Source organism: Paenibacillus sp. FSL R7-0331, assembly GCF_000758645.1.
Taxonomy (GTDB): Bacteria; Bacillota; Bacilli; order Paenibacillales; family Paenibacillaceae; genus Paenibacillus_AQ; species Paenibacillus_AQ camerounensis.
The window spans coordinates 137,501-252,843 of sequence record NZ_CP009284.1; the positions used below are offsets into that span (position 1 = coordinate 137,501).

87 protein-coding genes, 2 tRNA genes and 1 other RNA gene (2 of these 90 running past the window's edge) are annotated in these 115,343 nt (G+C 52.3%); 76 read left to right on the forward strand and 14 right to left on the reverse strand.

Annotated features, from left to right (window positions below; genetic code table 11):
- The 8 genes from R70331_RS00700 to R70331_RS00735 all read left to right on the forward strand — a co-directional run.
- On the forward strand, positions 1 to 724 hold the 3' portion of the coding sequence (locus R70331_RS00700) for a PucR family transcriptional regulator (protein ID WP_042171980.1). It extends 371 nt beyond the left edge of the window; only the last 724 of its 1,095 coding nucleotides appear in the window; its start codon lies off the left edge, out of view; the stop codon is at positions 722 to 724.
- Positions 725 to 833: 109 nt separating this feature from the next.
- Positions 834 to 1,955, forward strand: a complete 1,122-nt coding sequence (locus tag R70331_RS00705; RefSeq protein ID WP_039869007.1) for an ABC transporter ATP-binding protein — start codon at positions 834 to 836, stop codon at positions 1,953 to 1,955.
- Between the two features lie 241 nt (positions 1,956 to 2,196).
- Complete coding sequence (gene hprK / locus R70331_RS00710; RefSeq protein WP_042171982.1) at positions 2,197 to 3,135, forward strand: HPr(Ser) kinase/phosphatase; 939 nt, start codon at positions 2,197 to 2,199, stop codon at positions 3,133 to 3,135.
- Between the two features lie 15 nt (positions 3,136 to 3,150).
- Positions 3,151 to 4,182: a prolipoprotein diacylglyceryl transferase gene (gene lgt / locus R70331_RS00715; protein WP_042171984.1), complete on the forward strand. Its 1,032-nt coding sequence runs from the start codon at positions 3,151 to 3,153 to the stop codon at positions 4,180 to 4,182.
- A gap of 9 nt (positions 4,183 to 4,191) precedes the next feature.
- Positions 4,192 to 4,833 (forward strand): pyrophosphatase PpaX, encoded by a 642-nt coding sequence (gene ppaX, locus R70331_RS00720; RefSeq protein WP_042181958.1) that lies wholly within the window; start codon positions 4,192 to 4,194, stop codon positions 4,831 to 4,833.
- A gap of 7 nt (positions 4,834 to 4,840) precedes the next feature.
- Positions 4,841 to 5,350, forward strand: a complete 510-nt coding sequence (locus R70331_RS00725; protein WP_042171986.1) for an acyltransferase — start codon at positions 4,841 to 4,843, stop codon at positions 5,348 to 5,350.
- Positions 5,351 to 5,676: 326 nt separating this feature from the next.
- Positions 5,677 to 6,894 carry an acyltransferase gene (locus R70331_RS00730; protein ID WP_042171988.1) on the forward strand — a complete coding sequence of 406 codons (1,218 nt, stop codon included), beginning with the start codon at positions 5,677 to 5,679 and terminating at the stop codon, positions 6,892 to 6,894.
- An 89-nt stretch (positions 6,895 to 6,983) separates the two neighbouring features.
- Entirely contained in the window at positions 6,984 to 8,138 is a 1,155-nt protein-coding gene (locus R70331_RS00735; RefSeq protein WP_042171990.1) for an acyltransferase, read from the forward strand.
- An 89-nt stretch (positions 8,139 to 8,227) separates the two neighbouring features.
- On the opposite strand, the gene gntK is transcribed toward R70331_RS00735, so the two are convergent.
- The gene (gntK, locus tag R70331_RS00740; RefSeq protein ID WP_197071436.1) at positions 8,228 to 9,757 is read right to left on the reverse strand and encodes a gluconokinase; all 1,530 of its coding nucleotides are present in this window, start codon (positions 9,755 to 9,757) and stop codon (positions 8,228 to 8,230) included.
- A 320-nt stretch (positions 9,758 to 10,077) separates the two neighbouring features.
- Here gntK and R70331_RS00745 point away from each other — a divergent pair, with 320 nt between their 5' ends.
- The 22 genes from R70331_RS00745 (at position 10,078) to R70331_RS00850 (ending at position 31,218) form a co-directional block, all read left to right on the forward strand.
- Positions 10,078 to 11,295, forward strand: coding sequence for an ATP phosphoribosyltransferase regulatory subunit (locus R70331_RS00745; RefSeq protein WP_042171994.1), 1,218 nt, complete (start codon positions 10,078 to 10,080; stop codon positions 11,293 to 11,295).
- Positions 11,296 to 11,468: 173 nt separating this feature from the next.
- Positions 11,469 to 12,113 (forward strand): ATP phosphoribosyltransferase, encoded by a 645-nt coding sequence (hisG, locus tag R70331_RS00750; RefSeq protein ID WP_042171995.1) that lies wholly within the window; start codon positions 11,469 to 11,471, stop codon positions 12,111 to 12,113.
- A 102-nt stretch (positions 12,114 to 12,215) separates the two neighbouring features.
- Positions 12,216 to 13,523: a histidinol dehydrogenase gene (gene hisD / locus R70331_RS00755; protein ID WP_042171997.1), complete on the forward strand. Its 1,308-nt coding sequence runs from the start codon at positions 12,216 to 12,218 to the stop codon at positions 13,521 to 13,523.
- On the forward strand, positions 13,513 to 14,124 hold the full coding sequence (gene hisB / locus R70331_RS00760; RefSeq protein WP_042171998.1) for an imidazoleglycerol-phosphate dehydratase HisB: 612 nt from the start codon (positions 13,513 to 13,515) through the stop codon (positions 14,122 to 14,124). The genes hisD and hisB overlap by 11 nt, the downstream gene beginning before the upstream one ends.
- 1 nt (position 14,125) lies before the next feature.
- Positions 14,126 to 14,755 carry an imidazole glycerol phosphate synthase subunit HisH gene (hisH, locus tag R70331_RS00765; RefSeq protein WP_042172002.1) on the forward strand — a complete coding sequence of 210 codons (630 nt, stop codon included), beginning with the start codon at positions 14,126 to 14,128 and terminating at the stop codon, positions 14,753 to 14,755.
- 41 nt (positions 14,756 to 14,796) lie between these two features.
- A complete protein-coding gene (gene hisA, locus R70331_RS00770) occupies positions 14,797 to 15,534 on the forward strand; it encodes a 1-(5-phosphoribosyl)-5-[(5-phosphoribosylamino)methylideneamino]imidazole-4-carboxamide isomerase (RefSeq protein ID WP_042172005.1) in 738 nt (245 codons plus the stop codon).
- A 258-nt stretch (positions 15,535 to 15,792) separates the two neighbouring features.
- Positions 15,793 to 16,551: an imidazole glycerol phosphate synthase subunit HisF gene (gene hisF, locus R70331_RS00775; protein ID WP_042172007.1), complete on the forward strand. Its 759-nt coding sequence runs from the start codon at positions 15,793 to 15,795 to the stop codon at positions 16,549 to 16,551.
- Positions 16,548 to 17,231 carry a bifunctional phosphoribosyl-AMP cyclohydrolase/phosphoribosyl-ATP diphosphatase HisIE gene (gene hisIE / locus R70331_RS00780; protein WP_042172010.1) on the forward strand — a complete coding sequence of 228 codons (684 nt, stop codon included), beginning with the start codon at positions 16,548 to 16,550 and terminating at the stop codon, positions 17,229 to 17,231. Before hisF ends, hisIE begins: the two co-directional genes overlap by 4 nt.
- Before the next feature lie 14 nt (positions 17,232 to 17,245).
- Positions 17,246 to 18,073: a histidinol-phosphatase HisJ gene (gene hisJ, locus R70331_RS00785; RefSeq protein ID WP_042172012.1), complete on the forward strand. Its 828-nt coding sequence runs from the start codon at positions 17,246 to 17,248 to the stop codon at positions 18,071 to 18,073.
- Between the two features lie 23 nt (positions 18,074 to 18,096).
- The gene (locus R70331_RS00790; protein WP_039869041.1) at positions 18,097 to 19,047 is read left to right on the forward strand and encodes a ribose-phosphate diphosphokinase; all 951 of its coding nucleotides are present in this window, start codon (positions 18,097 to 18,099) and stop codon (positions 19,045 to 19,047) included.
- Positions 19,048 to 19,285: 238 nt separating this feature from the next.
- A complete protein-coding gene (locus R70331_RS00795; protein WP_231576383.1) occupies positions 19,286 to 20,695 on the forward strand; it encodes a tetratricopeptide repeat protein in 1,410 nt (469 codons plus the stop codon).
- A gap of 149 nt (positions 20,696 to 20,844) precedes the next feature.
- Positions 20,845 to 21,798, forward strand: a complete 954-nt coding sequence (gene trxB / locus R70331_RS00800) for a thioredoxin-disulfide reductase (protein WP_042172013.1) — start codon at positions 20,845 to 20,847, stop codon at positions 21,796 to 21,798.
- A gap of 263 nt (positions 21,799 to 22,061) precedes the next feature.
- Positions 22,062 to 22,289, forward strand: a complete 228-nt coding sequence (locus R70331_RS00805) for a DUF1858 domain-containing protein (protein WP_042181962.1) — start codon at positions 22,062 to 22,064, stop codon at positions 22,287 to 22,289.
- Between the two features lie 30 nt (positions 22,290 to 22,319).
- Complete coding sequence (locus tag R70331_RS00810) at positions 22,320 to 23,585, forward strand: DUF438 domain-containing protein (RefSeq protein WP_042172016.1); 1,266 nt, start codon at positions 22,320 to 22,322, stop codon at positions 23,583 to 23,585.
- Positions 23,586 to 23,875: 290 nt separating this feature from the next.
- Positions 23,876 to 24,826 carry an ROK family glucokinase gene (locus tag R70331_RS00815; protein ID WP_042172018.1) on the forward strand — a complete coding sequence of 317 codons (951 nt, stop codon included), beginning with the start codon at positions 23,876 to 23,878 and terminating at the stop codon, positions 24,824 to 24,826.
- A gap of 46 nt (positions 24,827 to 24,872) precedes the next feature.
- The gene (rapZ, locus tag R70331_RS00820; protein WP_042172020.1) at positions 24,873 to 25,772 is read left to right on the forward strand and encodes an RNase adapter RapZ; all 900 of its coding nucleotides are present in this window, start codon (positions 24,873 to 24,875) and stop codon (positions 25,770 to 25,772) included.
- Between the two features lie 56 nt (positions 25,773 to 25,828).
- A complete protein-coding gene (locus R70331_RS00825) occupies positions 25,829 to 26,764 on the forward strand; it encodes a gluconeogenesis factor YvcK family protein (RefSeq protein ID WP_197071437.1) in 936 nt (311 codons plus the stop codon).
- Positions 26,765 to 26,798: 34 nt separating this feature from the next.
- On the forward strand, positions 26,799 to 27,728 hold the full coding sequence (whiA, locus tag R70331_RS00830) for a DNA-binding protein WhiA (RefSeq protein WP_042172023.1): 930 nt from the start codon (positions 26,799 to 26,801) through the stop codon (positions 27,726 to 27,728).
- 97 nt (positions 27,729 to 27,825) lie between these two features.
- Complete coding sequence (locus R70331_RS00835) at positions 27,826 to 28,095, forward strand: HPr family phosphocarrier protein (protein WP_019914358.1); 270 nt, start codon at positions 27,826 to 27,828, stop codon at positions 28,093 to 28,095.
- 164 nt (positions 28,096 to 28,259) lie between these two features.
- Complete coding sequence (locus R70331_RS00840; RefSeq protein WP_042172026.1) at positions 28,260 to 29,018, forward strand: SIMPL domain-containing protein; 759 nt, start codon at positions 28,260 to 28,262, stop codon at positions 29,016 to 29,018.
- 282 nt (positions 29,019 to 29,300) lie between these two features.
- A complete protein-coding gene (locus tag R70331_RS00845; RefSeq protein ID WP_042181964.1) occupies positions 29,301 to 30,401 on the forward strand; it encodes a PdaC/SigV domain-containing protein in 1,101 nt (366 codons plus the stop codon).
- Positions 30,402 to 30,579: 178 nt separating this feature from the next.
- Positions 30,580 to 31,218 (forward strand): GDSL-type esterase/lipase family protein, encoded by a 639-nt coding sequence (locus R70331_RS00850; RefSeq protein ID WP_042172027.1) that lies wholly within the window; start codon positions 30,580 to 30,582, stop codon positions 31,216 to 31,218.
- A gap of 92 nt (positions 31,219 to 31,310) precedes the next feature.
- Here R70331_RS00850 and clpP read toward each other — a convergent pair whose 3' ends face one another.
- Complete coding sequence (gene clpP, locus R70331_RS00855; protein WP_042172029.1) at positions 31,311 to 31,907, reverse strand: ATP-dependent Clp endopeptidase proteolytic subunit ClpP; 597 nt, start codon at positions 31,905 to 31,907, stop codon at positions 31,311 to 31,313.
- Between the two features lie 192 nt (positions 31,908 to 32,099).
- Positions 32,100 to 32,174, reverse strand: a tRNA-Arg gene (locus R70331_RS00860).
- Between the two features lie 328 nt (positions 32,175 to 32,502).
- Here R70331_RS00860 and R70331_RS00865 point away from each other — a divergent pair.
- The 20 genes from R70331_RS00865 to R70331_RS00955 all read left to right on the forward strand — a co-directional run bounded on the left by R70331_RS00865 (position 32,503) and on the right by R70331_RS00955 (position 64,414).
- Positions 32,503 to 33,555: a sugar-binding transcriptional regulator gene (locus R70331_RS00865; RefSeq protein ID WP_042172031.1), complete on the forward strand. Its 1,053-nt coding sequence runs from the start codon at positions 32,503 to 32,505 to the stop codon at positions 33,553 to 33,555.
- Positions 33,556 to 33,671: 116 nt separating this feature from the next.
- On the forward strand, positions 33,672 to 34,682 hold the full coding sequence (gap, locus tag R70331_RS00870; RefSeq protein WP_042172033.1) for a type I glyceraldehyde-3-phosphate dehydrogenase: 1,011 nt from the start codon (positions 33,672 to 33,674) through the stop codon (positions 34,680 to 34,682).
- 91 nt (positions 34,683 to 34,773) lie between these two features.
- Entirely contained in the window at positions 34,774 to 35,955 is a 1,182-nt protein-coding gene (locus tag R70331_RS00875) for a phosphoglycerate kinase (RefSeq protein WP_042172035.1), read from the forward strand.
- A 28-nt stretch (positions 35,956 to 35,983) separates the two neighbouring features.
- Positions 35,984 to 36,739 (forward strand): triose-phosphate isomerase, encoded by a 756-nt coding sequence (gene tpiA, locus R70331_RS00880; RefSeq protein ID WP_042172039.1) that lies wholly within the window; start codon positions 35,984 to 35,986, stop codon positions 36,737 to 36,739.
- A gap of 2 nt (positions 36,740 to 36,741) precedes the next feature.
- The gene (gpmI, locus tag R70331_RS00885; RefSeq protein ID WP_042172041.1) at positions 36,742 to 38,286 is read left to right on the forward strand and encodes a 2,3-bisphosphoglycerate-independent phosphoglycerate mutase; all 1,545 of its coding nucleotides are present in this window, start codon (positions 36,742 to 36,744) and stop codon (positions 38,284 to 38,286) included.
- A gap of 63 nt (positions 38,287 to 38,349) precedes the next feature.
- The gene (gene eno / locus R70331_RS00890; protein WP_039869073.1) at positions 38,350 to 39,636 is read left to right on the forward strand and encodes a phosphopyruvate hydratase; all 1,287 of its coding nucleotides are present in this window, start codon (positions 38,350 to 38,352) and stop codon (positions 39,634 to 39,636) included.
- 127 nt (positions 39,637 to 39,763) lie between these two features.
- Positions 39,764 to 40,024, forward strand: coding sequence for a YesK family protein (locus R70331_RS00895; protein WP_042172043.1), 261 nt, complete (start codon positions 39,764 to 39,766; stop codon positions 40,022 to 40,024).
- A 122-nt stretch (positions 40,025 to 40,146) separates the two neighbouring features.
- Positions 40,147 to 40,380 (forward strand): preprotein translocase subunit SecG, encoded by a 234-nt coding sequence (gene secG / locus R70331_RS00900; RefSeq protein WP_042172045.1) that lies wholly within the window; start codon positions 40,147 to 40,149, stop codon positions 40,378 to 40,380.
- Between the two features lie 247 nt (positions 40,381 to 40,627).
- The gene (gene rnr / locus R70331_RS00905; RefSeq protein WP_081947422.1) at positions 40,628 to 43,540 is read left to right on the forward strand and encodes a ribonuclease R; all 2,913 of its coding nucleotides are present in this window, start codon (positions 40,628 to 40,630) and stop codon (positions 43,538 to 43,540) included.
- 835 nt (positions 43,541 to 44,375) lie between these two features.
- The gene (gene smpB / locus R70331_RS00910; RefSeq protein WP_042172047.1) at positions 44,376 to 44,855 is read left to right on the forward strand and encodes an SsrA-binding protein SmpB; all 480 of its coding nucleotides are present in this window, start codon (positions 44,376 to 44,378) and stop codon (positions 44,853 to 44,855) included.
- A gap of 198 nt (positions 44,856 to 45,053) precedes the next feature.
- Positions 45,054 to 45,418: a transfer-messenger RNA gene (ssrA, locus tag R70331_RS30885) on the forward strand.
- A gap of 158 nt (positions 45,419 to 45,576) precedes the next feature.
- Positions 45,577 to 46,392: an Rpn family recombination-promoting nuclease/putative transposase gene (locus R70331_RS00915; RefSeq protein ID WP_231576385.1), complete on the forward strand. Its 816-nt coding sequence runs from the start codon at positions 45,577 to 45,579 to the stop codon at positions 46,390 to 46,392.
- Positions 46,393 to 46,710: 318 nt separating this feature from the next.
- Positions 46,711 to 47,610 (forward strand): class I SAM-dependent methyltransferase, encoded by a 900-nt coding sequence (locus R70331_RS00920; protein ID WP_042172050.1) that lies wholly within the window; start codon positions 46,711 to 46,713, stop codon positions 47,608 to 47,610.
- Positions 47,611 to 47,967: 357 nt separating this feature from the next.
- A complete protein-coding gene (locus R70331_RS00925; RefSeq protein WP_042172052.1) occupies positions 47,968 to 48,420 on the forward strand; it encodes a VOC family protein in 453 nt (150 codons plus the stop codon).
- Positions 48,417 to 49,334 (forward strand): VOC family protein, encoded by a 918-nt coding sequence (locus tag R70331_RS00930; RefSeq protein ID WP_042172053.1) that lies wholly within the window; start codon positions 48,417 to 48,419, stop codon positions 49,332 to 49,334. Before R70331_RS00925 ends, R70331_RS00930 begins: the two co-directional genes overlap by 4 nt.
- A gap of 531 nt (positions 49,335 to 49,865) precedes the next feature.
- Positions 49,866 to 55,112, forward strand: coding sequence for a rhamnogalacturonan lyase family protein (locus R70331_RS30200; protein ID WP_052418863.1), 5,247 nt, complete (start codon positions 49,866 to 49,868; stop codon positions 55,110 to 55,112).
- Positions 55,113 to 55,274: 162 nt separating this feature from the next.
- Positions 55,275 to 56,528 carry a mechanosensitive ion channel family protein gene (locus R70331_RS00940; protein ID WP_042172055.1) on the forward strand — a complete coding sequence of 418 codons (1,254 nt, stop codon included), beginning with the start codon at positions 55,275 to 55,277 and terminating at the stop codon, positions 56,526 to 56,528.
- Positions 56,529 to 56,821: 293 nt separating this feature from the next.
- The gene (locus tag R70331_RS00945; RefSeq protein WP_442950562.1) at positions 56,822 to 59,035 is read left to right on the forward strand and encodes a pectate lyase family protein; all 2,214 of its coding nucleotides are present in this window, start codon (positions 56,822 to 56,824) and stop codon (positions 59,033 to 59,035) included.
- A gap of 268 nt (positions 59,036 to 59,303) precedes the next feature.
- Entirely contained in the window at positions 59,304 to 63,368 is a 4,065-nt protein-coding gene (locus tag R70331_RS00950) for an S-layer homology domain-containing protein (RefSeq protein ID WP_042172059.1), read from the forward strand.
- 203 nt (positions 63,369 to 63,571) lie between these two features.
- Positions 63,572 to 64,414 carry an aldo/keto reductase gene (locus R70331_RS00955; RefSeq protein ID WP_042172060.1) on the forward strand — a complete coding sequence of 281 codons (843 nt, stop codon included), beginning with the start codon at positions 63,572 to 63,574 and terminating at the stop codon, positions 64,412 to 64,414.
- 144 nt (positions 64,415 to 64,558) lie between these two features.
- Here R70331_RS00955 and R70331_RS00960 read toward each other — a convergent pair whose 3' ends face one another.
- Positions 64,559 to 65,392, reverse strand: coding sequence for a TIGR03915 family putative DNA repair protein (locus R70331_RS00960; protein WP_042172063.1), 834 nt, complete (start codon positions 65,390 to 65,392; stop codon positions 64,559 to 64,561).
- 5 nt (positions 65,393 to 65,397) lie between these two features.
- On the reverse strand, positions 65,398 to 66,714 hold the full coding sequence (locus R70331_RS00965) for a putative DNA modification/repair radical SAM protein (protein WP_042172065.1): 1,317 nt from the start codon (positions 66,712 to 66,714) through the stop codon (positions 65,398 to 65,400).
- A 246-nt stretch (positions 66,715 to 66,960) separates the two neighbouring features.
- Between R70331_RS00965 and R70331_RS00970 the strand changes: the two genes are divergently transcribed.
- Positions 66,961 to 67,152: a hypothetical protein gene (locus R70331_RS00970; RefSeq protein ID WP_042172067.1), complete on the forward strand. Its 192-nt coding sequence runs from the start codon at positions 66,961 to 66,963 to the stop codon at positions 67,150 to 67,152.
- Positions 67,153 to 67,421: 269 nt separating this feature from the next.
- Here R70331_RS00970 and R70331_RS00975 read toward each other — a convergent pair whose 3' ends face one another.
- Positions 67,422 to 68,573: a LuxR C-terminal-related transcriptional regulator gene (locus tag R70331_RS00975; protein ID WP_042172069.1), complete on the reverse strand. Its 1,152-nt coding sequence runs from the start codon at positions 68,571 to 68,573 to the stop codon at positions 67,422 to 67,424.
- Between the two features lie 153 nt (positions 68,574 to 68,726).
- Here R70331_RS00975 and R70331_RS00980 point away from each other — a divergent pair, with 153 nt between their 5' ends.
- The 4 genes from R70331_RS00980 to R70331_RS30205 all read left to right on the forward strand — a co-directional run bounded on the left by R70331_RS00980 (position 68,727) and on the right by R70331_RS30205 (position 74,437).
- A complete protein-coding gene (locus R70331_RS00980) occupies positions 68,727 to 69,443 on the forward strand; it encodes a class I SAM-dependent methyltransferase (protein ID WP_042172071.1) in 717 nt (238 codons plus the stop codon).
- A 70-nt stretch (positions 69,444 to 69,513) separates the two neighbouring features.
- The gene (locus R70331_RS00985; RefSeq protein WP_042181970.1) at positions 69,514 to 70,632 is read left to right on the forward strand and encodes a saccharopine dehydrogenase family protein; all 1,119 of its coding nucleotides are present in this window, start codon (positions 69,514 to 69,516) and stop codon (positions 70,630 to 70,632) included.
- A gap of 248 nt (positions 70,633 to 70,880) precedes the next feature.
- Entirely contained in the window at positions 70,881 to 73,667 is a 2,787-nt protein-coding gene (locus R70331_RS00990; RefSeq protein WP_042172073.1) for a glycoside hydrolase family 3 protein, read from the forward strand.
- 182 nt (positions 73,668 to 73,849) lie between these two features.
- Positions 73,850 to 74,437: a lysozyme inhibitor LprI family protein gene (locus R70331_RS30205; RefSeq protein ID WP_052418864.1), complete on the forward strand. Its 588-nt coding sequence runs from the start codon at positions 73,850 to 73,852 to the stop codon at positions 74,435 to 74,437.
- Positions 74,438 to 74,551: 114 nt separating this feature from the next.
- Here the strand turns inward: R70331_RS30205 and R70331_RS01005 are convergent, their stop codons facing one another.
- Together R70331_RS01005 and R70331_RS01010 are read right to left on the reverse strand one after the other, a co-directional pair.
- The gene (locus R70331_RS01005) at positions 74,552 to 75,127 is read right to left on the reverse strand and encodes a DUF6609 family protein (RefSeq protein ID WP_042172075.1); all 576 of its coding nucleotides are present in this window, start codon (positions 75,125 to 75,127) and stop codon (positions 74,552 to 74,554) included.
- Positions 75,128 to 75,325: 198 nt separating this feature from the next.
- Entirely contained in the window at positions 75,326 to 75,757 is a 432-nt protein-coding gene (locus R70331_RS01010; protein WP_042172077.1) for a hypothetical protein, read from the reverse strand.
- Between the two features lie 210 nt (positions 75,758 to 75,967).
- Between R70331_RS01010 and R70331_RS01015 the strand changes: the two genes are divergently transcribed.
- From R70331_RS01015 to R70331_RS01025, 3 genes are all read left to right on the forward strand, one after another.
- On the forward strand, positions 75,968 to 76,852 hold the full coding sequence (locus R70331_RS01015; RefSeq protein WP_042172079.1) for a GNAT family N-acetyltransferase: 885 nt from the start codon (positions 75,968 to 75,970) through the stop codon (positions 76,850 to 76,852).
- 101 nt (positions 76,853 to 76,953) lie between these two features.
- Positions 76,954 to 80,694, forward strand: coding sequence for an alpha-L-arabinofuranosidase C-terminal domain-containing protein (locus R70331_RS01020; RefSeq protein ID WP_042172082.1), 3,741 nt, complete (start codon positions 76,954 to 76,956; stop codon positions 80,692 to 80,694).
- 137 nt (positions 80,695 to 80,831) lie between these two features.
- Positions 80,832 to 81,743 (forward strand): AraC family transcriptional regulator, encoded by a 912-nt coding sequence (locus R70331_RS01025; protein ID WP_042172084.1) that lies wholly within the window; start codon positions 80,832 to 80,834, stop codon positions 81,741 to 81,743.
- A gap of 78 nt (positions 81,744 to 81,821) precedes the next feature.
- Here the strand turns inward: R70331_RS01025 and R70331_RS30210 are convergent, their stop codons facing one another.
- Positions 81,822 to 83,615, reverse strand: a complete 1,794-nt coding sequence (locus R70331_RS30210) for a helix-turn-helix domain-containing protein (protein ID WP_052418865.1) — start codon at positions 83,613 to 83,615, stop codon at positions 81,822 to 81,824.
- Positions 83,616 to 83,867: 252 nt separating this feature from the next.
- Between R70331_RS30210 and R70331_RS01035 the strand changes: the two genes are divergently transcribed.
- Positions 83,868 to 83,951 (forward strand) — tRNA-Leu (locus R70331_RS01035).
- A 103-nt stretch (positions 83,952 to 84,054) separates the two neighbouring features.
- On the opposite strand, the gene R70331_RS01040 is transcribed toward R70331_RS01035, so the two are convergent.
- On the reverse strand, positions 84,055 to 84,966 hold the full coding sequence (locus R70331_RS01040; RefSeq protein WP_042172086.1) for a helix-turn-helix transcriptional regulator: 912 nt from the start codon (positions 84,964 to 84,966) through the stop codon (positions 84,055 to 84,057).
- A 167-nt stretch (positions 84,967 to 85,133) separates the two neighbouring features.
- Here R70331_RS01040 and R70331_RS01045 point away from each other — a divergent pair, with 167 nt between their 5' ends.
- From R70331_RS01045 to R70331_RS01120, 16 genes are all read left to right on the forward strand, one after another.
- A complete protein-coding gene (locus R70331_RS01045) occupies positions 85,134 to 88,307 on the forward strand; it encodes an alpha-mannosidase (protein WP_042172088.1) in 3,174 nt (1,057 codons plus the stop codon).
- Positions 88,304 to 89,431, forward strand: a complete 1,128-nt coding sequence (locus R70331_RS01050; RefSeq protein WP_042172091.1) for a glycoside hydrolase family 88/105 protein — start codon at positions 88,304 to 88,306, stop codon at positions 89,429 to 89,431. The genes R70331_RS01045 and R70331_RS01050 overlap by 4 nt, the downstream gene beginning before the upstream one ends.
- Before the next feature lie 325 nt (positions 89,432 to 89,756).
- Positions 89,757 to 90,803, forward strand: coding sequence for an inositol 2-dehydrogenase (gene iolG / locus R70331_RS01055; protein WP_042172093.1), 1,047 nt, complete (start codon positions 89,757 to 89,759; stop codon positions 90,801 to 90,803).
- Positions 90,804 to 90,842: 39 nt separating this feature from the next.
- Positions 90,843 to 91,676, forward strand: a complete 834-nt coding sequence (iolB, locus tag R70331_RS01060) for a 5-deoxy-glucuronate isomerase (RefSeq protein ID WP_042172095.1) — start codon at positions 90,843 to 90,845, stop codon at positions 91,674 to 91,676.
- Positions 91,677 to 92,135: 459 nt separating this feature from the next.
- Positions 92,136 to 93,146: a LacI family DNA-binding transcriptional regulator gene (locus tag R70331_RS01065; protein WP_042172097.1), complete on the forward strand. Its 1,011-nt coding sequence runs from the start codon at positions 92,136 to 92,138 to the stop codon at positions 93,144 to 93,146.
- A 412-nt stretch (positions 93,147 to 93,558) separates the two neighbouring features.
- Positions 93,559 to 94,569 (forward strand): 5-dehydro-2-deoxygluconokinase, encoded by a 1,011-nt coding sequence (iolC, locus tag R70331_RS01070; RefSeq protein ID WP_042172099.1) that lies wholly within the window; start codon positions 93,559 to 93,561, stop codon positions 94,567 to 94,569.
- A 46-nt stretch (positions 94,570 to 94,615) separates the two neighbouring features.
- Complete coding sequence (locus tag R70331_RS01075; RefSeq protein WP_042172101.1) at positions 94,616 to 96,076, forward strand: CoA-acylating methylmalonate-semialdehyde dehydrogenase; 1,461 nt, start codon at positions 94,616 to 94,618, stop codon at positions 96,074 to 96,076.
- 23 nt (positions 96,077 to 96,099) lie between these two features.
- Positions 96,100 to 98,124 carry a 3D-(3,5/4)-trihydroxycyclohexane-1,2-dione acylhydrolase (decyclizing) gene (gene iolD, locus R70331_RS01080; protein WP_042172103.1) on the forward strand — a complete coding sequence of 675 codons (2,025 nt, stop codon included), beginning with the start codon at positions 96,100 to 96,102 and terminating at the stop codon, positions 98,122 to 98,124.
- Between the two features lie 70 nt (positions 98,125 to 98,194).
- Positions 98,195 to 99,091, forward strand: a complete 897-nt coding sequence (gene iolE / locus R70331_RS01085) for a myo-inosose-2 dehydratase (RefSeq protein WP_042172105.1) — start codon at positions 98,195 to 98,197, stop codon at positions 99,089 to 99,091.
- A 1,422-nt stretch (positions 99,092 to 100,513) separates the two neighbouring features.
- A complete protein-coding gene (locus tag R70331_RS01090; RefSeq protein ID WP_042172107.1) occupies positions 100,514 to 102,763 on the forward strand; it encodes a helix-turn-helix domain-containing protein in 2,250 nt (749 codons plus the stop codon).
- A 358-nt stretch (positions 102,764 to 103,121) separates the two neighbouring features.
- Positions 103,122 to 104,729, forward strand: a complete 1,608-nt coding sequence (locus R70331_RS01095) for an extracellular solute-binding protein (protein ID WP_042172109.1) — start codon at positions 103,122 to 103,124, stop codon at positions 104,727 to 104,729.
- A gap of 84 nt (positions 104,730 to 104,813) precedes the next feature.
- Positions 104,814 to 105,716 (forward strand): ABC transporter permease, encoded by a 903-nt coding sequence (locus tag R70331_RS01100; RefSeq protein ID WP_042172111.1) that lies wholly within the window; start codon positions 104,814 to 104,816, stop codon positions 105,714 to 105,716.
- Positions 105,717 to 105,740: 24 nt separating this feature from the next.
- A complete protein-coding gene (locus R70331_RS01105) occupies positions 105,741 to 106,613 on the forward strand; it encodes a carbohydrate ABC transporter permease (RefSeq protein WP_042172113.1) in 873 nt (290 codons plus the stop codon).
- Between the two features lie 87 nt (positions 106,614 to 106,700).
- The gene (locus R70331_RS01110; protein ID WP_042181977.1) at positions 106,701 to 107,612 is read left to right on the forward strand and encodes a sugar phosphate isomerase/epimerase family protein; all 912 of its coding nucleotides are present in this window, start codon (positions 106,701 to 106,703) and stop codon (positions 107,610 to 107,612) included.
- On the forward strand, positions 107,612 to 108,316 hold the full coding sequence (locus R70331_RS01115) for a hypothetical protein (protein ID WP_042172115.1): 705 nt from the start codon (positions 107,612 to 107,614) through the stop codon (positions 108,314 to 108,316). The genes R70331_RS01110 and R70331_RS01115 overlap by 1 nt, the downstream gene beginning before the upstream one ends.
- A 54-nt stretch (positions 108,317 to 108,370) precedes the next feature.
- A complete protein-coding gene (locus R70331_RS01120) occupies positions 108,371 to 110,125 on the forward strand; it encodes a hypothetical protein (RefSeq protein WP_042172117.1) in 1,755 nt (584 codons plus the stop codon).
- Between the two features lie 137 nt (positions 110,126 to 110,262).
- Here R70331_RS01120 and udk read toward each other — a convergent pair whose 3' ends face one another.
- Positions 110,263 to 110,904: a uridine kinase gene (udk, locus tag R70331_RS01125; RefSeq protein ID WP_042172119.1), complete on the reverse strand. Its 642-nt coding sequence runs from the start codon at positions 110,902 to 110,904 to the stop codon at positions 110,263 to 110,265.
- 194 nt (positions 110,905 to 111,098) lie between these two features.
- Between udk and R70331_RS01130 the strand changes: the two genes are divergently transcribed.
- On the forward strand, positions 111,099 to 112,190 hold the full coding sequence (locus R70331_RS01130) for a threonine aldolase family protein (RefSeq protein WP_042172121.1): 1,092 nt from the start codon (positions 111,099 to 111,101) through the stop codon (positions 112,188 to 112,190).
- 345 nt (positions 112,191 to 112,535) lie between these two features.
- Here the strand turns inward: R70331_RS01130 and R70331_RS01135 are convergent, their stop codons facing one another.
- The 3 genes in view from R70331_RS01135 to R70331_RS01145 are tightly spaced (at most 44 nt apart) and all read right to left on the reverse strand, a layout consistent with a single transcriptional unit that may run on beyond the window.
- Entirely contained in the window at positions 112,536 to 114,050 is a 1,515-nt protein-coding gene (locus tag R70331_RS01135) for an oligosaccharide flippase family protein (protein ID WP_042172124.1), read from the reverse strand.
- 44 nt (positions 114,051 to 114,094) lie between these two features.
- Positions 114,095 to 115,201, reverse strand: coding sequence for a polysaccharide pyruvyl transferase family protein (locus R70331_RS01140; protein WP_052418866.1), 1,107 nt, complete (start codon positions 115,199 to 115,201; stop codon positions 114,095 to 114,097).
- On the reverse strand, positions 115,198 to 115,343 hold the 3' end of the coding sequence (locus R70331_RS01145; protein ID WP_042172126.1) for a glycosyltransferase family 2 protein. It continues 844 nt past the right edge of the window; only the last 146 of its 990 coding nucleotides appear in the window; the start codon falls outside the window, past its right edge; it ends in the stop codon at positions 115,198 to 115,200. The genes R70331_RS01140 and R70331_RS01145 overlap by 4 nt, the downstream gene beginning before the upstream one ends.

The window sequence follows — 115,343 nt, forward strand, 5'->3', positions numbered from 1 at the left end:
CGAGATGTCGTTAAAAAGCCGCTTGTTCGGTGATATGATTCCTTTTCTGCTGGTCAGTGAAAACGTGCATAACCCGCAGATGACCTACCGTTCTTTGATGAAGCTGCTGCGTAATTACTTCGAGAATGATATCCTGCTTATTCCGCTGCAGGAAAAGGAATGGCTGATTTTGGCCCGTAAGGAATTGCTCACTGGCGGAGATGATAAGGAAGATGAGGAAGAAAGTGAAGATGAGCTGCTTGCACAGACCGGCATGGGGCTGCATGAGCTGATTGCCAGTGAATGGGTCGGCGTATTCCATCTGGCTGTAGCACCAGCTATCATACCAGTGAAAGGCCTAACCGGCTCTTTAGCGCTTTTGCGCGAGACTATTGTCCTTGGCCGGATTTTTCAGGTCGGTGACTATATTCATCTCCCATGGGAGCTTCATATGGAGCGACTGGTCAACAGTATTCCTGACGGAAGACGCAGACAGCTGCTCGGACAAATCGGCGACTATTCCTCTGTGCTCGCAGATAAGGAAATGCTGCTGACACTGGAGACGTTCTTTGAAATGGACTGCAATGTGAGTGAGACAGCCAAGAAGCTGTACATTCACCGCAATACACTGCTGTACCGGCTGGACAAGATCAAGCAGGAGACAGGTGCTGATGTGCGAAGCTTCGGGGATGCCGCTATTGTGAAGTTAGCCATGTTATTGTATAAAGTGACGAAAAGAAAATAGGTTTTTTGTGAACGTTACAAATAGCCAGCCCGGCACGTCTGGGGTAAGATAAATGTACAAGAAAGCGATTTATTTTTATTCTAACATTTAAACTCGAGGGGGAAATACAATGGCAGGCGTACGTTTAGAGCATATTTTCAAAAAATACCCGGGTTCCGATAAAGCAACAGTAATGGATATCAATCTTGATATTAAAGATAAGGAATTTCTCGTACTGGTAGGACCTTCCGGTTGCGGTAAATCCACAACCCTGCGTATGATCGCCGGTCTGGAAGAAATCTCTGAAGGAAAAATGTACATTGGCGACCGTGTAGTTAATGACGTTGCTCCTAAAGACCGCGACATCGCGATGGTATTCCAATCCTACGCGTTGTACCCGCACATGAGCGTATATCAGAACATGGCATTTGGTCTGAAACTGCGTAAAGTGAAGAAAGAAGAAATCGATAAGAAGGTACGTGAAGCAGCAAGAATCCTCGATATCGAGCACTTGCTGGAACGTAAACCTAAGGCTCTGTCCGGTGGTCAACGTCAACGTGTCGCTCTGGGACGTGCGATTGTCCGCGATCCGCAAGTCTTCTTGATGGATGAGCCGCTTTCCAACTTGGATGCTAAACTTCGTGGTCAGATGCGCGCCGAAATCACTAAGCTGGTTAAACGCCTTGAAACCACTTGTATCTACGTAACGCATGACCAGACAGAAGCTATGACGATGGGTGACCGTATCGTAGTTATGTACGATGGTATCATCCAGCAGGCTGCTTCTCCTGAAGAGCTGTACAATGAGCCAACAAACCTGTTCGTAGCCGGATTTATCGGATCCCCTACAATGAACTTTATCAATGGTACCCTGAGCGATGTTAACGGTGCAGTTCGCTTCCGCGCTGAAAACCTGGATGTTGAAGTTCCAGGCGGCAAAGCAACCATCCTGCGCAGCAAAGGCTACATCGGTAAAGAAGTAATTCTTGGTCTTCGTCCGGAAGATATCCATGAAGAGCCAGTATTCCTGGAAGCTTCCCCGAACACAATCTTCTCTTCCCTGGTAGACGTTACAGAAAACCTTGGTCACGAAATGCTCCTCTACTTGAGCGGTGTGGGCACAGGAACTGTAATCGCCCGTGTAGACGGACGTTCTACTACCCGTGAAGGCAGCAAGCCAAAATTGGCAATCGATATGAACAAAGTTCATATCTTCGATAAAGAATCCGAACTGAACGTATTGCTGGGCTAAGATAGCAGTATCTTCCCTGCTTAAGAGGCCGCCTGAAAGGGCGGCTTTTTTTGTTGGGTTATGCTATGCCCGTTATCATTCAGCGGCATGGTTTCAGGCAGAGTGACAGGCATTAAGATTGCATTCATAGGCGTTATCCATTAAGATAGCAGGAGAATTACCTACGGATAAGCGTTACGAAAAGCTGCTATCCAGAAGCGGACAGCGGACTTAACCGCAGGCGACGAAAGGAAGAGCATACATGGCTAAGAAGGTAAAAGTATCTGAATTGGTGCAGCATTTTCAGTTAGAAGTGGTTTCCGGGCATGAAGGTCTTAAAAGACCGATAACAGTGGATGACCTGAACCGTCCCGGGCTGGAAATGGCCGGATATTTCGAATATTATCCTGAAGAGCGCGTCCAGTTGCTTGGTAAAACAGAGCTGGCGTTCTTCTCAATGCTTCCTGAGGAAGAGCGTATCAAAAGAATAAAGGGAATTTGTACTGACAATACGCCATGTATTGTTATTACAAGAGCACTTGATGTGCCGCAGGAGCTGATTGATGTCAGTAATGAAAAGGGACTTCCAGTCCTGCGCAGCTCGATGGCCACCACTATTTTTTCCAGCCGACTGACCAGCTTTTTGGAAGGCAAGCTGGCACCGACAGCAACGATTCATGGCGTTCTATGCGATGTAAACGGTGTAGGGATGCTAATTACGGGCAGCAGCGGTATCGGTAAGAGCGAAACGGCGCTTGAGCTGGTTAAACGCGGCCACCGCCTGATAGCCGATGATGCAGTGGAGATTCGCCAAACCTCGGATAATCAGCTGCATGGTACAGCGCCTGAACTGATCCGCCATCTGCTGGAAATCCGCGGGGTCGGGATTATTAATGTAATGACCTTGTTTGGTGCAGGTGCAATCCGTAATCATAAGCGGATTACGCTTGTTGTGCGTCTCGAAGCATGGCAGCAGGACAAACAATATGACCGGCTGGGTCTGGACGAGGAGACAACAAGGATTATTGATACGGATGTTACTCTTGTAACGATTCCTGTGCGTCCGGGACGAAATCTTGCTGTTATCATTGAGGTTGCGGCAATGAACTACCGTCTGAAGCAAATGGGCTTTAACGCAGCTCTTCAGTTTACGAATAAACTTACAGCCACCATCTCTGAAGACATGGATGATCTGGACTAGGAGGAGTGTGTAACGATGTTTTTTTCTTTGGCGATTAATCCCATTGTATTCTCTATCGGTTCTCTGCCTGTGCACTGGTATGGTCTGATTCTTGGAGTGGGGGCGCTTGCGGGCTTGTTCCTCGCCATCCGTGAAGGCAAACGGTTTAATATTCCGCAGGAGTTCTTTATGGATCTGCTGCTGCTGGGAGTACCATCCGCCATTATCGGTGCACGAATCTACTTCGTTGCCTTTATGTGGGATGATTATAAGGATAACCTGCTTGATGTCTTTAAAATCTGGAACGGCGGGATTGCCATATATGGTGCTTTAATCGGGGCAATTATCTGCGGAATTATCTACTTCCGCTACAAAGGCTACCCGTTCTGGCGTATTGTGGATATTTGTGCACCAGGCCTGCTTGCCGGACAAATGATCGGCCGCTGGGGTAACTTTGTTAATCAGGAGGCCTATGGCGGTCCAATAGAAGAGTCTTTTCTGCGTGACAAGCTGCATCTGCCGGACTTCATTGTCAATCAAATGTACATAGGTGATGCGTTTCACCATCCGACATTTCTGTACGAATCACTGTGGAGCCTGCTCGGAATTGCGCTGCTGATGGTACTTCGCCGCCAGAAGTTTGTTAAGGCCGGGGAAATCTTCCTGTCTTATTTCATCTGGTACTCCATTGGACGCTTCTTTATCGAGGCGTTGCGCACCGACAGCCTGGGCTTCACCGGAAGCAGCGGTGTAGCTTCTCTGATGGACGGGCTCTGGAGCCCGATGACTTGGATGGGCTTTGAGCAGGGATATTTTGATCCTGCCTACGGCAACATCCGTATCTCACAGCTGCTGGCCCTGCTGATTATTATTGCGGCAATTGTCATCATTGTTGTACGCAGAGTGACCGGTCAGGCGAATGCTTATTACTCTGACCCGATTGTCAGTACAAAGGCTGCTGCAGCTGATCCGGTTGTACCGGAGCAAGCTGCTGTAACCCCGCAAAAAGCACCGCAGGATACTCAGTCTGAAGCGGAGCAAGCGGAGAATCAGCAACGCAAGGAGTAAATGGCCGATATGATAGAATACGTATTGTTTGATCTGGATGGAACGATTGTAAATACAAACGAGCTGATTATTAACTCGTTTATGCATGCACTGAAGGAGAATAATCTGCCCCCGCTAACCCGGGAGCAGATTATTCCTCATATGGGAACAACCCTGCAGCAGCAGATCAGTACCTTTACCGGACTTGCAGATACCAGCGCACTTGAGTTATCCTATCGTGCTTATAACAATGCACATCATGATGAGCTGGTTGCAGCCTTTCCGCGTGTAAATGAAACGATGGACGAACTGCTTAAGCGCGGCATCAAGCTCGGGATTGTCACAACCAAAATCCGGCCGACTACAATTAGAGCACTTGAGATGTTTGATCTGCTCAAATATATGGATACAATCGTCACGGTGAATGATGTGGAACATGCCAAGCCCCACCCCGAGCCCGTGCTGACAGCGATCCGCAATCTGAATGCTGATCCGCAGCGGACGCTTATGGTCGGGGACAGTGCGGTTGATATTCAGTCAGCCCAAGCAGCCGGTGTACGCGTTGCGGCAGTTGCCTGGTCTCTGAAGGGCGAGGAAACCCTGAGTAAGTACAACCCGGATTATATTATTCATGATATGGCCGATTTATTGACTATTGTAAAGCAAGGGTGAATAAGCCTTGAGAAAAGTAACCCGTTATCCGGTTGAAGGGCATAATTCGCTCTGGTATATTTACCGTACGGTCAGCCCCTGGAAGGGCGTGCGCAATTTTATTTTTATCCAGATTGCCCGGTACTGCCCGATCCTGCCGGTCAAGAATTGGATATACCGCAGTATACTCGGGATGAAGGTGGGGAAGCACACGGCATTCGGCCTAATGGCGATGGTCGATGTGTTTTTTCCGGAGAAGATAACAGTCGGTGAAAATTCAATAATCGGCTACAATACGACGATTCTGGCGCATGAATATCTCATTAAAGAATACCGCCTGGGTGAGGTTGTTATCGGTGAGAATGTCCTGATCGGGGCAAACACCACTATTCTTCCCGGTGTAACCATTGGTGACGGAGCCATTGTAGCAGCCGGATCAGTTGTACATAAGGACGTTGCAGCCGGCTCCTTCGTTGGCGGTAATCCACTCCGGGAGCTGCGGCCGGCAGCGGCCGGCTCAGACCGGGAAGAAATCTAACAGACAGGATACAGAAATACCCTGCAGTTTCTAGCTTGCGTGACCTAACGCAAGGACTGCAGGGTCTTTTTATGCGCGGAATCTCAGATTGATCACGCTCTTGTAACGGTTATGAGAAAAATTAAGCAAGTTTTCAGTGCCTTGGCAGTGCAAGAAACGGTATACTTGTATATAGAATTAACATGCAGTCAGCGCAAGGACGCTGCATCAAATATCAGAAGGTAAATCAGCATAGGACAGGCTCCCTGATAAGTCAGTCATCATGTTCCGCTCGCTTGGCGTCTTAACCAACTGCCACTACAAGCAGAGAAGAGGAATATCTTATTATGGATGCTGCCAGACAGGAAAGACTGCCTCAGCTGGATATTTACCGCGCCCTGGCAATTACAGGCGTACTTCATGTGCATGCTTCATCATTTGCAGCCGGAGAGCAGGCACTGAACTCTCCCTACTATTATTGGCTTAACTGGATTAACATATTTTTCAAGTTCGGGACACCGTCATTCATTTTTCTCAGCAGCTTTGTGCTGTTCTACAATTATTACGGGCGTCCGGTTACAAAAAGCTTGATCGGAAATTTTTACCGCCGCAGGCTAAAGTATGTTCTGCTGCCCTATCTGCTGGCGTCGATTGGGTATTACGCGCTGACATTGTATGTGAACGGGGTACTCATGCAGCAGCCGGTACAGAACCTGTACAGCTTTCTTGGGGCGCTTTTTACGGGATCGGCATATGCGCACTTGTATTTTGTCTTTATCAGTATTCAGTTTTATCTGTTGTTTCCGCTCATACTGAAGCTGCTGCAGAGCTCCCGCATATGGGTGAAATGGGCTTTTCCGCTGGGGCTGGCACTGCAATGGGGATTTATTATCTGGAATAAATATCAGCTGCATATTGTAGGGAAGGGGAGTCTGTCGATTTCTTACCTCGCTTACTATATGCTGGGCGCCTATATTGCGATTAACTTTGAAGGAATAAAGGGCTGGCTTGTACTGCCCTGGAATGAGCTTAGATCCGGGCATAAGCGGCTTATTGTGCTGCTGTTGACTTCCTGGCTGTCGGCTGCCTTTATTCATGTCCAGTTGTGGTATGAAGCCCGCCATTTCGGAATCTGGACGGACTCGCTGTGGTACGAGCTGTTGTGGAATATACATACGCTGCTGTCGGCGCTGGTGCTGCTCTATGTAACTTTTTGGATCTACCGGAGGGCTCCGCGCAGGGTGGTTGCTTTTTTGACCCGGATGGGGGAGCTGTCATTTGCGGTTTATTTAATTCATCCGCTGCTGCTGGCCGTGTACCGGAGGTTCCGCTACAATATTCCTATTGATTCATTGCTCTATGTGGGATTTATTTATGGAGGGCTTCTCGTTGCTCTGGCCGGCAGCTGGATGATTGTGCAGTTCACCTTCCGCAGAGTTCCGCGGGCATGGATTGTATTTGGCAGTGTACCGCGTACGCTGGCTCCTCCGGTAAAGGGGAGGCAGGGCTATACAGCAGGGGATGATTCAGCACAGGCCGGTTTGAAGGGGAAGCATGGAGCCTGAGGTGTCAGGGTAAGTAAGATTATCAAACGGACTAATTATACGCTGGGTTATTGGCATCTTAGATGCGGAGCTCAACAGGAGGAACGTAAATGGGACATAAGGAAAGAATTCCGCAGCTGGATATCTTCCGGGCAATTGCAATTTTTGCGGTACTGGCGATTCATGCTACTTCAAGGACCTTGTCGGAGACGATGGGAACAGGCATGTTTCATCCGTTTTTGTTCATCAACAAATTCAGCCAGTTTGCGGTACCGTCATTTGTATTCTTAAGCGGATTTGTGCTGTTCTACAACTATATCGACCGTCCGCTCAGCGGAAAGACACTGGGGAAGTTTTATAGCCGGCGGCTGATTTATATTATTGTGCCTTATTTTATTTTTTCACTGCTGTATTTCTGCTTAAAAATGACGGCCGGGCATACCTGGAACATGCCGCTTGATGATATGGCAGCCAAGCTGTGGAAATACCTCTGGACGGGGACAGCCTATACGCATCTTTACTACATCATTATTATTATTCAGTTCTATGTGCTGTTTCCGCTTATGCTGTGGTGTCTGCAAAAGGTCCGTCGGCTGGCGGCGTGGGCGCCGGTCATCGGGCTTGCACTGCAGTGGGGCTTCGTGCTGCTGAACAAATATATGGTGAATAACGGATATTGGCAGCTGTCCAAGGGCAGCCTCGCAATTACTTACTTCTCTTATTTCCTGCTGGGAGCGGCGGTTGCCGTGTATTACGGCTCTCTGAAAAAGTGGCTGATTCCTTCCCGTGAGGGCTGGAAATCCGGTAAAGGCGGAGTCTGGACCGCACTGTGGCTGTTATGGGCGGCAGCAGGCGCTATCCATGTGCAGCTCTGGTTTAACAACTATACGAAGAAGACGGTAATCAACAGTCTTTGGTATGAGGGCTTCTCTAATCTTCATGCGCTGCTCTCCTGCCTGGTGCTGCTGCATCTGTCCTTCCTGCTGTTCGGGACAGGACGCAGTCTGCTGACGCGAATGCTGATCTCAGTGGGCGCATGCTCGTTCGGCATTTATCTTGTACATCCGGCGATTCTGTTCTTCTACCGGAAACTGCCGTTTCATGGCGGTTCTCTGGCCTATACGGCGGCTATCGCCGGGGGCTTCCTGGCGGCGCTCCTGCTCTCATGGCTGGTAGTGGCAGTAGCCTTCCGCTATGTGAAGCCGGCTTGGGTCCTGTTCGGCTCCGGGCCGCAAAAGCCACAATCTAAAGCTGCAGTTAAGTAAAAATAAAGCGCCGGCAGGGTCTGTATATGCAGACTATGCCGGCGCTTATTCATTATTGTCTTCCAGAAGTACTGCCGGGCCGCTGCCGTTTATTCTCCGGCCTGTTCACGCTGAAACTCGGCAATGGCTTCATATTGGCTTTCCAGAGCGCGGAAAACGGATATATAGATAGGCAAGAGCTGCTTGTAGATCTTGGCATGCGATTGTACGGGCTGATGTGAGTGGGTGGAGCCGATCATTCCGAACACAATATCCAGCGAATCAGCCCTTCCTGTAGCATATAGCCCCAGCACAACAGCACCAAGGCAGGAGCTCTCAATGCTCTCCGGAATAATAACCTCCTGATCAAAAATATCAGCCATCATCTGCCGCCATAAAGAGGAGCGGGCAAACCCTCCAGTAGCAAGAATCCGGTTCGGGCGGCCGATGCATTCCTCCATTGCCAGCAGCACGGTGTACATATTAAAAATGACGCCTTCCAGCACTGAACGGATCATATGCTCCTTGCGGTGCGTCATACTAAGCCCGAAGAAGGAGCCGCGGGCATCGGGATTCCACAGCGGGGCACGCTCGCCGGTCAGGTAGGGGTGAAACAGCAGCCCGTTACTGCCGGGAGGCACTTGCTCGGCTATCCGCGTGAGCACCTCATAAGGATCAATCCCCAGGCGCTTCGCGGTCTCCACCTCAGAAGCTGCGAATTCATCGCGCACCCAGCGGAACAGCATACCGCCGTTGTTCACCGGGCCGCCAATGACCCAGTGCTTCTCCGTCAGGGCATAGCAGAAGATCCGGCCCTTCGGATCTGTCAGCGGGCGGTCAACTACGGTGCGGATAGCACCGCTCGTACCGATGGTCGCCGCTACAACTCCGGGCTGGATAGCACCCACGCCTAGATTGGAGAGCACCCCGTCACTGGCACCCACGATGAAGGGGGTTGAATCCAGCAGTCCGAGCTCTTCCGCAAAGCCGGGCAGCAGGCCCTGAATCAGCTCTGTAGTCGGAACGGGCGCTGAGAGCCGTTCGGCCGTTATTCCGGCAATACGCAGCGCTTCTTCATCCCAGTCCAGCTTCTCCAGGTTAAACATTCCTGTACAGGAGGCAATCGAGTAGTCTATAACATATTTGCCGAACAGCTTGGCGAAGACATATTCTTTAATAGAGATGAATTTATAGGCCTGCCGGAAGAGCTCAGGCTGCTCTTCACCCAGCCACATCAGCTTCGTTATAGGCGACATGGGGTGGATTGGCGTTCCGGTGCGCAGGTACAGCTCATGCCCGTTCAGCTCGTTCTTCAGACGGGCTGCAGCGGCGCTGCTCCGGTTATCGGCCCAGGTGATGCAGGCCGTGAGCGGATTGCCGTCAGCATCGACGGCAATCACACTGTGCATGGCGGAGCTGAAGGAAAGAAACAGCAGCTCGTCCGGTTTGATTCTGCTACTCTGCATAACAGCTGCTACCGTATGAATGACGGCGCTCAGAATCTGGTCCGGGTCCTGTTCGGCAACCGACGGGGATGGCTGGTGCAGCGGATATCCTTCACTTGCCTGAGTGACGATGGTGCCGTTTTCCCTGAAAAGAACAGCCTTCGTACTTGTGGTTCCAATATCAACGCCGATCATATACGATGTATTCAAGTTCACAGTCCTTCTTTCTGCCTGAGAATAGATACTTGGAACGCTGAATGCGGATAATGCTGCGGAATTATATTAGTTCATTATAGTATCCGTAAAGCACAGTGGCAAAGACAGGAATTAATAAGTTGGGTAAGTAATGGAGGGGGACTGGAGGGACAGGTGTTATACGGAGCGAAGGTAAGGTATTATTGACGTAGGAAGAGAGTCCGTGATACGATGTTTCCACCACTTTACTTTACTACCACTTTACCATAGTGAAGTGACTTACATATATTTTATGAACGCTGACGAGGTGACTAATGAAGATGTCCAAGCCGAAGGGATTTGAGAAACCGGCGGGTGTACGTGATTATCTGCCGCGCGCAGTCAAGAAGCTGCGCAAGATTGAACATGATGTGCTGCACTGCATGAGCCGCTGGGGATATCAGCAGATGATAACCCCGACACTCGAATATTACGATACGGTTGGTGTGGCCAGCTCTACATCCGACCAGAAACTTTATAAATTGCTGAACAACCGGGGGCAGGCGCTGGTGCTGCGCTCAGAAATGACAGCCCCGGTAGCGAGGGTCGTATCCTCCCTGCTCAAGGATGAGCCGCTTCCGCTTCGTCTGTCATATCACGCCAATGTGTTCCGGGCTATTGAAGAGGAAGCAGGCCGGGAGGCTGAATTTTTCCAGACCGGCGTGGAGCTGGTCGGTGATGATTCCCCTGAGGCGGATGCAGAGGTTGTTGCGCTGGCTATTGCCTCACTGCAGGCAGCCGGTGTGAAGTCCTTCAAGATTGCCATGGGCCATGTGGGCTTCCTTAACGGGTTGTTCCAGGAAGCTGTGCCGAACCTGCCGGAGGCGCAGGAGGAGCTTAAAAGCCATCTGCTCGGCCGCGACTATGTAGCCTTCCGGGATACCCTGCGGCGGCTTGAGCTGCCGGATGCCCAGAAGAGTGAGCTCTATGGTCTGCTGCGCCTGCGCGGCAGCAAGGAAATCTGCGGGCAGGCGCTGGAGCTCACCAGCCATCCGCTGGCCCGTGCCTCGATCGAGCATCTGTGCAAGGTGTGGGAGGTGCTTGTATCCTACGGGGTATCGGAGCATGTGCTGATTGACCTGACTATGATCGGTGATTTTTCCTATTATACCGGAATGACCTTTGAGGGCTATGCGTCTGAGCTTGGCTTCCCGGTATGTGCCGGGGGCCGGTATGATAACCTGCTGCAGCAGTTCGGCCGGCCGGTTCCGTCAACAGGCTTCTCCCTGAAGACAAACCGTATTCTGGACGGGGTGACCGGTATGCCTGAGGAAGAAGAGCTGCCGGTATTAGTCCAGTATGATGCGCTTCGGCGGACGGAAGGGCTGGCGGAAGCAGCAAGACTGCGGTCCGAAGGACATATGGTTGTGACCAGACTGGCCGCAGGCCCTGCGGATCTGAAAACTGTAAAGCGGCTTGATCCGGAGCGGGTTCTGGCAGATGGCGGGCAGTACGGTGAAATATATACCTTCGTGTCTTTTGTTAGCGAGCATGGCTGAACGGAAGAGGAACGGATGAACGGATAGAGTATGGAAACAGTTAAAAGTATACTAATAAATCAAGAAATCTGCAGACAACAGCGGCCGGAAGTCCAAATATTCTCTGGAGTCACGGCCAATCCGAAATGGAAAAATCATAAGTTCAATTTATATAAGAAACGGAGGCATGTGACATGGGGCAGATATTGAAGGTAGCCATGCCGAAAGGCCGGATTTATACAAAAGCGGCTGAAATGTTCCGGCAGGCGGGCCTGCCGATTCCTCCTGACGGTGAGGAGTCGCGGAAGCTTGTCGTTTCATTGCCCGAGGCCGGGATGGAGTTCATTCTGGCGAAGCCGGTAGATGTACCTACCTATGTGGAATATGGCGTAGCGGATATCGGAATTGTCGGCAAGGATGTGCTGCTGGAAGAGGAACGGGATGTGTACGAGCTGCTTGATCTGGGGATCGCGCGCTGCCGGATGTCGATAATCGGGCTGCCCAACTGGCAGCCGGGCATTCAGCAGCGGGTAGCAACCAAATATCCGAATGTGGCTTCCCGTTATTTCCGGGAGCAGGGGCAGCAGGTTGAGGTTGTGAAGCTGAACGGCTCGATTGAGCTGGCTCCGCTGATCGGTCTGGCCGACCGGATTGTTGATATGGTGGAGACGGGCCAGACACTGAAGGATAACGGTCTGGTGGAAATGAAGAGCATCTTCGAGATTACGAGCCGGCTGGTGGCCAACCGGGTCAGCTACCGGATGAAAAATGATGAGATTCAGCAGCTGTGCGACCGCCTGCAGGCCGTTATCGGTGAGCCGGGGTTACAGCTGAAATAATAACAAAGTTAGGAAGCAGCCGGATATTCAGGAGTGGCGAATGGAGCAGAGTGAAGCTTATGCCTGTATAAGCGGCTGAAGCTGTAGAAGGGGGAAGCGGCGGTGAAGATAAAATCAAGCAAGGATTTCAAGCTGCAGCGGGAGGTGGAGTACGGAACACCGGAGCAGAACGAGGCGGTAAAGCAGATTGTGGCTGCCGTCAGAAAAGAAGGCGATACCGCGCTGCTGCGGTACACGGAGCAATTTGACCGTACGGTGCTTACAGCAGCAGAGCTGCGGGTGACTCCCGAGGAGCTGCAGGCTGCGTACAGCCGGGTCGAGGATTCTTTTGTGACCGCGATCCGCGCGGCGGCGGCCAATATCCGGGCGTTCCATGCCCGCCAGAAGCGCAGCTCCTGGATGGATCTGCAGCCCGATGGCACGATTCTGGGCCAGATTATCCGCCCGCTGAAGCGGGTGGGCGTCTATGTTCCCGGAGGCACGGCGGCCTATCCGTCGTCCGTGCTGATGAACGTCATACCGGCACAGATTGCCGGGGTGCCGGAGATCGTCATGGTCACCCCGCCGGCAACAGGCGGCAAGGCGGGGATTGACCCGTACATTCTCGTTGCCGCCGCCGAAGCGGGCGTAAACGAGATTTACCGGGTAGGCGGCGCCCAGGCGGTCGCCGCCCTGGCCTTCGGCACGGATTCCATCGTGCCGGTCGATAAGATCTGCGGGCCGGGCAACATTTACGTTGCCCTCGCCAAACGCGAGGTCTTCGGCGCTGTCGATATCGACAGCATCGCCGGACCGAGTGAAATCGTCGTGCTCGCCGACGATACCGCCGAGCCGGCCTACGTCGCGGCCGACCTGCTCTCCCAGGCCGAGCATGACTCCATGGCCTCGGCCATCCTGGTGACGCCGTCGCGCAGCCTGGCGGACAGCGTAGCTGCCGAGGTGGAGCGGCAGCTGAAGGACCTGCCGCGCGAGGCAGTGGCGCGCGCCTCGGTCGAGAACCACGGCGCGATTATCGTTGTGGACTCGCTGCAGGAAGGCATTGAGGTGGTTAACCGGCTGGCGCCGGAGCACCTGGAGGTGGTAGCGGCTGATCCGATGAGCCTGCTCGGCAGCATCGAGAATGCCGGGGCGATCTTCCTCGGGCCGTACAGCTCGGAGCCGGTAGGCGATTATTTTGCCGGACCGAATCACATTATACCGACCAACGGCACGGCGCGGTTTGCTTCGCCGGTCGATGTGGACGATTTTATAAAAAAATCAAGCCTGATCTACTATAGCAAGGAAGCGCTCCTGCGTGACGGGGAGACGATTATGGAGCTGGCCAGACGTGAAGGCCTGGAGGGCCATGCAAGGGCAATTCAAATCAGACTGGAGAACGAAGCGAAGGGTGGAGCAGAAGATGGAGAATAACAATAATGAGCTGGCAGAACGCAAGGCCGGTCTTAGCCGCACAACAAATGAAACGGATATTACCCTGTCATTTGGTGTTGATGGCAGCGGTGTTGCCGAGCTGGAGACGGATGTACCTTTTCTGAACCACATGCTGGACCTGTTCGCCAAGCACGGCCAGTTTGACCTGTCTGTGCAGGCCCGCGGGGATATTGATATTGATGACCACCATACTGTCGAGGATATCGGCATTTGTCTGGGACAGGCGCTGCGTGAAGCGCTGGGTGATAAAAAAGGGATCAAGCGTTATGCCAGCGTATTTGTTCCCATGGATGAGGCACTGGCCCAGGTTGTGATTGATATCAGTAACCGGCCGCATTTTGAGTACCGGGCAGAATATCCGTCGCAGCAGGTAGGCAGCTTCTCAACGGAGCTGGTGCACGAGTTTCTCTGGAAGTTCGCGCTGGAGGCGCGGATTACGCTGCACGTCATTGTGCACTACGGCTCTAATACCCACCACATGATTGAGGCGGTATTCAAGGCGCTGGGCCGGGCGCTGGATGAAGCGACGCTGATTGATCCGCGTGTAAAGGGTGTGCCTTCTACGAAGGGAGTGCTGTAGCATGAAAGTTGCAATTGTCGATTACGGCATGGGCAACCTGCACAGCGTCAGCAAAGCCGTGGAAAGACTCGGCTATACAAGTCTGGTGACAGGCATAGCTGAGGAGATTCTGACAGCGGACAGCGTTATTCTGCCGGGCGTCGGTGCGTTTGGCGATGCGATGGAGCAGCTGCGCGCAAGCGGTCTCGACGGGATCGTGAAGCAGGCTGCCGCCGGGGGCCAGCCGGTGCTGGGCATCTGTCTCGGCATGCAGCTGCTGTTCAGCAGCAGTGAGGAGCACGGGGAGCATACCGGACTGGATATGCTGCCGGGTGCAGTTGTGCGTTTTGCCCCTCGTGAGGGCTACAAGGTGCCGCATATGGGCTGGAATAAGCTGAGTTTCCGCCAGCCGCAGAGTCTGCTGCTGGAGGGTCTTGAAGAAGGGCATGTGTATTTCGTTCATTCCTATCATGCAGAGGTGGAGCAGGAGAATGACCTGATTGCTGTCACCGACTACGGGCATCCGGTAACGGCAGTAGTCGGCCGGGATAACGTGTACGGCATGCAGTTTCACCCGGAAAAAAGCGGAGAGCTGGGCATGAAGCTGCTGGGCAACTTTTTGCGGATAAAGAACGTGCAGGGGCGGGCGTAAGCCCGCTATCAATCTATTATAAGGAAAGCAGGGAGCGCCACATGTCTTCTTTTATCGTATATCCGGCGATTGATATCCGGGATGGAAAGTGTGTAAGACTGCAGCAGGGTGATTACGCCCAGGAGACGATTTATAACGACAGCCCGGTACAGGTGGCAAAATCATGGGAAGAACAGGGCGGCAAGTTCATCCACCTCGTCGATCTGGACGGTGCCAAGGCCGGTCATCCGGTGAATGATGTGATCATCGGCGCTATCGCCAAAAATGCGAATGTCCCTGTACAGGTAGGCGGCGGACTGCGCTCGCTGGCTGATGTGGAGAAGCTGCTTGGCCTTGGCGTCAGCCGGGTGATAATCGGGACAGCGGCGATCAATGACCATGCCTTTACAGAAGCGGTCCTGGCTAAATACGGTGACAAAGTGGCGATTGGGATTGATGCGCGCAACGGCTACGTGGCAACCCACGGGTGGCTGAACACATCTGAAGTGCGTGCAGAGGATCTGGCAAAAGAGCTCGCGGCGAAGGGAGCGGAAACGTTCATCTACACCGACATCTCGCGCGACGGCATGATGCAGGGCCCGAACATTGAGGGTATCCTCTCTATGGCCGCCGCCAGCGGACAGACAGTCATTGCCTCCGGCGGCGTTACGGTCCTGGATGACCTGCTGCGCCTTAACGTACATAGCGGAAGCGGAATCGGCGGAGCCATCGTCGGCAAGGCGCTATACACCGGCAATATCAATTTGACCGAAGCGCTGTCAGCGCTTGGGCAGAAATAGATGTTATCGGCTGGCATCGGCTAGCCAACAGGTTGAAAGTGATGTGCAGGAGCGCCCATTGTTCAAGCGGCCCCGCAGGGGTTAGCGCTGCCTGCTCCTTGTTGCCGGGTGCGCCTCGGTCTCTCCAAAGACAGCTATCCGGGTGTCCAGAGGGCCGGGGCCCTTGGGGTCCCCCTTGGCTAAGGGGGATTTAGGGGGATCGAAAAAGCTTTTGCATGAAAAGATTGTAATATTGGAAAGCAGTTGGAGGGATGCCGCATGTTAGCCAAACGTATCATTCCCTGTCTGGACGTAAAGGACGGGCGGGTAGTCAAAGGTGTGAATTTTGTTAATCTGCGCGATGCCGGCGACCCGGTGGAGCTCGCGGCGATTTATGACCGTGAAGGTGCGGATGAGCTGGTGTTCCTGGATATTTCCGCCTCGGTGGAAGGACGTGCCACGATGGTCGAGGTCGTCCGCCAGACCGCCGGGGAGATCGCAATCCCGTTCACGGTTGGCGGGGGCATCTCGACCCCGGATGATATGAAGCGGATTCTGCGTGCCGGCGCCGATAAAATCGGGATCAATACAGCCGCAGTCAACAATCCGCAGCTCATTCTGGAGGGGGCGCGCCGTTTCGGCTCACAGTGTATTGTAGTGGCAATGGATGCCAAATATAATGAGGCATGGGGCGAATGGGAAGTGTACACGCACGGAGGGCGTAAGCCGACCGGAATCCGCGCGCTGACCTGGGTCAAAGAGGCTGAACGGATGGGCGCCGGCGAAATTTTGCTCACCAGTATGGACGCTGACGGGACGAAAGACGGATTCGATCTGAAGCTGACGGCAGCTGTGAGCAGCCTGGTGGGTATCCCTGTAATCGCATCAGGCGGAGCAGGGAAGATCGGCGACTTCTACGATGTATTTACCGAAGGTAAGGCCGATGCGGGACTTGCCGCTACTATTTTTCACTATAAAGAAATTGCAATTCATGATTTGAAGGCAGATTTGAAGTCTAAAGGGGTAGAAATCCGATGAGCCAAGAACAAGAAGCAATAATCGAAGGTATCCGCTGGAACGAATCCGGCTTGCTGCCTGCCGTAGTGCAGGATGCGCGTACACTGGAGGTGCTGATGTTCGCCTACATGAATCCGGAGTCGCTGCAGCGTACGCTTACGAGCGGCCAGACCTGGTTCTGGAGCCGTTCCCGCAGCGAACTATGGCATAAAGGCGGAACCTCAGGCAACACCCAGGCGGTTACTTCCATTCATTATGACTGCGACAGTGATACGCTATTGGTCAAGGTGAATCCTGAAGGGCCTGCCTGCCATACAGGGGAGAATACCTGCTTTTACCGTGAAATCCCGCTTACCGGACAGACAGCAGCGGAGCCTCAGCGCACCGCAAGTGCAGATGAAGGGCGTTTTGCCGTACTGGGCGAGCTGGAGCGGGTGATTGCCGAGCGGGAAACCGAGCGCCCTGAGGGTGCTTATACAACCTATCTGTTCGATAAGGGTGTAGACAAGATTCTTAAGAAGGTGGGCGAGGAAGCCTCCGAGACGATTATCGCCGCCAAAAATAAAGATAATGCCGAGCTCCGCCTTGAAGTAAGCGATCTGATCTATCACCTGCTGGTGCTGCTGCAGGAGCGCAAGCTGCCGCTGGACGAGATTCTGGATGAGCTGAGCGCCCGCCACGAACGTCCGCGCCGCGACTGAGGGAGGATAGAGAGATGCATATCGACTACCATACCCATCATGAGCGCTGCGGACATGCGGTAGGGAAGCTGGAGGAGTATGTGCAGCGCGGGATAGAGCTGGGGCTGCAGCAGCTGGGCCTGTCAGATCATCTGCCGCTGATTCATGTGAATCCGGACAGCTATTACCCTGAAATGGCTATGCCTCTGGCCGAGCTCCCGCGGTACGTCGAAGAATGCCAGACGCTGAAGGAGCGGTACCGCGGAGTCATTGAGCTGAAGGTCGGGCTGGAAGCGGATTATATTGAAGGCTATGAAGAGCAGATCCGCGAGCTTTTGTCACCCTATCCGTGGGATTATCTGATCGGCTCTGTGCATTTCCTCGGGGAGTGGGATATTACCGATCACCGCCAGACGGCGGGCTGGGAAGGCAAGAATGTAATGGACGTGTACCGCCGTTATTATGATGCGGTGCAGAAGTCGGCGTTATCGGGATTATATGATATTATAGGACATATGGATGTAATTAAACGGTTCGGTTACGGCCCGCAGAGTAAGGAAGAGCAGGCGGAAGCCAGAGAACTGGAGCTCAGCACGCTGCAGGTGATAGCCTCAAGCGGTACAGCCATGGAGCTCAATGCTTCCGGCTTGACCAAGCCCTGCGCTGAAATGTTCCCGGCGGAGCATATATTGCAGCAGGCGTATAGGCTGGGCATTCCGCTTACACTCGGCTCTGACGCCCATGACCCGGCCAAGCTGGGTGACGGCCTGCAGGAAGCCCGCAGTCTGCTGTGGGATACCGGCTTCCGCGAGCTGGCGGTGTTTGAAGGCCGGCACCGTTCATCCGTTTCTTTTAAACTATAAACTTTAATCCCCAGGAGGGTACTATGCAGCATCATCAATTGCGTATTTTTTCCGGTTCGTCAAATCCGAAGCTGGCTGCGGACATTGCGGAGCGTCTTGGTGCACCCCTCAGCCCGATTAAGCTGACCCGCTTCAAGAGCGGCGAGATTTATGTGCATTATGAAGAGAGCATCCGGAACTGTGACGTATTTTTGGTGCAATCCCTCGCCCATCCTATTAACGAACTGTTCGTAGAGCTGCTTGTCATGATTGATGCCGCCAAGCGGGCCTCGGCAAGAACTGTAAATATCATCGTTCCTTACTACGGCTATGCCCGGCAGGAGCGTAAATCTGCACCGCGTGAGCCAATCTCTGCGAAAATGGTTGCCGATGTACTGACCACCGCAGGCGCAACCCGGGTCATCACCATTGACTTGCATGCTGCAGCCATTCAGGGCTTCTTCAACATTCCGGTCGATCATCTGACTGCACTGGATCTGATCAGCGGCTATCTCAAGGTTAAGAATATATCGAATCCTGTAGTGGTGTCGCCGGATGCAGGACGTGCCTCTATGGCCGAGAAGCTGGCCAGCCGGCTGGATTCGCCGTTTGCCATTATGATTAAGAAGCGCCCGGCGCATAATGAGTCGGTTATCACACATGTAATAGGAGATGTTGAGGGAAGAACACCGATCATCATCGAGGATCTGATTGATACCGGCACGACCATTGTAAATGTGGTAGAGGGGCTGAAGGAGCGGGGAGCCGGCAACAGTATTGTCTGCGCGACACACGGCTTATTCTCCGGTGATGCGCTGACACGCATGGATCATGACAATATCGATGAGATCGTTGTCACTGATTCGATTGCGCTGCCTGATGACCATTCCACACGTTACAAGGTGCTGTCTGTTGCACCGATGCTGGCTGAAGCCACACGCATCATTATTGAAGGCGGATCTATTGATAAATTGTTCAGAGACGCGGGGATCTAATCCCCGCGTTTTTTGCTGCGGCAGGGGTATACAGTCCGCTTCATCTATTTTCCTGAGGTACCACCTTCCCTTAGCTTGAGAATCCCCCGCCCACTTGTGTTATACTGTGTGAAGCAGCTACGTCCAGAAATGGAAACGATAGAATGCTTTAGATAGGAGCCCGTAGTGCCTTAGTGGTGCTGTTCTCCTATTTTTGCGTGAGGATAAGGAAGCTTACAAAGGGAGGTGCCTTGCTTCCATGATTGAGAAAACTTCAGATGAGGCGGAGTTGAGCAATGTTATTCCGGTGACTCTGGATGCCAATTTTTTCTTTGAAAGAGCCGTTCGGTCACTGGACCGCTTTCAATATGATAAGGCATTAAAGAATTTTAGCAAAGCCGTTGAATATGAGCCGGAGAATCCGGTAAACCACTGCAACATGGCGGGTATATTATCGGAGATGGGTAATTATAAAGCATCCAACGATATTCTGACCCATGTGCTGGAAAAGATCGACCCGGCGATGACAGAATGCCACTTCTATATGGCTAACAATTATGCCAATATGGAGAGCTTCGAGGAGGCCGAGCGATCGCTGATGACGTATCTGGAGCAGGATGCGGCGGGTGATTACCTGGCTGAGTCCGAGGAGCTGATGGAGCTGCTGCAGTATGAGCTGGACCGTCCGGCTCCGCTGATCCGGATCCGCAGCCGCGAAGGGGTTGTGGAGCATGACCGGGCCCGGGCGCTGCTGGAGGAAGGCAAGTTTCCGCAGGCAGTAGATCTGCTGGAGGAGATCGTCAAGATTACTCCGGATTTCCTGGCAGCTTATAATAATCTGGCGCTGGCCTATTTCTACATGGGCCGTTTTGCAAGAGCGAAGGAATGTCTGGGTGAGGTGCTGCAGCAGGACCCGGGCAATCTGCATGCCCTCTGCAACATGGCTATCTTCCTGCAGTATGCCGGTGACCGTGAACAGCTGGATACGCTGCTTGAGAGACTTACGGCAACGGTTCCCTTCCATAAGGAGCATGTGTTCAAAATGGCTACCACCATGGGCATTCTGGGACGGCACAAGACGGCTTACGGCCATTTTCGCCGCCTGCTCAAGGACGAAGAGGTTGGTGCCGACGCGAGCCTGTATCATTATTGCGCTGCCGCCGCCAGCAACAGCGGATTATACAGCGAGGCCTTGCGCTGCTGGCGGCATGCTGCCAAGCTTGATCCTGCATCGCCTGTACCGGCCTTCTTCCTGGTCCAGCTGCAGCAGGCGCTGGAAGAGGATAGGGCGATGTCGCCGGTCAGCTATAATTATCAGCTGCCATTTCAGGAACAGCTTAAGCAGTGGAAGAACAATGCCAGCAGCTTCACCGCTGAGGTTAGGAGCAATCCGCTGCTGCGGGCCTCATTCTTCTGGGCGCTGCGCTACGGCGATTCCGGGACCAGAATGCAGGTGACTGAGGCACTCCGCTGGATTGAGGACGAGGAGATGTCCGAGGTGCTGGGCGAACTGCTGAAGCAGGAGCCTCGCCAGGAGGAGAAGCTGCAGGAAGCGGCACTGATTAGCCTGCAGCGTCTGATCGGAAGCAGCCTGAAGGAACATCCTGCCCAGGCAGAGGAACAGGAAATGGCGCAGGGGGACCTGTCTTCCTCCACTGAGAAGATATAGCCCCGGCCAGGTAATATAAGCAAGCAGGTATAAATGAAGCAGGATTCTGCATCCTTATATTGTTTACCCGAAACAGCGGCAGAGCTTCTGAAGCCCCTCCGCTGTTTCTTTCTTATAAATCATTACCTACTCGTAAGGAGGCCATAGTGATGTACAAAACGATTGTAATCGGAACAGGCCCGGCAGGGCTGACTGCCGCTATTTATCTAGCCCGCGCCAATCTCAGCCCGCTCGTAATAGAAGGCTTGCAGCCGGGCGGACAACTGACAACGACGACAGAAGTGGAGAACTTTCCGGGCTTTCCTGAAGGGATACTCGGACCTGATCTGATGGAGAATATGCGCAAGCAGGCTGAACGCTTCGGTGCACAGTTCAAGAACGGCTGGGTGGAGTCGGTTGATTTCTCGCAGCGTCCGTTCAAGGTGAAGGTAGATGGACTGGGTGAGCTTGAAGCGGAATCGGTCATTATTTCAACCGGCGCTTCCGCGCGTTATCTGGGAATTCCGGGCGAGCAGGAGAATGTGGGGCGCGGGGTAAGCACATGCGCAACCTGTGACGGATTCTTTTTCCGCGGCAAAAAGATTATTGTTGTCGGCGGCGGAGACTCCGCCATGGAGGAAGCCAGCTTCTTAACACGGTTTGCTTCCAGTGTAACGCTGGTTCACCGCCGTGAAGAGCTGCGGGCCTCAAAAATTATGCAGGACCGAGCACGTGAGAACAGTAAAGTGGCTTGGGCGCTCAACCGCACACCGCTGGCTGTGACCGTCGGGGAGACAGGAGTTAAAGGCTTGACTGTGCGCAATAACGAGACTGGCCTGGAAGAGCTGGTTGAGGCAGACGGTGTCTTCGTGGCAATCGGACATACCCCTAACACAGGGTTCCTGGGCGGCCAGATTACGACTGATGCTAACGGGTACATTGTAGTGAATCCGGGTACAACGGAGACAAACATCCCGGGTGTATTCGCCTGCGGCGATGTCCAGGATACCCGTTACCGGCAGGCGATTTCCGCAGCCGGAACAGGATGTATGGCGGCTATGGATGCTGAGAAGTACCTCGAAGGCACCATGGTGCATGACTGGAGCGAAAGCCTCGATAAGTAAGGTGAAGTACCAGAATTGAAAGGTTTCTAAGGGTTAACCGGTAATTCCGCTGCTGCGGGATGCCGGTTTTTTTGTGCCTGCACCGGCTGCTTATCCCGGATTGTAACTTTAGCAGGGGCAAGGCGGGGAGACTGTTCAATTATTTAAAAAATAAAATAGATAGCAGCTGTAACTTAGTGATTGCAATCACAATATACGCTAATTTCCTATGCTAAGCTGATGTTGAGAAGAGTTCTCAATAAGTGATTAAAGGAATGGTGTTCATGAGCAAGGCGCTGAGAATGGATGAGTCCATATTCGAGCTGGTGAGCCGGCATCCCGAGGTAACCGGTATTATGGTGGAGCTGGGGTTTCAGGATATTGCAAAGCCGGGGATGCTGCAGACCGCAGGCCGGTTCATGACCCTGTCCAAAGGCATTAAATTAAAGAAAATGGATCCGGAAGCCGTGCGCCAGACCTTTATCCGCCATGGCTTCGAGATTGTTGAATAGAAGCATTATCTATATAAAGGAGAGATTACAATGAGCGAATTAATTAACAACCGTGAAGCAGACGTACCGGAACAGACCCGCCGCCAGGCCATGCTTAAAGAGATAATCAAGGAGCTGCATGCGGGTAAAAGTGTGGATGAAGTAAAAGCGAGGTTCGCAGAAGCGGTAGGCGATGTGACGGTTGCAGAGATTTCGGCGATGGAGCACTCCCTGATGACCGAGGAGGGCATTCCTGTATCAGAGGTTCAGCGCCTGTGTTCAGTGCATACAGCCATTTTCAAAGGCTCAATCGAGCAGATTCACCGTTCCTCAAAGCCGGAGGAGCAGCCGGGCCATCCTGTGCATACATTTAAGCTGGAGAACCGTGAAATTGAGAAGCTGGTTAACTTCCGCCTGGAGCTGCACGCGGGTAAATTTCAGAAAAATGACAGCGAGGAGATTATCTTCAAGCTGCTGGAGGATCTGAGCCTGCTGCTTGATCTTGACAAGCACTACAGCCGCAAAGAAAATCTGCTGTTCCCTTACCTGGAGAAATACGGAATCTACGGCCCGACCAAGGTAATGTGGGGTGTCGATGACGGCATCCGCGCAATGATTAAGGGAGCCAAGGCGGCACTGAGCTCTTACAGCGGCAACAAGGAAGAGATTGGCGAGCAGCTGGCGAACATCATCCAGGAAGTTAATGAGATGATCTTTAAGGAAGAAAATATTCTGCTGCCGATGGCGCTCGACAAGCTTACTGAGGATGAATGGGTCAAAATCGCCCGCGAAAGTGACGAGATCGGCTTCTGCCTGGCTGCTCCGGAGCAGGAGTGGATTCCTGAACGCGCAGCTGAACCGGAAGGAGCTTCAGTCTCAGCCGAGGAACAGCAGGCCGGCGAGAGCCCGCAGGGCTTTATCCGCTTTGAGACAGGTCTATTGTCGCTGCATCAGCTGGAAACTCTGATGAACCATCTGCCGGTGGATCTTACCTTCATTGACGAGAATGACGTTGTTCGTTATTTCTCCCATGGCAAGGAGCGGATCTTTGCCCGGACCAAGGCAGTCATCGGCCGTACCGTTCAGAACTGCCATCCGCCGCAAAGCGTGCATGTAGTCGAGAAGCTGCTGGAGGACTTCAAGGCAGGACGCAAGGATGCCGAGGATTTCTGGATCAATATCAAGGATAAGTTCATTTACATCCGTTACTTTGCAGTCCGTGATGAAGCAGGCCGTTACATGGGAACGCTGGAATTCACCCAGAATATTGCCCCGATCCGTGCGCTGGAAGGCCAGAAACGGATTTTGTCGGAATAGAGTTGACTTCAATAGGGTGCGGGCGCTGAGCCCGTACCTTTTTGTGTAGAACCTGATAAAAAGCAGCATTAGTGTACAAGTTATCGAATAAAATGATAACGCATACACCGTTAACGGGTGTGAAAAACGGATTCGCAAGCCCCTGAAGGAAGAGGCCGGTTTTTTCCCGGTTAATTCCGGGCTGGTACAGGAACCCGGGTGTGCCGCCTTTCCTTGACCGCAGGAGAGGCTTCTATTATAGTGGGTACGTAGGATTAACTATTTTAGCATAGAAAAAGGTGGCTTGTTACATGTCTGAACATATCTACGTTGGTGTGGATTTAGGTGGTACCACGATTAAAGTTGGAATCTGCAATGCCGAAGGGACCCTGCTTCACACATTTGAAGGGCCTACGGGGACTGCGGACGGCGTCGATACCGTCATCGACAACATCGAGAAATACGTTCGCCAGATTGTGGAGGAGTCTCCGTATTCCTGGGAACAGCTTGCCGGTGTAGGAGCAGGCCTGGCCGGATTTACAAACATTCGTGAAGGAATCATCATTCTTGCGCCTAACATAGGGTTCAGAGATGTGCCGATCCGTTCCATTCTGGAAGGACGCCTTAACAAGCCTGTCAAAATAGACAATGACGCTAATGTGGCTGCACTGGGTGAAGCCTGGAGCGGCGCAGGCCGCGGCATTGAAAACTGTGTCTGCTATACGCTGGGAACCGGCGTGGGCGGCGGCATTATCATTAACGGCAAGGTATATCAGGGCTTCGCCGGTCTGGCCGGAGAGCTAGGACATATCTCGGTTGTGCCTGATCTGGAAGCGATCCAGTGCGGCTGCGGCAATATGGGCTGCCTGGAGACTGTATCCTCCGCTACGGGCATTATCCGTATGGCTAACGACGCTGTATCACGCGGAGACCGTACTTCGCTCTCCACTGTGGAGAAGATTGCGGCGAAGGAAGTTTTTGATGCTGCAAAAGCCGGGGACGAGGTAGCACTGCGTATCGTTAACCGCGCGGCATTCTACTTAGGCAAATCGATGGCTGCAGTCGCTGCCGTCCTGAATCCGGAAGTATTCATTGTCGGCGGAGGCGTCTCCAAAGCGGGCGATATCCTCTTTGATGAAGTCCGCCGTGTATTCGCCAAGCTGGCTCCGGAGCCGCTGCAGAAAGGCGTTACGATTGTGCCTGCAGAGCTTGGCAACGATGCTGGTATTATCGGGGCAGCGGGCCTTCTGCTGCGTTCTTAAAAGACTGGAATTATTCATATACTATTCATAGGGAGGGAACGCTCTCATGACCGAATTGGAGCACTCCGAAACGGGCGGCGCCACCCTGATTATTATTACAGGCATGTCAGGCGCAGGAAAAACGATTGCTGTACAAAGCCTGGAGGACCTTGGATTCTTCTGTGTCGATAATCTGCCGCCGGTGCTGATCCCGAAGTTCGCCGAGCTGATTGAGCAGTCCAAGGGAAAGATCGCCAAAGTAGCGCTCGTAATTGACCTGCGGGGGCGGGAGTTTTTTACAGCTTTGTCTGAATCGCTGACTTATATCAAAAACGAGTCAACGATCGGCTGTGAGATTCTGTTCCTTGACGCCACAGACTCTGTGCTGGTACAGCGCTACAAGGAGAGCCGCCGCCATCATCCGCTGGCTCCCAAAGGGATGCCGCTGGACGGCATCCGGCTGGAGCGCCAGATGCTGGAGGAGCTGAAGAACTCAGCTACCCTGTGTCTGGATACGAGCAGTATGAAGCCGGTTCAGCTGAAGGAGAAGATTGTTTCAAGATTTTCACACCTTGGAAAGAGTACACTCTCCGTTAATATTACTTCGTTTGGATTCAAGTATGGTATTCCGATTGACGCAGACCTCGTGTTTGATGTCCGCTTTCTGCCTAATCCGCATTATGTGGATCAACTGCGGCCTAAGACCGGCCAAGACAGCGATGTATATGACTATGTAATGAAATGGCCCGAAACGCAGGTGTTTCTGACTAAGCTGCTGGATATGCTCCATTTCCTGATTCCCCAGTACCGCAAAGAAGGTAAATCCCAGATTATCATCGGCATCGGCTGTACCGGCGGCAAACACCGCTCCGTAGCGATATCAGAGTATCTGGGCAAAATGCTGGGAGTCAGCGAGACGGAGACGGTAGCGGTCAGCCATCGGGATTCTGAGCGTGACCGGCATTAACGAGAGAAGGGATCAAAGTGTCCGAAGAACAAGAGAAGCGTCCGCGTATCGTCGTTATGGGCGGCGGTACAGGGCTTTCTGTTATGCTTCGCGGTTTGAAGGAAAAACCGCTTGATATTACAGCAATCGTAACAGTAGCAGATGACGGGGGCAGCTCCGGCATTTTGCGCAGTGAGCTGCAGATGCCGCCTCCCGGTGATATCCGAAACGTGCTGACGTCTATGGCTGATGTTGAGCCGCTGATGGCGCAGATTATGAAATACCGCTTCAGCACGGGAGAGGGACTGGCGGGACACAGTCTCGGCAACCTGATCCTTGCGGCGCTCACCGACATCTCTGGTGACTTTGTCACTGCTGTACGCGAGCTGAGCCGGCTGTTCGCCGTCCGCGGGCGGGTATTGCCTGCTGCCGGAGAAGCGGTTGTGCTGCATGCCGAGATGGCTGACGGCACTCTTGTGACAGGCGAGTCTAAGATTCCCGAGGCCGGCGGCCGGATCAAACGGGTGTTTTTGGAGCCTTCTGATGTGGAACCGCTGCCTGAGGCACTGGATGCGATCCGCAGTGCCGATGCCATACTGTGCGGACCGGGCAGCCTGTACACCAGTATCCTGCCCAATCTGCTGGTGCCTAAGCTGGCAGAAGCTGTTGTAGAGTCGGATGCGATCAAAATTTTTGTCTGCAATGTCATGACCCAGCCGGGCGAGACGGATAACTATACCGTCAGCGATCATCTTCAAGCCGTGTACGATCATATCGGCCAGCATTTGTTCGATTATGTTATAGTCAATGACGGAGAGATTCCGGAGCAGGTTCAGGTCAAATATGCCGAGAAGGGCGCACGTCCCGTGCTGCTTGACCGGGATGTGCTTGACGGCAACGGGTATAAGGTCATTGCTGATAAGCTGGTGCTGTTCAAGACTTATCTGAGGCATGATACAGATAAGCTAAGCCATCATATTTACCAGCTGGTTAAGGATTGGATTTCCAGATAATCAAGCTTCAATGAACATGAAAGAGGTGAGCCCCTTGTCTTTTGCGGCCCTTACGAAGAAAGAGCTGACGATGGTGGAGAGCCCGCCCTGCTGTGAGAAGGCGGAGATGTCAGCGCTGATCCGGATGAACGGTTCTGTGCAGCTTTCGAGCAAAAAGGTGGTCTTAGACATCTCGACGGAGAACGCCGCGATTGCAAGGCGGGTATATTCTTTGCTTAAGAAATATTACCAGGTCCATATCGAGCTGCTCGTGCGTAAAAAAATGCGTTTGAAGAAGAATAACGTCTATATTGTCCGCATCCCCAACCGGGTGCAGGAGATCCTGAAGGATCTGCATATTGTATCCGAGGGCTTCATCTTTAATGACGGAATAGACGAGGAGATCGTCGGGAAAAATTGCTGCAAACGGGCCTATCTCCGGGGGGCTTTTATGGCCGGAGGGTCGGTAAACAATCCAGAAGGCTCGTCCTACCATTTGGAAATCGCTTCCATGTATGAGGAGCACTGCAAAGCGCTGGTGGAGCTGGCTGGTGAATTTCACCTGAACGCCCGCTGCATAGAGCGCAAAAAAGGCTTCATCCTATACATTAAGGAAGGCGAGAAAATTATCGAGTTCCTGAGTCTGATCGGGGCGCACCAGGCACTGTTCAAATTTGAGGATGTGCGGATCATGCGCGACATGCGCAACTCCGTGAACCGCATCGTCAACTGCGAAACGGCTAACCTGAACAAAACGATCGGCGCAGCGGTACGGCAGATTGAGAATATTAAGCTGCTGCAGCGCGAGGTAGGGCTGGAAAGTCTTCCGGATAAGCTGCGCGAGGTCGCAGAAATCAGACTGGCGCATCCGGATATCAACCTGAAGGAAGTCGGAGAGATGCTGAAGGGGAGCGTCAGTAAATCAGGAGTAAACCACCGTTTGCGCAAAATTGATGAGCTGGCGGAGAAGGTCCGCGGCGGCTAATTATTTTTTTTCTAGTGTGGATGCGGTTATAATGATATAATATTATAAAATTAATGTGAAATTTTTGGGCAGATCTCAAATAGGGGGTAAGCGTTTCATGACAAAGCACCCGGTAGTTGTTCGGTTGAAGACAGGGCTCCACGCTCGGCCGGCAGCATTGTTCGTGCAAGAAGCCAACAAGTTTTCGTCGGAGATTTTCGTGGAAAAAGACGATAAAAAAGTTAACGCCAAAAGCATCATGGGCATTATGAGCCTGGCGATTAGTTCCGGCACGGAGATTTATATCAGCGCGGACGGCGCGGATGCGGATCAGGCTGTAACCGCTTTGACAAGTCTTGTAAGCAAGGAAGAGCTGGAGAACCAGTAACAGTGTCCATGCCTAACCTTAATGCATGATAAAAAGCCCTTCGGGGCTTTTTTTAATTTGCTAAAAATTTTCTTTTAATTGCGGACTGTCAGATGCAACTTTTGCCAATGAGGCCCGTCTAGAGGGTACCAAACAAATAAAGGATCTGAAAGGGGAAGTTAAGCATGAAGAAATGGGGCAAATCAGTTGGGGCGGTATTGCTGGCAGGAAGTTTAATTGTTGGAGGAATGGGGCTGAGCAGTGTGTTTAAGGGTCCTGAGAAGGCTTACGCGGCTGAAGAAATCACCCGTAATATTGTCAGCGTATCAGGTAAAGGCGAGCTGTCGATCAAGCCGGACATCGTCTATCTGTCGATCGGTGCCAATTCATCCGCTGAAACAGCGCAGGATGCGCAGAAGGCCAATGCGGCTAAGATTGCTAAGGTAACCGCACAGCTCAAAACAACATGGGGAATTGCTGACAAGGACATTCAGACCACCCAGTTCAACGTTCAGCCTAACTACACGTACAGCGAGAAGGATGGACAACAGGTTAAAGGTTACATCGCACAGCACACGCTGCAGGTAGCTTACCGTGATCTGACCAAGGTCGGCGCACTGCTGGATGCGGCTTCAGCTGCTGGCGCAAATAACATCGGCAACGCACAGTTTGCGATTGAAGATCCTTCCGCTTTTGAAGCACAGGTTATCGAGAAGGCTATGGCTAATGCTGATGTAAAAGCTGCAGCTATTGCCAAAGCGGCAAAACGCAGCCTGGGACAGGTCGTTACTGTAACCCAGAATGAAGACGGCAACAACCCTGTATACTACATGGAAAATGCGGCGATGAGCAAGGCTTCTGCAGACACTGCCGGAGGCACTTCGGTTGAGCCGGGCCAGGTTAAGGTTACTACCCAGCTTAGCGTAGTGTATGAATTGAAATAGGAAACGGAATAAAGAGACCCTGCTTCTGCCTTCAACGGCGTGGCGGGGTCTTTTTATAGCTAATCAGCTGCTGAAGGATAGAAATTCTCTCATTTTGTTTAAGGAATTGTAATAAGAACCTTTAAATTTGCTGTAAAAGCTTAAAAAACTGTAAGGGAAATTGTAACAACCGCGGCGGCGGGGCTCCTTATAATAAGGAGAGTGAGCCGGGTACAGCGGGCTTTCCAGGTCTTGGATTTAAACATCAAGTCAATCATCGTACCAGCGGAAGGGGAAATGGTTATGAACATTATATTTAAGGAACAGATCCGTAAATGGGGAACAGGAATGATGGCGGCAGGCTTGCTGCTCGGAGGCGGATTGCTGCCTGCAGAAGCTGCTCATGCTGCACCGGCTGCAGCACAGGCTAAGGCTCTCCAGTCTTCAGTTGTGCTGAAATGGAACGGAGTCATTACGCCGCAGACCGGTATCTACAGCGGAGGTAAAGTATGGGTGCCTGTCAGCTTTCTGCGGGATAGCCTGAAAATGCCGGTTACCTATGATCAGACTGAAAAAACCTACTCTATCGGCAAAGGTAACACATTAACTAAGCTGATGGTTTCCGATTACAGCATCGCTATTTCCGTCAATAATTATTTTCTCGGAGATTATGAAGCGAAAAATATAAATAACCGGTTATACATCCCGTTTGATCTGATGACCGATTATCTCGGCTATCAGGGGGACTGGAGCGCGTCTGCCGGCCGCCTGAACATAATGAAGCAGAAGCAGAATGCCATTTCGATTAATACCGAGAGCTTCATCAAAGAGTCCGAGGATGCTCCGATCAGGCTGGATTACCCGCAGGTGAGCGGGCTGGCTAATGCAGATGCGCAGAAAAAGATTAACGATATGATCAAGCAGCAGGTTCTTAGCTATGCGGCGGACGCCGAAAAGCAGATTGCCAACAAATCAGAGGATGACCGGCCGTATGAATTCCAGGGCGGCTATGTTGTTACGTATAACAAGGACGGTGTGCTCAGCCTCGTTACAGAGCAGTACGGCTATACCGGCGGAGCTCATGGAATGACCTACCGCAATGCGTTTACCTTCTCGCTGAAGGATGGCAAGCGTCTGCTGATCGGTGACCTGCTGAAGGCCAACCCGAATTACAAAAAAGAGCTGAATGCCAAGCTGGCCAAACAGATCAAAGCAGAAGGCGGCTACCTCGGCGGCTTCACCGGGCTGAATACGGAGAAATACTTCTATTTGAAGGATGGCAAGCTTGTTGTGTTCTTCCAGCTGTATGAGTATACCGCATATGCTTCCGGCTTCCCGCAGTTTACCTTTACGTTCAAGGAGCTGCTGCCTGATGGAAGCAGCCCGTTCGCTACGCTGAAGTAAGGCAGAGACCGCATGTAAATGAAGCCGAAAGAGCCCTGGTGCTCCCGTAAGGGAACCGGGGCTCTTTGCCCTTATTTGACTCCTGCTGCGCATATTAGGACGTCCTGCCGTTACGGGGCGTCTCTCCTGTTCATAAGCTGTAGAAAGGTAACGCTCAGCAGGAGGGAGGAAGAACAGGATGAGCTATCAGTACACGGCAATCGGGGATTCGCTGACGACAGGCTTCGGTGCGCTGCCGGGGAACGGCTTTGTGCCGGTATACCGCAGAATGGCCGAGGCCCGGCTGCGGACTTCCGTCCGCCTGACGAATCTCGGCGTAAACGGCCTGACCACGGACGGGCTGGAGCAGCGGCTGAAGGGTGACTATACCTTTCGCCTGGCTGTACAGGAAGCAGATCTGATAACGATATCAATTGGCGGAAATGATCTGATTAAGGCAGCCAAGGCGGCCGGAACCCGCCCCGGTAATCTGTCTCCTCTGCTGCAGAAGGCGCTTCGCGGCTGCAAACGCAATATCAGCGATATTATGGGTACGCTGGGACAGCTCAAGGCAGGCATGAATAAGCCCTATATTATAAGGATTGTCGGATTGTATAATCCGTATCCGCAAATAGATGAGGCAACGGACTGGGTGCGGCAGTTTAACCGGTATACTTCCGGCTACAGCAGCCGGGTCTGCGGGTTTGCATCTATCTATAATGAATTTGCCGGCAATGAGCGCGGCTTATTATTTCTTGATCATATTCATCCTAACAGCAGAGGCTACCGGGTTATAGCCGGCAAGCTGGACGGTCTGGGGTATGGACGGCTGGGTTAAGGGCTAAACAGGTTTAGAAGTGAATATATCCGACTAAAAAAAGGCTGCCGGGACCCTCAAGGGTCCCGGCAGCCTTCTGTGCTGTTATGCAGTTACACGCCAGCTGGCAATGTCTTCTCGATAACTTTATCAACGATACCGTATTCAGCCGCATCAGCAGCACTCATGAAGTAATCGCGGTCTGTATCCTTCTCGATCTTCTCCAGCGGCTGGCCGGTACGCTCGGAAAGGATACGGTTCAGCTTGTCGCGCAGCTTCAGGATGCGGCGGGCGCGGATTTCGATGTCCGTTGCCTGCCCCTGAGCCCCGCCCAGCGGCTGGTGAATCATAATTTCGCTGTTCGGCAGCGCGAAGCGCTTGCCCTTCGCACCGGCGTTCAGCAGGAACGCTCCCATGGAAGCAGCCATACCCACACAGATCGTGGATACATCCGGTTTGATGTATTGCATTGTATCAAAGATAGCCATACCGGCTGTGATCGAACCGCCCGGGCTGTTGATGTACAGGTGAATGTCTTTGTCCGGGTCTTCGGCAGCCAGGAACAGCATTTGTGCGATGATGGAATTGGCTACCACGTCATTAACATCCGTTCCAAGGAAAATGATGCGGTCCTTCAGCAGGCGGGAATAGATGTCATAAGCGCGTTCGCCGCGGTTGCTCTGTTCTACTACCATAGGAATATAACTCACGTGTAAAACCTCCTTGAATGTGTTCTTCGAATGTGTTCATTTTTACTGTTACCGTATTAACCACATGATAAACAAAATCAAACAAAAAGTCAAAGAAAGTCAAACTTAGTTTTTAAAAAAAGAGCCGACAAGCGGCTCTTTGGTTAATTAACAGTAGGACTACTGCTAAATTATGTACAAATATGAAATTAATGGCGCGCCCGCCAAGAATCGAACTTGGATCTCAGGCTTCGGAGGCCTACGTCATATCCATTGGACCACGGGCGCAACAGAATTTATTATAATACATCAAACCAATAAATGCAATCATCTAAGAAGCTGTCCTTAAAAATAACTTTATATGCTGAAAAGGAAGACCCGGTTTGTCAAGGGAGAGGAGAAACCGGCTGTTTTGGGTGTCCCGGCTGAGTTGTCTATCTCTTCCACCCTTTGTCAGATGTATAAGATGAAAAGCGGTTGAGAATTATACTCTCGGATGACTTGCACTCCGCGTAATATTTGGTTAGAATATGAGTGGGACTTAAAAAGTTAACCCGGGACATTTTGAGACCACGAACAAGGGAATAGAGAAAGACGAAGTTGCAGGAGTGAAAGCATGCGCAATTTATTGGAAATCCAAAAGCAGCTTCTGCCTGATCTCATGGAAACCCTTAAGAGACGTTACACGATTCTACATCAGATTATGCTGTCCGATATTATCGGACGCAGAACACTGGCCGCGTCGCTGGATATGACCGAGCGGGTACTGCGCGCCGAGACGGATCTTCTGAAATCGCAAGGGCTCATTGAGATCGAGAGTGTCGGCATGCGCGTCAGCGATGCCGGTCGCAGAACGCTTGACCTGCTGGAGCCGATCGCCAAGAGCTTGTTCGGCCTGGACGATCTGGAAGAGAAGATCCGCTCAACGTATGATCTTAGTAAAGTTATTATTGTGCCAGGTGATTGCGAGTCATCGCCGTTCACAAAGCGTGAGCTCGGGCGTGCAGGAGCCAAGGCTTTTCTCGGTGTACTGCGCGGCGACGATACCATTGCCGTAACTGGCGGCTCTACCTTAGCTGAGATGGCCGATCAGCTGACTCTGGCTTTATCCGCTTCCTATAAGAATGCATGGGTTGTCCCTGCACGCGGAGGACTCGGAGAGAGTATGGAGATTCAGGCCAATACGATTGCATCCACCATGGCTAAGCGAATCGGTGCTAATTACCGTCTGCTGCATGTTCCTGATCTGCTCAGCGAGGAAGCTTACCAGTCGCTGGGGCATGACCTCAACATCGGGGAGATTGTACAAATCATCCGAAGATCGCGTATTATTGTTCATGGGATCGGTGATGCCCTTGAAATGACCCGCCGCCGCAAGTTGGATGAGGCTACGGTCTCGGAGATTCAGGCTGAAGGCGCGGTTGCCGAATCATTCGGTTACTATTTTAACGAAGCTGGCGAGGTTGTCCATACTATGCGTACGATCGGACTCCGGTTAGAGGATATTATCCGTACGGAGGTTGTTATCGGTATCGCAGGAGGCAAACGCAAAGCCAAAGCTATTCACGCAATGCTGCGCTTCGGGCAAGAGGATATTCTGGTTATTGATGAGGCGGCGGCTGTCGAAATCGGCAAAGAAATCGACATACAGTTGCAGCAAATGCTATAGATTCCAGGATATGGGGAGCGCCCGCAGTTATTTTGCATTATACTTAACATTGTTGTCTTGACGAGCTTCACGGCTTGTCTTGAATAAATAAAACGAAATCTAGGAGGAACTATTCAATGAGTGTAAAAGTTGGTATTAACGGTTTTGGACGTATTGGACGCCTTGCATTCCGCCGTATTCAAAATGTAGAAGGTATCGAAGTGGTAGCAATCAACGACTTGACTGATGCTAAGATGCTTGCTCATTTGCTTAAATATGATACAACTCAAGGTAAATTCCAGGGAGACGTTGAAGTTCATGACGGATTCTTCAAAGTAAACGGTAAAGAAGTTAAGGTTCTTGCGAACCGTAACCCAGAAGAACTGCCTTGGGGCGACCTCGGCGTAGATATCGTTCTGGAGTGCACAGGCTTCTTCACAACTAAAGAAGCTGCTGAAAAGCACCTTAAAGGCGGAGCTAAAAAAGTAGTTATCTCTGCTCCAGCTACTGGCGACATGAAAACTGTTGTTTACAACGTTAACCATGACATCCTTGATGGTTCCGAAACAGTAATCTCCGGCGCATCTTGCACAACTAACTGCCTGGCTCCAATGGCAAAAGTTCTGAACGACAAGTTCGGAATCGTTGAAGGCCTGATGACTACTATTCACGCTTACACTGGCGACCAGAACACGCTGGATGCTCCTCACTCCAAGGGTGACTTCAGACGCGCTCGTGCAGCTGCTGAGAACATCATCCCTAACACTACCGGTGCTGCAAAAGCAATCGGTCTGGTAATTCCAGAACTGAAAGGCAAACTTGACGGAGCAGCACAACGCGTGCCTGTTGCTACAGGTTCCCTGACTGAGCTGGTTACTGTTCTTGATAAATCCGTTACTGTTGAAGAAATCAACGCAGCAATGAAGGAAGCTTCCGACCCAGAAACTTACGGATACACTGAAGATGAAATCGTATCTTCCGACATCAAGGGTATGACTTTCGGTTCCCTGTACGATGCAACACAAACTAAAGTCCTGACTGTTGGCGACAAACAACTGGTTAAAACCGTTGCTTGGTATGACAACGAAATGTCCTACACTGCACAGCTGGTTCGCACTTTGGAGCACTTCGCAAAACTGGCTAAGTAAGACCGGCTTAACATAAGCAGCATCTATAGAGCGGAAACAGAGGTTCCTTGTTTCCGCTCTTTCTAAATTTGGGTGTGGAGGAAGACTAATCATGAACAAAAAAAGCGTCCGTGATGTAGAAGTAGCAGGCAAACGCGTATTCGTGCGCGTCGATTTCAACGTTCCGGTGGAAGACGGTAAAATCACTGATGATACCCGTATCCGCGAAACACTTCCAACGATTAAATACCTGATCGAAAACGGTGCAAAGGTCATTCTGGCCAGCCACATGGGCCGTCCGAAGGGTCAATTCGTTGATTCTATGCGCCTTACCGGTGCAGCTGAACGTCTGTCCGAGCTGCTCGGCAAGCCTGTAGCCAAAGCTGATGAAGCTGTCGGCGAAGCTGTTAAAGCGCAAATCGCTGAACTGAATAACGGCGACGTGCTTGTGCTTGAGAATGTCCGTTTCTATCCGGGCGAAGAAAAGAACGATCCTGAGCTGGCAAAGCAGTTCGCTGAACTGGCTGACCTGTTCGTGAATGACGCGTTCGGTGCGGCTCACCGTGCACATGCTTCTACTGAAGGTATCGCTCACTTCCTGCCGGCTGTATCCGGTCTTCTGATGGAGAAAGAATTGTCCGTACTGGGCAAAGCTCTTTCGAACCCGGAGCGTCCTTTCACTGCCATCATCGGCGGTTCCAAGGTTAAGGACAAAATCGACGTTATCGACAATCTCCTGAATCTGGCTGACAATGTTCTGATCGGCGGCGGCCTTTCCTATACATTCACCAAAGCTCAAGGCTTCGAAATCGGCAAATCGCTGGTAGATAACGATAAAATCGATGCGGCTCTCGGATTCATCGAAAAAGCCAAAGCACTGGGCAAAAACTTCGTGCTTCCGGTTGACGTTGTGGTGGCTGACAAGTTCGGCGCAGATGCCAACACCAAAATTGTAGATGTAACGGAAATTCCTGCTGACTGGGAAGGTCTGGACATCGGCCCTAAAACCCGTGAGATTTACGCCAACATTATCAAAGATTCCAAGCTGGTTGTGTGGAACGGACCTATGGGCGTATTCGAAATCGATATCTTTGCTGAAGGAACCAAGGCTGTGGCGCAGGCTTGCGCAACAACTGAAGGCTACACTGTTATCGGCGGCGGCGATTCCGCAGCTGCAGCAGAAAAATTCCACCTGGCTGACCAGATGGATCACATCTCCACTGGCGGCGGCGCATCCCTGGAGTTCATGGAAGGTAAGGCCCTTCCTGGCGTAGAAGCACTGAACGACAAGTAAGAGGCAAAGAAGGAGGCAATACAAGATTATGAGCAGAACACCTATTATCGCAGGCAACTGGAAAATGTTCAAAACTGTTCCGGAAGCTGAAGGCTTCATCGCTGAAGTTAAAGGTAAGGCGGAAGTGGAAGGCGTGGAAACTGTAATTTGCGCTCCTTTTACCAACCTGCCTGCCCTGGTAGCAGCGGTTAAAGGCACAAGCATCAAAATCGGTGCACAAAACCTGTACTTTGAAGATAACGGAGCTTACACAGGCGAAATCAGCGGCGTTATGCTGAAGGACCTTGGCGTAGACTACGTAATTATCGGCCACTCCGAGCGCCGTGCTTATTTCGGCGAAACAGATGAAATTGTAAACAAAAAAATGCATGCGGCATTCCGCCACGGCATTACTCCTATTGTATGTGTCGGCGAAAAGCTCGAAGAGCGCGAAGCTAACCAGACTAAGGATGTTTGCAAAGTGCAAACTGAAGGTGCTTTTGCCGGTCTGAGTGCTGAGCAGGCAGCTCAGGTTGTTATCGCTTATGAGCCAATCTGGGCGATCGGTACTGGCAAATCCTCTACTTCCCAAGATGCCAACGAAGTTATTGCATACATCCGTACTCTTGTAAAAGACCTGTACGATGAAGCAACAGCTGAAGTTGTACGTATCCAATACGGCGGCAGTGTGAAGCCTGAGAATGTAACGGAGTACATGAGTCAAAGCGACATCGACGGCGCTCTCGTCGGCGGTGCCAGCCTGCAGCCTGCTTCCTTCGTTTCACTCGTTGAGGGGGCATTGTAAGGATGTCATCTCCAAGACCTGTAGCTCTAATTATCATGGACGGTTTCGGTTTGCGTAATACGGATGAAGGCAACGCAGTTGCCCAAGCCAACAAGCCTAACTACGACCGTTACCTGAAGCAATACCCGAACACTACACTTACCGCCTGCGGCGAAGCTGTAGGTCTGCCTGAAGGACAAATGGGCAACTCGGAAGTGGGTCATCTTAATATCGGTGCAGGACGGATCGTATACCAGGATCTGACCCGTATCGATAAGTCGATCCGTGACGGAGAGTTCTTTGATAACGAAACACTGGTAGCTGCTGTAAGAAGCGCTAAGACCACCGGTAAAAAGCTTCACCTGTATGCACTCGTTTCCGACGGCGGCGTGCACAGCCACATTAACCACCTGTTCGCCATGCTCGATCTGGCCAAGAAAGAAGATATGCACGAAGTGTATATCCATGCATTCATGGACGGCCGCGACGTAGCGCCTGACAGCGGACAAAAGTTCGTCCAGGATCTGGTTGCGAAGATCGAAGAAGTTGGCCTAGGTACAATTGCTACGGTATCCGGGCGTTACTACGCAATGGACCGTGACAAACGCTGGGAGCGTGTAGAAAAGGCTTACCGTGCAATGGTATATGGCGAAGGCCCTAAATATTCCGATGCTCTGCAGGCAATCACTGCATCCTACCAGAACTCTGTGTATGATGAATTCGTTGAGCCAAGTGTAATCGTGGACAGCAACGATAAGCCGGTAGGGGTAGTGGAAAGCGGCGATTCCGTCGTATTCCTGAACTTCCGCCCTGACCGTGCAATTCAGCTGTCGCAGGTATTCACTAACTCCGATTTCCGCGGCTTCGACCGCGGACCGCTCTTCCCGCAGGGTCTGCACTTCGTGTGCCTGACTACGTTCAGTGAAACGGTGCAGGGCTATGTAGCCTACTCGCCGAAGAACCTGGACAACACCCTGGGTGAAGTGCTTGTACAGAACAACAAGAAGCAGCTGCGTATTGCGGAAACTGAAAAGTACCCGCACGTAACCTTCTTCTTCAGCGGCGGACGCGATGAAGAGCTTCCCGGCGAAACACGTATCCTGATTAACTCTCCAAAAGTAGCAACCTATGATCTGCAGCCTGAGATGAGCGCATACGAAGTGGCGGCGGCCTGCGTAGCGGAGATCGAAGCGGACAGACAGGATGCGATTATCCTGAACTTTGCGAACCCTGATATGGTAGGGCACTCCGGCATGCTGGAGCCTACAATCAAGGCCGTTGAAGTAACGGATGAATGTGTGGGTAAAGTTGTGGATGCTGTTGTTGCCAAGGGCGGTGTTGCAATCATCATTGCCGACCATGGTAATGCTGATATGGTATTTGACGAGAATGGCCGGCCATTCACCGCTCATACCACCAATCCGGTTCCTTTCATCGTAACCACTGAGAATGTTGTTCTGCGCGAATCCGGTATTCTTGCCGATGTTGCTCCGACAATTCTTGATCTGATGGGACTTCCGCAGCCTGCGGAAATGACCGGACAATCCATGATTGCCAGCCGCAAATAAGCAGGGGTTCTTAAAGAATGCTTTGCAATAACCAAAACCATTGTTAAAAGGAGATTAACTTACATGACTATTATTTCTGATGTATATGCACGCGAAGTCCTTGACTCCCGCGGTAACCCGACTGTAGAGGTTGACGTTTATCTGGAATCCGGCGCTAAAGGCCGCGCTATCGTTCCTTCCGGCGCTTCCACCGGCGCTCATGAAGCTGTAGAGCTTCGTGATGGCGACAAATCCCGTTACCTGGGCAAAGGCGTTCTGAAGGCTGTTGAGAACGTTAACGAAATTATCGCTCCAGAAGTAATCGGTATGGACGCTCTTGACCAAGTGGGCATCGACAAGCTGATGATCACTCTGGACGGAACTCACAACAAAGGCAAGCTGGGTGCTAACGCAATCCTGGCCGTTTCCATGGCAGTAGCCCGCGCAGCTGCAGCGGCTCTGGACATTCCTTTGTACGTATACCTGGGCGGATTCAACGCTAAAGCACTGCCAGTACCAATGATGAACATCATCAACGGTGGTGAGCACGCTGACAACAACATCGACGTTCAAGAGTTCATGGTTCTTCCTGTTGGAGCTCCTAGCTTCAAAGAAGCTCTTCGCGTAGGCGCTGAAATCTTCCACAACCTGAAATCCGTACTGAGCTCCAAAGGCCTTAACACAGCTGTAGGTGACGAAGGCGGCTTCGCACCGAACCTTGGTTCGAACGAAGAAGCAATCACTACAATCATCGAAGCTATCGAAAAAGCAGGCTACAAACCAGGCGTTGACGTATTCCTGGGTATGGACGTAGCTTCCACTGAGTTCTACAAAGATGGTAAATACACACTGGCTGGTGAAGGTAAATCCTACACTTCCGCTGAGTATGTAGACCTTCTGGCTTCTTGGGTTGAGAAATACCCAATCATCACAATCGAAGACGGTATGTCCGAAGACGACTGGGATGGCTGGAAATTGCTTACTGAAAAATTGGGCGATAAAGTTCAATTGGTTGGTGACGACCTGTTCGTTACTAACACTGAGCGTCTTGCAACTGGTATCGAAAAAGGTATCGGTAACTCCATCCTGGTTAAGGTTAACCAGATTGGTACACTGACTGAAACTTTCGATGCAATCGAAATGGCTAAACGCGCTGGTTACACTGCTGTTATCTCCCACCGTTCCGGTGAGTCCGAAGACAGCACTATCGCTGACATCGCTGTAGCTACCAACGCTGGCCAGATCAAAACAGGTGCTCCTTCCCGTACTGACCGCGTTGCTAAGTACAACCAATTGCTTCGCATCGAAGATGAACTGGGTGAACTGGCTCAATACAACGGCCTGAAATCCTTCTACAACCTCAAAAGATAATTTCTTTTGATATAAGCATTACCAAGCCTGCCGGTTTCCGGCAGGCTTTTTATATTGTACGGTTAGATTGCATCGGCCTCTCTTAGAATGTATTCTAATAATATACATTTATGGGAGGGGTAACGGAATGATGCTGTTGGCAGGTGTTTTAGCCGGCTTACTCATTGTAATCATAAGTTTGTTTTTGTCGCGGGATAATGGCTGGCGCAGAAAGCTGATCTATTATCCGGCGATTGCAGGGCTGTCGGGCGGAGTAATCCTGCTTGTGCTCAGCTTTTTAGTGATTAGGGGCTGGGAAGGGATCGCCTATGCTTTTTTCGCCGCTCCGGTTATAGTCATCTCTGCTATATTGTTGCTGACTATAGCCTTATTAAGAAGCAGGGCGTAAACCTTAGCAGATGAATGGTTGTAATACTTTTATCGCTATGATAAAATAAAAATGCTGTTTATGAATTCGTGAAATCAAAATTACCATAGATAGTGATGCTTGGACGTAGGAGGTGGAAGTGAATGGATATCTTTTTGAAAATTGTGCTCCTGGTTTTTTCCGTCGGTCTGATTGCGGTCGTTCTTCTGCAAAAAGGGAAAAGCGCAGGTCTTTCCGGTGCCATCTCCGGCGGTGCTGAGCATCTCTTCGGTAAAACCAAAGCACGCGGTATGGAGCTCGTACTACAGCGTGTAACAGTTGGACTGGCAGCCGGATTCTTCATTATGTCGATCGTTGTTGCCGTTTTTGTTGACTAAATCTGCATACACTAAGCCTTTGCCCTGTTCTGTAAGGAATGGGGCGGGGGCTTTTTATTTTGTGGTTTTGAGCCTGCGTTAACCTTGAGATCATGATAACAGGGATGACCGGGATTGATTTCGTGTATACTAGGGTATGAAGTATATAGAGGTAAAATTTGCTTGAGGATTGACAGTCAGAAAAGGACAAGACATACATATTTGCCGGCAGCATAATGAGTGCTGCGAAAGGGCCGAGGTGACTTAATTGATAACACAGGAAATCCTACTTGATTTCATGCGGGAAACCGCTTATAAACCACTGACGTACGACGAGCTGGTCAGCCATTTTGCAATAGAGGACAGCGCTGCCTTTAAGGCGTTTGAGGATTTGCTGTCTGAGCTGGAGCAGGACGGCCGGATTGTGCTGACCCGTAACAGCCGCTATGGTGTGCCGGAACGGATGGATCTATTGCGCGGACGTCTTCAGGCTCATGCCAAGGGCTTTGCTTTCCTGATTCCCGATGACCGTGATCATCCGGATGTCTATATTCATGCCAATGACCTTAAAGGTGCGATGAACGGAGATATCGTATTGATTCGCATTACCTCCAAGAGTCCGTCAGGCGGACGGATGGAAGGTGAAGTGGTACGGATCGTTAAGCGCGGTGTGCTGCAGACTGTAGGTGTCTTCCAGAGTCTTGATACCTATGGATTTGTGCTGCCGGATGATAAGCGGATTAACCGCGATATCTTTATTCCGAAGCAGTCATTTGGCGGAGCCGTTGACGGTGAAAAGGTTGTAGTGCGCATCGTGAACTACCCGGAAGGCCGGGCATCGGCTGAGGGAGAGATTATTGAGATTCTCGGGCATAAGGATGATCCGGGAGTTGATATTCTGTCTGTCATCCGCAAGCATCAGCTGCCGGAGGCCTTCCCGGCTGAGGTGATGCGGGAAGCGGAGCAGGCTCCGGATTCGATTACGGATGAGGAGATCATTCAGCAAGGGCGGCGTGATTTGCGCGGGCTGAATATTGTAACCATTGACGGCGCAGATGCCAAGGACCTTGATGATGCGGTTAATGTGCAGCGCCTGGAGAACGGTAACTACAAGCTGGGCGTTCATATTGCCGACGTTGGCTACTATGTGCGTGAAGACTCTGAGCTGGACAAGGAAGCGTATGACCGTGGATGCAGCGTCTACTTGGTAGACCGGGTTATTCCAATGCTGCCGCACCGGCTGTCGAACGGGATATGCAGTCTTAATCCTAAAGTGGACCGGCTCACCATGTCCTGTGAAATGGAGTTCAACGAGCATATGAAGGTCGTGAAGCATGATGTCTTTACGAGCGTAATCCGGACCAAAGAACGAATGACCTATTCCGATGTCCGCAAAATCGTTGAGGATGAGGACCCTGAGCTGCTGGAACGTTATAGTCCGCTGATTGAGGATTTCCGCCTGATGAAAGAGCTGGCTATGAAGTTGCGCGGGGCGCGGATGCGGCGCGGAGCGGTTGATTTTGATTTTGAAGAGAGCAAGATTATTGTGGATGAGAACGGTAAGGCGGTCGATATTGTCAAGCGCGAGCGTTCCGTGGCTGAGCAGATTATCGAGGAATTCATGCTGGCTGCCAATGAGACGGTTGCCGAGCATTTCCACTGGCTTAAGGTGCCGTTCCTGTACCGGATTCACGAGGACCCGGATCAGGAGAAGCTGCAGAACTTTATGGCGTTTGCCGCTAACTTTGGCTATCATGTCAAAGGCCGGGGCAACTCTATTCATCCGCGTGCCCTGCAGGACCTGCTGGAGCAGATCGAGGGTACAAAGGAACAGACGGTGATCAGCACGATGATGCTGCGCTCGATGAAGCAGGCGAAATACGATGCTGAAAGCACAGGCCATTTCGGCCTGGCGGCAGAATATTATTCCCACTTTACTTCACCGATCCGCCGTTATCCCGATCTTGTCATTCACCGGGTAATGCGTGAGGTGATCGAGAACGGCGGCGCGCTGACTGAGAAACGGCATGAATATCTGGCCAGCCGGATGCCGGATATCGCACAGCAGTCTTCCGAGCGTGAACGTGTGGCGGTTGAGGCAGAACGCGACACAGAGCAGCTGAAGAAGGCTGAGTATATGCTGGATAAGGTCGGTGAGGAATTCGAGGCAATGATCAGCAGTGTGACCAGCTTCGGAATGTTCATTGAGCTTGATAATACAGTCGAGGGTCTGATTCGTCTTAGTGCGCTGACGGACGATTATTACCACTTCGACGAAGGCCATATGGCGCTCATCGGCGAGCGCACCTCCAAGGTGTTCCGCATCGGCGACGAGGTGAAGATCCGTGTCGCCAAGGTGAACATGGACGATCATACTATCGACTTCGAGCTGCTCGACATGAAGCCGCGCGCGGCGGGCGAGCACCGCAGCTACGGCGGCCGTTCCGGCAAGGGCGGCGGCTCGGCCGGAGGTAAAGGCGGCCGCGGGGGCAAAGGCAAGCCCGGCGGAGCTGGCGCGGGCAGAGGTGCTGCCGGTAAAGGTAAGTTCGTAGGAGCTACAGGCAAGGCGGGTGGAGCTACGGGTAAGGCAGGAAGTACGGGCAAGGCAGAAGGGTCTACCGGCAAGGCAGGGAGTACGGGCAAGGGCAAGTTCAAGGGTGGCGCTGCGGGCACCGGCGCCTGGGAGACGACGCCGCGCAGTGATGCGGCGGGGCTTGGCGGCGCACCGAATAGTGCGCCTGCGCGCGGCAAGCGCGGGGGCGGCGGCCCGGCTGAGGCCGCGCGCCGTGCTTTTGCCGCCCTGAACGGCGAAGCGGGCGGCAGCAGTGCGCCGCGTGAGCGCAGCGGCGGCGGAAAAGGCCGCGGCGGAGCGGCCGGAGGAGATGCCGCAGGGCGCGGCATCAGCTTCGGCTTCGGCTCCGGCAAGGGCGGCTACGGCGCGCCGGCTGGAGACGGCGCGGGCAGCGGCGAGCTGCGCGGGGTTGATGCGAGCACCCGGTTCACCAGCCGGGAGGATCGCGGGTTTGAGAGCCGCGGCAACGGCAGCGGCAAGGATAAGGGCCGCCGCAAGAAAAACGGCGGCGTCTTCATCAGCCCGGAGGCAAAGCCGGGCGGCCAGGCAAGCGGCAACGCGGAGAACGCCGTGCGCCGCAAGAAAAAGAAGAAGAAGTCTCAGGAGTAGACTGAGACTGAGGGCGCCCCAAGCAGCGCATACGGCTGCTTGGGGCGCTTTTGCGCGTCCAGCGCTCTTTTAGCATAGGAGGCGAGCACGCAGATACATAACGACTGGTTTGTTTGTAAATACGCCACAGCCGGCTTACTTGGGTACTTAAGTTAGGTCATACCAGCCACACCAGTCACACCAGTCACACCAGGCACGCGAGTCACACCAGTCACACCAGGCACGCGAGTCACACTCAGCAATTTCACGCAAAGATACCGTGTAAGCCTTATGGTTTGAGAGCCTTACGGACTCAGATGACGTTATTCTCTGCGATGTATCGTTAGGCAGCACGTTGCGGACTCCAGAGCCTTTATGTGTGACTAGACGGTGAAAAATAAGGCTTATTCGACCAAATAGCGTCATCTGGGTCCGTTAGCGGATTAAATGCTGATGATGTCACTAAATAACGTCGCCTGTGTCCGTAAACGTGCTGAGTGGGCTAAGGAGCAGTACGGCGATTGATCCATTGTTGAAGACGACGTCGGAACGAATCTCTTTTAACGGATTGGGTATTAGAAACGTTCTGTATCTCTGTTACCTTTCCTTATTTATTAAACGGTCTTCATGGTGTGGATATTTATGTTGAATGATCATATTGAGTAGACAAATTAAGTGTTTTGGACGAACTTACTGACATACAGTTGTCAAAATAGAATTCAAAAGGTTGGAGTGCGAGAGTGGGGGCAATCCGAAAGCCGTCCTTCCTTGCGTTCACCGGATCCATTTTGATACAATATAGATCTGATACTAACTCCGCTTCTTGGCGGGGAAATCGATTCAAGGAGTGACTTTCATGGGTAAAAAAGCAGACGGGAAAGTGCTCGCCCAGAATAAAAAAGCTTCCCATGATTATTTTATCGAGGACACTTTTGAAGCGGGTATGGTGCTGACTGGTACGGAGATCAAGTCGCTGCGTAATGGCCGTGCGAACATTGGTGATGCGTTCGCTACCATCCGTAACGGCGAGATTCATATCCACAACATGCATATCAGCCCTTTTGAGCAGGGTAACCGTTCTAATCCTGATGATCCGACGCGTACGCGCAAGCTGCTGATGCATAAGGTGCAGATTCACAAGCTGCTCGGCTTGTCCAAGCAGGATGGCTACTCGATAGTGCCGCTGAAGGTCTATGTACGTAACGGCTATGCCAAGCTGCTGATCGGCCTCGGTAAAGGTAAGAAGCAATACGACAAACGCGACTCAGCCGCCAAAAAGGACGCTCAACGCGATATCCAGCGCGCGCTGCGTGAGAAGCAGAAGATCGCCAGATAGTCTGGTAACGTGTGTTACCGGAAGACGGAATTCCAGATTGCTCCTTCAATTCCTTTAACCCACGTGTTAAAGTGTTGATAAATGTGCTATACTGGGTAAGTAAGATTTTTGCTTCGTGGCAGTTCTCAGGTTTGAGGCTGCAGATTGGATCTCTCTTGCTAAGAAGATCCGCTTGATCCGAAGCGCCCTTTTTAATGAGGGGCCGTTCTTGGATTCGACGGGGGTAGTTCGAGCATGAGCAGCGAGTAGTGGGGACGCGTCCGCTTCATCAACGCTAAAGCCTATTAAACGGCAAACAAAACAACAACTACGCTTTCGCAGCTTAATAACCTGTGTGCGTGCTTCTACCCTGCATCGCCCATGTGACAGGGATAGGGGCTAACAAGTAGTGGGATACGCTGTCTGGTCTCCGCCTGGGGTCAGCAGAAGAAGATAATCAGGCTGACCCAACGTATAGCCGGTTACGGGGCGATACTCGGGTGACATCAAATCCGTGACTACACTCGTAGAAACTTATGTGCCGTTATCTTCGGACAGGGGTTCGACTCCCCTCGGCTCCATATGGAGTATCAGTGAAAGACACCTTTAGGGGTGTCTTTTTTCGTTGTATAGATTTTTTTAATGCTGATAATAGTTAGATTAATCTGAGGGACTTATACCTCTTTACAGGGTTCAAAACCCTTAGGAAATGCTATAATAATAAAGAATGGAGCTGATGCCGATGGAATTACTCGACCCGCGGGTAGATTTTGTATTCAAACGGATATTTGGCAGTGAGAACAATAAGGATGTGCTGCTGGCATTTCTTAGCCGTATATTTACGGAAGCTGGCGAGCCACCACTGACCGAGATCATCCTAATGAACCCTTATACGGATAAAGACGATCCACTCGACAAGCAGTCCATTTTTGATGTTTATGCTAAAACTTCTGAAGGTAAACTAATTGATATAGAGATGCAATTATTTAATAAGTACGACATAGAGAAAAGAACACTCTTTTATTGGAGCAAACGGTATGCGAGTCAACTCAGTGAGGGTGAGAAGTATCTAGAGTTGAAAAAATGTGTGACGATTAATATTTTAAACTATGCGTTCCTGAAGAATGAGCAATATCATAATGTATTCCATTTGCGTGAAGACCGGACAGGAATAAAGTTAATTGATGACATAGAGGTTCATTTTCTAGAGTTGCCGAAGCTAGATGAACGTAGTGTACCGTCTGAAGGCGGACTGATCAATTGGTTGCTTTTTCTGAAAGGTGCCGATACATCACAATGGGAGGTGTTGAAGATGAATGAGCCAGGATTGGAAAAAGCAATGGATACCCTGCAATATCTGAGTCAGGATTCGGATGCTAGACGATTGTATGAGGCCAGGCAGAAGTATCTGCATGATGAGGCTTCTATGCTGGGAAGTGCAGAAATGGCAGGTATAAAAAAAGTGGCTAAAAATATGCTTGATTTAAATCTGGACATAACGACCATAGTAAAGGCCACTGGATTAACAGAGCAGGAGATCAATGCTTTGAGGAAATAGTGAACATGGAAGTGTCGTATGAGCGGATGCTCCCGGTTACGGGGCGATACTCGGGTGACATCAAATCCGTGACTACACTCGTAGAAACTTATGTGCCGTTATCTTCGGACAGGGGTTCGACTCCCCTCGGCTCCATATGGAGTAGACTGAAAGACACCATTGATGGGTGTCTTTTTTGTTTTCAAATGAAATAAGAAAAAAATTATCTATAGGAGCATTATATTTTCTAACAGTGAAATTAAACATTTTAGTAAAAGGGTTTTAATAATATACTCTTGATTGGAACGGTATTCCATTTATTGAGATTGAGGTGAGCTTATGGATATCTATTGGTCAACCCTTATTCAAGGTCCTAAGACTTTAGATTACACAAGAGAGCTTAGATTCAGCGATGACCGAAAGGATTGTTTTATCAGAGCATTAGGATTACAGCCTGGAATGAGTATAGTCGATCTTGGATGTGGTCCTGGAACATTGACCCGAAAAATATCGAAGTGGCTGAATCATGATGTTTCTCTCATAGGTATTGACCGCGATTCTACTTTTGTTGAGTACGCCAGGAAAGAAGCTCAAGAGCAGAGGATAAATAATATTACATACATGCAAGGCGATATACTTAAAATTCCGCTTCCTTCTGATTCTGTTGATGCCTGCCTATCGCATACGGTGATCGAACATGTTCCAAATCAGGATTTTCTACTTGAACAACAGCGAATATGTAAATCAGGTGGGGTGGTCTCAGTGATGAGCGCTCGTCCTGATAAAAGCATTGTCTCTACGTCGTTATCAGCTCCACATGCTGGGATATCAGTTAGGGAACAAGAGTTATGGAAACCGATTCATGACATCTGGTCGAGGAAAGATTCTTCGAGGGGAATTGGAAAGTATGCAACAGAGCCTTCAGTATTACCATTACTATTCGAGGAACTTGGTTTCGTTCAAATAGAAGTAGACGCAATTACCTTGCCGGTAATTCTGGATAACTCAAGTAATTCCATTGAGCAAAAGCTAAGAATGGTAGAGTTGGAGCGTCAGCAGGCCATAGAAGGATTAGAAATGGGATTAAACCAATTTGACGGCAAGTATACATATGCTGAGGAACTCAGAGCATTGATCTGTCAGCGGTACGATAAGCGTAAAGAACTCATCATAAGCCAGAAAAGAGTATGGGACTTTCAAATTTATATGCTATTTGTAGTGCGTGGAATTAAACCCTGATTATCTGATGCCCTGCAATCGATATCTGTACAACCGTTTAATGAGCCTCAAATTGAATTTTAGGATTCCAGAAAGAGGAAGCTGTCTTAGTTGGATTTCTGAATATCGCAGCTTTTCAAAAGAGCTCTAAAGATCGGAGTTAGAGCGGTAATTTACAAGGTTGGAATGAAAACTAACGTTTAGACTCCAAAAACTCTCGCTACCTGCAAGGGTGTTTCCCCCACCAGCACCCCATTTCCTAAATCTACTATTACAATATAAAAAGCGTTCATATGTTCGTATAATTTCGTTTATTTCCCTAAAATTTTGTGTATAATAGAGCTGACTGACCAACTTGTTCCAAAGGGGATGAAAATGATGTCAATCGGTTTGAATCCGTATTTTGTTTTTAATGGAAACACAAGAGAAGCGCTGCATTTTTATGAAAAAGCGCTGCGCGGGAGCGTGGTCGGGATCATGACGTTTGGGGATCTGCCGGAGAATCCGGATCATCCGCTGACGGAGGAGATGAAATCCCTCATTATGCACGCACAATTGAAGGTAGGTAATGCTGATCTTATGTTTTCTGATACTTTTCCGGGCACTGAACATCAGGCGGACGGGGATACGGTTCAGATTGCGGTTCATCCTTCAGAGGAGGCAGAAGGGCAGGAGATTTTTGCTGCGCTCGCAGTCGGCGGTCAGGTGGTCATGCCTCTGCAGAAGACGGATTGGAGTCCGTTGTATGGGATTGTTAAGGACAAGTTCGGCGTTACTTTTCAGGTGGATGTTGCTCCGAATGGGCAAGCAGCCGGGGAGGAAGAACGGTGACCAATCATAATCAGTCCATTGTGCCGCATATATGGTATGACAAAGAAGCGGTAGAAGCCGCTAATTTCTATGCCGCTGTTTTCCCCGAATCCAAGGTTACGAGTGTTCATACACTGCGTGACACACCGTCAGGCGACTGTGATCAGGTTTCTTTTGAAATATGGGGACAGAAGTTTATGGCGATCAGTGCAGGGCCTTATTTTAAGTTAAATCCGTCCGTGTCCTTCTTCGTTAACTTTGATCCGTCACGCGATAAGGACGCAGCTAAGCAAATAGATGAGATCTGGAGCAAGCTATCTGAGGGCGGACAGGTACTAATGCCGCTTGATAAATATCCGTTCAGTGAGCGGTATGGCTGGATTCAGGATAAATTTGGCGTGTCCTGGCAGCTGATGCTTACGAATCCGGAGGGCGAGGAGCGGCCGGCTATTATTCCGTCCTTTTTGTTTGTAGGTGATCAATGCGGTAAGGCGGAAGAGGCGATGTCTCTCTATTTATCCGTATTTGGCAACTCACAGCAGGGAACGATTGCCCGCTATCCTAAGGGCTCGGAGCCTGACCAGGAAGGGACCCTTATGTTCGCTGACTTTAGGCTGGGTAACCAGTGGTTTACCGCAATGGACAGTGCACATGAGCATAAATTCAGCTTCAACGAGGCAATCTCCTTTATGGTGAAATGTGATTCGCAGGAGGAAATTGATCATTACTGGGAGAAGCTGTCGGCCGTTCCCGAGGCTGAGCAGTGCGGCTGGCTGAAGGATAAATTCGGTATTTCGTGGCAGATTGTACCTTCTGAAATGGACGAGCTACTGGGAAAAGGAACACCGGAGCAAATCGCGCGTGTGACGAAGGCTTTTATGCAGATGAAGAAATTCGACCTTGCAGTATTGCATAAGGCTTATAGGGGCGAGTAAGAACATCGTTCCCGGCCTTTGCCGGAAGGAATACTATAGTGTGTAAGAAAGCGGTGAGAGGCAGAACTCTTACCGCTTTTTTTGATGTGCCTGGGCTGTTTTAATAGAAAATTCAAAATAGTAGTAAACGTTCCAAAAAGTCCAACCCGAGATATTATGCACAAATGTAGATTGTTACTAATGCGTTAATCACGGGCAGCTACAGGGAGATATCTTAAAAATTCGTTAAATTTGATTAGAATATGCGCCTAACCCTCACTTTTGATAGATGATCAAAAATGATAATAGAAATCAGTAGCCATGATTTACAGCGCATTCAGCGATGGCTTACAATCTGACATATCTTTGGCAATCCATGCAAGAAGATCTGGAGCCGGTCTAATAAATTCATAGAGAATTGAGGTGAGCAGAAAATAGAAAGCGCTTTATTTTAAATCTTCATTTGAAAGCGCTTAACTCAGTAGACCTGGAGAGCGAACTTTTTCAGCAGGACCTGGCAGCTTCATGATTTTACAAAGAGGAGTGAAGGTATTGAAGAGAAGGCTTAAAAAGTACATGTCTGCAGTTCTCACAGCTTCAATGGTAATTACGCTGATGCCCTCAATGGTATTAGGTGCACCCGAAGGCGGCGGCCCCTCAACTGCAGCAGTAGCTTTGACACAAGTGGGCGGTGTTTTGGATTTTGAAGATGGCGAGCTGGCAGGGACAGTAACCGGTGCTCCGGCAGCCACTGGCTCCGGGTCTGTTACAGTAGCTGTCTATGAATCAAATAAAGCACTTCGCGTACAACCTCCATCCGATACGGATTCAAATGAGGCCAAACAAGCAAGCTACTGGTGGACGCTTCCCTTAAATAGCGGTGAATATGACCTTACCGGCAAGGATCAGGTTGAAGTATCCTTTGACTGGTGGGCTGATATTACCCGTCCCGGCGCCAACTCGCTTGATGTCCGCCTAAATAACGGGACAGATCAGGTTATAACGCTGCGGACTGCCGGCGGCGGAACGAATGCAGACTCACCGGCGGCCATATCCTATTACGCCGGTAACATGAACGCGGCCAATGCTCCGGCAACAGGCACGTCCATTGCTGCGCTAACAGGCGTGCCGCGACTGACCAAACTGTCGGCAACCCTGAGTCTTAATCTTTTGGCCCAAGTAGCGTCAGTCAGCGTTACCGACGGTGGTTCCAGAGTATACACTTCGCCGCAGCCGATCGCAATTGGTTCCGACAAGCTGACCAGTATGAGCATCGGGGCAAGCCGGGCAAGCGGACAAAACTGGGCAAGATTTAACGCAGTAACGGGCGTTGACTGGGATGAAGACACGTATGGCATGCGCGTTGATAATATTCTCTTCAAGGCGGCAGCATCCGGCGGAGTGAAACCGGTCATTAACCCGAGCGAATTAACGATATCTCCTTCTTCCGCTGCTCATCTGGAATATGGAGAGGGTTCGCTGGCAGACAAGCATTCAGCCACATACAGTGCGGTTGTAATGCCTGTTAATGCGACCGACCGGACGTTTACATGGTCTATCAGCGACGAGAAGGTTGCTGCGATAGCGGTAAATCCGGATATGAGTGTAAAGGTAACCGCAATCGGTGCAGGCGAGGCTACTCTTACAGCTGTGTCCACAATGGAGGGGTCTGTTAAGAACAGCGTGCCGGTCACAGTAAAATATGTTCCTTCCGTTACAGAACCAGCTCCGGACTTTTCTGCTCTGTTAGCAGAAGGATATACGCAGGAGTTCGGAAGCAATTTTGCTGCAGGCGGAACAGCTCCGCTGTGGATATTTGCCGGGGGCAACTATCACACGATTGCCAGAGAGGAAACGCCTCAGGTTAATAACTATTTCAGATTTGATGCATCCGGCTCAGGCAACCGCGGCGGCAAGGGAGACTTGCCCAAGGCTGTCTCCGGCAGTAAGGTCTATGTTCATTTAGACTGGAAGGTTCCAGCGGTTACTACACTGCAGAATACGTTTAACCTGAGCTTCCAGGACGGGGCCAATGTTCTGCTTAGTCTAAGAACAGGTACCTATGACGGGGCGAGAACAATAGGTGCGTTTGCAGGGACCCTGCCGGGGCCGACCGGACCTAACCCGGCTAACTTCTGGAGCAGTGACCGTTACCACGCCTTTACTTATAACGAAGTAAATGTATGGTATAAGGTAGGTGTTGAGTTTGATTTTGATACAATGCTCGCCACAGTTTCCCTTGTTCCTAGAGATGCTGCTGAGGCAGTGCCGTCTGTGCTGACGATTCCTTTTGAGGGCAGCCAGATCAGCTCATTTGTCCTTACAGGTGAGCGCGCAGGCGGAAATAACGTCGGTGTTGTTGATAATGGCATAGATAATTTGTATTTCTTTACTAAGCAGCTTTCAGCTGACACGATTGTCGAAGTGCTGCCGTACGAGTTCTTGGCGGAGCGCCCTGAAACAGCAGACAGCAATACATTGCAGAGCTGGTTCAAGACCGTGTACATCGGCGATGTTGCTGACGAGGCAGGGCTTAATCTGCCGGCAACCGTTAAGGTTAAGCTGGCGGACGATACTACTGCGGAAGTAGGCGTAACCTGGGCATTAACAGAAGCCCCGTGGTCTGCCCCGGCAGCAGAGCTAGTGTATACAGCAGATAAGCAGGGCGTATTCTCCTATGCAGGAACGCTTACGGGTGTTGCGGATGTCGCAGTTAACCGGATGGGGTTAAAGGCGAAGCTGTACATTGAGAACCGTCATAAAGAGAAGATTACCTCCAGGCCAATCTCAATGGAATGGCTGGATAGAGGGGTAGTAGCAGTTCCGGTGAACAGCGGCAACGGTGTGCTTGTAACCTGGCGTTTGCTATCCTCTGAGTATAACAAAGGCTTAACCTTCAACGTATTCAGAAACGGGGATAAAATCAATACATCACCGGTTACTGTACTGGATTATGTGGATGCAGGCGGCACAACCGGAGACGTATACGAAGTACAGACCATAAGCACTGGTGCAGTGAGCAAGCCCGCGACGGCATGGGCCAATAATTATATTGATATTCCGCTGCAGAGACCGGCAGATCGTGATAATCCGGCACTTGCCTATGGTGCAACATCGAATGCCGAGCCCATTACCTATACAGCTAACGATACCTCTGTAGCTGATATTAATGGTGATGGACAGTATGAGATTCTTGTAAAATGGTATCCGTCCCAGGCACAAGATCCGGGCCTCACCAACAGGCACACCGGCGAGACGATCTTTGATGCCTATACGCTGGAAGGGAAATTGCTGTGGAGGATTAACCTGGGTATCAATATCGTGTCCAGCGCGCATCACAGTGCCTTTAATTTCTACGATCTGGATCAGGACGGAAAAGCGGAGTTTTCCGTTAAGACAGCCGACGGAACAAGAGGATATCTTCCTAAAGCAGATGGCACTATTGATGATCTGACGGACACTCCTGCCTGGGTGTTGGGCGACCCGGAAGCGGTATGGGTAGGCGGCCTTCAGAATCCGGCAAAAGATAACCAGATCAATAACACGGCGCTGGGCAGAGTGGCGTCCGGCCCGGAAACCTTTACGGTATTTAATGGAGAAACCGGGAAGCCGGCTGATACCGTTGATTATTTTGCACCGTACAGTATTAGCGCAAACTGGGGCGATAACAATAATAACCGCAGCGACCGCTTTAATGGAGCTGTTGCCTATATGCCGAAAAATGGTGAATACGGCGCGGAGCCTTATCCTACGGTTATAGAGGTGCGTGCCCACTACGGCCCGCAGTACGTAGCTGCCTATCAGTTTATTGACGGTAAAATTGTGGAGATTTGGACGTTTACGCTGGCTGACTGGAATGCCGGCAACAATCAGGGCAATCACAATGTACAGGTTGCCGATGTGGATTATGACGGTTATAACGAGGTTGTGCTTGGCGGTATCACGATCGACCAGGACGGAACGATTGTATGGAGCACAAACGGTACTAGAGGGACAGTGGCCGGAGGACACGGGGACGCGCTGCATGTAGCCGCAATGGTGCCTGACAGCAACGAAATCTATGTTTTCCAGCCGCATGAAGCCAGTCCGCCGAACAACGTAACCCTGGTTCGCGGTTCCACAGGGGAGGCTGTGTGGACATATTCAGCTAACCTGGGCGATGTTGGGCGCGGCGTTGCAGCCAATGTAACTCCTTTACCAGGCTTTGAGGTTTGGGCTGTAGGAACGCCCATGTATAATATTGTGAGCGGAGAATTGATTACAAGTGATGTAGGCGGTATCGGTGTTTCTAACAAGGCACCTGTTAACTTCATCCTGTATTGGGACGGAGATCTGCTGAGCGAGTTCTTTGACGGTCCGGATAACTACAACTCAACAGTTGCTCCTTCGATTACGAAATTTAATTATGATGTGGCAACGGAGCAAAGTGAGCTTACAACGCTCCAGACCTTAACCGGAACGTATTCCAACAACGGAACCAAAGCAAACCCAAGCCTGATTGCTGATATTTTCGGCGACTGGCGTGATGAGGTTCTTGTCCGTACTGATGACAATAATGCGCTGAGAATCTACACGACCGATATTCCGACAGACAATGTGATTTATACGCTGATGCATGATCCGCAGTATCGTCTGGCGGCAAATTCGCAGAACGCCATGTATAACCAGCCGGCACATCTGAGCTTTTACCTGGGTGAAGACATCCGGGATGAGGTTCAGAATATGCAGCTTCCGGTGTCTAACATTTACTACACTGTAGAAGTGGACGAGACACCGGCAGAGAATTCTATGCTGTCTGTAACTGAGACCACATACTACTCGAATGCGGGAGCCGATATCACGGTAACGGTAACATTAAACGGCAATACGCTTAGCGGAATCAAAAAAGGCGAAACGGCACTTGCTGACACCGACTACAGCCTTGCTGCTGTAACCCCGGATGGCAAGCAGGAGGTTACAATTAAGAACAGCTATCTGGCGACACTGTCGAATGGCGATATTCTGACCTTCGTCTTCAGCGCAGGTGAGCCTGCTAACTTAAAGATTATGGTAACGGTGTACCAGAATAATAATCCGGCACCTAATCCGGTAGCCCCGACGCCAACTCCGGGTCCTACAGCAGGTCCTGGCTCTGGAACAGATACAGGCTCTCCTGCACAGACGCCGACACCGGACAGACCGGTATTCAAGAGTACCATCGCAAACGCAGAGCAGATAAAGGCTAAGCTGCAGCAATCCCTGCAGGCAAACCAGCCGGTCAGCTTCTCTGACGTGCCGCAGACGCATTGGGCTGCAAAAGCAATTCAGGCTGCTTCACAGCTTGGCATTGTTGAAGGCAACGCTAACGGTGCATTTAACGGTTCAAATAATGTAACCCGGGCTGAATTCGCTGCGATGATCGTCCGTACGTTAGGCATGGATACGGCAGGAGGAACAGGTTCCTTCTCCGATACCAGTGGCCACTGGGCGGATACCTATATCAGCGCATTGCATCGCGCAGGTATTGTAAACGGTGCCGGCAACGGCAGCTATAGTCCTAATCAGCAGATCACCCGTGCTGAAATGGCTGCAATCCTGGCCCGTGTGCTCGACATGAGTGCTCCTGCCAATGCAGCCGGGTTTTCCGATCTTAGCAATCATTGGGCTGCGGACAGCATTGAACAGCTTAGCAGAGCAGGTATCGTATCCGGTATGGGCAATGGTAAGTTCGCACCGAACGATACAGCTACCCGTGATCAGTCGGTAACGATTATCATGCGGATGCTGAATATCGTGCTTGATCTGGGTCTGGACCTGTAAGACTTGATATCTGTTAACAAACAGCCCCGCGGTGGATGCCGCGGGGCTGTTACTTATCGTTTTGCATTTCGCTGAATATATACATACAATGGAACCGATTTTTGCGTAACTCCGGGTACTCCTTTATAATGATAGGCCAGTGCTTGAAGACAGGAGGAAGCTATGAATTTTATTAAGAATCAGCTGTTGGAGTTTGGTGTAGGCGGGGTGATGCTGGATTATCTTTCGAGTATAATCATGGTCGTTTTTATAGCACTGCTCTGTGTACTGGCTAATTTTGTAGTCAAAAAGATTGTGCTGCGGGTCATCATTCATATCATCCATAACAACCGGTATACGTGGGATAACATTATTTTGGAGAAAAAGGTGTTCCACAAGCTGTCCCATCTGGCGCCGGCCTTCATTATCTACTACTCGGCTTCTATTTTTCCGTCATTTCAGTCCCTGATTGAAAAAGCGGCAATGACCTATATGATTATCGTAACCATCACGATACTGAATGCGCTGCTTGATGCGGTTGATGCGATTTACCGTTCCTTTGATGTCTCTAAGATTAGACCGATTAAGGGCTACATTCAGGTTGCCAAAATCATTCTGTTCATCATTGGCGCCATTGTGGTAATTTCCAACCTGATCGGGCAGAATCCGTTGATCATTCTTAGCGGGCTGGGGGCTTTATCTGCGGTGCTGATGCTGATTTTCAAGGATTCCATACTGGGCCTGGTGGCTGGTGTTCAGCTGTCCTCCAATGATATGGTGCGGGTCGGCGACTGGATTGAGATGCCCAAATATAATGCGGACGGAGAGGTCATCGACATTACCCTGAACACTGTAAAGGTGATGAACTTCGATAAAACGATCACAATGATTCCCAGCTACGCGCTTATTTCAGACTCCTTCAGAAACTGGAGGGGCATGCAGGTATCGGGCGGGAGACGGATCAAACGCAGTGTGTATATCGATACGAGCAGCGTGTGCTTTTGTACCAGGGAAATGATTGAGGAGTTTCAGAAGATCCACTATTTAAATGATTATGTAACGGCGAAAATAAGTGAGATTAATGACTATAATATCGAGCATCAGGTCAATACGGAGAGCAAGGTGAACGGACGGCAGCTTACGAATATCGGTATATTTAGAGCCTACATTCAGGAATATCTCCGGAATCATCCGAAAATTCATAAGGATATGACGCTGCTTGTCCGCCAGCTGGCACCGGGAGATAACGGGCTGCCCCTGGAGATCTACGCATTCAGCAATGACACCACCTGGGGCGTGTATGAATCGGTGCAGGCAGATATTTTTGATCATATTTTTGCGGTTATCCCAACCTTCGGGCTGCGGGTATTCCAGAATCCGACGGGCCATGATATTGTTCATTTACATGAGAAAGCGGAATACTCGCGGAGCTATTGAGAAAAGAGTTGCAGGCAGCCCTAACCGGCTGCTTTTTTTGGTAATAAAGAATGAATGCGTTCTTTGGTTCCCCGCAAAGCACACGAGTCAGCATACGGGTACAGGCTCACATTGTGGGGTTGTTTTGCTGTGGTCCCGCCCGCCTGTAGTCCGCAAGCAGGGAAGAAAACGATCATCCCTCTGTCAAATAATCATTAAGCCAGAATTCTGCAATACAGCTTGCGATATGAGTAAATGATTGTTTCGCAACCGCTTACACGGGGATATGCTGAGGGTGTTTCAGGACCTAATTTATGGGAGGGAATGAAGTGAAGAAGAGGATAGCAAGGGTAACAGGCATTTTGCTTTTATTTTCAATGGCATTATCTTTGGTGGCAGGCAACTGGGCAAGCCCTACAGTACATGCGGCAGGGTTATCGATTACCGGAAGCGGAGGCTGGAATGAAACGGCTTATGCAGAGTGGTCGCCGGTAAGCGGTGCAACAGGTTATAACGTATATGTGAAGCAGGCAGGCGCAGCGGACTCACAGTATCAGCAGCTGGACAATCAGCTAATCCGCAAATACGCCTCCTATTGGAGGGCGGATGCAGTCGGGCTGGCCGCCGGAAGCTATGTAATGAAGGTAGTGGCTGTGCTGTCAGGAGGAGGAACCGCGGACAGCGTAACAGGCACGCTGAATGTAACGGCGCATGACCGGTCGGGATTTGCCTTTTCACCAAGCTCTCCCTTCGGTACAGGCTCCGGCGCTTATAACGCCAACGGAACGCTGAGAACTGGCGCAGAGGTCCTTTATATTACCTCGCAGACCGCTCAAACAGTAACCCTGCCTGTCAAAACGAGCAGCTCCGGTACGGTGCAGACCGGTGTTGGTCTGGGTGATATTTTGAATCTGCGGCAAAAGGGTTATGATACAACTCCGCTGGCCATCCGGCTTATCGGGAAGGTAACGGCTTCGGATCTGAGCGGTCAGCTGAACAGCAGCGGTTATCTGCAGGTCAAAGGCAAAAATAATTTTTCGGAAATGAATATAACCATCGAAGGAATCGGCAAGGATGCTTATGCATACGGCTGGGGGCTGCTCCTCCGTTATGTGGGCAATGTAGAAGTAAGAAACCTGGGGCTGATGCTGTTCCCTGACGACGGCGTGTCGATGGATACCGGGAATGCAAATGTGTGGGTGCATAATAATGATATTTTCTACGGAGCGGCAGGCGGGGATGCGGATCAGGCCAAGGGTGACGGCTCGACCGACCTCAAGAACGGTTCTTCCTATATTACTATCTCCTATAACCATTACTTTGATTCGGGAAAAGCTTCACTGGTCGGCCTGACTGAGCCATCGGAATTCTATGCTACCTTCCATCATAACTGGTTCGATCACTCGGACTCCCGCCATCCGCGTATCCGGGTAGCGTCTGTCCATATTTATAATAACTATTTTGACGGAATCTCCAAATATGGCGTGGGTGTTACAAACGGAGGCTCCGCTTTTGTAGAATCCAACGTCTTCCGCAATGCTAAATATCCGATGATGATCTCCCTGCAGGGCACGGATGCACTCGGGGAAGGTACCTTCTCCGGCGAAAACGGCGGGATGATCAAGGCGTATAACAATCAGGTGACGGGTGCAGCCAGCCTGATCTATGCTAACTCCGGCACGGGGACTGCTGCGGCTAATGCGACCTCTTTTGATGCTTATCTGGCATCCTCAAGAAGTGAGAGTGTCCCGAGTTCGTTCAAAGCTTTAAAAGGCGGAACAGCCTACAACAACTTTGATACGTCCGTGAATACGGGAGTGAGTGCCTCTGCGGTTGACAGCGTAAGTGCGGTTGAGCAGAATGTAAGAGCAAAAGCCGGGCGCCTGGGCGGCGGCGACTTTAGCTGGACCTTTAACAATGCAGTGGATGATATTTCGTATGCGCTCAATGCCGCACTGATGTCGGCGATACGGGGTTATACTACCCAGCTGGTCTCTGTAGGTGGCAATTCCGGTGCCACACCAACGCCTACGCCTACACCGGCAGCAACAGCAACGCCTACGCCTACACCGGCAGCAACAGCAACGCCTACGCCTACACCGGCAGCAACAGCAACACCTGCGCCTACAGCGACTCCTGCACCGACAGCAACGCCTGTGCCAACAGCAACTCCGGTACCGACATCGACCCCGGCTGCGGGAGCGTCTGTCCATAACTTTACGGCATCCGGAAAAACGAGCAGCTTCTATACTATTCAAGGTAATCTCTCTACCAGCAAAGGGACGGTAGTTTACAATGGCCTGACCCTGACCCAATGTCTGAAAATCGAGAGCTCGACCAGCATCCAGTTTACGGCTGCAACAGCATCGACGTTAACCCTCGTGTTCAACGACGAAGGAACGCAGATTAAAGTAGACGGAACAAGCTATCCGATCACGAACCGGATCGCAACGATTCCGCTTGCGGCGGGGGCGCATACGATTACCAAGGATAGTACGGCGAATTTATTTTATATGAAGCTGGAGTAGAGTGGGGGAGCGGCCTTTCGGGGCCGCTTTTTTCTGATGGTGCGGCTGCGATTTATATTGCGGAATCTATATTGCGATGCTATAAAAATAGACTGAAAGGCAGGGTGCCGTGCTTCCTCTCCCCTGCTTTTTTAATATTTGTCTATGTACTTGGTTTTTGTTCATATTTGATCAAAATTGGGCCTAATCTCCTAAAATTTAATAGAAAGAATTTCCACTGCATAGTATGATGAAATCTGGTAAAAACCAACAACAAGGAGCTCGATTTATGAAAACGGGGAAAAAATGTCTAGTAATATTTCTGTTAGTGCTTTTGATATTTAATCTGCCCGGGGTGATTATGCCTCAAGCCAGTGCAGAGCCATCAGCATCCTCTGTGGAGCTCTCACTCCCCGCTGACTTAACGGACTGGATTATGGATGAAGAGGCAGGCTATATCTACGCCGTCTCAAGCAGTGAGAATAATCTCTATTTTATCCGGCTCAGTGATTTTAAAATTGAGAAGACGTTAAATGTAGGCTCAAGACCTTCGTATCTGGCAAAGGACGGACAATTTTTACAGATTGCCCTTTCCGGAGCGACTATGATTAAGACAGTGGACCTTTCTGCTCAACAGGTTACGGGTACTATTATTACAACCGGGATTCCCAGTTCAGTCGCTGCCAGCTCTAAATACCTGTATTATGATACTGCTGAGGGGATTTATAAGTATGACAAGGCTAGCGGTGCAGCAACTATGTTAACCAGAGAATTCTCAATTGATGAGGCGGCTCTGGCCATTGATGAGGCTACTAATACGCTATATGCCGGTCGGATATCCACTCATGCCGGATTAACCGCCTTAGATGCAGAGAGCGGAGCCATAATTAGTAATGATTCTTACGATAATATGGAAATTGGCGGCAGTGATTCATTTGCGCTTAAGCATATTTTCATAGATGGACAATCCGTATATTTTGGCGGACATGAATTTAATAAATTTAACGTACTTGAGACTACAGGCAGCTATCCAAGATCCCCTAACAGCTATTCATACCTTGAATCAGTTATCCTGTCTGTGACAGATACTTACGTTGTTACGATACAGGGAGTCTACGATAGGGAATCGTATACACTACTGGTCCCGTTTGCTAATGATCCTCGGTTTGCCCTGGTTGATTCCAAGGGCCGAGCTTATCTCGTTGGAACAGTGAATTCGTATTTTGACGGCAAAACGATTACCAGAGTAGATCTTTCGATCCCTCCTAAAAAGTCAGCACTTTTTACATCCGGTGTTCATTCACTCAAGAGTGACTATACCATTACAGACTGGATTACGAACGACAGCTCCGCTTATATTTATGCCATTCTTGCCGATACCAATGAGCTGGCTGTTATCAGCAAAGCAGACCTGAGTGTGTTAAAGAAAATGTTCATCGGCTCCAAACCGAGACAAATCAAATTATTTGATAACAAGCTCTATGTAATCTTCGAAGGCGAAAATCATATTAATGTTGTCAATCTGCATGACGGTATACCGCAGGAAACGGATATTGCCAAGGTTACGACCAGACATTATCCGATAAATGTATTCCCTGATTATAATAACCGGATTATTTATAGCGGAAGTTCATTCAGTCCCGGTATAAGTGTTACTTCAGCAGTATACAGCTCTGTCTCGGATGCTGTATACGAAGTTGAGACCAATATTAGTTCCACGTATAGCAGCTTTGCGTTCGATCCGGATCGGGAAATTATCTATAGAATGGGTTTTATGGGCTTCGAAAAGTTCAACAGCCAGAGTTTTGATTTGCTTGAAAGCTATGGACAGTTCGGTTCATATTATCCGTTGCTAATGGATGGTAACAGTTTTTATTACGGATACTCCAGATATGACCTGGATAAACCTTCTATTATTTATGGAACTTATCAGGATGATATTATTTATGCGCGCGGTAGCCTGGTATTCAGCAAAACTAAAGTTTACGACAGAGACAGTTTTTCACAAACATATGATTTATTTATGACTATCAACAAAGCTTATGTGGGGAATGACCAGGCTATTTTCTTATCTACAGACAGTAAATTATATAAGTTTGACAGTCTTGAAGAAATGCAGAATGTAAGAAGTGCTTCACTGATGCCCTCGAATGGAGAGTTTGTAGATGATGATATGGCTGCCGGACGGATTGGCGGATTCTTGTCCTTCAAACCGGCTGCCAGCGATGAAGATATTCTAGCTTATTCGATTTATTTTGTAGATAGCACTGGAAAAAAGCTTCAATCATCTTGGGCGCTTAAAGAGAGAGAATTATCAACAGATTCATTATTTATCTACGATATATCCTTCAGTGATGTGCCTAAAGGGACAGTAGGCTTAGGGGTGTTCCCGGTTCTTAAAGGCGACGGTCTTTTTGTTAGCGAACGTGTGCTGGATATGTATCTCCTCGTACCGTTCTATGATGCACCCGGCTATCTCCCGTCAGATATAGTGCTGACAGACAGTGATCCGGCAATTAATGTATTTAAAGGCACAGTGAAGTGGACTGCAGGAGCAGAAGAACTGCCTGGCGCACGATATTCTTTGTACTTTGTTGATGCGGAAGGCCCCATAGGAGAAGCTTTAGCCGTAGTAAGCAGCGGACAGAAAAATTATAGCCTTACCCTCGATATAGCAGTACCTGATGAAGCGCTGGGAATCGGTGTTTTTACAGAGAATGACAGCTTTGTTTCCCCGTTCTACAGTAAGGGGGCATTTCTGGAAAAAGTAACGCCGGATATTGCGGCATCGTCCATCAGTGTATATAAATACTGGATTCAATCGGATAAGGTTGTCGTGAATAACCTGATGCCGGGAGATATTATCCGTGTGTACGATGAAAAGCAGTACCGTTACTATGGTTATGGAATCGTTGCTCCAAATAGTTCAACTATTACCGTTCCTGTTGGAAATATCGGCAATCCTGGAGATAAGATTGTAATTACCCGTCAGACCGTTAATAGATTTGAGAGTATGGGTACTCTGGTTACTGTGCCGGCTATTATTGACGACAGAGCAGGAACCGTACCCGGAAACGGCGGCGGCCCTGGAAACGTGGGCGGCCCTGGAAATGCCGGTGCAACCGGTGGTTCTGGCGCTGCGCCTGCGGTAGATGCCAAGCTCGTGACTACAATGCAAGAGAATACAGACGGCACCCGTTCTTCACTGACGGAAATCTCTTCCGCTTATATTTCAAAGATTCTGACTGATGCTGAATTCAAAAAGAGTCCGGTCATTACTGTCAAGGCTGATGAAACCGCAGTAACGCAGCATGCCCAGTTCCGGATTGGTTCAAGTGTTCTGGATAGTATTAATGGCAGTGCAAAAGACGCTGTGCTGATCCTGGAATCTGCGTCAGGCAAGCTTCAGCTGCCGGTCAATTCTTTGTCTTCCAGTAGTAAGACAGAAGGAGAAATTGTAATCACAATTGCCCAGGCGGCAAATGATTATAAGGTTAAGCTGGATAACCAGTTAAAGGGATCTTCTGCTGTAGTGCTGGGCAACCCCGTGGACTATGAGGTTAAGCTGACAGGCAGCGGTACGGATCAGATCCTGTCCGCATTCTCCGCTTATGTAAGTCATGGTATCAGCTTTAAGGTTGCCCAGGATACAAATGCTGTTTACAGCGGATTAACCTATGATCCGGTCACACAGGCCTTTGTTCCGGTGCCTACCACGTGGGAGTGGAAGGATGGGGTTCTGCAGGTAACCATGAAGCGCAAAGGAAACTCTGTATATACCGTTGTTCAGAATCAGGTACAATTTAAAGATTTAAGCAGCAGCAGTCCTTATAAAAACAGTATTTTGGCTCTGGCGAACCGCAATGTGATTAACGGCTACGGAGATGGCAGCTTCAAGGCGGAAGCAGTCGTCACACGAGCTGAATTTGCCGCAATGCTTAACCGCGCTTTGGGTATACTGCCGAAGCAGCAGGCATCCAAAAGCTTCAAGGATGTTCAGTCCGGCGCCTGGTATGCTGTGCAAGTAAATGCTGCTGTTGATGCGGGATTGATTAACGGCTTCACGGATGGTACATTCCGTCCAAATCAGGAGATCAGCCATCAGGAGATGGTTGTTATGCTGGTCAATGCTTTGCAATATAGCGGAACAAGCATTAAGGGAAAAGCTGCTCAAGCAGCGTATCCTGCTAATCTGCCTGAATGGGTGAAGCCTTACTATGTTCTCGCACAGGACAGCGGAATACTGCAGGCGGACAGCCCGTTCCAGTTCCAGACAGGCAAGAAAACAGAGCGTCAGGAGAGTGCAGTCCTGCTGTACCAGCTGATGAAGGTACTGAAGCTCACCAACGAATAATGAACAAGCAGAGGATGTTGATAGCAGTTACAGCATCTGAGGCATGAAGCGGTTAAAGAGTACCTTTAGGGGTGCTCTTTTTCTGTATTCCGGCCTGGCTGAGTGTTTTTTTCGGAAGAGAGGGTAAAAGAAGGGTATAGTAAAAAGGTGTACAACATTTTGCTGTAATAGTTAAACCAGTCCAGCCAAGGAGGTAATACAAAGTGAACCAGCATATTCCGGAAAAGGTTTTGAATGACGGTCTGAAAATTCCCGCTATAGGCTTTGGTACGGCCTTTCTGAAAGGCGCAGATGGAGTGAAGGCAATGACCGGAGCCATTGAGGCAGGTTACCGGCTGATTGACTCAGCCTTTAATTATGAGAATGAAGGGGCGGTCGGACAGGCTGTCCGTAAGAGCGGATTGCCGAGGGAAGAGCTGCGGATTACTTCGAAGCTTCCGGGGCGCCATCATGCCTATAAAGAGGCACTTGAGACGATTGAGGAGTCCTTATATAGAGCGGGCCTTGATTATTACGATCTGTACCTGATCCACTGGCCTAATCCGAAGACAGATAAATATGTGGAGGCCTGGCAGGCAATGATTGAGGCGAAGAAGCGCGGGCTTGTCCGTTCGATCGGGGTCTGCAATTTCCTGCCGGAGCATAACGAGCGCATTATAAAAGAGACCGGAGTAGCGCCGAGCATCAACCAGGTGGAGCTGCATCCGCTGTTCAATCAGGAGCTGCAGCGTGCAAAGGATGCCGGGCACGGTATTATAACGGAGTCCTGGAGCCCGCTTGGACGCGGCCACAGCATGCTGAAGAATGAACAGATTGCAGCCATCGCGGCTGCCCATGGCAAAACACCAACCCAGGCGATTCTACGCTGGCATATCCAGCTGGGTGCGGTTCCGATCCCGCGGACCGGCTCGGCGGAGCATCAGAAGGAGAACCTTGAGATTTTTGATTTTGAGCTGTCAGAGGATGAGATGAGCGTCATCTCAGGCATGAGCAAACCGGACGGGCGGCTCTGGGAGCAGAACCCGGCCGCGTACGAAGAGATGTAAATTAGCTTCATAACAGGAATAGAGCACCCTGCGGGGTGCTTTTTTAGGTCATATACAATATGCTGTGAAACCCGGCTGAACCAGATGCAGAAAGAGCTGTAGCTGAACAAGAGTGCCTTCCCTAATGAACGGGGAAGGCACTTTTTACTGCAGTTCACGCGGCTTCGGGTTCCTCATCCGGCGCGGGGCTTTCTGCTGCCGGGCAGTCTGTACCGGCCGGGCTGCCGGAATACCGGTCATCTCCGGCAGGTGCTTCCAGTAGCGCTTCGGCATCATGGAGGCGCGCTGCCGGTCGTTCCGGCGCTGCTTGATGCCAATGGCATGATAAAAGCTCTGCCACAAGCTGCGGTAGGCAGCTTCTGTCTCATCCGGCTGCGGCGCAGCCCATTCATCAAGCGGCACAATGGCGTGCCGGCCCGGCTGATGGATCAGCGCTACCCTGTGGGTGCGGTCGTAGATCATAAAGCTCTCACTCTGAAATCTGTCGCAGAAATGGTCCTCAATAACGGGCAGGATGTAGCTCTGCGGTTCTATGACCGCAGCCATGACAGGGCCGTATACGCTGAACCGGACGAAGCCAAGATAGTGATGGCCCTCCCGGCGGAGCAGCCGGACTGCTTTGTTCAGGGCGCAGACCGTATCGTCAGCCAGCATATTCATGACCGCACTGCCGTGGGTAAAGCCCAGATAAAGAAAATTCAGCAGCAGCATCTCTTTGTCTGGTACAGCAGACCAGAAGCCGAGGCGGACCAGCTCCTGCGCTTCACGGGATATCTTCAGCGGAATGGAGCGCAGCACCCGGTCTGCCTTAATGCTGTCAGTCTCGATCCATTTGGATTCCAGCAGCAGTCCTTGTCCGCTGCCTTCTGAATGGATGGCCAGCGGGGTTTCCTTCCACTGGTAGCTCTCGAACACACAGCACAGCAGCCCTTCAAAGCTGCCGTCATAGGAATAAGCCAGGGAGGTCGTCTTAAACATGGCGTTTAGCCTCCGTAGCTGAAGGATGCGGCCCGCCCTGCTTCCGGCAGCGCGGCCAGATAGCTGTCGTCGAAGAAGGAGAGCTGCTCGATCTCCGGCTGCTGGAACTTGGCCAGCTCCTGCCCGGACATCAGCGAGCGGAGCAGCGTGTGCTCGCCAACCTTAAGTCCTTCCAGCGGCCGGCCTTTGCAGGTAATGAAGAACTGGGCGCGCTTGAGCACAACGCCGAGCTTCTTCAGCGCATGGAAGTCGAGCGTTCCGGCCCGGCGGGCCTTGATGATCCGCTGGGCGCTTCTTACACCGATGCCGGGCACGCGCAGCAGCATCTCATACGGAGCGCGGTTAACCTCCACCGGGAACTGCTCCCGGTGATTGATTGCCCAGCTGCATTTCGGATCGAGCAGGGGGTTAAAGTTGGGCGCGGCCTCGTCGAGCAGCTCCTTGGCCTCGAAGCCGTAGAAGCGCAGCAGCCAGTCCGCCTGATACAGCCGGTGCTCGCGCAGCAGCGGCGGCTTGGTATCCAGCGAGGGCAGCAGGGAGTCTTCAACTACCGGGGTATAGGCTGAATAGAAGATCCGCTTGAGCTTGTATTTCTTATACAGCCCCTCTGTAAGGTTCAGAATCTGGTAATCGGTATCCGGCGTGGCGCCGATGATCATCTGGGTGCTCTGGCCCGCAGGTGCGAAGCGCGGTGCATGTCTATATTTAACGAGCTCCGTACTGTTCTCGGTAATCTTGTTCTTAATCAGGTTCATCGGCTGCAGGATGGACTGCTTGCTCTTGTCCGGAGCCAGCCGTTGCAGGCTCTCCTGGGAGGGCAGCTCAATGTTGACGCTCATGCGGTCAGCGAGCATACCCAGCCGGGACAGCAGGGCGTCATCTGCGCCGGGAATGGCTTTTACATGAATATAACCGCGGAACTTATACTCATTGCGCAGCAGCTCAAGCGCGGCAATCAGCTGCTCGGTCGTATAGTCGGGGCTGCGCATAATACCGGAGCTGAGGAACAGCCCCTCTATATAATTGCGGCGGTAGAACTGCATGGTAATATCGGCGATCTCCTGCGGAGTAAAGGCAGCCCGCCGGACAGGGTTAGACTTACGGTTAATGCAATAGGCGCAGTCATAAATGCAGCCGTTGGTCATCAGCACCTTAAGCAGCGAAATGCAGCGTCCATCCGCGGCAAAGCTGTGGCAGATTCCAAAGCTGACCGCATTTCCGAGGCTTCCGGGCTGGCCGGAGCGCTTGGAGCCGCTTGAGGTGCAGGCGACATCATATTTGGCTGATTCTGTCAAAATTTCTAGCTTCTCCATCATATCCATCGGTACACACTCCTCCTGAAGAAAGTATATACCGAACAAATGTTCCTGTCAAAATCCAAATAATGACTCGCAAAAAGCCTGCGGCACAGTTCTAACGGACTGAGCTGCCGTTATTTTCGGAATACCGGGGATGATTTTAGCACATAAGGAGACTGTGAAATGTAACCGCATTCCTGCTTATGCTATAATAGCAACTAACAGAGAGAAAATGAGCTTGATTAAAATTAGAATGGGAGTGTTGCGGGAATGAGGAAATATAATATTTGGCGGCCGATTATGCTGATTCTGGTTGTCTTCGTGACGAGATCACTGGTAACTACAGTCTGCCTGTTGTTCGGCATGACAGAGGAGTCGGCTGGCAGCATTGCGATGATTGCGATGATTATTGCTGCACTGATTATGTACAACCGGATGATGAAGGCGACCAGGCGCAAATAAAACGTTGTTGCAGGTCCGGGTACTGTTCAGGCGTTCCGTTAAAAGCACCTTCATCAGGACATGGCCGTATGGCGTTTACTTATTAAGAATCATCAGCAAGCAAACCTCTCCTTTAAATAGGCTGGCAACAGTCTGGCCGGCTTCCGGATTATCTAAGAGGGGTTTCTTTTTTTGCATATTTGTCCGGATAATCCACAAAAGGCGCCCCAAGCAGCCGTCCTACGGCTTACCTGCGGGCGTCTTTTGTGTTGTTAACAGCGCATACCGGATTATTGGTATTTGGAGTAGAGCAGCCAGATGAGCTCCCGGCGGCTGCTGACCCCAGCTTTAGCGAAGATCGACTTCAGATGATCCTGCACCGTGTAGGCGGAAATATGCAGAAGCTGCGCGAGCTCTTTGGTTGACCGCCCCATGGACAGCTGGCTGATAATCTCCTTCTCGCGGTCCGTAAAGCCGTAGGCTTCAGTAATCAGGGGCTGCAGATCAGCTGCCTTGGCTGCCGTAATGGATACGGCCAGCTGGACCAGACCGGACGGGCCTTCCAGTCTGCTGGCTGTGACGTTCATGAAGCGGCCATCCAGAGCGCGGAAGCGCAGCTTTGCCGCTGAAGAGTTGCCGGTGGCAGGCTGCGCTTCGTGCGTCAGTCCGTTAACAGCAGGCTGCTCCCCATCCGGCATACTCTCGGCTGGAATACCCCCGCCTGGCGAACTCCCGCCGAGCGCCCTAAGGCAGACCGCTCTGACCGGACCGGGCAGGCCGGGCTTCGGCTGCTGTTCCATCTGCTGCAGCTGCTCCAGCCAGTAGCGTCCCCCCGTATTAAGGCTTACCGGCTCCAGCCGGTCATCCAGGATAATAATTCCCTCCTCCGGCTGGACACCGGAGCCAGTCTGAGAGGCAGGGCTTAGTGACATAGCCTTCAGACGGCCGGCAATCAGCGGCGCAATGCTGCTGATTAATTGCAGCTCCTCCGGCTGAAAGGGCCTATGCCCCTCTCTGCGGAACAGAATCAGGAAGCCCCAGCAGGCTCCTCCTGCCGTTAGCGCGGCCCGGAGCTCGTCTGCGAATCCCGCAGGCTGCAGCACCCCGCGGTAACGCCGGCTCAGCTCCGGCCGTCCGGCTGTGGCTTCCCGTAATGACCGCACAGGCGCGGCAGACCGGGCCAGCTCAGTGAACTTGTTATAGTCATCCTGCAAATATTCATTGTCGAGAAGGGAGCCGTGAATGGACTCCAGCCCCTGCTCGGTAACAGCGCCTGTAGTCAGCAAGGTGGACGGATCGACGGTTGTGCAGCAGGCGGCATCGAAGCCGAGAGCTGTTCTAATCCGCGTCAGCATGATTTCCCGGTACATGAGGGAAGACAGCTTCTGCTCCTGATCCAGTCCCTGCAGAAGTTTCGTTAATGCGGCAAATGCCTCTTTCATAGTCCGTCCCTTTCGTTGTATGTGAATGATTCTTCCTGATCGACGCTATAAATCCCATAGATCTGGGATGGTCTGACACGCCGGCGGCCCGGATAATAAAGAATAGTTCTAATTATAGCTGATCGGAGCAGATCATCAAATGGAGGAGATTCTATGAAGGACGGCAAGAACGTAACCGCTAATCCATGGGAGCAGGCGGACCCGGACCGGTACACACGTAATATCAGCCGCAAAATACCCGGCTACCAGCTGCAGTATGAGCTGATAGATAAGCTGCTTACAGCACTGCTGGATAAGCAGGAGCGTCCTGAACTGCTGGTCGTCGGCGCGGGCGGCGGCCAGGAGATCATTACACTGGGCGCAAGCCATCCGGACTGGCGGTTCTGCGGCCTGGATACGTCCGCCGGCATGCTGGAGGCTGCCGGACAGCGGATTGCTGCAGCCGGACTTACGGACCGGGTGCAGCTGCATCATGCGGACCTCTGCTCCTGGAGCAGCGGCGGGCAATATGATGCGGCAACCTGCATGCTGGTGCTGCATTTTGTACAGGGACGGGAGAGTAAGCTCGCGCTTCTGAAGGCTATTGCCGCCCGGCTGAAACCCGGTGCCCCATTGTTTATCTCAGCCATTAATGGCGACCCTGCTTCACAGGCCTGGCAGCTGCAGATGGCCGGCTGGAAGGTGCATATGCTGCAGGGGGGCGTAGAGCTGGGCGACTGGGAGCAGTTCGCGGCTTCCTTCGGAGTGACTTCCCATCCGCTTCAGGCGGCGGAAATGGAGCTGCTGCTGAAGCAGGCCGGCTTCACGCAGCTATCCGGCTTCTTCGGCTCTTTTCTTATTAATGGATGGACAGCAGTCAGGCAGCCCTGAGGTTTAGGGAGAATCGCATAGTATGGAGAAGCGGATTAAATACACATTCGGGTATAAGGAGCACAATGGGATGAGGACAGAGATTGTTGTAATCGGCGGGTACGGCCATGTAGGAGGCCAGATCTGCACGCTGCTGAGTGAAAGATTTCCGGGGGCAGTCTATGCCGCGGGCCGCAATGCCGCGCGTGCGGAGCAGTTCAGCGAAAGCACCGGAGGACGGGTGAAGCCCATGCGGATCGATGCGGCTGAGGCTTTCCCTGCACAGCAGCTGCGTAAGGTGAAGCTTATCGTGATGTGTCTGGACCAGCAGGATACCTCCTTTGCTGAGGCCTGTATCCGGGAGGGAATTCATTACATTGATATTACCGCAAATATTGAATTTTTTCGGCAAATGGCGCAGCTTAACCCGGGCAGCCGCTATAATGCTGCTGCAGTTATGAGCGTCGGGCTGGCGCCCGGGCTGACGAACCTGCTGGCGGGCGAAGCCGTCCGTTCCATGGACGAGGTGAAGCAGCTGGATATCGGTATTCTGCTGGGGCTCGGCGACAGTCATGGACAGGCAGCCATTGAATGGACGGTGGACAACCTGCCGGCACAGTTTGAGGTGATGCAGGAAGGCCGGAACACCAGGGTGGACAGCTATACGGACGGCCTGCTGACGGATTGGGGCGCGGATCTCGGCCGCCGCAGGGCTTACCGCTTCCCGTTCGCGGACCAGCAGACACTGGCCCGGACTTTGGGTATCCCGACTGTCTCAACCAGGCTTTGCTTTGATTCAAGAGCCGCCACGGCAGGCATTGCATTGCTGCAGAAGCTCGGGGCACTCCGGCTGCTGAAGGGCAGGCGGCTGCGGAATCTCGCCATAGCCTCATTCGGACGTGTCCGCTGGGGTACAGAGCGTTATGCCGTCAAGATAGAGGCCGCCGGCTTGAAGGACGGAGCTGCGGCCCGCTCCGAATATGTTATTCAGGGGCTGAAGGAAGCTGAAATTACCGCCCGCGTGGCTGCTGTTGTGGCCGGAGCAATCTATCAGGAGGGGAATAACAAGCCGGGGATTCATCATCTGGAGCAGCTCTTCCGGCTGAGTCTTGCGCCGGACCGCCTCTCGCTGCAGCTGCAGAATCAGAACCCTGATACCGGCAGTTCCGGCACAATTAGCGGGATCAGCTGCTGGACCAGGCACACTTGAACAGAGCTGCTGCAGACAGCAGACGCAGGCTCTAATCGTATTTATTCCGGCCGGGCTAATGCTTGGCCTGACAAGACGGCGGTATTCCTGTTTATCCGCCTTTCGGGTCATAGAGGACTGGAAAGGCTGTTTTTTTTGCAGAAAACGTTATTAAATAAGATCAAACCTTTGATTCTTGTAAGGGTATTCTTTATAGTAAGGTTAGAGTCTGCAAGAGATATAGATATGATAAACGGGAGGAAGCACACTTGAGCACAGATAAGATTGGCGTTCCATTAGAGGGCTTTGCTGAATTCAGCAGAATAGTGGCTGCAGAAGGTGCAGTTTTGCTGAAAAATGAAGGAAATGTACTGCCGTTCCGTGAAAACGAAACCGCTTCAGTTTTTGGCAGAACCCAGGTGAATTACTACCGCAGCGGTACGGGCTCCGGCGGCAGTGTGAATGTAGCATATACAACCAATCTGCTGGACGGGCTGCGCAGCAAACAGAATATTAAGGTCAATGAAGAGCTGGCGGCTATATATGAAGAGTGGATTCAGCAGAATCCGTTCGACAACGGCGGGGGCGGCTGGGCGGCCGAGCCTTGGCATCAGAAGGAGATGCCGCTGACCGATGAGCTGGTGAAGCAGGCCAGAAGCCGGTCGGACAAGGCTATTGTTGTTATCGGGCGCACAGCCGGAGAAGATCAGGACAACGCCGATGCGGCGGGAAGCTACCAGCTGACTGCAGATGAGAAGACGATGCTGAAGCAGGTGACAGCCTCCTTTGAGCAGACGGTTGTTGTGCTGAACGTATCGAATATTATTGATATGAGCTGGCTGAACGACGAGAGCCATGTCAACCCGGTTGCCGGTGTGCTCTACTCCTGGCAGGGCGGAATGGAAGGCGGTAATGCGGTTGCCGATGTGCTGGTTGGAGAGGTTACGCCTAGCGGCAAGCTGACTGATACCATTGCTTATTCCATTGATGATTATCCGTCGACAGTCAACTACGGTAATGAGTTCAAGAATGTATACCAGGAAGATATCTATGTGGGCTACCGGTATTTCGAGACGTTTTGTCCGGACAAGGTCCAGTTCGAATTCGGCTACGGGCTGTCCTATACCACGTTTAGTGTAGAGCCGGGTGAAGCTAGGCTGTATACCAAGGACGAGAAGACCTATGCGTGGATTGACGTAACCGTAACCAATACAGGCAGTACCTATGCCGGGAAAGAAGTTGTACAGGCGTACTACGAAGCGCCGCAGGGCAAGCTGGGCCAGCCGGTCAAAGCGCTGGCAGCCTTCGCAAAGACCGGAGTGCTGTATCCGGGTGAATCAGAGACCATTGCACTGGGCTTCGAGCTGCAGACTATGGCTTCCTATGATGACGCCGGTGTAACAGGGCATCCTTCCGCTTATGTGCTGGAAGCAGGAACGTACCGTCTATATGCGGGAACCAGCGTGAGGAACGCTCAGGCGATCGCTTTTGAAGGACAAGAAGGTTATATCGTGGAAGCGCTCGAAGTAGTGGAGCAGCTGCAGGAGGCGCTGGCACCTTCAGAGAGCTTCACCAGAATCGTGCCGGGCGCCCGTCGGGCAGACGGTTCATATGAACTGACTTACGTTGAAGCGCCGAAGCGGAAGGTTGATCTGGCTGCGCGGATTGAGCAGAACCTGCCGCAAGGTCTGGAGCAGACTGGCGACCGGGGCTATAAGCTGCGCGATGTGCAGGAGGGCAAGGTCAGCCTGGCGGCGTTCATTGCCCAGCTCAGTGATGAGGATCTGGCGGCACTGGTTAGAGGGGAAGGGATGAGCAGTCCGCTTGTTACGCCGGGAACGGCTTCGGCCTTTGGCGGGGTAACCGATTCACTGTACAGCTACGGTATTCCGGTGGCTTGTACGTCAGACGGCCCGTCCGGCATCCGGATGGACAGCGGACAGAAGGCGACCCAGGTCGCCATCGGAACACTGCTTGCGGCAACCTGGAATGCGGATCTGGTAGAAGAGCTGTATGTGATGGAAGGTCAGGAGCTGCTGCGTAACAACATTGACACGCTGCTGGGTCCAGGCCTCAACATCCGCCGCAGTCCGCTGAACGGGCGCAACTTCGAGTATTTCTCTGAAGATCCGCTGGTCTCCGGCGTGTTCGCCGCAGCCTGCACACGCGGGATCCGTAAGGGCGGATCAAGTGCGACGCTGAAGCATTTTGCCTGCAATAACCAGGAAAAGTACCGCAGCAAGGTTGATGCGGTTGTATCAGAGCGCGCTCTGCGCGAGATATACCTGAAGGGCTTTGAGATTGCGGTTAAGGAGGGCGGGGCGAACTCGATAATGACCTCCTATAACCCGGTCAACGGACATTGGGCGGCCTCCAATTATGACCTGAATACAACTATTCTCCGCGGTGAGTGGGGCTTCAGGGGCATCGTGATGACCGACTGGTGGGCAGTGATGAACGATTGTGCAGAGGGCGGGCCGGCAGACCGCAAGCTGACGAACTGGATGGTCCGTGCCCAGAATGACCTGTATATGGTTGTCAGCAACTTCGGTGCGGAAACTAATGCTTACGGCGACAATACTATTGAAGCGCTGGCGAACGGCACGCTGACCCGCGGAGAGCTGCAGCGCAGCGCGGTTAACATTCTGGAGTTCATCCTGCAGGCGCCGGTCTCGTCCAGGGAGCAGGTCATTGAAGAGGCAGTGGAATCCTTTACCGCCAATCCGTCGCTGGCAGCAGAACAGGCGCAGGCCTTGTCTGCACAAGGACAGGTCACACTGGCTGGAGAAGCCAAGGTAGTCCTGAACGTAGAGCAGGCCGGAGTGTACCGGCTGTTCGCCCGCGTGAAGTCTCCGGATACCGAGCTGGCACAGAGCGCCTGCAATCTGAACCTGAACGGCCGGACCGTTACAACCGTGCAGACGAACGGGACCGAAGGCCGCCTGATTCAGCTGAAGCTGGTCAAGGCGCAGCTGGAAGCAGGGCTCTATGAGCTGACGCTTGAGCACGTGAAGCCGGGAATGCAGGTGGAATCAGTCGAATTTAAACAGGTGTAGGATAAGGCCGCAGCGCCTTCTCAGGCATAGTAGCAGCAGGCACTCGGGCGGAAGCCGAGTGCCTGCTGCTATTTTTGGTTAATATAGAAGTAAGCAACTATCCGGCTCCCGGTTCCGTCTTAGATATACAGCTGCTTAGGATCTGGCAACCTGACCACAACTTAAAGGGAGATGAATGCAACATGAAAAAAGCAATACTTCTAACAACAATAATGTGCAGTCTCGCTCTGGCCGGCTGCGGTAATAACGCACAGCAGAATACCAATCCGGCCGGCTCAGACCCGGCTGCACAGGAGACAGCTGCGCCGGCGGCAACGGCTCCAGCTACTGCTGCACCGGAAGAAACGGCAGCTGCGGCAACGACAGCCCCGGCGGCTACACCGGCCGCTGAACAGACGCCTGCGGCTTCCTCTGTTAAACAAAAATATCTGGATAAGCTGGATGCTGTGGAAGCGGGGCTCAGCGATCTGAAGGAGCAATATGATTCTGGAGTAACGGCCTCCATGACCGAGGCTGCCACTAAGGAATACGAGCGTTGGGATAAGGCTTTGAACGAGGTTTACACTGCGCTCAAGAGCGTGCTCTCCGAGAGTGAAATGGCCGGTCTCAAGGAGAAGCAGCTGGAATGGATCACCTACCGGGATAAAACAGCGGAGGAAGCAGCAGCTAAATATGAAGGCGGCACGATGCAGCCGCTGGAATATGTGGCTGTGCTGGCAAGCACCACGAAGGACAGAAGCTATGAGCTGGTCAATACGTATATGAAGTAAGACTGCTGCTCATTCAGAAAAAGACACCTTGAGGGTGTCTTTTTTTTTGAAATATAAGAATTCAAAAGTTTCGCACGACAAACTAATCTTATGCTTGCGTTGTCCGGTTTTCGTTCATTTGGTTATTGCTGCAGATTTTGCAGAAGATCCGGCAGCTGCCGGGCGGCCGGAAATAAGCAGTGCTGTGCCCCAGGCCAGCTTGATGGCAATATCCGCATAAACGAGGGTGTGAAAGGACAGCTCCGGCCAGAACATTCCGGTCAGGGCATTGGCGCTTAGAAGAACAGCCAGCAGAAGCATAGACCGGCCATGCACCCATGCCATCGGCACAAAATGAATTCCTATCGCCAGGAATGCGCCCAGCCAGACCATCCGGTAATTGCCGTCTCCAAAGTGAGGCCCGCCGACAGACACCATTAATATAAACATGAGGATAATCGAATAGATCGTCATCTTGCCTTGAAAAGCAGTTTGCGGGCCGTAGGATAGTCTGCGGTTTACTGTTTTGTTGGTTAATATTCCAAATATTCCGGCCATATATCCCAATGAGAACACAGGCATGGAGATCAGCTGCGTTCCGCCCGCAAGCAGCCCCGCAAACAGGATAGCGGCCACCCAGATCAGCCATAATCCGCAGACTCTTTTATTCAGATAGGTCTTGCCCCGCTTTTGTCTTCCGGTGATGCCCATAATGTATTCCTCCTGCTTCCTAAGTATAGACAGCAATTTATGTATAATAGTCCGCATTGACATACTATTAATATACTAATTATGAAATGGATGTAAATAATAAAATATTTAAATAAGTTAACGGGAACAGGGATTTCTTATAGAAAGGAGAAGCGCAGGTGCGCCTCTCCTTGTTGGGGTTGTGTCCGCCTGCGGCGGTTATTCCTTATTCATTAAGCCCTGCAGCCCGGTCATAAACGGCCGGATCTGCTTAATCATGCCGTAGCCCATCTTCATAACCGGCATCGCCCTGCGGACCATGCCGAAGAAGCGTAAGCCTCCGCCCAGCAGTCCGCCCATTCCGCCGCCCATCAGCCCGCCGAGTCCTGCAGCTCCGCCGCCTGCCCCGCCCAGACCGCCCAGCAGCGGCCCGAGCAGCGGCATAAATGCGGACACCTCCGCCTGCCTGGTACGGGCAGTGGAGGCTCTTCCCGCTTTTTTACGGGCGCGCGGTGCGACGGAGAGGACCACCGCCTCTTTTTCACAGCCGGTTATCCATCCCACATACGTCCGTCCGTCATGCAGCGTAATGCAGACCCTGCGGCCCTTTAACTGCTTGGCCTGCCTGCGGACCTTTGCCGAATTTCCCATCAAGGATCACCTCGCCTTCCTGTTTACTACTATAGTACACAGGGATTTGGATACGGCTTGTGCGGATGTATATGTGCCTGTGATCTTTTTTTCGGAGCTGCTCTGTAAGTGAATTGGGTCATTGAATTCCCTTATACTTCAACTGAAAATAAAAAAAGGAAACCACCTGATGAGGAAATTCCGGATGATTCAGCCAAGGAGGATGGGCAAATGGTTGATGTGCAGCAGCTGGCGGCGTTTATTTACAGGAACAATACGGGGATTCAGAAGTGCGGATATGCGGGGAGCACCCTGGCGGATATAGTGGATGATCTGGAGGAGGGGCTGAAGGAGAGCAGCGTTCTTTTGTATGAAGGGGATGAGATTAGCGCAGCGGTGCTGCTGGATATTTATGAGTCCGGGGAGGACGGGCAGTGCGATATAGAGGTGTGGGGACCGTTCAGCAGGGACAATGATACGGGCAGGATCAGGCAGCTGCTGGATGGTTTGCAGACGGCCGCCAGTGAACAGGCTACCCGGTATATCCACTTTTTTGTGAGCGGAGAGAACCGGCCCTTTCTGGATGTCCTGGATGCCTCGGATGCTTTCAGCGTGCTCAAAGAGACCGGGCATTATCATTACGCCGCTGATCTTAACGTCTGCTTTCCTTCGGTACACAACAGCAGCTTATCCTATATCACCATGACCGGCTCCGAGTCCGGATTACTGGAACTGCTTAACGGTTTGCATGATGCCGCCTTTCCAGATGCGATTTTGACTAAAGAGGACATTGCAGCAGAACTGAAACGCAGTCCTCACAGTGAATATGACCTCTACTCCATTCTGGATGAAGGGTGCTTCACAGGCTATGCGATAGTCCGCAGGAACGGAATTACCTCTACAATCCATTTGCAATACTTAGGTGTGACTCCCGGAGCAAGAGGCAGGGGAACCGGCAGGCAGATTATCGGCTTTCTCGCTGAAACCTACAGGAAGAGGCAGTTTAACAGCATGAAGCTGGTGGTCAGTGAAAATAACCCGGCGGCAATCTGCCTCTATGAGCGCCTGGATTTTTGCAGGGAGTCGGCTATGCAGCATATCATCGTCAGCAAATAACAGTTGAGAAATGGGCGCAGGATAGAGTAGTATAGCATTATAGTACTTATTTTTATGAATTAATTTATATTTATATTAAATAAAGGTAGGGTGAGACAACAATGAAGGGTTTTCGTGATCAGCTTATTGCCCATTATAAGTTCGATGATACAACAAATGCCGGTAAAGACAGCTCAGGACATGAACGGGAAGGCACGGCTTCCGGCAAAACAGTACCAGTTGTATGCGAGGTGGCGGGAAGGACAGCTGCCAGCTTCGCAGGCGGGCCAAGCGGCACTTCCTACATTCAGCTGCCTGCCGGCCTGCTTACAGATGTAAGCGACAACAACGGCCTGACGGTGTCTGCCTGGGTGAATTTCAGCAAGGGGACGAATGTATGGGAGCGCATCTTTGATTTTGGCAAAAGCGAAGCCGGGCCGTATCTGTTCCTGACCCGGGGCTTACGCGGTACGCTTACGGCCGGAGGCGACTTGTCGGCTGATCCGGGGAGGGGCTTTGCGAACGGGGAGTGGATTCATTTTGCCCTGTCCATTACCGGAACACAGGGCGGAACGCTGAGCAGCGCAGGTCCGGTTGTCTATGTGAACGGTGAGGCGGCGGCCGACGGCTTGATCAGCCAGACGGCAAGCGGCAATTACGCCCAGCTGCGTAAATGGTTCGATACCTTTACCGATCCGGATAACTACAGCAGGAATTTTATCGGACGTTCCCAGTATACAGTGGATTCCGATTTTGCCGGGGCGTTGTCCGATCTGCGGATCTACGCAGCCGGTCTGTCGGCGGATGAGGTCATTGAGGTGATGTGCGAGTCACTGACGGATGACGAGATCGTGCAGCTGGCAGCAGACAAATATTTGTCGCTGCCGACTGCCATTGTTACGCAGGATCTGTCCTTGCCGGCAGCGCTGATGGGCGGAAACGTAGAGGTCGCCTGGACATCGGACAAGCCTGAGGTTCTGTCTGAACAGGGCGCAATCCGGCAGATGGACAGCGCTGAAGCGGTAACACTAACAGCGGTGCTGAGCAAAGGAGCTGTATCCGTCCGCAAAAGCTTTGAGCTCTCCGTGCTGCCGGAGCATCTGCCCCCCTACACGCTGACGATCCACGGTGACCGTGAGGTGCTGGATGTCAGTGAGGTGATGTACGGATTATTTTATGAGGACATCAACAATGCGGCTGACGGCGGCATTTATGCCGAGCTGGTGCAGAACCGTTCGTTTGAGTCTTTTGCCTTTGATACATATTCGCAGGTCTCCGGCGAATGCGGCTGCTCGACCGGAAGGAACCGTGATCCGCTGTTCGCCTGGTCTGGAGATACGGACAAAATGGCGCCACAGCAGCAGGGCGGCTTAAATGAATTTTTTGGCCTCACCGATCAGGACGTGAACGCCACTTATGTGACAGTAGCAGACGGAGCGGTCATCTGTAACCGCGGCTTTGCCGACTCGAACGGGTATTGTGCCATGGCGGTTAAGCAGGGCGGCCAATACGATTTTACCGTCTGGGCCAAGTCGGAGGCTGGCGGGACGATTGCGCTGCAGCTGCAGGATGCCGAGGGAAGGCCGGTCAGTGATGCGGTTAGTGTAACGGTGGAAGGCGGGAGCACCTGGAAGAAGTATGGAGTCCAGCCGGAAGTTGTGCTGACAGGAACAGCTACTGTATTAGCTCAGCTGGAGCTGGTCTTCAGCGGTGAAATTTCCATCGATATGGTCTCGCTAATGCCGCGTGAGGTATGGGGGGCCGGGGAAGAAGACCGCTCGCAGACCGCTCATGCCAATTACTTAGGTAACCCTAACTACAGGCTAAGAAAAGACCTCGTGAACGCGCTCGCGGACATGCATCCCAAATTCCTGCGATTTCCGGGCGGCTGTATTTCCGAGGGCTCCTTCATCTGGGATAATGTCTATGACTGGAAGGACTCCGTCGGCAGCGTGGAGCTGCGTAAGGAGAATTTTAACGTCTGGGGCTACATGATGACTATGGGCCTTGGCTATATGGAATATTTTCAGCTGGCAGAGGATCTGAATGCGGTTCCGCTTCCGGTGATGGCTTGCGGTGTGCTCTGTCAGGCCCGGTCAGACTACGCCCACCCGGCTGGCGGGGAGCTGCGTGACTATTATATTAAGAACTTTACCGATCTGATCGACTTTGCGCTCAGCATGGATTTTGAGCAGAATGAATGGGCTGCAATGCGGAGAACGATGGGGCATGAGGCACCGTTTGACCTGCGTTATCTGGGCGTCGGGAATGAGAACTGGGGCACGGAGTTTTTTGCTAACTTTGAGGTGTTCAAGGCGGCTATTGATGCATATATGGAGCAGCATTATCCTGGCTATGAGCTGCATATTATCTCGACAGTCGGCGCCCAGGCGGACGATGATGCCTATCAGCAGGGCTGGAAATTCCTCAGCGGCAATCTGCGCGGCACGGCGGAGGTGGCTTTTGCCGACGGCCATAATGTTATCGAAGAAACGGTGACCTGGTACCGGAATCAGCCGGACTATATGGATACCATTGCGGATGAGCATTACTACCGTTCCAATGAATATCTGCTTAAGAATGCTGACCGCTATAACTATTACTACCGGGCGTATCAGGCGGACGGCAGCATAGACTGGACAGCAACCTCTAAGGTATTCGTTGGGGAATATGCTTCCACGGATAAAAATACACTGGCCGGCGCAGTTGCCGAAGCTGCAGTAATGACCGGGTTCGAGAATAATGCTGACGTTGTGCGGCTGGCCGCTTATGCGCCTTTGTTCAATAAAGTGCTAACCGACGGAACCTACCGCTGGACCCCGGACTGTATCTGGTTTGACGATGAGACCGTCTGGTTCACGCCGAACTATTATGTGCAGCAGCTGTACGCCAGATATCTGGGCACTAAGGTGCTTGCGACCTCCTTCTCAGCCTATTCCAAAGGCAAACCGGCTCCGCTTGTTCCGCATGGCGGGATTGAAATTGCTGCGGGCAGCGCGGATATTCTGGTAAAAGAGGCCAAGGTAACCTCGAATAAGGACGGAAGTGTGCTGCTTGAGCAGGACTTCACCGGGGAGCTTCACCCCGGCTGGCAGATCATCCCCGGTTCGGCGGAGCATGTAGTGCCGGGCGGCGAAGGTCTGTTGCTGAAGGGGCAGAGCAGCGGCCGCAGCGGGCTCTATTTCCTGGATGACAGCTGGACAGATTATACTGTAGAGGTCAAGGCATCCCGGAGACAAGGTGAAGATGGCTTCTATGTGGGTGTGGGTTTGACAGATATTGCTGCGGAGACAAAGAATGTTCTGGAGTATGCTGTCGGCTACGGCGGAAACGCTACGGGTCTTAAGGTGTTCAAGCAGGGCGTAGAGGCTTACACGCTTGGCGATTACTCCTCCAGCACGGCGGCTGGCAATCTGCGGGCGGCATGCTATGAAGAGATTGAGGACAACACAGACTACACGATTACAGTGAACTATGGCGGCGCGGACGGCAGCAGGCTGATCTGTTCGTATACAGACGGGAAGACAGGCAGCAGAGTGCTGGATTACAAGCTGGAGGCCTACAACAGCGAGGTGTTCAACTCGGTAACTAAAGATGCAGAGCATGTGTATGTGAAGCTGGTCAACCCGGATGCTGTGACAAAAGCAACCGCGCTGCAGCTGCAGAATCTGAACGTAAAAGCAGCGGCGAAGCTGATTACCCTGACCGGCGATGCCGCGCTGGTTCATGTGCCTAATGTGAATCAGAAGAATAATGAGCGGATCATACCTCAGGAGCAGCAGCTCACCGTAGACGGCAATCCGGTGGTTCTGAAGCTGCCGGCGAACTCGGTCAGTGTGCTGGTGCTGGATCTGGAAGTATAGCCGGTTAAGGGCAGGCTGATTGTGTATTGTGCAGCAGCCTAACTGATGGCGGCGGCGTACAGCGTCTAACTGCAACTCAAGTCAAATCTGCGTGATCTGCCTTTGCTATGCTTCATAGTGAAAGGAGAGAGGCACCGATGTACGAATGGAACGAAATGGTCCAGCTGATGATTGACTGGATCGACAGTGATCTTACGGACGCGCCTACGCTGCTGCGGATGTCGGAGCAGCTTGGCTATTCGCCGTATTACTGCACCAGGCAGTTTCACACGCTGACCGGAATGACGGTGCGGGACTATATCCGGCTGCGGCGGATCAGCCGTGCCGCCCTGGAGCTCCGCGATACGGATGACCGCATTCTGGATATAGCCGTAAAGTACGGATTTTCTTCGCAGGAGGCGTTCTCACGGGCGTTTGTGAAGGCTTTTAAGCTGACGCCCGGAGCGTATCGTACAGCCCGAAGCCCCATTCCGCTCGCCATTCGTGCCGAGGTCTTCTCTCCTTATCACTATCTGATGAAGGAGCGTAAAAAGATGAGAGAGGTTCATCTGCAGCCGGCGGAGATTAAGCTTGAGTTCATACCGGCCCACAAGTTTATCGGCATCCGGGATCTGGGTTCAATCAATTACGGAGGCTTCTGGAAGAACGGGCATGATTGTGATGAGGTATCGGGCACACTGGAGAGCATGTCACACCATACGTTGGAGGGGCAGCTTGGACAGACCGCCGGCTGGTTCTATGAGAACGGGCAAAAAGGCTATCTGTACGGAATCCCGGTACCCGCTGACTATGCCGGTGAGATCCCGGAGGGAATGGAGTGCCGGGAGATTCCGGCTTCGGAGTATCTGGTCTTTTTCCACCCGCCGTTCGATTATCTGCAGGATAACGGTGCAGTCATGCGCACGGTCGAGGAGGTAGCCTGGAACTATGATCCAAAGCAGATGGGCTACGTCTGGGATGAGGAAGAGAAGCAGGATTACCAGCGCCATTTTCCGGAGGGCTACGGCTATGCCGTGCTGCGGCCGGTGAAGAAGCTTGGGCTGGAGTAACATTGGTATAATGAATTGAAGCCGCCCTTTGGGGCGGCTTTTGCTGTTGATTTCGCCGAAAGCCCCGTCCAAGCAGGACTACTCTGCCTGCAGGTGCTCCAGAATGATTACAGCCAGCTCATCCCCGCGCCGCTCAAGCCCGGCTGTCTCGTGCAAAAGCTCTGCCTGCTGTCTGCGGTCCTCCCGGTCCCAGAGCTGTTTGGGGCCGGGCTCCTCCTGCAGTGCTGCAGGAGGAGTCATATTACTGAAGTAATGATCAAGCAGCGTATACATCTGTTCATAGATAGCGGCCATCTCGGCCAATGATGCATACGCCTGTGTATTCAGCATAAGCGGCAGAGAGGCTTTGAGATAAGCGGCGGCACTCCTCCTGGCGTCCGTCAAGGCCATCATACAGAAGTGATTGACGCCATAGCGGCGCGTGAATGTCTCCTCATCCGCAGCCGTATACCAGGCGGAATCAAGCAGCCCCTCCTGCCAGGCAGCCAGGGCGTTGTAGCCCAGCAGATAGCCCTGCTGCTCTCCGGCCTGCATCGAATCCAGCCTGATCTGCAGAGAGGCGAGCAGATTGTCCAGCGCTGCCGGCGGATTATCACCCGACTTTTCCAGAAAAAGAAGTCTGTACGGCCAATGATCCACATACAGGTACCCGCTGCTGTCTTTCATTGTCTCCCGGAACTCAGGATCATCCCTCAGCTCCGTAAAGGTCTCATCGTCGAAGTAGCTGCGGCACAGCAGCGTATTCCCGTTATCGAGATAGCCTGTAATAACGCCCCACTCGGGAGCGACCCTCAGATTTATGGCAACCGGCAGGCGGTGATTATGGAGACTTTCCATGACAGCAGACGTTTCCAGCCTGCGTTCCTCTGCGCTAAGCCGGTCCGCCCAGCGGGCCTTAAGCCCGTAAGCGCTGAATGCCGGTGAAGCATAGTCATAGGCAGTAAGAGCGTCGGCTGCGCTATAATCCCATACCGGAGTAAAAGCAGCCCTCCAGCACGCTCCCGAGATGCCCATAACCTCTTCATAGCTGGTAGCTGTGCCCATTGCGGTTAAGGCGGTATAAAGCGCTCCGGCCCACGAGCAGTCCATTCCTTTGCCAAAACCGAGCTGCTGCACGTTATCAATAATGTATCGCTGCCGGGACAATGATGTCACAAACATCCGGGTCCGCTCAGCGTTGTAATGGAGCTGCTCTCCCTCCGCACAGCTAATGGCCTGAATTCCCTCTGCGTTCCTATAGACAAGCAGCAGATATTCATTGCCTTTATGCCCCACCGTGCCTGGAAAAAGCTGCTGATCCACCGTAAACTGCTGCCACTCAAAATAAGCGTAGTGCTTCATCTTCTTCAGCATATCCCGGCTGTCAAGCTCATTGCCGTAAGCGGCATGGACAAGGGTAAGCCCCGGCACACCAAGGGGATAGCCCCCGGTATGCACATCTAATGCCAGCTGCTGTCCTGTTAACGCATAGGTTGAATAAATACCTGCGGGTGTTTCGTATTTAATGATCAGCAGCTTGATCCGGTCGCTCTGCAGTAATCCGTCAAAAAGCTGATCGCTGACAGTCAGAGTGAGCTGATCACGGTTAAGGAACCGGCTTACTAGAGGAGTAACATCCTGCTGCTCATTTCCGTCGGTGTAGACTGCCGACAGTAACGCGAGCTCCTGCGGCAGCAGAATGCTGTCAATGGAATGGCCCAGAACAGCAGAGAGAAGCGGCAGGGTAGCCGTTTCAGGCAATGACCGGCCGGTCTCCCACTTGGATATAGCCTGGGCGCTGACATGCAGCTGTTCAGCCAGCTGCTCCTGGGACAGCTTCTTTTCTCTGCGGAGCAGGGCGATGCGCTTGCCTGTTTTTTCGATATTGATCATGGTCTCGTCTCCCGGATATCAATTCGACGTCGTAATTTCATTATAATTCCATCCGGTGTAATGAACAGCGATTGGAGGAGGAGATACGCGGTGGAAAAACAACTGCCGGTTGAACCGGTTTAGCCCTCCTGCAGCTCAGTATGAAGCTGACCCAGGAGAGAAGCATTGGAGTTTTTTTTTCGAATTAAAAAAATATCTTGCGCAATTCTGGAATTCATGATATATTCATTCTTGTGCCGCGATAAACAATTTGCGGTCGTGGCGGAATTGGCAGACGCGCACGGTTCAGGTCCGTGTGGTAGCAATACCGTGGAGGTTCGAGTCCTCTCGACCGCATAACAGCAAAGAAGCTTCCGAATTGCCCTTGGGCAGTCCGGAAGCTTTTTTCATTTTAACAAGCGGTTTGACCGTTGAGTGCAGGTGCTGAGTGCGCCTCCGCCTAGTAGGATAACAGGGCCGGGGTACTCCCCGGAAGAGCCTGCTGCTTGCGGAACGCGGAGGGCGACATGCCGCTCAGCTTATTAAAAATCCGGTTGAACTGCGAGAAGCTGGTGAAGCCGCATTGCTCGGCAATGCCGGAGATTTTGTGGCGGGTATGGACCAGCAGATGCTGGGCTTTACGGACCCGGGTCGTCTGAATATACTCGGTCAGAGTGGAGCCGGTGACGATCCGGAACTGGTGCGACAGGTAATACGGGCTGATGAAAAACTCCCTGGAGATTGAATCCAGAGACAGCTCGCTGCTGTAATTGCTGTGAATGTAGGCGGTGATGGAATATATTTTTTGCGCGTTGGCACTGCCGGCTTCCTCCAGCACATAGCTGTTCTTGTCCTGCTGCTGGGATAGAGCGCACAGAAACTGCTGAAACAGCGTGTGAACCAGTACCGGATTGAGCGCAGAGCTGTTGTGTGACTGGGTGAAAATAGTATTAAGCGGATCAAATACGGCACTCCGCGGCTCACCCGTCAGACGGTAGATCGGAATCTCTTCGGCAAAGGGAAGCAGCATACTTTTGTAAGCGTTCTCCAAACCGGGCGTACTGGCCGGCATGGCAAAATTAATAATCAGCCGCTTATGCGGCGGCCCTTCCGGGTACTGGGTCATATGCAGCAGGTAGGGACGGAGCAGAACGATATCATACTGCCGGAGGGCATGGATTTTGCCGTCGATAACATGAGTGGCGCGTGAATCCATCAGAATATGAATCTCATAGAAATCATGGTCATGCTGGAACTCCATATTGATGTTGTGTGACCGCTCATCATAGTCGAAATAGTAAAAAAGCGGGTCACCGGGAGTATTAATGTTAACGCTGTATCCCTGCTCGTATAACAAGCCGTTTTCAAGCATAGACGCTCGCCGCCTTATTCCGTAATTTTCTCTATTATAGGTTTCAATAAGCAAAATATGCAATGAAATCTCCCCATTCCCGCAAATAAAGCGTAGTTTTTGAGCAGCGGGATTTGCTATATTGGCCGTATGGAAGCGGATACAATCGGATAGAAGGGGTGATACATTTGTTTTTGACAGAAGAAAAGCTGATCCGCCGTCAGGCGGAGATTGGAAAGCACAGATATATCATGGTGGCTGAGATTGCGGAGCTGGAGTCGGCAGAGGATGAGGACGGAAAGAACGGCGTATATCCGGGGAGTGTTGCCTTTGACGGGACAATCCGGCTGAATGAGCGGTGGAGCGGGCGTGACCGTTATGTCTGGCTGCGGGCAACAGCGGTGCTGCCTGAGAAGAAGGCGGGCTTTAAGCTGGCCGGCAGATTTGATTTCGGCAAATCCGGGGGCTTCAATAATTCCGGCTTTGAATCGCTGCTGTTTGTAAACGGTTCACCGTATCAGGGTGTGGATACGAATCATCAGGAGGTTATTTTTGGGGATGAATTAGGCGGGAGTGAAGTGGAGCTTGTGTTCCGGCTGTGGTCCGGTCTTGAGGGCGGGGGACCGCCAAGGGTGCAGGAGCATAAGATCAGCGAGGCGATGATCGGCTATCTGGATGAACGCATAGACGATCTGTTCTATATGTCCCAGGCGGCGATTGATACCTTCCGTTACTTGAACCGGGACCAGCCGGAGAAGCAATGGCTGAAGCAGGCGCTGGACGCCGCGTTCCGTAAGATTGACTGGACTGAGCCCGGCTCGAAGGGGCATATCAGCTCCATGTACCGGGCAGGCACGAGCCTGAATGAAGCGGTGGAAGCTATGCCGAAGACCTTTGATGTGACGCTTACGATGCTTGGACATACGCATATTGATGTCGCCTGGCTATGGCAGCTGAAGCATACCCGGGAAAAAGCGGCCCGTTCCTTCTCGACCGTTCTGCGGCTGATGCAGGAATATCCGGAATACCAGTTCATGCAGTCACAGCCGCAGCTGTATGCGTATCTGGAGCAGGATTATCCCGAGCTGTTCGGGCAGATCAAGGAGCGGATTAAGGAAGGGCGCTGGGAGCCGGAGGGGGCTATGTGGCTGGAGTCGGACTGTAATATTCCATCCGGTGAATCACTGGTCCGTCAGATTCTGACCGGCAAGCGTTACTTCCGGGAGCAGTTCGGTATCGAGAGCAAGTATCTGTGGCTGCCGGACGTGTTCGGTTACAGCTGGGCGCTGCCGCAGATTTTGCGTAAATCAGGCATTGATACCTTTATGACAACCAAGATCAGCTGGAACCAGTCCAACCGGATGCCGCATGATACGTTCTGGTGGCGCGGGATGGACGGTTCGGAAGTTTTGACACACTTCATTACCACTTCGGAAAAGGACGGCGATGCCTACACCTATAACGGCCGGATGACAGCCGGGCTGCTGCGCGGGATCTGGAATTCGTATCAGGACAAAGAAATCAATGATCATCTGCTGTTTGCCTACGGCTGGGGTGACGGGGGCGGCGGCCCGACGCGGGATATGCTGGAGCTCCGCCGGCGCTTCGACAAGCTTCCGGGGATTCCGAAGCTTAAGCCCGGCAGCGCGGGCGAATATTTTGACGGGCTGCATGAGCGGATTGAAAATACAGATGCATACGTGCATACCTGGAACGGCGAGCTGTACTTCGAATGCCACCGGGGAACCTATACCTCGCAGGCCCGCAATAAAAAATACAACCGCCGCCTGGAGCTGCTCCTGCGTGATGCGGAATGGCTGTATACGCTGGCCGGCGTAAGCCGCGGTAATCTGGCAGCGTCTTATCCTGCAGCTGAGCTGGGCGGCATCTGGGAGATTCTGCTGCGCAACCAGTTCCATGATATTATCCCGGGCTCCTCGATCAAGGAGGTCTATCAGGACAGTGATCTTGAATATGCGGAAGGCGAGGCCCGGGCGCTGGCATTGCTGAGCGGGGCGGGTGCAGCCGAAGAGGACGATGCAGATGATAGCGATGGCACACCGGGATACTTTACGCTGCTGAGCAGCTCGTCCTGGGAAGGCCCGCAGCTGCTGGAGCTGCCGGGTGACGCCGCGGATACAGGCGTCATCTTAGATGCCGCCGGACAGCTGCTGGAGCAGCAGCGGACTGCAGACGGCGGCCGGCTGGTGTATGTGGCCGCCGTACCGGCGTTCGGTACCGCGGTGCTGCAGTACGGGGCGGGCCCGGCGGATGCCGGAGGCGCAGAAGAGGCTGGGCAGCTGGCAGAGGTTGCCGACGGCCGGCTGATTACACCGCTGATTGAAGCAGCCTGGAACGGGCAGGGGCACTTCACCTCGCTGCGTGACCGCCGCAGCGGCCGGGAGCTGCTGGCGCCGGGACAGCGCGGCAATGTGCTTCAGGTGTTTGAAGACAAGCCGCTGGATTTTGAGGCTTGGGATATTGATATCTTTTATCAGGAAAAAATGACGGAGGTCTCGCAGCTTACAGAGTGCAGCGTTACGGAGAACGGTCCGCTGCGGACGGTGCTGCGTATGGCGTGGACGTATAACCGCTCGGTTATTACGCAGGACATTATCTTTTACCGGGATACCGCGCGGATTGATTTCCGTACGGAGATGGACTGGCAGGGGCATAACCAGCTGCTTAAGGCGGCTTTTCCGGTCGATGTCCATGCGCTTGAAGCAACTTATGACATCCAGTTCGGCAATGTCAGACGGCCGACGCACTGGAATACCAGCTGGGATTATGCCCGGTTCGAGAGCGTAGGCCACCAGTGGGCTGATGTCAGCGAGCAGGGATTCGGCGTTGCGCTGCTCAATGACTGCAAATACGGCTATGACATCAAGGACAGTGTGCTGCGGCTGACGCTGCTGAAGTCAGCAGTCCATCCTGACCCGGAGCAGGATCAGGGCCATCATGCCTTTACTTATGCGCTATATCCGCATGAGGGAGATTTCATCGGGGGACGGGTGGTACAGGAAGCCTGGGAGCTTAACAATCCGCTGCGGACTGTTCCGGGGCAGCTGGTATTGGATTCGCTGTTCTCCATCACAGGCGGGCATGTGCTGGTTGATGCTGTAAAACGGACTGAAGACGGCAGCGATGTGCTGCTTCGCCTGCATGAGTATGCAGGTGCCCGCAGTGAGGTGCGTATTGAAAGCGGATACTCCATTACCGCCTGGCAGGAATGTAGCCTCATGGAGGAGCCGGAAGGGGAATGGCAGGAGCAGGAGCTTGCTTTTCAGATCAAACCATATGAAATTAGAACGTTCAGAATCAGAATGGGCGGAAAGCATAATGGAGAGGGGATCAGATCATGACTGTGCAAGGATATGAACAACAGCTGGATAAGCCGGAAATCATCAGCAAGCTGAGCAAGGTATCCGATAAGCTGCTGAATTTGGATCGTCCGGGCAATGAAGCTGAGCTGCAGAACCTGGGTGAGGATGCCGGGCGGCGGGGGTATTTTGCCCGTGACTTCGGAATGGAGGAATGGGACTGGCCGCAGGGAGTCGGGCTGTACGGACTGCAGAAGCTGGACCGGCATTTTGCGGACGGACGTTATTCTGCCTATGCCAACCCTTGGATGACCCGTCAGCTGGACAAGGGCTTGCCCAGCCGCAATATCAACACGACCGCGCCGCTGCTGTCCCTGATGGAGCTTGCGGAGGCGGAGGAGCTGAGTCTGGAATGGGTGGAGTGGCTGATAAACGGGCTGCCGCGCACGAAGGAGCTGGGATACCAGCATGTAACGACAGGTGCGGATAAGAGTGAGGTAACTCTTAATGAGAATGAAATCTGGATTGATACGCTGTTTATGGCTATTCTGTTCACGGCCAAGATGGGTGTAAAGTACGACAAGCCGGAGTGGCGGGAGACATCGCTGCATCAGCTGCTGCTGCATATTAAATATTTGTACGACAAAAAAACCGGGCTGTTCTATCACGGCTGGCACTTCACCGGCCGGCATAATTTCAGCGAGGCCTTCTGGTGCCGCGGCAACGGCTGGTTCAGCCTTGGCCTGCCGGAATACCTGGAGCTGATGCGTCCATATGTGGACGAGGGCGTCTTCACATATCTGCAGCAGGTTCTGCAGGCCCAGGCAGAGGCACTGCTGGCCTGCCAGAGCGCAGACGGGCTGTGGCATACGCTGCTGGATGATCCCGGCAGCTACACGGAAACCTCCGGGTCAGCAGCCATAGCAGCCGGTATCCTGCACGGCGTACGCCGGGGCTTGCTGCCGGCAGAATACGCTGCACCGGCGCTTAAGGCGATTCAGGCGGTGCTGGACCGGATTGATGATGAGGGAACAGTGCTTGGTGTATCCGGCGGCACGCCGATCGGTAAGGCCAAGGAGGATTACAAGGGCATTATTATCGCTCCTATGGCCTACGGCCAGGCGATGACCCTGGTTGCGCTGGGCGAGGCGCTGCATTATTGCTGAAGCCGGCAGCTGTAATAAGGGAAGCTTCCTTGATCGTCTGCGGATCTGTGTATGGCACCAGCGGCGGGGAGTAGTGTAAGAGAAGTATGAGCAGCGTCAGCCGCCGGGGCAGCCCGGCGGCTGCGGGTGCTTAGCAAGAACGTTTGGGATTGTGGCCGACCCGGCGGAAGGTGTTACTTGGGTGGAATGGGCTCTGCGATCGGTTAGAGAAGATGAAAAAAACAGACTAAGCAACAAATCCAAAAAACACTTGTAGCCTGCTGCGGCTTGAAGTATACTGATTTCGGAAAGGTTAAGCGCTTACCTTGAGGGAGGATAAGCGAACATGGGAAATCAAGTTACAGTGGGCATTATCGGCGCCGGAAGAATCGGGCGTCTGCATGCCGATAATCTGCGTGCGATGCCGTCATATAAGCTAAAAGCGATCTCGGAGGCGTACATGAGCGAGGAACTGCTTGCTTGGGCTGACAGCCGTGGTCTCGGCAATGTTTTTACGGATGGGGAAGACATTCTGAATGATCCCGGGATTGATGCAGTATTCATCTGTACACCGACCGATACTCACGCTTCATGGATTGAGAAGGCTGCGCGTGCCGGTAAGCATATTTTCTGCGAGAAGCCGGTCAGCATGTCCTCGGCCGAGACGAGCCGGGCGCTGCAGACTGCTAAAGAGGCGGGGGTGCTGCTTCAGGTGGGCTTTAACCGCCGGATGGACCCGAACTTCCGTAAGCTCAAGCAGCTGGTTCAGGCAGGCGAGCTGGGCAGAACGCATATTGTGAAGATTACCTCGCGTGATCCGCAGCCGCCCGGTGAGGCTTATGTACGCTCTTCCGGCGGAATGTTCATGGATATGACCATTCATGATTTCGATATGGCCCGTTATCTGATGGGCGAGGAAGTGGCCGAAGTATATACCCGGGGCGCCAATCTGATCGACCCGATGTTCGGCCGCTGCGGTGATGTGGATACAGCAGTGATTACATTAACTTTTACCAGCGGCGCAATCTGCATCATTGATAACAGCCGGCAGGCCGTCTATGGCTATGACCAGCGTGTTGAGGTATTTGGCTCACAGGGAGCGGCTGTAGCCGATAACTGCCGCCCGACTACCGTAGAGGTGTCAACCGCTTCTGCTGTTACCCGTGATCAGCCGCTGCACTTTTTCCTTGAGCGTTACAACCAGGCATTTACGGATGAAGTGGCCGCATTTGCCCAGTCGATTATTCTGCAGGAGCCGGCTGTCTGCAGCGGCTTTGACGGTCAGCAGGCACAGCTTATCGCTGAGGCTGCCCTGGAATCGCACCGGACCGGGCTTCCGGTCAAGCTGTCTGCTTTTGCGGCAGAGGAGCGCTCGGAGGAGATAGAAGCCTAGCAGGTACAGGCTATCTTGAACACGGAGGGAGCTGTAAGGATGTCAGATTATTTAGTCAGAGCCGGTACACCCGGCAAGGATGGGCTTATTGCAGCAGTCAGCAGGGAGAGCGCCGGCTGGAAGTATGTAGGGTTTGAAGTCTATCAGCTGCAGGCCGGTGATACTCTTATCCGCAGTACGGAAGACAATGAGGTCTGCCTGGTGCTGCTGTCGGGCAAGGCGGACGTCAAAGCCGACGGGCAGGAGTTCACGGGTATCGGTGAGCGCATGTCTGTTTTTGAGGATATACCACCCTATGCGGTCTATGTTCCGGCAGGCGGACATTATGAGGTTACAGCCTTAACGGAACTGGAGCTTGGCGTCTGCCTTGCCCCTGGTACCGGTAAATATGCGGCCCGGCTGATCGCGCCGTCTGAAACGGCGTCTGAGGCCCGCGGTTACGGCAGCATGTCACGCCGCGTGGTTAATATTCTGCCGGAGAGCAGTGTGGCCGAAAGACTGCTGGTTGTAGAGGTGCGCACGGATGGCGGTAATTGGTCCAGCTATCCGCCCCATAAGCATGACCGGGATAATCTGCCGGAAGAGTCCTATCTGGAGGAGACGTATTACCACCGCGTCAATCCGGGCCACGGCTTCGTTGTACAGCGGGTATACAACGATGACCGCAGCCTTGATGAGACTATGGCCGTGCCCGACCGCAGCATTGTGCTGGTTCCGGAAGGCTATCATCCGGTATCAGCGCCGCCGGGCTACGATTCCTACTATCTCAATGTGATGGCCGGTCCCGTCCGCACCTGGGTATTCCATAATGATCCCGAGCATGAATGGCTGTTCAGACCGGGCGGTAACAGCCCCGGTGCTCAGGAGGAATGAGCCTGCGGTATAAAAGGTAATTGCCGGAGCTCCCGCAAGGCGGGGGCTCTTTTTGCATCAGGTGTAGACTGCTGCGAATAACGCAGCGGGCAGCAGGGCTATGGCATCAAGGGCGACTTCAAGAGAAGATAGCGTAGGTTAATTAACGGTAAAAATACCGTTGAATAAGCCGAGTGCGGGGAAATGTCAGAAAACAACGGTAAAAGTACCGTTAATTGAACTGTGTGCAGAGAAATGTCTGGAAACAACGGTAAAAGTACCGTTGATTGAACTGTGCGCAGAGAAATCACCGAAAACAAAAGGTATAAATCCCGTTTAAGGGTGAGCAGGCGGGAAGCCGTGCTGCTGCTGCCGGAGCAGCTGAAAGGGAAAGCGCTTAGGCCTGCTAATAGACACTGCCGGAGGAGTTCCCTATAATCGAGGTATATCACGGTAAGAACGTAAAGGCGGGCTTAACAAATGAAACCTACAATCTATGATGTGGCACGGGAAGCCGGGGTTTCCATCGCTACGGTGTCCAAGGTGCTTAATAATAACGGCAGGATCAGCGATAAGACCAGGGAGAAGGTAAGCCGGGTGATGGAGGAGCTTAATTACCAGCCGAGCCTGGTGGCCTCCGCGCTGACGAGCCGCCGGACGGGGACGATCGGGCTGATGATCCCGGATATCGCCAATCCCTTCTTCGCCGAGACGGCACGCGGAATTGAGGACTACGCCCAGCAGCAGGGGAGCGATCTGATCGTCTGCAGCACGGACCGCGACGATGAGAAGGCGGCCAGATACACCTCGCTGCTCCTGCGCAAAAGAGTAGACGGCCTGATTATCGCCTCGCATACGGGGCAGACAGAGATGATCCGCCGGCTTTTGGCTGACCGGGTGCCGCTGGTGCTGTTCTCGGCGGATATCCGCAGTCTGGAGAGCAGCAGCGTCACTGTAGATGACTACAAAGGCGGCTATCAGGCGACGGAATACCTGTTGTCCCTGGGCCACCGCAGACTGGGTGTTATCTCCGATAATCTGCCGGGGAGCAAGCTGCGGGTGGAGGGCTTTCTGGATGCGCTGAAGGATACCGGTCTGCCTTTTGATAATCCGGCTAACCTTACCCACACATCGGCCACGCTGGAGAACGGCCGCAAAGCGGCTGCCGCCATGCTCGGCCAGGCGGAAGATCTGCGCCCGACGGCAGTGTTCGCCTGTAACGACCTGCTCGCCATCGGTGTCCTGAAGGAGGCGCGCAGCGCAGGCCTGTCCATTCCCCGTGACTTATCCGTAGTGGGCTTCGATAATACCATGCTGGCGGAAATCTGCCACCCTACGCTGACCAGCATCGCCCAGCCGCTGCGTGAGATGACCGAGCAGGCGATGATTCTGCTGAATGAATCGATCGACAATCCGGCGGCACCCAGACGCAAAATCATGCTGATGCCTGAGCTGGTGATCCGTCATTCAACCGGGCCGGTGCCTGGCTGAGGCGAGACTGGCTGTGGCGTTAACCTGGAAGATCCAGCCTGATCCTTATAGACCTGTTCCCTGCAGCACGGCAGCGGACAGGTCTTTTTGAGCGGATATAAAACCTGAATCTGTACAACCTGTGGATAATATGTGCACAACGCTGTTTGTACGTTTTTTGCTAGTCCTAAACAGGCCCGGTTTGTTTGTCAGGAGAGAAATACCGGTGCATTTCAAGAAAGTTGAGATCGCTTTCAATTTTAGGATTGCCAAACGGGATGTTCTGGCCTATACTATTTATAAAATTAGGTTAAGCGCTTACCCTTTCCCTCCCTGCAAACAGGTATTTTTAAAGTGAATTCAGGTTTTCCCAATACTTATATTCATTAATTCATGAAATTTTTCCCGGAAGCTTGATCAAGGAGGCGTCACTATGAACGATCTACAGTTCGATCCCGCCCGTCCGCTAGATTTGATTGCCGTCGGCCGGCTCTGTATTGATCTTAATGCCAATGAAACCGGAAGACCCATGGAAGAGACCATGACCTTCACCAAATATGTAGGCGGCTCCCCGGCCAACATCATTATCGGCACAGCGCGGCTGGGCATGCGGACCGGCTTCATCGGCAAGCTGGCTGATGATCAGATGGGGCGGTTTATCCGGTCTTATCTTCAGAAGGACGGCATCGACGACAGCCAGGTATGCGTTGACCGTACCGGTGCGGTGACGGGGCTTGCTTTTACCGAAATCAAAAGCCCGCAGGAATGCAGCATTCTGATGTACCGCGATAACGTGGCGGATCTGCTGCTGAGCACAGAAGAAATCTCGGAGGATTATATCCGGCAGTCCAAGGCGCTGCTGATCTCCGGGACTGCACTGGCGCAAAGCCCATCCCGTGAAGCGGTGTTTCTGGCGCTGGAATTTGCCCGCAGGCATAATGTCACTGTATTTTTTGATCTGGATTATCGCCCTTATACCTGGAAATCCGCCGCTGAAACGGCTGTCTACTATAATCTGGCGGCAGAGAAATGCGACTGTATCATCGGTACCCGCGAGGAATTCAACATGATGGAGAATCTGTACAATGTAACAGATGCAGACGACGAAGCAACGGCGGCCCGCTGGTTCTCGTACCAGGCGAAGCTTGTTGTGATCAAGCATGGCGGAAGCGGCTCAATTGCGTATACGGCAGACGGCGGTAATCACCGCAGCGGCATTTTCCCGGCCAAGGTGCTGAAGACCTTCGGTGCAGGCGACTCCTACGCTTCGGCCTTCATTCACAGCCTGATGCAGGGTGACAGTGTCGGTGAGGCGATGCGGCGGGGCAGTGCCTCCGCTTCGATTGTCATCTCGCGCCACAGCTGCTCGGATGCGATGCCGACACTGGATGAGCTGGAAGCCTTCCTGGCTTCTAATGAAGAGGTCGCTGCAGGTAATCAGTAAAGAAAATTTCAAACACCTATCACCAGAGATGAAGGAGTGGACAAGAATGGCACAGCAAAACGTAGAAGTGCTGAAAAACTATATTGGCGGCGAATGGGTCGAAGCAAAGAGTGAGCAGAGTGAAGCGGTGTTCAATCCGGCTTCAGGCGAAGAGCTGGCCAGAGTTCCGCTGTCCGGCAGAGAGGATGTAGACCGGGCGGTGGCTGCGGCGCAGGAGGCTTTTGCCGGATGGTCGAAGACGCCTGTACCGCGCCGCGCACGGATTCTGTTCAAATACCAGCAGCTGCTCGTTGATCACTGGGAGGAGCTGGCGAGAACCATTACACTGGAGAACGGAAAAAGCTTCAAAGAAGCTTACGGCGAGGTCCAGCGCGGCATCGAGTGTGTCGAGTTCGCAGCCGGTGCGCCGACGCTGATGATGGGCCGGCAGCTGCCGGATATTGCAACCGGGATAGAATCGGGAATGTACCGCTATCCAATCGGAGTTATCGGCGGCATTACCCCGTTCAATTTTCCGATGATGGTGCCATGCTGGATGTTCCCGCTCGCGATTGCCTGCGGCAATACCTTTGTGTTGAAGCCATCTGAGCGCACGCCGCTGCTGGCTGCACGTCTTGCTGAGCTGCTGGAGCAGGCGGGACTGCCTAAGGGTGTTTTCAATGTGGTCAACGGTGCCCATGATGTAGTCAACGGCCTGCTGGAGCACCCCGGGGTGAAGGCGATTTCCTTTGTCGGATCGCAGCCGGTGGCTGAATATGTCTATAAAAAAGGAACAGAGCAGCTGAAACGGGTTCAGGCGCTGGCCGGAGCCAAAAATCACTCCATCGTACTCGCGGATGCCGACCTTGAGGCTTCAGCAACGCAGATTATCAATGCTGCCTTTGGCTCTGCCGGTGAGCGCTGCATGGCCTGCTCTGTAGTTACTGTGCAGGAAGAAGTGGCTGACGAGCTGATCTCAATCCTGCTGCGTGAATGCAGTCAGATGACGATTGGCAATGGACTGGAGGAGGATACGTTCCTGGGACCTGTAATCCGCCAGAGCCATAAGGACAAGACTCTTTCTTACATCGAGCAAGGCGTAGCCGAAGGTGCGAAGCTGCTCAGGGACGGCCGGGAAGATGCCGCAGCCGGGGGGCAGGGTTATTTTATCGGACCAACGGTATTTGACGGAGTCACCAGAGAGATGAAGATTTGGCAGGAGGAGGTTTTCGCGCCTGTGCTTTCGGTTATCCGGGTCAAGGGTTTGGAGGATGGCGTGGAGATTGCCAATGCTTCGCGGTTTGCGAACGGGGCGTGTATCTTTACTAATGACGGCGGCAAGGTCCGCTACTTCCGTGAAAATATCGAGTCAGGCATGCTGGGTGTCAATGTCGGCGTACCGGCGCCGATGGCCTTCTTCCCTTTCTCCGGCTGGAAGGATTCCTTCTACGGCGATCTTCATGCGAACGGAAGCGACGGAGTTGAATTCTATACACGCAAAAAAGTCGTCACTGCCCGCTGGCAGTAATGAAAGAGGAGGGAGGAGCTCACGTGGAACGGATCAGATTAACAACGGCGCAGGCGCTGGTGAAATTTCTGAATGAGCAGTATGTGGACTTTGGCGGCGGGCCGGAGCGTTTCGTCCAGGGCGTGTTCACTGTGTTCGGACACGGTAACGTGCTCGGACTTGGACAGGCGCTGCAGGAGGCGCCGGGTGAGCTGACAGTCTATCAGGGCCGCAATGAGCAGGGCATGGTTCATGCCGCGACCGCGTTCGCCAAACAGAGCCGCAGACGGAAGATTATGGCCTGTACCGCCTCTGTCGGGCCGGGCTCGGCCAATATGCTGACCGCAGCGGCAACGGCAACAGCCAATCAGATTCCTGTGCTGCTGCTGCCGGGCGATACCTTTGCTACCCGCCAGCCCGATCCGGTGCTGCAGCAGATGGAGCATACGCACAACCTGTCGATTACGGTGAACGATGCCTTCAAGGCGGTGAGCAAATACTGGGACCGGATCTACCGGCCGGAGCAGCTGATGACCGCACTGCTGAATGCGATGCGGGTGCTGACCGATCAGGCAGACACTGGTGCCGTGACGATTGCGCTGCCGCAGGATGTGCAGGGGGAGGCCTGGGATTATCCGGCCGATTTCTTCCGCAGACGGGTGCATAAGATTACCCGCCGCCTGCCGCATCCGGAGGAAATTGAAGCGGCAGCTGAGCTGATTGCAGGCAAGCAGCGTCCGCTTCTGGTCTGCGGCGGCGGTGTCCGCTATAGTGATGCCGGAGCTGAGCTCAAGGCATTCGCCGGGAAATTTGCCATTCCGTTCGGAGAGTCGCAGGCCGGCAAAAGCGCTGTTGCCAGCGACTTCGCCTGCAACCTGGGAGGCCTTGGCGTAACCGGTAACGGCTGTGCCAATACGCTGGCAGCAGAGGCTGATCTGGTTATCGGTGTCGGTACACGGTTCACTGATTTCACCACCGGCTCGAAGAGCCTGTTCGCTCACCCAGAGGTGGAGTTCCTTACGCTTAATGCTTCCCCGTATCATGCAGCCAAGCTGGATGCGCTGGCAGTGGTATGCGATGCTGCGGAAGGGTTGAAAGCGTTATCTGCTGCGCTGGAGGAGCGGGGCTACCGTTCGGCTTATGCAGATGAGATTACACAGGCTAAAAAGGAATGGCAGGCGGAAAGAGCGCGGCTGGCCGGTGTTGAGTACCATGCGGGCAGGGCGGCGGCTGCTACCGGGACTATGGCCGTGGCGCATGCAGTAGCGTTCTCCGATGCAGTTAGCGCTGTACAGGAGGCAGGTGAGCAGACAGCGTTTGTCCCTGAAATTGCCGGACACCTCGATGCGAAGCTGCCTGAGTATGCAGAGGCACTCGGCACCACACTTACGCAGACGCAGGTGCTTGCGGTTATTAATGAGCTTATTCCGCACGATGCGATTGCTATTGGGGCGGCCGGCAGCCTGCCGGGAGATATGCAGCGGATGTGGGAGTCCTCTGTGCCGGATACCTATCATATGGAGTATGGCTTCTCCTGTATGGGCTATGAAATTGCGGGTGCACTCGGTATCAAGCTGGCTGAGCCGGATCGCGAGGTATACGCTCTCGTCGGGGACGGCAGCTACCAGATGATGCATTCGGAGCTGGTAACCAGCCTGCAGGAGAACAAGAAGATCAATGTCATTCTGCTGGACAATGCAGGCTTCGGCTGCATTAATAATCTGCAGATGGAGCAGGGGCTGGACAGCATGGCGACGGAATTCCGCCGCCGGGGTAAGGACGGTCAGCTCAGCGGTGAGCTGATGTATATCGACTATGCAGCCAGTGCCGCGGGCTACGGGGTTAATACCTTCCGTGCGTCTACAGTAGAGCAGCTGCGCAGCGCACTGGAGGAGGCAGGGAAGAGCGAGAAGTCCACACTGATCGACATCAAGGTGCTGCCCAAGACGATGACCCACGGCTATGGCGCCTGGTGGCATGTCGGGGTGGCGGAAGTGTCCGGCAAGGAGACTGTACAGGCGGCTTACGCTCAGAGATTGAGCGGGCTGGATAAGGCGCGCAGCTATTGATGCTACCGGAGCTGCAGCGGCCGGCCGGAGCCGGCCATACCTGTCATTAACGGAAGGGGAAGAACAATTCATGTTCAAAAAAGAGGCGGTCCGGCTGGCAATTGCACCCATTGCCTGGACCAATGATGATATGCCTGAGCTGGGCGGTAACAATACCTTCGAGCAGTGCATCAGTGAGATGGCATTGGCCGGCTATCAGGGCAGCGAGGTGGGCAACAAATATCCGCGTTCTCCCGAGGTGCTGCACCGGGCGCTGGGACTTCGCGGACTGCAGATTGCCAGCGCCTGGTTCAGCGCGCACCTGACGGACCGGCCGTATGAGGAGACCGCTGAAGCCTTTTGCGCACACCGTGATTTCCTGCATGCAATGGGCGCCAAGGTCATCGTGGTATCCGAGCAGGGGCGCAGCATTCAGGGGCAGATGGATACGCCGCTGTTTGATGCCAAACCCGTCTTTACGGAAGACGAATGGACGGTGCTGGCCGAAGGCTTGGGACGTCTGGGCCGTCTGGCCGCCGAAAAAGGGATGACAATCGTCTATCACCACCATATGGGGACAGGAGTGCAGACGGCTGCCGAAATTGCCCGGCTGATGGAGCTGACAGACCCGTCGGAAGTATCCCTGCTGTATGATACCGGACATCTGGCCTTTTCCGGTGAAGATCCCCTTGAGGTGCTGCGCGCCCATCTGCCGCGGATCAGGCATGTTCACTTGAAGGACATCCGTCCCGAGGTGGTCCGGCAGGTTATTGCAGATAAGCTCAGCTTCCTGCAGGCGGTAAGAGCAGGGGCGTTCACCGTGCCGGGGGACGGGGGCATCGAATTCGCAGATATTTTTGCTGAACTGGCCGGGTCGTCCTATACCGGATGGTTTGTAGTCGAGGCCGAACAGGACCCGGCACTGGCAGACCCGCTGGAATATGCGATTAAGGCACGGGAGTACATCCGGGCGACCAGCGGGCTGTAAGTAGTGGACTGTGAGTAATGGAGCTGAGTTCACTGTCGTAAGGCGTGAAGTATATTGCTAAATAATGTTAATGTGCAGCAATCAGGTTAGTTGCATACTCTAGGTGCTGGGTGCTGGGTGCTGGGTGCTGGATGCTAGGTGCTAGGTGCTAGGTGCGGGGGTGGGCTGCATGCATCCCCGCACCTTGCGTTATACGTTGGGGCGCAAATCTGTCTACAGACAGAACCACTTTGTCCCAGAGAACCGGATGAAAGGGAAAAATCCCTTTAATCGCACCGAAACCCGTGCTAACGCACCGGATGAAAGGGAAAAATCCCTTTAATCGCACCGAAACCCATGCTGAAGCACCGGATGAAAGGGAAAAATCCCTTTAATCGCACCGAAACCCATGCTGGAGCACCGGATGAAAGGGAAAAATCCCTTTAATCGCACCGAAACCCGTGCTGAAGCACCGGATGAAAGGGAAAAATCCCTTTAATAGCCCTAAAACCCGTGCTAACGCACCGGATGAAAGGGAAAAATCCCTTTAATCGCACCGAAACCCATGCTGAAGCACCGGATGAAAGGGAAAAATCCCTTTAATCGCACCGAAACCCGTGCTGAAGCACCGGATGAAAGGGAAAAATCCCTTTAATCGCACTGAAACCCGTGCTAACGCACCGGATGAAAGGGAAAAATCCCTTTAATCGCACCGAAACCCGTGCTGAAGCACCGGATGAAAGGGAAAAATCCCTTTAATCGCCCCCAAACCTATGCTGACGCACCAGATTAAAGGGAAAAATCCCTTTAATCGCACCGAAACCCATGCTGAAGCACCGGATGAAAGGGAAAAATCCCTTTAATCGCACCGAAACCCGTGCTGAAGCACCGGATGAAGGGAAAAATCCCTTTAATAGCTCAGTTTCACCCTCAATTTTAATCGTTTCAGACCTATCACCCGCCAGGGTGATTTTCTGCTGTACGGGAAGTGTTATAGTAGCAAGACAGGGTGGCAGGGCATGAGCCGCAACGGTATGCGACGGTACGCCACGGCATGAGCGCCCGCGGTATACTGCCATAAACCACAGAATGCTGTTCTAAGCCACAGAATGCGGCGATACAACACGGGATGCCAAGGGGCTAATCTGCTGTGCACATGGCCAGTCCTGCCTTGCCCGTGACGAAACAACCGGGTAGCGGGCGGAGCCGGAGAACCCTATTTTTACCCGTTGGCCGGGTCCGGGGGGCATGTGCTATAATTGCAGAAATCCGAACATAGGCTCGTCTATGTTTCATAGGTCATAATAATGATTAACCTTATTAAGGTTTCCCCTTTCTCATAAATGTTATTAAGGTTTCTTCTTTTTTCATATTCATATCTGTATGTACTTAAACGGCCGGACCGCGGCCTGGCATTTTAACGGTTATGGAGGAGGTTGTCTATTGTTCCGTACTTGGTATCGCCGACTGCTGCTTTCCTATTTTCCGATTTTTTTGCTCACGGTAACAATATTGATCTTTGCCTCGTTTGTATTTATTAATGATATATCGCGGATGGAGACCCAAAAAGCAGACCGCATCTCGGCCAGCTATCTCATGGATAATGTGGATAAGACGGTCAGAGAGGTTGAACTGGCGGTGCTGGAGGGGGTTGAACGCAATGATGTCTATAAAACGTATTTCAATAACACAGGCCCGCCGGGTACCGGGTCCGTCTATGCGGTTGCCCAGAGCCTGCGCAGCCTCATTCAGGATTCCGCCTATATCGAATCGGTTTATCTGGTTGACAAAAAAAATGAAAGCGTTATAACAGAGTCCGGATTAAGAGAGCTTGCAGGTTATATAGACGAGGATTGGATCAGGCAGATCATCTCAGGCCCGCTGCCGGAAGGCTGGCAGCCTGTCCGCAAATATAAGACGGAGCTGCTCCAGCGTACACCGGTAAGAGTGCTTAGTATTAATAAAGCGATGCCGCTGCCCTTCGGCTCCGAAGGAGTACTGGTTATCAATGTAAAAATGAGCGGAATTGAGCAGCTTGTCGACAGCATGGTTAACCAGCAGCTTTCTTTCGTGACTATTCTGGACAGTGACGGGCAGATTGTGTACGAGGCGCATTCGGATCACGCGGGTGCAGCAAGCGGCAAGCAGCTGAATACACTCCATCTGGAGCCGCTCGGCTGGACCTTTGCAAGCGGGATTAAGGCGGGCAACCTGTTCGGCTGGGTGTCGGTCATTTCCTATCTGTGGGTAGCAATCGCCATTGGAACAGTGATCTGTGCGATCTTCTATCTGGTGTATGTGACCAGGCGCAATTATAAGCCGATCCAGGTCATTATGAACCGTATTGAAGGCCATCAGATCCGGCAGATGGATCAGTCAACCGACAGGCCCGATGAAATGATGCTCATTGACGGAGTGCTGGAGGATCTGATCAACCACATGACTGATTATGACCGCAAAAGCCGGGAGAACCTGCTGCTGCAGCGAAGCAAGCTGTTCACTGATCTGCTGTACAACGAGCGGCTGGACGATGCCATCGGGCGGCTTACGGAGCTGTCCCCGCTTACGGGCGCTGATGCATCCTCCCGTTTTACAGTGGTGCTCAGCGAAATTAACCGCTATGAGCGGGTTTTTGAGGAGCGCTATACGAGAGGTGATCAGAATACGCTCAAGTTTGCCCTTATGAATGTGTTTCAGGAGCTTGCGCGTAACGCCGAGCTGCAGGGCTGGGCGGAGTGGGTCGGAACCCGGCGGGTGGCGATATTGTTCCTGGCGACCGGCAGCGATGAGGAGATGACCGGGCGGCTCCGCGTCTTTGCTGAGGATTGCCGCTCCTGGGTAGAGCAGAACCTGCGTCTCTCGCTCAGCTTCGGCATCGGTCCGGCTGTGACGGGGCCGGGTACGATCCGCGAATCCTATGCAGCGGCGGAGTATGTCATGCAGCATAAGCTGCTGAAGAATGAGAATATTGCGCTGGCGGAATACGGGGAAGCGCGCCAGCCGCTGCTGGAGACGTATGCCTACCTGCAGATGATTGCCGAGTTCGTTAAGCAGTTCCGGATGTCGAGCGGCCAGTGGCGGGAGCAGCTGGAGAAGATTTTTGAGGCGTTTGAGCAGAATTTCCTGCAGGATGATGATATCCGTTCCCTTATTCAGGCGATGCTGCAGATGCTGAGCCGTGAAGTAGCCGTCATGTCGGAGGAGCTGCAGGATGAGCTGTCGGCGGAGAAGGCCGGGGTCCGGCTGAAGGGGCTGGAGGACGCCGAGTCGCTGGAAGAGATGAAGGGGATTCTGCTGGAATACCTGACTGATTTATTCCGTACCTATGTCTCAGCCAGTGAGACTAAGAGCTACCGGGCGATGGTCACCGAGATGAAAAATTATATCGAAGAGAATTTCACCAACCCGGATCTCTCGCTGAAGCATCTGAGCGACCGGTTTCAGGTATCCGGCAAATATGCGAGCTATCTGTTCAAAACCGAATTCAAAATGAAGTTCGTTGACTTCGTTACAGAGCTGCGGATGAAAGAGGCTGAGCAGCTGCTGGCGGAGACGGATTACCCGCTGCAGGATATCGCGCTCCAGGTAGGCTATGCCAATGCGATTACATTTGGCAGAGTATTCAAACGGGTTGCCGGCATTACACCGGGAGATTACCGTTTGCTCAAACGCCGGGAAGCCGGCAAAGCATGAAGGAAGAGCCGGACGCACAATAAGCTATTGGAACAGGGCGCAGCAGCTGACTGGTGCGAGGGTCAAACTGGCCGTATTTCTGCCTGCATACCCGCTTAAAGCGGTATACAGGCAGAAATACGGCCTTTTTTCGTCCATTTGAAAGCGGTTTATCATACGAAAATAGTAGGTCGGATAAACTGGAAGTCCGAATTTCCGGCCTTTTTGCAATCCGAAACAGGTTTATTGTCAGGCCTCAGAAAAGTGTGGAATACTGTGGTCATCCCGGAACACACGGGAGCTCAGATGTGAGGTTGGGGGATTCATAAAGTTTCATTAAATCACCATTATAGCCTGTATAGGCGAAGGAGATGGAACAATGACAGTGAATACAAACCAGAAAGTTCTGAAGAAGGTACTGGGGATCGGATTAAGCGCAGTAATGGGAATGTCTCTGCTGGCCGGGTGCTCCTCTAATGGAAATGCGGATACGGCATCAAATGGAGGAACAGCAACTGACGGAGGCAGCAAAGAGCGCGTTACACTGAAGGTGGAGATTTTTGACCGCGGCAACAGTCCCGAGCCTTACACCATTACAAACAACTATTTATCCAAACTGGTGCAGGAACGTTTTGGCGATCCGAACAACATTGATGTACAGTTTGTTCCGGTTCAGCGCTCTGAGGAAGTCACTAAGCTGAACGTATTGATGGCGAGCAACACAGATGTGCCGGATATTGTGTTCACTTATGATTCCAGCTTGTTCTACCGTTACGCCCAACAGGGCGGCCTGACCGATGTCGGAGCGCTGATTGATGAATACGGGCCGACTCTGAAAACATTCCTCGGTGAAGATACATTGGCGTTTGGGCAGCTGGAAGGCCAGCAGATGGCTATCCCGGGAAAACGGGCAATCACAGGCCGTTACAGCTCCTACATCCGCCAGGATTGGCTGGATAAGCTGGGCTTGCCGGCACCGACGACAACCGACGAATTATACACAACTTTGAAAGCGTTTAAAGAGAAAGATCCGGGCGGTGTTGGCAGCAAAAACATCCCGATGGGTATGGCGCTCGCTCCGGCCCAGTTCGAAACCCTGATCTACTCCTTCCTCAAACCGGTTAAGGGTGATCTGACTTACAGCCAGCGCTATGAGCTGCCGCTGCATGACGGCTTTAAGGATGCGATGCAGTTCCTGAATAAGCTCTACAATGAAGGGCTGATCAGCCAGGATTTCAGTCTGGATGAGGATAAAACGCAGCTGGCCAAGGATATCCAGAACGGCAATGTCGGCTACTGGTCTGAGGATGTGGACAATATCTTCTACGCAGAAGGTACACTGGACAATCTGTACAAAAATGTACAGGGCAGCACTGTAACAGCAGTAGATGTCCTGACCAATGCGAATGAGGGCAACAAGCATATTAAATCGCGTTATGCCTCTAACGGTATGTACATCATGATTCCGAAGAGCAGTAAACGTGCGGTAGAAGCTATTAAATATCTGGATTGGATGGCTTCAGACAACAATCTGATCGATATCTACAGCGGGGTTGAAGGCGAGAACTATGATCTGGTTGACGGTATCCCGGTAGTTAAAGCTGACGTTCCGCAGGAATTTGCTGACCGTCTGTTCAATGCCGGCGACACGGCTATTATCTCTAACGGCAAGAACATCGGCGACCAGGCAACTAATGAAAAAGCATGGATCAGCGGCTTCCCTGAACGCAATCAGGAATTGCTGAAGCAATCCATTGATATTGCCAACACGGATACGGTTGGACCTATCGTCTTCGGTAAACCGATTGAAGCAGAATCCAAGTACGGTACTACCCTCAATGACAAGCTGGCCGTAATTATCGTTAAGACAGCAATGGCTAAGCCGGAGCAGTTCGACGCGGTGTATGAGCAGGAAATGAAGGATTTCATGTCCCTCGGCGGAACCCAGCTTAAAGAAGAACTGGAAGCGGCATTGAAGGACCTGTAGGCACAAGAAATAAATATAAAAGGAAAACCGGAGGGAGCAGGTACGCCGCTTCATCCGGTTTTTCCTCCCAAGGAGGGAACCGACTTGAGTAAAGCGAGCTACTTTAAGCGGTATTGGCAATTGTACGCGCTGCTTTCACTGCCACTTATCTACTTTTTTATCTTCCGTTACGGGCCGATGTACGGGGTACAGATTGCTTTTAAGGATTTTAATCTGTTCCAGGGGATCAGCGGAAGTGAATGGATCGGGTTCGACGCATTCCGTGAAGTTTTTAACATGAAAGAGTTCTACACTGCACTGCGCAATACATTTATGCTCAATTTCCTGGATTTGCTGGTCTCTTTCCCCGCACCAATCATTCTGGCGATCATGCTGTATGAGATTAAGGGTGCATGGTTCAAAAAAATCTCGCAGACTATTCTGTATATTCCCCACTTTATTTCCTGGGTCATTATCGGGGGGATTGTCTACCAATTATTTGGCAATCAGTCCGGTATGATTAACGAGGTACTGCAAAGCCTGGGCCTGAGCCCGGTTCCATTCCTGACCGAGAAGAATCCTTGGCTGATCACCTATCTGTTCACCGGGGTCTGGCAAAGTGCCGGCTGGGGAACAATCCTCTATCTGGCAGCGCTTACCGGCGTAAACAGAGAGCTGTTTGAAGCGGCTGAGGTTGATGGAGCAACACGCCTGAAGAAGATCTGGTATATTACACTCCCGAGCATCAAGCCGACGATTGTAACCCTGCTGATCCTCAATCTCGGCAAAATGGTCAGCATCGGCTTTGACCGCCCATACGTTATCGGGAATACGGCGGTACGCGAATATTCCGATGTACTGAGTACCTTTGTTTACCGCATCGGTCTGGAATCCGGACAATACACGCTGGCTACCGTAGTCGGACTGTTCCAGGCTGTGGTTGGTCTGGTATTCATTCTTGGCTCCAACTATATTTCGAAAAAAATGACCGGAGACGGCATTATCTGATAAAGAGGAAGGAGGCGGAGTACTATGAGTGAACGTACTTCAAACCGGATATTTGATATCGTCGTTATTACCTGCGTGAGCTTGTTCGTATTGTTTTGTCTGGCTCCGTTCTTGCATATCATTGCAGTATCGCTCAGCTCCAACCGGGCTATCACTTCCGGTGAAGTCACGATTTTTCCGATTGAATTGAACTGGAATGCCTATGTTCAGGTGTTCTCAGATACCTCAATGATACGCTCCCTGGGCTATACGCTGATACTGACGGCGGTGACAACCCTGCTGTGCATGCTCTTTACCATTGCCGCAGCCTATCCGCTCACCAAGGGCTACATGAAAGGCCGCAAGACGTTCATGGTTATTATCATTATTACGATGTTCTTCAGCGGCGGGATTATCCCCGAATATTTGCTGATGCGTGACCTGCGCCTGCTCGATTCAACCTGGGCGCTCATTCTGCCCGGTCTGGTCAGTCCGTTTAACCTGATTATCCTGATCTCCTTCTTCAATAACATTCCCCAGAGTCTGGAGGAATCGGCTGAGATCGACGGCAGCTCCTTCCTCCGCACACTGATGAGCATTGTCCTGCCGCTGTCCATGCCTGTGCTTGCTACACTGGGTCTCTTCTATGCGGTAGGCCGCTGGAACGGTTTCCAGGATGCACTCATGTATATCAATAGTCCGGAGCTGTATCCGCTGCAGCTCAAGCTGTTCCAGATGGTGCAGAACAATATGGTCTCCGAGCTGACGCTGATGGAAGGTGCCAGCCGCACAAGGCTGACACCGGAGAGCCTGAAAGCAGCAACTGTAATTTTCGCAACAGTGCCTATTCTGCTGGTATATCCATGGCTGCAGAAGTATTTCGTCAGCGGTGTTATGCTGGGTGCCGTTAAGGGTTAATGCTGCAGGCTATATTCGTGCAGAACAGGAAAGGAGAACGCAGTTTTGGAGGACAAAGGAGCATTTTCATTCTCAACCTGCTGGAATATGAAACGCCACACAACGGGAGAAGGCCTGCTGCAGGAAATCCGCGGGCTTGGCTTCCGCAGGGTGGAGCTGAACTATAATGTGACCGAAGAGATGCTGTTAACGATTGAACCGATGATCGAGCGGGGGGAGATCGGCATCTCCAGTGTCCACAATACCTTCCCCCATATTTCGGACCCTGATTACGGCACGGATTCGGTGCTGCTCGGCTTCGAGGATAAGGAGAAACGGAAACGGGCTATCGACCTTCTGGTCCGTTCTGCCGAATATGCGCAGCGTTATGGCGGTGAGGCTGTAGTGGTCCATCCCGGTGAAGTGCCTTTCCCGAATGATATCGCGAAGGAGCTGGAGCAGCTCTATAGCGGTGAGGGAAAGGATTCGACCGCCTACCGCAGTAAATGGGCGGAGCTGCTGGAGCGGCGGGAGGCGTACAGTGCCGGATATGTGCGGACCATTACGGAAAGCCTGTATGAAGTATGTGACAAGGCAGCTTCAAAGGGACTCGGCGGCATCCGTTTCGGTATCGAGACACGCTCCCGGCCGCAGCAGATTCCGACACTGGCTGAGGCCAAAAGAATGATCCGGGCGCTGAAGGGAGCGCCTGTCGGTATCTGGTATGATACCGGGCACGCGATTATGATGGACCGGATGGGGCTGTACGACAGTGTGAGGGAAATGGATGGGCTGATGAATGATATTGTCGGCGTCCATATCCACGAAACCATCGGACTCTCGGATCATTGGTGCCCCTATGTGAACAGCGGGGATATGCATTTCTATGATGCCTATCTGCCGATGATCGAGCGCGCCCGGGTTAAGGTGTATGAACTGAAGGCGGCTTGCCTGCCTGAAGACATTCATGAGAGCCATCGTCTGCTTACCGCCAAGCTGGCGGCGCGGGGTGCGCTCTGATGCTGAGCACAGAGGGCTGCGGCTGGAATCAGGTAGACTGTGCATTAAGCGGGGAAGACCGCAGACTGGCTGCCGCCTATGCTCCCCGCCTGCTGTTTGATAAGAACGAGCCGTTCTACCCGGTCCGCTTCGGCATAACCGTCCTGCGTGAAGACGGGGATTCGCCCTCCTTCCGGCGCAGGCTTCAGGTCAGCCCGCCGGAAGCAGCGGCTGTTATCGAATACGCGATATATTACGATTATGATATTCAGCATCTGTACGATCTTGAGCATGTGTGGGTATATATTGGAAGAAACGGTGAGGTGGCAGACGTCGAGGCAAGCTTTCACGGCAAGTATCTGAAAGGACTGCTGCATGGCCGCACCAATCTTAGCGGTACCCGGGCCAGTCTGTATGTACAGCCCGGCAAGCATGCACTCTCGCCCATGACCGAGATATTCGGGCTGCTGCCGGGCTATGAAGCCTGTACACAGGAGGCGGCAGGGGCGGACGGGCTGATCTACGGTGACTGCTTCCAAGGATTGCTGGCTTCTGATGAAGCGACAGATCAGAAGGTGCGGCAGTATCTGCAGACCTGCCGGTTCACGCCTTCCGGTGTCTACGAGAACTGGGAGTATGCACACCGGGAGGAGCTGTTCGTTTCGTGGAACGGGCTGTTTACGGAAATTCCGGAGCGTGTCCGCAGTGAGCTGAAGCGGCTGTAATGCCGGATCGGCCTGCGGTGCGTGATGTGAAATGCCTAACATGGAGGAATGACAATGTACAAGCAACTGGTGGACAGCAACGATAGAGCAGTGGAAGAAGGCCTGTCCCGGCAGGTGCTTGATCCGGAGAGCCGCTATTACGGAGGGACGGTTGATCCGTTCACCGGCGTTGCCTGGGTCAATCATACAACCGGTACACCGACAGAGATGTGCTACTGGGGAGCCGCGCTGGTTAATCCTGATTCGAAATATTACCATGATGAGCAGCTGCTGGGCCGGCTGGTGCTGGCTGCGGCATTCGTGCTGCGCTGCCAGCATGCTGACGGCACGATCTCACCGGGCTGGACGAACTATCATTCCCCGCCGGATACAGCCTTCGTAATTGTCGGCTATGCCCAGCTGTATCAGCTGCTGTCCCGGCAGGAGTGGGCGCCGCTCGCGCCTGTTCTAGGCAGTATGCGGCTGTTTCTGGAGCGTACCATTCCCGCTATGCTTACGGGCGGCGGCCATACGCCGAATCACCGCTGGGTAATCAGTGCTGCGCTCGCTTATCTGCATGAGCTGTTCGGACTGCCTGAAGCCGTCCGCCGTGCAGAGCAGTGGCTGGCGGAAGGCATGGATATTACGCCGGACGGGGAGTGGACCGAGCGCAGCAACGGCATATACAGCGCAGTCAGTGATATTATGCTGATCCATGCCGCCCGCCTGCTGGACCGGCCTGACCTGCTGGAGCCGGTCCGTCTGAATCTGCGGATGATGGTCTATCTCGTTCATCCGTCGGGTGAGGTCGTGACGGATTACTCCGGGCGGCAGGATCTGGGGCATGTGCATGACCTGTCCCCTTATTATCTGCCGTATGCTATCCTTGCCCGGCTGGATAACGATCCCTTATTTGCCGGCATGGCTGAATGGGCCGGCCGGGCGCTCAGCAATCCCGGCGTCTGCTCGGTGAATGTGCTGGTACGGATGCTGCTGGAGCCGGAGCTGCAGCAGCCGCCTGCGGCGGAAGCTCTCCCTGTGAAATACGAAACCGTGCTTAACGGGGAGTTTCTGCGGCACGGCTATCTTGCAGGCATGGAGGCAGCGGGCCATCAGGGTCGGATTTTCCACAGCCGGCTGCATACCGATTTCGGAGCTCCGGTGACCCGCTACCGGGACGGGGATACCAGCGTAACGCTAATGACGGAGACCCCATCGTTTTTTGCGCTGCGCCATGGCCAAGTGCGGCTGCTGGCCGTGCAGCTGGCCACTTATTTCAACCCGGGATATGTACCAATGCAGGAGATGATCAGGCTGCCCCAGGGTTACCGGCTGACCGGAGAGCAGAAAAAGGGCTATTACGGGCCGGTAGAAACGGGGCTTCTGCCTGAATCGGCCGGAGCGGCAGTCAGTCCATGGTATCTGCTCCCGCACCATAGCCGTCTGCTGACCCATGAGCAGACCTTCCGCGCAGAAGTAGACGCTGAGCGCACCGGTACTGGCTGGAAGCTGCGTCTGCAGGCTGCAGAGCCGGGAGAGGTAATGAGCCAGCTGTCCTTTATTTTTGGCAATGAAGGCAGCTTTACATCAGGCGGGCTGAAGGATCTTGGAGAGGACTGCTATCTCTGGACCAGCGGAGCCCTCCGTTATGAATGCGGGGAGGACTGGATTGAGCTGACCGGCGGTGAAGCGGGACATCTGGCAACATCGGTACGGGAAGCGAACCTGCAGAATAACTGTAAGGCGGTGCTTGTTAACCTGATGACCCCTTTTGATAAGGAGATTACGATTACTCTATCTCCTTCTCTGCAAGAAGGGCGAGACCTGTGAATATCGTGAACAGCCTTGACTAAGGTGATTTTTCTATAAAAATTCTCTACAGATACCGGTATCTTACGATGCCGGTGTTTTTTTGTACAAAAAAAACAGGGGCCGTGATTGCTCACAGCCCCTGTATGCTCTATTATTTAGCGCGAGCTTCCGCTCCACTGCTGGTCACCAGAGAGGTACTTGGCAGTCAGGACCGACAACAGCTCGATGCCGACTTTGTTCTCTCCGCCTTCAGGAATGATAAGGTCGGCGTATTTCTTCGACGGCTCGATGAACGCCTCGTGCATCGGCTTCACAGTAGTTAAGTACTGTGTGTGAATCGAACGGATGGTCCGTCCGCGTTCTTCAATGTCGCGCAGGACCCGGCGCATAATCCGCACATCCGGATCGGTATCGACAAATACCTTAATGTTCAGCTGTTCGCGCAGCTTCTCGTCGGACAGCACATGCAGCCCTTCAACAATAACAATATTGTTCGGCATAAGCTCGACGGTCTTGTCCGTAAACCGGGCATGAACCGTGAAATCATATACAGGCGCGTAAGCTGCTTGTCCGGACTTCAGACATTGAAGATGCTCAATCAGCAGCTCCGTGTCAAAAGCCAGCGGATGATCATAGTTAATCGCCCCGCGTTCCTCGAAGCTGAGAGAGGAGTGGTCTTTATAGTAGTTATCCTGGGATACGAACGTTACTTTGTCTGTTCCAAGACGGTTAATAACGGAGCGGGCTACCGTTGTTTTGCCGGAACCGGTCCCGCCGGCGATACCAATAATAAGCATGGTGTTGTAATAAACCTCCCTAAGCAATTGCCTTTGCAATTCCAATATTGTAGCACAGCGCAGGACTTATTTCACCTTAGATACCGGGAATAAACCGTGAATTTTTTGAAAAAAATCAGGTTTTCTGCCGGAAAATGCTATAATCTTAGAACATTGCTTATGAACAGTATACCCGAAGGGAGCAGTCACACTTTATGCTGGAACCAAAAACATTGCTGGAGGCCTATCATTCGGCTTCCATTCAGCTGGCCGGACACGGAAAACGGGATGTGGAAGTGCTCAAGCATGCCTTTGCTGATATAAATGGCAGCATAGCAAGCGATATGTACGGCAGCGGTGAAGTCATTGAGGATTTTCAGGCGGAAATGGCCGGGGTGCTCGGCAAAGAGTCGGCGGTGTTTTATCCGAGCGGAACGATGGCCCAGCAGATCGCCCTCCGGATCTGGTCTGACCGCAAGGGGCTGAAGACTGTAGCCTATCATCCGTTATGCCATCTGGAAATCCATGAGCAGGACGGGCTGAAGGAGCTGCATCATATCAAGCCCATTCTGCTGGCGGACAAGGACCGCCTGATTACGCTGGACGATGTCCGCAGCATCGGAGAGGACATCGCCTGTCTGCTGCTGGAGCTGCCGCAGCGCGAGATCGGCGGCCAGCTGCCGGAATACGCTGAGCTTGAAGCGATCTCCGCCTACTGCAGGGAGCAGGGCATCATCCTGCATCTGGACGGGGCGCGGCTGTTTGAGGTGCTTCCTTATTACGGTAAGACAGCTGCAGAGGTCTGCGCGCTGTTTGACAGTGTATATGTTTCCTTATATAAAGGCATCGGCGGTATCGCCGGAGCAATCCTTGCAGGCAGCGAGGACTTTACGGAGGAGTCGAAGATCTGGAAGCGGCGGCACGGCGGCGATCTGATCAGCCTGTACCCGTATATCCTCCCGGCTCAACACTATTTCCGGCAGCGGGCTGGCCTAATGGGGCGGTATTACGAAGAAGCCAAGGAGCTTGCGGAGCTGTTCAACGGCTGCGGTAAGGTATCCACCCTGCCTAAGGTGCCGGTATCAAATATGTTTCATGTCCATTTTGCCTTATCCAAGGCTGTGATGGAGCCGGTTCTGATCCGGCTAAGTGACCAGACTGGCGTAGGCCTTGCTGCACGGCTGAAGGAGACCGGACCAGACGCCTGCTCCTATGAGTTGAGCATCGGCGATCTGTACGGCGGCATACCTAAGGACAAGCTTAAAGAGACATTTGAGCTGCTGGACCGTCTGCTGGGTGAAGTGTAATTTGATATGCTGGAGCTGAATAACTGCACAATGTACAGCTAAAGCCAGTAAATATCAGCCTCTGCGGCTTATAACTGCAGTCTGTGCAACTAAATCTGCCTATTGCAGCCCAAATCAGCATTTCGAGCCCGTTTAGTTGTACAAAGTACAATTAAGCGGGCTTTTTGCACATTTACGGCCATTTTAGTTGCACAAAGTGCAGTTAAGTACAGTAGTGAACGGAACAGCACAGCATTAATAATGGTCCGGACCCTCCGGCAGCAATATTCCCGCCAGCTCCAGCAGCGTAAGCTCCTTGTCCCCGATAGAAAAAGACACCCCTAAGGGTGTCCGCAACAGCATACTCTATGTCTGGCTCCGCAAGGCCACCTTCCGCATCGGACCCTTGACGATTGATTTCTCATCCGCATTCATGCTGAAGATCCACATCGTGGCCGCATACAGCACGGAATACAGGATTACATACAAGCCCAGCTGGAGGTAGGAGTTAATACTCACATACGTCAGCAGATATCCGCATACGCCGCCGAGCAGCACGACCGGGATAAATACCTTGATAATCTCCTTCCAGAAATAGAAAATATCGAATTTCAGCTTATATCTATAGTAGATATTATTCAGAATTACATTAACGATCATACCGGCAGCAGTTGCAATCGCACAGCCCGTGATGCCCCAGACCCGGATGAACAGCAGCGTCAGGATGATTTTGAGGATAGCGATGGAGAAATAGATAAGGGCCTTGACCTTGTGCCGGTTCATCGCCTCCAGCATTGTGGCGAACAGCGACTGGACGATCGAAGTAATCTGCGGAATGATAATGATCAGCGCAATCGTGTACGCATACCGGTAGCCTTCACCCAGCCAGATCAGAATGAATACCTGCCCGAACAGTACAAAGCCTGAGACAATATAGCCGACAATCAGGGCCTGAATTCTGCCTATCCGGACCAGCTCAACCATCAGCCTGGCCTGATCGGCGCCTTTGACAATCATTTTGGTAAGCTTGGGCAGATAAAAGCTGGACAGCACATTGGAGAAATTCATAATGTACGTGTTCAGCTGGGTCGAAATCGCATAAATCGCAATCGGAGTAGCGCCCAGGAACATACCGATGATCAGAGGATCGGCATTCGTATACAGCTGAAAGGCAATGGATGACAGCAGGATGTAGGAAGAATAGCTGAATACTTCCTTGAACAGCTTGGAGTCAAACGTACTGAATTTCACAACCATCTTCATCTTGTACCGGCAGACAATATAGTTGGTCAGTCCGATAGCAATGTTAAGCCCGAGCGCAACGGAGACCATACCGACCGATCTGAGTCCCATAATCAGCACCAGTACCATCATCGCCGGGGAAATAACAACTCTCAGCAGATTGATGATTTTGAGATATACAAAGCGTTCGTAGGCGGTAATAATGGAGCTGTAAATATTCATCGGAAATGAGATTGCCACATTGACCGCTGCGATAATGAATATGGTTTTGAGAATGCTGAGCTCAGACTCAGTGAGGCTGGTAAAAATCGAATCAAAATTAAATACCAGAATCAGGCTGGCCAGCAGGGCAAGGAGGCCGATTCCCGAGAAGAGCACCAGAAACATCCCGTTGATGTTCCGCTGGCCGCTCGTATCATTTTCCGAGATGAACTTGGAGTTGAACCGTACAACCGCACTGCCGAAGCCGAGGTCCAGCAGCACGATATAGGCAATAATCGAGTTCACCAGTGAAAACAGCCCGTATTCCGATTTCCCCAGGGTTGAAACGATATAAGGTGTGGAGCCCAGGGAAATGATGACACCGAGAAAGACGGAGAGATAGGTTATAATCGCAGCAAGTTTAATATTGGTTTTCAAGGGTACATCGCTTCCTCGCTACAGAAAATGTCATGGTGGATGCTCTACGCGGTTACGGTGGATGAAGAAGAGAATTTATCTTTTCCGGCCGATATGGCTTGAGTGATCTGGTTATAATGCCGGGTGGAGAAATCATTGTTGTACCGCGGAGCCGGGATCTCGCTAAGCTCCTCAAGCAAGGCCGGTATATCATTAATATCGCTCGTGAATTTAATATAGCCGAGATGCTTGATCCATTCGTAGCTGCCTACAACCTTGTAGTTATAATTGCCGAGCGCGATACAAGGAGTGGAGGTGATTGCCGCAAAAATCATCCCGTGCAGCCGGTCTGTAACGACGATTTCCGCCTCTTTGAACTGGTTCCATAGCGTATACAGCTCATGCTCGCGTTCTTCAACCGGGATATAGCGTTCGATGCAGGTGTCCGAATAAGTCAGCTTGTCAAAAGCCTGCGAAACGCTGGTATGGATTGTTTTCTTTTCCGCTTCGTTAAAGATGCTTTCCTTATCCGCCCGGATACACATAAGGGCTCCGCTGCGCGCTTTTTGCGGCTCGGTAATATCCAGCGACATTACAATGTCCGGAGTCAGCAGAACATCGTTGTTCTTGAAGTTTTCCCTCATAATCTCATACGATGTCTTTTCTCTGGCTACGAGAGTCAGATCCTTGTGGGCGCTGTAGAGGGTTTGTGTTTTTTTGAACTCCTTGCGGCCTAGCTCGGTATCACCAAAGTAGATGGTTTGAGGGAAAAGGATGATTTTGTTATTGGGGAAATTACTGATGATTCTTCTGCGCACTTCTTCTTCTCTAAAATATTCGATGCCGAAATTTCCGCCGCCCTGGAGTGCGAAGATATCGTCAGGGGTAGAATACTCCATAAGGCATTTCCAATTGGAGGTCAGCCTGTCAGCTACAATCTCTATCAGCATAAAATCGGGAAACGCCTTCTGGAGAAAATTCATCTGAGCCATCGTTATGGCATGGTCGCCGAGATTATCATGCTCCGGAGAGCCGACTACAAAGATGGCCTTTGATTTATTCCTGTACAGGTCTCTATTAGCCATATAGCCTCGGAAATAACGGTAAAATTCATTATTGCTCACATAATTACGGAAGGACAGCGGCAGCATCTTATGAATAATATTGGTCATGTCAGGTTACTTCCCTTCACACGAAGTTTGGATTGATACAGGACTCTATAGGTGTTGGAGCTTGTTAAGATAAGTAAAGTGGCTAGCTTCATCTGCTTGCTGATGCTTCTATTGCGCATTACCGCTTTAAGATTTTTGCTGA

Excerpts from the sequence above, each read along its gene's own strand:
- hisIE (WP_042172010.1), top strand. The coding sequence starts at position 16,548 with ATGAGCCAAGAACAAGAAGCAATAATCGAAGGTATCCGCTGGAACGAA.
- R70331_RS00950 (WP_042172059.1), top strand. The coding sequence starts at position 59,304 with ATGAAAACGGGGAAAAAATGTCTAGTAATATTTCTGTTAGTGCTTTTG.
- eno (WP_039869073.1), top strand. The coding sequence starts at position 38,350 with ATGACTATTATTTCTGATGTATATGCACGCGAAGTCCTTGACTCCCGC.
- R70331_RS00735 (WP_042171990.1), top strand. The coding sequence starts at position 6,984 with ATGGGACATAAGGAAAGAATTCCGCAGCTGGATATCTTCCGGGCAATT.
- R70331_RS00815 (WP_042172018.1), top strand. The coding sequence starts at position 23,876 with ATGTCTGAACATATCTACGTTGGTGTGGATTTAGGTGGTACCACGATT.
- R70331_RS01005 (WP_042172075.1), bottom strand. The coding sequence starts at position 75,127 with ATGGGCATCACCGGAAGACAAAAGCGGGGCAAGACCTATCTGAATAAA.
- hisG (WP_042171995.1), top strand. The coding sequence starts at position 11,469 with ATGGGGCAGATATTGAAGGTAGCCATGCCGAAAGGCCGGATTTATACA.
- tpiA (WP_042172039.1), top strand. The coding sequence starts at position 35,984 with ATGAGCAGAACACCTATTATCGCAGGCAACTGGAAAATGTTCAAAACT.
- R70331_RS00915 (WP_231576385.1), top strand. The coding sequence starts at position 45,577 with ATGGAATTACTCGACCCGCGGGTAGATTTTGTATTCAAACGGATATTT.
- R70331_RS01105 (WP_042172113.1), top strand. The coding sequence starts at position 105,741 with ATGAGTGAACGTACTTCAAACCGGATATTTGATATCGTCGTTATTACC.
- R70331_RS00705 (WP_039869007.1), top strand. The coding sequence starts at position 834 with ATGGCAGGCGTACGTTTAGAGCATATTTTCAAAAAATACCCGGGTTCC.
- ppaX (WP_042181958.1), top strand. The coding sequence starts at position 4,192 with ATGATAGAATACGTATTGTTTGATCTGGATGGAACGATTGTAAATACA.
- R70331_RS01010 (WP_042172077.1), bottom strand. The coding sequence starts at position 75,757 with ATGGGAAATTCGGCAAAGGTCCGCAGGCAGGCCAAGCAGTTAAAGGGC.
- hisB (WP_042171998.1), top strand. The coding sequence starts at position 13,513 with ATGGAGAATAACAATAATGAGCTGGCAGAACGCAAGGCCGGTCTTAGC.
- trxB (WP_042172013.1), top strand. The coding sequence starts at position 20,845 with ATGTACAAAACGATTGTAATCGGAACAGGCCCGGCAGGGCTGACTGCC.
- R70331_RS00865 (WP_042172031.1), top strand. The coding sequence starts at position 32,503 with ATGCGCAATTTATTGGAAATCCAAAAGCAGCTTCTGCCTGATCTCATG.
- hisH (WP_042172002.1), top strand. The coding sequence starts at position 14,126 with ATGAAAGTTGCAATTGTCGATTACGGCATGGGCAACCTGCACAGCGTC.
- secG (WP_042172045.1), top strand. The coding sequence starts at position 40,147 with ATGGATATCTTTTTGAAAATTGTGCTCCTGGTTTTTTCCGTCGGTCTG.
- hisJ (WP_042172012.1), top strand. The coding sequence starts at position 17,246 with ATGCATATCGACTACCATACCCATCATGAGCGCTGCGGACATGCGGTA.
- R70331_RS00745 (WP_042171994.1), top strand. The coding sequence starts at position 10,078 with ATGTCCAAGCCGAAGGGATTTGAGAAACCGGCGGGTGTACGTGATTAT.
- R70331_RS00895 (WP_042172043.1), top strand. The coding sequence starts at position 39,764 with ATGATGCTGTTGGCAGGTGTTTTAGCCGGCTTACTCATTGTAATCATA.
- R70331_RS00840 (WP_042172026.1), top strand. The coding sequence starts at position 28,260 with ATGAAGAAATGGGGCAAATCAGTTGGGGCGGTATTGCTGGCAGGAAGT.
- R70331_RS00960 (WP_042172063.1), bottom strand. The coding sequence starts at position 65,392 with ATGTTTAAGACGACCTCCCTGGCTTATTCCTATGACGGCAGCTTTGAA.
- udk (WP_042172119.1), bottom strand. The coding sequence starts at position 110,904 with ATGCTTATTATTGGTATCGCCGGCGGGACCGGTTCCGGCAAAACAACG.
- R70331_RS01095 (WP_042172109.1), top strand. The coding sequence starts at position 103,122 with ATGACAGTGAATACAAACCAGAAAGTTCTGAAGAAGGTACTGGGGATC.
- rapZ (WP_042172020.1), top strand. The coding sequence starts at position 24,873 with ATGACCGAATTGGAGCACTCCGAAACGGGCGGCGCCACCCTGATTATT.
- R70331_RS01140 (WP_052418866.1), bottom strand. The coding sequence starts at position 115,201 with ATGACCAATATTATTCATAAGATGCTGCCGCTGTCCTTCCGTAATTAT.
- gap (WP_042172033.1), top strand. The coding sequence starts at position 33,672 with ATGAGTGTAAAAGTTGGTATTAACGGTTTTGGACGTATTGGACGCCTT.
- gpmI (WP_042172041.1), top strand. The coding sequence starts at position 36,742 with ATGTCATCTCCAAGACCTGTAGCTCTAATTATCATGGACGGTTTCGGT.
- R70331_RS00920 (WP_042172050.1), top strand. The coding sequence starts at position 46,711 with ATGGATATCTATTGGTCAACCCTTATTCAAGGTCCTAAGACTTTAGAT.
- R70331_RS01050 (WP_042172091.1), top strand. The coding sequence starts at position 88,304 with ATGACTGTGCAAGGATATGAACAACAGCTGGATAAGCCGGAAATCATC.
- iolC (WP_042172099.1), top strand. The coding sequence starts at position 93,559 with ATGAACGATCTACAGTTCGATCCCGCCCGTCCGCTAGATTTGATTGCC.
- R70331_RS30205 (WP_052418864.1), top strand. The coding sequence starts at position 73,850 with ATGAAAAAAGCAATACTTCTAACAACAATAATGTGCAGTCTCGCTCTG.
- R70331_RS00985 (WP_042181970.1), top strand. The coding sequence starts at position 69,514 with ATGAGGACAGAGATTGTTGTAATCGGCGGGTACGGCCATGTAGGAGGC.
- R70331_RS01065 (WP_042172097.1), top strand. The coding sequence starts at position 92,136 with ATGAAACCTACAATCTATGATGTGGCACGGGAAGCCGGGGTTTCCATC.
- R70331_RS00730 (WP_042171988.1), top strand. The coding sequence starts at position 5,677 with ATGGATGCTGCCAGACAGGAAAGACTGCCTCAGCTGGATATTTACCGC.
- R70331_RS00975 (WP_042172069.1), bottom strand. The coding sequence starts at position 68,573 with ATGAAAGAGGCATTTGCCGCATTAACGAAACTTCTGCAGGGACTGGAT.
- R70331_RS00810 (WP_042172016.1), top strand. The coding sequence starts at position 22,320 with ATGAGCGAATTAATTAACAACCGTGAAGCAGACGTACCGGAACAGACC.
- R70331_RS00835 (WP_019914358.1), top strand. The coding sequence starts at position 27,826 with ATGACAAAGCACCCGGTAGTTGTTCGGTTGAAGACAGGGCTCCACGCT.
- R70331_RS01020 (WP_042172082.1), top strand. The coding sequence starts at position 76,954 with ATGAAGGGTTTTCGTGATCAGCTTATTGCCCATTATAAGTTCGATGAT.
- R70331_RS01120 (WP_042172117.1), top strand. The coding sequence starts at position 108,371 with ATGTACAAGCAACTGGTGGACAGCAACGATAGAGCAGTGGAAGAAGGC.
- R70331_RS00795 (WP_231576383.1), top strand. The coding sequence starts at position 19,286 with ATGATTGAGAAAACTTCAGATGAGGCGGAGTTGAGCAATGTTATTCCG.
- lgt (WP_042171984.1), top strand. The coding sequence starts at position 3,151 with ATGTTTTTTTCTTTGGCGATTAATCCCATTGTATTCTCTATCGGTTCT.
- R70331_RS01015 (WP_042172079.1), top strand. The coding sequence starts at position 75,968 with ATGGTTGATGTGCAGCAGCTGGCGGCGTTTATTTACAGGAACAATACG.
- R70331_RS01025 (WP_042172084.1), top strand. The coding sequence starts at position 80,832 with ATGTACGAATGGAACGAAATGGTCCAGCTGATGATTGACTGGATCGAC.
- iolG (WP_042172093.1), top strand. The coding sequence starts at position 89,757 with ATGGGAAATCAAGTTACAGTGGGCATTATCGGCGCCGGAAGAATCGGG.
- R70331_RS00945 (WP_442950562.1), top strand. The coding sequence starts at position 56,822 with ATGGGAGGGAATGAAGTGAAGAAGAGGATAGCAAGGGTAACAGGCATT.
- hprK (WP_042171982.1), top strand. The coding sequence starts at position 2,197 with ATGGCTAAGAAGGTAAAAGTATCTGAATTGGTGCAGCATTTTCAGTTA.
- iolE (WP_042172105.1), top strand. The coding sequence starts at position 98,195 with ATGTTCAAAAAAGAGGCGGTCCGGCTGGCAATTGCACCCATTGCCTGG.
- smpB (WP_042172047.1), top strand. The coding sequence starts at position 44,376 with ATGGGTAAAAAAGCAGACGGGAAAGTGCTCGCCCAGAATAAAAAAGCT.
- R70331_RS00805 (WP_042181962.1), top strand. The coding sequence starts at position 22,062 with ATGAGCAAGGCGCTGAGAATGGATGAGTCCATATTCGAGCTGGTGAGC.
- R70331_RS01130 (WP_042172121.1), top strand. The coding sequence starts at position 111,099 with ATGCTGGAACCAAAAACATTGCTGGAGGCCTATCATTCGGCTTCCATT.
- R70331_RS00875 (WP_042172035.1), top strand. The coding sequence starts at position 34,774 with ATGAACAAAAAAAGCGTCCGTGATGTAGAAGTAGCAGGCAAACGCGTA.
- R70331_RS01110 (WP_042181977.1), top strand. The coding sequence starts at position 106,701 with ATGAAACGCCACACAACGGGAGAAGGCCTGCTGCAGGAAATCCGCGGG.
- hisF (WP_042172007.1), top strand. The coding sequence starts at position 15,793 with ATGTTAGCCAAACGTATCATTCCCTGTCTGGACGTAAAGGACGGGCGG.
- R70331_RS01040 (WP_042172086.1), bottom strand. The coding sequence starts at position 84,966 with ATGCTTGAAAACGGCTTGTTATACGAGCAGGGATACAGCGTTAACATT.
- gntK (WP_197071436.1), bottom strand. The coding sequence starts at position 9,757 with ATGATCGGCGTTGATATTGGAACCACAAGTACGAAGGCTGTTCTTTTC.
- R70331_RS00925 (WP_042172052.1), top strand. The coding sequence starts at position 47,968 with ATGTCAATCGGTTTGAATCCGTATTTTGTTTTTAATGGAAACACAAGA.
- iolB (WP_042172095.1), top strand. The coding sequence starts at position 90,843 with ATGTCAGATTATTTAGTCAGAGCCGGTACACCCGGCAAGGATGGGCTT.
- R70331_RS00980 (WP_042172071.1), top strand. The coding sequence starts at position 68,727 with ATGAAGGACGGCAAGAACGTAACCGCTAATCCATGGGAGCAGGCGGAC.
- R70331_RS00965 (WP_042172065.1), bottom strand. The coding sequence starts at position 66,714 with ATGGATATGATGGAGAAGCTAGAAATTTTGACAGAATCAGCCAAATAT.
- R70331_RS00845 (WP_042181964.1), top strand. The coding sequence starts at position 29,301 with ATGAACATTATATTTAAGGAACAGATCCGTAAATGGGGAACAGGAATG.
- R70331_RS00790 (WP_039869041.1), top strand. The coding sequence starts at position 18,097 with ATGCAGCATCATCAATTGCGTATTTTTTCCGGTTCGTCAAATCCGAAG.
- R70331_RS00970 (WP_042172067.1), top strand. The coding sequence starts at position 66,961 with ATGAGGAAATATAATATTTGGCGGCCGATTATGCTGATTCTGGTTGTC.
- R70331_RS30210 (WP_052418865.1), bottom strand. The coding sequence starts at position 83,615 with ATGATCAATATCGAAAAAACAGGCAAGCGCATCGCCCTGCTCCGCAGA.
- hisA (WP_042172005.1), top strand. The coding sequence starts at position 14,797 with ATGTCTTCTTTTATCGTATATCCGGCGATTGATATCCGGGATGGAAAG.
- R70331_RS00850 (WP_042172027.1), top strand. The coding sequence starts at position 30,580 with ATGAGCTATCAGTACACGGCAATCGGGGATTCGCTGACGACAGGCTTC.
- R70331_RS01075 (WP_042172101.1), top strand. The coding sequence starts at position 94,616 with ATGGCACAGCAAAACGTAGAAGTGCTGAAAAACTATATTGGCGGCGAA.
- R70331_RS00825 (WP_197071437.1), top strand. The coding sequence starts at position 25,829 with ATGGGCGGCGGTACAGGGCTTTCTGTTATGCTTCGCGGTTTGAAGGAA.
- R70331_RS01115 (WP_042172115.1), top strand. The coding sequence starts at position 107,612 with ATGCTGAGCACAGAGGGCTGCGGCTGGAATCAGGTAGACTGTGCATTA.
- R70331_RS00940 (WP_042172055.1), top strand. The coding sequence starts at position 55,275 with ATGAATTTTATTAAGAATCAGCTGTTGGAGTTTGGTGTAGGCGGGGTG.